Raw genomic sequence first — 101,366 nt, forward strand, 5'->3', positions numbered from 1 at the left:
CAGATCCTCGCGCAGCACTTCGGAAAGGCGCCGTCCGGGCGTGGCGGCAAAGGGCGTCTCCGCGCCGTTCAGCCGCATCGTCATGGTTCCGAAGGGCCGGTTCATGCCGCGACCTCCGCGCGTTTTTCTGCGCAGCGAAGGATCAGCCGGCGGACAAGCTCGGTCGCCGCTTCGCTGCGGTATCCGGCGTCGCCACGGATGTCGTCGATGGGCGACAGGTGCGGCGCGACGGTGGCTGGCGAGACAAGCTTTGCTGCGGTCGCAAGGGGCGCACCTTCAAGCGCCTTCTCAAGTTCCGTCAGCCGGACGGCGGTCGGGCTGCACGCGCCGACCGCCAGCGCGGCCCGCGTGATCGCGCCGTCCTTCGTCTCGAACCGCGCTGCGGCCATCGCGATGGAGATCACCAGATAACGGCGCGCGCCGAGTTTCAGAAAGTCGCCCTCGCCCGATGCCGCGCGCGCCGGAATACGGATGGCGGAGACCAGTTCGTCATCGCGACGCGCCGTGCGCCGTGCGCCAGTAAGGAATGCGGCCAGCGGCAGCCTGCGGGTGCCGGTGGCGGACATCAGTTCGACCTCTGCGTCCAGCGTCATCAGGCAAGGCGCGCCGTCGCCTGCGGGCGAGGCGGTACACAGGTTGCCCGCGACCGTCCCGGCGGTCTGGATCTGCACCGACCCAACCTCGCGCGCCGCGCGCTTCAGGCCGTCGAAAGCAGGCGGCATGTGGTGACGGATGATCTCGGCCCAAGTCACGGCGGCGCCGATGCGCCAGCCCGCGTCGTCCTGGCTGATGCCTTGCAGATCGGGAATCGCCGTGATGTCGAGGATGTCGCCCGGCAGTGCCTTGGCCTGCGTCGCGGGATAAAGGTCGGTGCAGCCGGCAGCGAGCGTCACCGGATCCGACGCCAGAATATCCAGCGCGTCCGCAAGGGTGGATGGGCGATGGTAAGCCGGCAATCGGCGCTCCCTTTGACTGTCCGGTCAAAGCCTGCGCGTCCGATGGTTCACCTGTCAATGGGCGCGTGGCGCGGGCGCCGTCCGGTTCGCGGGATGCCGGGAAAACGGTCAGGGCGAAGGCGGGTTGCGAACCGCTGCGCCGCCGGCGTCAGACCCCAAGGTAGCGGTCGATCACCGCATGGTTTCCGCGCAGGTCGGCGGCGGCCCAGGTCTCGCGCGCATGGCCGTTCTCCAGGAACGTCACCCGGTCCGCCACCGCCAGCACAGCGTCGATGCGCTGTTCCACCAGCAGGATCGCGGTGCCTTCGCTGCGCAGTTGAACGATCACGTCGCGGATCGCCGCGATCATCGACGGTTGCAGCCCTTCGGTCGGTTCGTCCAGCAGCAAGACCTTTGGCTCTGTACACAGCGCGCGGGCGGTCGCCAGCATCTGCTGCTCGCCGCCGGACAGGGTCTGCGCCCGCTGGCCCATCCGCTCGCGCAGGCGTGGGAACAGGTCAAGCGCACGTTCCCGCACGGCGGCGGAAGACCGGCGCGTCATCAGCCCGATCTCAAGGTTCTGCGCCACCGTCAGTTCCCCGAACAGCCGCCGCCCCTGCGGGATATAGCCGACCCCGGTCTGCCCAACGCGGTGCGCGGGCAGCGCGCCGATCTCGGCGCCGTCAAGGTGGATCGTCCCGCCCCATAGCGGCAGCAACCCGGTGATGGCCTTCATCGTCGTGGTCTTTCCCGCGCCGTTGCGGCCCAGCAGGCAGTGAATCTCGCCCGCCCGAACGTCGAGCGAAACGTCGCGCAAAACCTGCGCCTCGCCATAGCCGGTAGAGACATCGGATAGCTCAAGCATCCTCGGTCCCCAGATAGGCGGCCTGCACGGCACGGTTCGCGCGGATCTCGTCAGGCGCGCCCTCGGCGAGGATTTCGCCGAAGTTCAGCACGGTGATGCGATCGGCGGTCTGCATCACGACGGCCATGTTGTGCTCGATCAGCAGGATCGTGGTCTCGGCTTTCAGCTCGCGGATCAGCGTGCAGAAGGCGTCGATCTCGCCGTCGGACAGACCCTGCGTCGGCTCGTCAAGGATCAGCAGGCGGGGTTTCTGCGCCAGCCCCATTGCGATCTCCAGCAGGCGCTGGTGGCCATAGCTCAGGTCGCCCGCAAGCTGGTCGGCGCGGTCGTCCAGACCGACGCGGGCCAGCGCCTCGATCACGTCGGACTGCGGGCCGTGGCGGCGGCGCACGGCAAGCGCGACGTTCTCGCGGCAACTGAGTTTCGCGAAGATGCTGGTGATCTGGAACGTATAGGCCATGCCCGCCCGGATGCGCCGGTGCGCGGGCAGGTGGGAAACGTCGGCACCGGAGAAACGGACGGTGCCCGACGAAGGCTCGATCCGCCCGCAAAGCATGCCGACGAAGGTGGTCTTGCCGGCGCCGTTCGGTCCGATCAGCGCGCGAACCTCGCCCTCGGGCAGGGCGAAGTCGACCTCGTGTACGGCGCGAAGGCCGGAGAAGCTTTTGGACAGCCCGCGGGTTTCGAGAAGGCTCATGGCAGCCACCTCCAGACACGGCGGCGCAACTCGCCGCCGATGCCCTGCCGCGCGAACAGCGTCAGCGCGATCAGAACCCCACCGACCACCGCCATGTAGGCCGAGGTGAAGCCGGACGCGATGTCGATCAGATAGAAGGTAAACAGCGCGCCGATGAACGGACCGACAATCGTTCCCGCGCCGCCCAGCAGGACCCACAGCAGCGGCAGGATGGAATACTGCACCCCGGCGAAACTGGCGCCCGCGTAGCCGAACAGCAGCCCATAGCCCGCGCCCGCCGCCGCCGACATGGTGCCCGAGGCAGTGACCGCCGCCAGCTTGTGCCGGAAGGTGTCGTATCCCAGCATCTGCGCGCGTGGCTCGTTCTCGCGGATCGCGATCAGCACCTTGCCGAAGGACGACCGGACGAGCCACAGCGACAGGCCAAGGCAAACGGTGAACAGCACCCACGCGGCGACGTAGCGGGTTGCGTCGTTGCTAAGGTCGAGCCCCCACATCATCCGTTCGGCGCGTTGCAGCACCAGCCCGTCGTCGGCGTTGGTCCACTCGCCGAAATAGAGGATCGTCAGGAACACCGCCTGTGCGAACATCAGGGTCACGATCATGAACGCGACCCCCGCCGTCCGCAGCGCCAGCGCGCCCACGGCCAGCGACAGCAGCAGGCCCGCCCCGATCCCCGCGACAAGCGCCGGGGCAGGGGCCCAGCCAAGGTGCTTCACCGTCAGCGCCATGCCGTACATGCCTGCGGCGAAGAACATCGCATGGCCCAAGGACAGCAGCCCGGTGTAGCCGAACAGCAGGTTGTACCCCATCGCGTAGGTCGCAAGCACCATCACCCGCGCAAGATTGCCGTGGTGATAGGCGGGCAGCACCCATTGCAGCACGAACAGCAGGACGACCAGCCCCGCGTGCAGCGCGATGGCCTTGCCGGTCTCGGTCATGCCGCGCGGGTTCCGAACAGGCCCTGCGGGCGGAACACCAGAACTAGCGCCACCAGCAGCGTCGCAAGGATCTTCGCCAGCGTCGGCGAGAAGAAGACAGAGATGATGCCGTCTGACATGCCGATCAGCAGCGCCGCGACGACGGTGCCGGGCAGGCTGCCGAGGCCGCCGATGATCACCACGATGAAGGACAGCAGAAGCGGGTCGCCGCCCATCAGGTAATGCGCCTGCTGGATCGGCACGATCAGCACCGCCGCCAGCGCGGCGAGCCCCGCGCCAAGGCCGAAGGTGAAGGCATAGACCCGCTCGACCGGGATGCCGAAGACCTGCGCCATCTCGCCGTCCAGCTGGGTGGCGCGCATGATCAGGCCGATCTTCGTGTGGCGCATCAGCAGCCAGACCGCAGCCAGCACCGCCGCCGCCGCGGCGATCACGAACAGCTTGTAAGACGTCGTCGACAGCCCCCACGGCCAGTAAAGCTGAAACCCGTTCTCGCCCCATTCGAACCACGGCAGCGCAAGGCGCGTGTTGAACGGCGGCTCGACCGGGCGCGCCTCGGGGCCGTAGGTCATCAGGGTGACTTGCTGGATCACGTAGAGAAGTCCGATGGTCACGACGATTGTGCGTTCGGGGTCGTAGTCGATCCGTTTCAGCAGGGTCATGTCCGCCGCCGCAGCCAGCAGCCCCACCAGCACCGGCGCGATCACCGCCGCCGCGATGAAGCCCACGGCGGCCGGGCCACCGAACCAAGACGACACCCACCATGCCAGAACCGCGCCCAGCATGAAGAACTCGCCATGCGCCACGTTCACGACGCGCATGATGCCGAAGACAAGGCTTAGGCCAACCGCCGTCAGCGCCAGCACCGCCGCGGTGACCGCGCCTTCCAGCGAGGCGAGCATCAGGTAGGGACCGAATTCCATGCTCGGGACGTTGCCCGGTAAGGTGCGGGCGGGCAAGCGCTTTCCCGCGCGCGGCGGCCACGCCGATGGACAGCGCCGTTTCGTTGGGCGACAGTATTGGCGATTGGCCGGAGGAGAGCGCCATGGGAGAGAAGAACCCGCGCTTCGAGACGTTCTTCGAGCGCGACACCGCTTGGAAGGACGAGAAGAAGGCGCTGCGCGAGATCGTGCTGGAGTTCCCGCTGACCGAGGAACTGAAGTGGCGGCAGCCGGTCTATTGCCTTGACGGCGCCAACGTCTGCACCGTCGACAGCTATGGCGGGCGCTGCGTGCTGTCCTTCTTCAAGGGCGTGCTGCTGACGGACCCGGATCGGCTGCTTGAGCCGCCGGGGCCGAATTCACGCTCGGCCCGGATCGTGCCGTTGCATTCGGTCGATGACGTGACTGGGAAGGCAGACGCTTTGCGCGCGCTGCTGGCCGAAGCGATCGAGAACGAGAAGGCGGGCAAGAAGGTCGACCTGCCGGCGGATGATTTCGAGTTGCCCAAGGAACTGTCCGAGGCGCTGGACGCGGACGCCACGTTCCGCGAGGCGTGGGACGGGCTGACACCCGGACGGCGACGCGGGTGGGTCTTGCAGATCGGCGGCGCGAAGCAGTCGAAAACCCGCGAGAGCCGGGTCGAGAAGGCCTTGCCGCTGATCATGGAGGGGAAGGGCATCCACGACCGTTAATGGGTCGCGTGGGATGCCCCGGGCGTGACCCGGGGCCCCGATAGGGTGGCACCCCCGGCCCGAAGCCGGAGGCACCTCGTCAGAACGACATTGTCGTGTAATCCACCTCGTCCGGGTACATCCCGTCCTCGATCGAGGCGGTGTGAACCACGTTCAGGCGGCCGCCTTCGACCTTCGAGATGTACTGGTGGCCAAAGACCTGGTGCGTCTTGCCGTTGAAGACCTTGGCGCCTTGCGGGTGCTCGTTCGATTGCGGCATGTCGGTCATCGCCTCGACCGCCTCGATCAGGGCCTGACGGTCGCCGGGGCCGGAATAGCCCGCAGCCTCCATACCCGCTTTCACGATGTGAAGCGTCTCCCAGCAGCCGAACATGTGCGCATAGGTCGACACGTCGGACGGGTCAGACACCGAGGCGCCATTGTCATCTACGCCGACCTTCTCGCGGTAGAAGGCGTCATACTCGTTGTTGCCCTGCGAATAGCGGGGCATGCCTTCCCAGAAGTATGTCCCGTCCAGGAACTCGAGCCCGGGCGAGGACAGGTCGACGGCTTCGAGCGAGTCGATGAAGCCGAAGATCGCGGGTGCAGAGGGGCCGAAGAACTCGCCCAGTTCCTTGACGAAGGTCAGGACGGCGGGCCCGATCATCACGTGATACAGCACCTCGGTGTCCCGCGGGATTTGCGGGAAGTAGCGCGTGAAAGACGTCTCTGTCGGCGGGATCGGAATCATGCCGATCACTTCGCCGCCTGCCGCCTCGATCGCGGGTTTCAGGTTGTCGCGGTGGTCGTGGCCGAAGGCATAGTCGGGATAGATCATCGTGACCTTCTTGCCCAACGTGCCAGAGATGAACGGCGCCATCGCCGTCACCTGGCTTTTCACGTCGGTGATGCCCGGCTGCAGGGTCCAGCGGTTCAGCGCGCCCGAGGCGACGTGATGGCCTTCGGAAACCACGAAATACGGCAGCTTCAGTTCGCCCGCACGCGGGGCCGAGCCCATGACGACGTGGCTGAACAGCGTGCCGAACCCGATGTCGCAGCCGTGCTGGTTGGCGAACTTCTCGACCACCTCGGCGCCGCGGCGCGGGTCGGTGCCGTCGTCCTCGGCGATGATTTCGACAGGGCGGCCATTGATGCCGCCCGCTTCGTTGATCAGCGCAGCGGCGGCCTCGGTGGTGCGGCCGTACCACCGGCCATAGGCGGCCCCGATGCCGGTGCTGTGGACCTGAAAGCCGATCTTGATCGGCTCGGCGGTCTGGGCGTGGGTGTAGCGGGCCCAGAGCGGCAGCGCCGCCGCACCGCCCGCAAGCGTTTTCAGCGCACTGCGGCGCGTGGTGGTGGTCTTGGTGTCGGTCATGTCTTGAACCCCCCGGTTTGGTCCCGTTCTGCGGTAACCATGCAAGGCAAGGGCCCCGCATGTCCACGGAAACGTTGAAAATCAGAAACGTGGCGACGAGAGCAGCCAGAGACCGAACAAAGTGTAGGCAATCATGAACACCGCCAGCGGGGCCTGGCTGAGCGCGGCGCGCCGGTGCCCGCCGAAGGCCCGTACGGCGATGGCGTGCGCCACCAGCACCGCCAGCACGTGCCCGGCCACCACCGCGCCCGCCTGCGTCAGGAAGATGCGCCGCACGCTGTCGGTCGTGTTGAAGAAGCCGGTAGAGACGTAGAAGTCGCCCAGCCCCAGCAGGTCTGCCCCGGTGAGAAACGGATCGCTGATCGCGACCAGTGCATATTGGCCGTCGACAAGGAAGCTCGTGAAATAATGTGCCACATGATAGCCCAGCGCGATCGGCAGCATCGACGGGGCGAACAGGATGAAGGCGCGCGTCAGGGTCATGCCGCTGCGCGCAAGGCGCAGACCCAGCCACAGTGAAAGCGCCAGCACCGCGTTCAGAAGCAGGTTGGCAAGGATCAGCCCCAGCAGCGTCTGCGGCACGATGGCGGAGCGGCCGGGGAACTCGAACGGGTTCAGGCCAAGGCGGGTCAGCCACCAGAACGTCTCGTTCACGCCGTCGAAGCTGCCGCTTCCCAGCAGCAGGACCGAAATCAGCGCCAGTCCTGCTCCTGCGCCCCGCGTCGCGATCTGCCAGCCCGGCAGCCCGGCCCGCAGCCGTCCGCCGCGACGTGCGAACACGCCCAGCCGCGCGTAGGCGGTCAGGGCCAGCGTCAGCCCCTCGCCCCGCCGCAGCCAGCGGGGACCGAAAACGCAGGCCAGGAAGAACGTCGCCAGCCAGTACAGCGCGACCATTGTCGCCAGCCGGTCGGGGTCCGACGGGGCCGGGTCCGCCAGCAGAAAGCCCGCGAAGGCGAGGAAGGTCAAAGCACCCGGCCACGTGCCCCGGATGCGGTAGACGGGCCATGGTCCCAGCACGCGCCGCAGCAGCAGAAGCGGCCCGGACCACGGGTTGAGCCAGCGCAATAGATCGCCGAACAGACCCTGAAGCGTGACCAGCGCCACCCAGAACACCGTCCACACCGTCAGCGGCAACGGGTTCGCCAGCGGGTCGCGCGGCCCAAGAAAGCCCGCGGCCACCACCACCGACAGGAAAAGGAACGACAGCGTGCTGGTGATCTCGGGCCAGACGCCCGGTCGCCATCGCCACAGAGGCAACGATGTGAACAGCCGCCGCATCAGGCCTGCGGGCGTGAAGGCCAACAGCAGAACCGTCGCCACCACCGCCGCGACCCCGGCGCCGGTGTAGACATCTGTCGGCAAAAGCAGCACCAGCCCCTGTTCCGAGGCATGCGCCTGCGCCATTACGGGCAACAGTAGCGGTATGGTCTTGTACAGCAGGGAACGGCGGCTAGGCTTCATGCAAGATGTCTAACCGGTGGAGCGCGTCTTGAAACCCCTTGCCTTGCTCGGAGCTTTCCTTGTTCTCGTGATGGCGGGCGGCGTCCTTGTGTTGTCCGGCCTGTTCAAGTCTGGAACGCCCCTGACCGTGACCAATGCGGTTCTGGTCCCCATGGGCGGATCGTTTGCCTTGACGCTGACCATCGACAACCCGGGTGGACCGGACCGTCTGATGCAGGTCTCGACAGAAGAAGGGCACCTGCACCTGATGGGCGCCATGTCCTCTGCGGGTCTGGCCATCCCCGCGGGGTCGGCGCCGTCGCTGGCGATGGACGGTGCGCATGGGATGCTGAGCGGCCTTGGCGAAGGCTCGGACGGCCGGCTGGTGCCGGTGACCCTGACCTTCGAGGTCGCCGGAGACGTGACCACCCGTGCCCGGATCGACAGCGCTGGCGGGATGTCGCATGACGAAAGCTATGTGGTTCCCGAGGGCGAGACCGCACCGACGGTCGCGCTAGAGGCGGAGCCGGGCGAGGGCGGGTGGCTGATCCGCATTGCCACCACGGATTTCACCTTTGACCCCGAGGCGGTCGATCAGGCGCATGTGCCCGGCACGGGGCACGGGCACGTCTATCTCAACGGGCTGAAGCTTGGCCGCGTCTACGGCGGCGAGTTCCGGATCGGCGCGTTGCCTGCCGGCACCCACCAATTGCGGGTCGCGCTGAACACCAACGATCACCGCGCCTATGCGACCGAAGCGGGACCGATTGACGCCACCGTCACACTGACGGCGGATTGACACCCGGCGCGGTACGGTCGTTCACTGGCGCGGCAGGGACAGCGGGCGAACGGGATGGCAAGTGACGGAACCGGGCAGGTGGCGGGTGTCGACGTGGGCGGCACGTTCACCGATCTTGTCCGCATCGACCAGCAGACCGGAGAGGTCCGGCTCGCCAAGGTCGCCTCGACTCTCGACAATCAGGCCTTCGGGGTGCTGAACGCGCTAGAGGCGGCGGGCAGCGATCTTGCCGCTCTGGACCTGATCGTCCACGGCACCACGACCACGACAAACGCGGTGCTGGAGCGCAAGCTGTCGAAGACCGGCCTGATCACCACGCAAGGTTTTCGCGATGTGCTGGAACTGGGCCGCCGCACTCGTCCCCAGCCATACGGCATGAAGGGCAGCTTCCGCCCGATCATCCCGCGCAACCTGCGGCTGGAGGTGCCCGAGCGAATGGACGCGTCGGGACAGGTCCTGATCCCGCTGGACGAAGAAGCGGTGCGCGACGCGGCGCGGGCGCTGCTGGATGCGGGCTGCGAGTCGGTGGTCGTTCACTTCCTGCACGCCTACGCCAACCCGGCACACGAACTGGCCTGTGGCGCGATCCTGCGCGAGGTCTGGCCCAACGACCACGTCACGCTGGGCCACGCGCTGCTGTCCGAAAGCCGAGAGTTCGAGCGGGGCGTGACGGCGGCGGTCAATGCCTCGGTCCAGCCCTTGCTGACGCGCTATATCCGGCGGCTCGAAGATGCGCTGGCCGAGGGCGGCTATGGCAGCGAATTGCTGGTGATGAACGGCAACGGCGGGATGGTGTCGTCGCGACGCGTGGCCGACGAGGCGGCCAAGACAGTGATGTCCGGCCCCGCCTCGGGCGTGATGGCTGCGGCCTATACCGGGCGCGCGGCGGGCATCGGAGAGTTGATCACCTACGACATGGGCGGCACATCGACCGACGTGGCGCTGATCCGGGATGCAGAGCCGCAGGTCTCGAACGAGACGGAAATCGAGTACGCGATGCCGATCCACGTGCCGATGGTCGACGTGCGCACCGTGGGCGCGGGCGGCGGGTCCATCGCGCGGGTCGATGCGGCGGGGCTGTTGCAGGTGGGGCCGGAAAGCGCCGGGTCGGTGCCGGGGCCGATCTGCTATGGCCGGGGTGGGACGCAGGCGACGATCTCGGACGCGAACCTGCTGCTGGGACGCCTCGACCCGGCGCGGCTGGCGGTAGAGGGCGGCGTGTCGCTGGAGACGGTGCGAGACGCGTTCGCCGCGCTGGGCGCGCCACTGGGACTGGACGCCGGGCAAGCGGCCGAGGCGGTGATCCGCGTGGCGAATGCGCGGATGGCAGGCGCGATCCGTATGGTGTCTGTTTCTCTCGGGGCGGACCCGCGCGATTTCGCGCTGTTCGCTTTCGGGGGCGCCGGGCCCTTGCACGCCTGCGCGCTGGCGAAGGAACTGGGCATCCCCCGCGTTCTGGTCCCGCCGCGCCCCGGCATCACCAACGCGATCGGTTGCGTCGTGGCGGACCTGCGGCATGACTACGTGCGTACTTTGGGCCGGGCGCTGGACACGCTGGACATGACCGACCTGCGTGCGGCCTTCGACGAACAAGCCGCCGAGGGAGAGGCGCTGATCTCGGCCGAGCGGGTTCGGCTGGCGGGTATCCGGCGGGTGCACTCCGTCGACATGCAGTTCATCGGCCAGACCCACCTGATCCGGGTGCCGGTTCCCGATCCGGGCCTATCCCGCGAGGATCTGCAGGCGGCGTTCGAGCGGGTCTATTTCGACCGGTTCCGCGTCGAGCTGTCCGAGATTCGGGCAAGCGTGGTGAACGTGAACACCTCGGTCATCGGCGAGCGGCTGCCGGTGGACCTGTCGACGCTGATCGACCCGGCGGGACGGAAGGGCTCTGTCGCCGAGGCGAACACCGGGGTGCGGCCGGTGCGGTTCGGTGACGCGGTATTCGAAACGCCGGTCTACCGGCGCGAGTGGCTGCCGCTGGACGCGGTGCTGAAGGGGCCGGCGGTGGTCGAGCAGATGGACACAACGGTGCTACTGGAACCGGGCGACGTGGCTCGGGGCGATGCACAGGGGAACTTGCTGGTGGAGGTGGGCGCGTGACGTTGGCAATGATCCACCGCCTGGCGGCACGCCGGGCAGCGCCGCCTCTCGGCGATTGCTTGCAATCGCCTGTCGGCAGGGCATCGCAAAGCGATGCCCGAGAGACCCGCCCCCATGGGGCGGCGCTATTGCGCCACCCCGCGGGCCGGCGCTGCCCTCTGTTGTGCTTGGGCCACGCATGACGCTCGACCCCATCACCCTCTCCGTCATTCAGGCGGGCTTGCAGCAGGTCTGCGACGAGATGGACCTCTCTTTCTCGCGCGCCGCCTTCTCGCCCGTCATCGCCGAGGCGAACGACCGTTCGGACGGGATCTACGCCGCTGAAGACGGCGCGCTGATCGCGCAGGGGGCGGGCGGGCTGCCGGTCTTCGTCGGCACCATGCAGTATTCGACCCGCGTCCTGACCGAGCGTATCGCCAGCGGACAGACCGCACCGCCCGAGCCGGGCGACGTCTATATCGTCAACGACCCCTACCTTGGCGGCACGCACCTGATGGACGTGCGCTTTGCCCGGCCGTTCTATCGCAACGGTGAACTTTATTGCTGGCTGTCCAACACCGGCCATTGGCCCGACACCGGCGGCGCGGTGCCCGGCGGCTTCTCGGCCAGTGCGACGGCGGTGGAACAGGAGGGGCTTCGCCTGCCGCCGGTGAAGCTGTTCAAGCGCGGCGAGATGGATCGCGAGATCTATCAGATCATCTGTTCCAACATCCGGGTGGCGGAGCAGCGGATTGGTGACGTCAAGGCACAGGCCGCCGCGCTGACGGTCGGCGAGGACCGTCTGAACGCGCTGATGGATCGCTATGGCGACGCCACCGTGACCGAGGCAATCGCGGAACTGCGCCGCCGTGCCGCGCAGCAGATGCGCGCCTTCATTGCGGGCATTCCCGAGGGCCGGTATGACTCGACCGCCTGGATCGACAGCGATGGCGTGGTGAACGAACCGCTTGCGATCCGGCTGGCGGTGACGCGCAAGGACGACACCTTGCAGTTCGACTTCAGCGGGTCCAGCGCGCCTTGCCTTGGTCCGATGAACTCGGTTCGCGCGACCACGCTGTCGTCGGTCTATCTCGCCATGCGTCACATCTTCCCCGAGGTACCGATCAGCGCGGGCGCGTTCGAGCCTCTGACGGTGACGGGGATCGAGGGCACGTTCCTTGATGCGCAATACCCGCGCCCGGTGTCGGGTTGCGCCGCCGAGGTCAGCCAGCGGATCGCCGAAGCGGTGTTCGCCGCGCTGGTGCAGGCGTTGCCCGACCGGGTGACGGCGGCGCCCGCCGGAACCTCGGGCAACTTCGCGCTGGGCGGGTTCGATCCCGAACGCGGGCGCGGCTATGTCATGTATCAACTGTCCGGTGGTGGATATGGCGGCAACGCGGATCACGACGGCCTGTCGAACGGCTGTTCTACCATCGGTATCTCGAAGGCGCCGCCTGTCGAAATCATGGAACAGGCCTTTCCCGTGCTCTACCACCACTACCGCATCCACGAAGGTTCGGGCGGCGCGGGCAAGCATCGGGGCGGGTTCGGTCTGGACTACATGGTCGAATTGCGCCGGGGCGAGGCGCGGGCGAGTTTCGTGATGGACCACGGGCGGTTCGGCCCGCAAGGGGCGCTTGGCGGCGAGGACGGCGCACCGAACGCGGTAACGGTCTGGCGGGACGGGTCGCCGCACGTGCCAGAGCATCTGTCCAAGGAACAGGACATTCCCCTGATGGCCGGGGACCGTGTTCACGTCAAAACGCCGGGTGGCGGTGGATACGGCAATCCAGCGGAAAGAGATCCTGAACTCGTGCAGGAAGATATTTTCCTTGGATACTATAGATCAGATGAATCTGATATCTAAATACTGTTAGATTAGATATTCAGCGATGCAAATCAATATTTTCGAGAGATATTGATGTGGTTGTATCAAATAACTTCCCTTCAATTGCTTCGGGTGCAATTATTCCGGAGGAGGCGCTCTCGTTTTGAGAGTTGAAGTATTTACCATGTTCCATTCCTCGTTTTATCGGGGGGAACGGCATTGCCCATTTTTTAGGGTGGGGGGAAGCCGTCGTGACCAGTACCGAACCCGCAACCTGCCGGGCGGCAGCGGCATCGGACAGAACGCTGCTTGCACGGAAGTTACTACTCGGAGCGTTGCTCGGCGGCTTGATCGTCGCACCATGGGCGCCGCTGTCCGCCGTCCCGGCGCCACAGGCCGCAATCCTGTCGGCAATCGGATTGGCCGCACTCGCCGCCGTCGCGTTCAGACACCGGGACCGCCCGACGCGCGCCGCCCCGGCAGAGACGCAGGCGGCAAGCGATGTCCTTGAACTCGCCGGGCGGCTGTCGGGGCTTGGCTATGCCGTCTGGAACGCCGACACCGGGCGTTGCGAGGCCTGTACGGCAGAGATGGCAGCGGTCTTCGGAATGCCGCGCGACGCTTTCCTCGCGCGCATGCCCCGGCCCCTTGACCTGTCGGACGCCCTGTGGCCTGCAGACCGCGAAAGCCTTCGCACGGCAATCGCGGGATCGGTGGGCCCTGAGGGTGAAACGCGCGAACTCTTCGTCCGCCCCGACAAGGCAGGACAGGTGCGTCGCGTCCGCCTGCTGATCCAGCGCCTTCCGGGCCCCGCCTGCCGCGTGATGTGCGTGGCGCAGGACGTATCGGGCGCAAACCGCGCCGCGCGCGACGACGCCGAGGCGCAGCGGATGCAAAGCATGGGCCGCCTGACCAGCGGAGTGGCGCACGACTTCAACAATTTCCTGTCCGTGATCCTTGGCAACCTCGACCTGCTGGACGTGACCCAGGACGACAGCCAGCGGCAGGCCCTGCTGGAAGAGGTGTCCGCCGCCGCGGGACGCGCGAGGGACCTGACCGGAAACTTGCTGGGCTTTGCGCGTCGCCCGCAGGACCGCACGGAACCGCTGTGGCTGGGCAATATCGTCGACGAGATGACGCCGCTGCTGCGCCGCGCGCTTCCACCCCGGGTCGACCTCGTCCGCCGGATGGAGGAGGTGACATGGCCGGTGCGGGTCGAGCGAGGGCTGGTCGACAGCGTGCTGATGAACCTTGTCCTGAACGCGCGCGACGCGATGCCCGGCGGCGGGGCGCTGACGATCTCGGGATCGGACCGCCGGGACGCGCGGGGGCGCTGGGTCGTGCTGGAGGTCACCGATACCGGCGAAGGCATGACCGAGACCGTCAAGGCCAACCTGTTCCAGCCGTTCTTCAGCACGCGCGGGGCCGATACCAATTCGGGGCTCGGCCTGTCGATGGTGCAGACAATGGTGTCCGGCGCGGGCGGGCGGATCGAGGTCGAAAGCGTGCCCGGGCAGGGCTCGACCTTCCGGGTGTTCCTTCCGGCGGATGACCCGCCTGACACGGCGTCGGACTACATCGACGAACTGCGCACGCCCGAGGGTGCCGCGCTGCGCATCCTGCTGGTCGAGGACGATCCGGCGGTGGCGCGCGTCCTGCTGCGCCAGCTTGCGCTGATGGGCCACCGGGTCACGCTGGCCGGCGACGCGGATGCGGCGGAAAAAGTGCATGCCAGCGACGGCCCCTTCGACCTGCTGCTGTCCGATGTGCGTCTGCCGGGGGCGGTGCAGGGCCCGGACCTTGCCGGTAGCCTGCGCGCTGTGGCTCCCGGTCTGGCGGTCATTTATCTGACCGGCCAGCACGAAGCGGGGCCGTTCAAACCGGCGGGACCGGTCCTTCGCAAACCCGTGGGGCGCGCCGAGTTGCTGCATGCGGTTGTCACCTCGCTGGCGCTGGCACGCAGCGACTAGGTCTTACTCGGCCGGCATCGCCAGACCATCTGCTTCGAGATCGGCGCGATAGGGCTTTGCGGTCGGCGGCAGGTTTCGCTGGATGAAGTAGTCGTCGTATCGAAGCTGCCGCTTCAGCGCCGGCCAGACCTCGCGGTAAGCCTGCACGATCGATGTGTTGGGCGCGGGCAGGTCATCCTTGATGCGGTCATGCAATTCCGGCAGCCGGTGATAGGGCACCATCGGGAACATGTGATGCTCGATGTGATAGTTCATGTTCCAGTAGATGAAGCGGCTGATCGGGTTCATGTAGACGGTGCGCGAATTCAAACGGTGGTCCAGCACGTTCTCGGCCAGCCCCGCGTGCTGAAGGTAGCCGGTCATGATGAAGTGCCACGCGCCGTAAAGGCGCGGCAAACCGATTACCATCAGCGGCAGGATCGAGCCCATGCCAACCGCCAAGGCAATGGTCGCGGCGTAGATCGCCACCCAGATCCGCGCGGTCAGTACGGCCTTGGGGCGCTCGACCTCGGGCAGATAGGTCAGTTCGTCGTCCGAGAAATGCCCCGTCGCGTTCACCAGCATCCGCCGCCAGCTGTGCCATGCATCGAGGCCGCCGACGAAATTCAGCAGCAGCTTGAACAGGTCGGGCGGCCGCATCACGGAAATCTCGGGATCGCGCCCCACGATGATCGTGTCGGTGTGATGCCGGGCGTGACTGTAGCGCCAGACGTAGGGATTCCGCACGATCATGAAACAGGCGATGTGATAGACGACGTTGTTCATCCACCGCGTCTTGAACGCCGTGCCGTGCCCGCACTCGTGCCAGCGGGAATCCGAGGCAGAGCCGTACAGCACCCCGTAAGCCAGCCAGAACGGCGCGGACCACCAGCTTGGCCACAACCAGATGCCGATTGCCGCAAGCACGATCATGGCGCCGTAATAGATCGCCGTGTCGCGCAGGGCCGGGCCATCCTCGCGCTTCATCAGCGCCTTCATCTCCTTGCGGGGGATGTCGGTGTGGTACCACTCGGCGGCGGCAAGCCCGCGTTCCACCGCGCGGCGGCCATCCTCGCCGGTCAGGCTGTAGTCGCGTTTCGTCATCGGCTCCTCCCTTCCGATGGGTCAACTTTAGCCGCGCGAGTTAGGCACGCAACCGTTGCCTTCCCAGTGATGCCGTAGAACGGCGGTGCCGGCCTTGACCCTGTCCCGCAATGCAGCGCCAATCGCGCGGCATCAGAAGGAGACGCCCCCATGACCGAGTATCACGCCGACACCTGCGCCCTGATCACCGGTGGCACGCAGGGGCTTGGGCTGGCCATCGCGCGCGAGATGATCGGGCAGGGCTGCAAGCGGCTGGTGCTGGCGTCGATCGACGCCGAGACCGGGCCCGAGGTTGCAGCGGATCTGTCGGTGGGAGGCGTGGAAGCGCATTTTCTTCACGTGGACATGGGCGACACCGAGGCCGCCGCGCGAATGGTCGACGACGCTGCCGGAAAGATGGGGCGCGTCACGTCGCTGGTGAACGGCGCGGCGATCATGGACCGGGGCTCGATCCTCGACACGACGCCCGAGCTGTGGGATCGGGTCATGGCCGTCAACGCGAAGGGGCCGTTCTTCGCGTTGCAACGCTTTGCGCAGCGCTGCGTCGACGAAGGCATCGCCGGGACGACGGTCAACATCCTGTCGATCACCGTACATGGCGGCACCTCTTTCCTTGCGCCCTACGGCGCGTCGAAGGCCGCGCTGCTGTTCACGACGAAAAACTCTGCCGCCACGCTGTCAAAGCACCGCATCCGGGTGAACGCGATCAACGTGGGCTGGATGGACACTCCGGGCGAGAATATCACCCAGCAGAAATGGCACGGGCGCGGGCCGGGCTGGCAGAAAGAGGTCGAGGCGAGCCTGCCCTTCGGAATGCTGGTAAAGCCCGAACACGTGGCCGGTCAGGTCGCCTTTCTGCTGGGGCCGCAATCGGGCGTCGTGACCGGCTCGGTCATCGATTTCGACCAGCAGGTGATCGGGGCCTACATGGACACCGACGCCACGTGAATCCGGTGCGTCCGGTAAAAGTGCCGGAATAATACATCATATTTCGTGATTAATGCGCACTTGATTTGCATCAATAACGGTTCCGCGACTCGGTGCTACTGGCATTTGAATGCCGTTATTCCAGGAGTCCGGCCGATGAGAATTACGAAGCGTACCAACCTTGCCATGCGCGTCCTCATGTTTTGCGCCGTGCACAAGGACAGAAACGTCACCAAGTCAGAGATCGCCGAAGGCTGCAATTCTTCGGAAAACCACCTTGGCCACGTCGTAAACCGGCTGGCGCAGTTGGATTTCCTGACCACGATCCGGGGCCGTCGCGGCGGGATCCGGCTTGGACGGGCCGCCAGCGAGATCTCGGTGGGAGAGGTGTTCCGCAAACTGGAGGCAGAGGTGCCGCTGGTCGAGTGCATGGTCGCGGACGAGAACACCTGCCCGCTGGTCGGCGCCTGCCGTCTGCGCGGGTGCATCCTTGGGGCGATGGAAGCGTTTTACGCCCATCTCGACAAGGTCATGCTGGACGAACTGGTCGAGGACAACGACGGCCTGTGCCGGATCTTCGAGCACGCCGAGGTCGCCTGACCTGTAACAATCAGCGCAGGTGATCGACCACCTGCAGGTGCTGCGCAAGACGATCCACTAGGCCCATCCACCGCGCCACCAGCTTCGGGTCTTTCGGCGCCGCACTGACGCCCGCGGGGATTTCCCGCGCGATAACGGCCTCGACCGCCAGCGCCACGGGTTCGGACACCAGTCGCGCCATCGCGGTGCCGCGCGCATCGCCCCAGGCATCCATGACGTATGTCTTGTGATAGACCGGTTTGCCGTGATCCTCGGCTTTCAGGTCGACGCACAGTACGACGCGGTCGGGTTCGTCCTCGTCGTAGGCGTTCTTCTCCCACAGTTCCGCCGACAGTTCGGCGATACGGGCATCCCCCTCGGGGCCTTTCAGCGTCTCGATCTCGGCGAAGATGTCGGACCACGCGTCCGCCCAGCCGTTCAGACGCAGGGTGCCGCGCACGAATTCCTTCACCGGCCAGCCCTGCTCGAACCCGTACTCGGCCATGAAGGGCAGCGAGTCGCGGTTCGGGTAGACTTCGAAACTCTCGGGCTGGGGCAGCGGCGCGGTGTAGCTGGTGATCGCATCCCACGGGCGTTTGACTTCAAGCTCGGTGAAATCGCGGATCGACTTCGACGGCGAGCGCAGGGCTTTCAAAACACCGGCGGGCGCCCACGAGAACTTGTAGCGGAACGCGTTGGAGATTTTCGGCACGCCGCCGCAGTAGGACAGGAAGGACAGCGTGTTCTTCGGATTGTACGCCCCCGACGCGCGGTAGTCGGCCATCAGCCAGTGCGCCATCACGTGATCGATACCCGGGTCCAGCCCCACCTCGTTCACCAGCGCCACGCCGGCGGTCCTTGCGCTGTCGTCCAGCGCCCGCATCTCGGGCGCGATGTAGGAGGACGAGACGAAATTCGCACCTTTCGCGATGGCCAGCTTTGCCAGCGGCACGTGCCAGTCCGTGGGCAGCATCGACACGATCACATCGCCCTTCGCGACCGCGTCCGTCACCGCGTCGAGATCGAAAGCGCGGATGTCGTCCGTCAGGTCGCCCACCGCGTCCTGCGCCTTGTCGACCGTGCGGTTCCAGACGGTGACCCGATGACCGTCTGCGATCAGCTTGCGCAGGCCGGGGATGGCGGAAAGGCCGGTGCCGCACCAATGGATGGTCATGCGAGGGCTCCTGTCGTTGCGCCGGAACATGCATGCCTCCGGCGGGGGTATTTTCGGTCAGAAGAAGATCAGGCGTGCCTGTCGAATTCCGCTTTTGCCCGTGCCCAGACACCCTTGTCCAGCGCATCGAGGGTCAGAAGCGACGGCAGAAGCTGGGCCGAGTAGTCCTCGGAGCTTTCGGCAGGCAGCAGGGACGGCAGGTTGTCGATGGCGGTGACATCCAGCGGCGGTTTGCCCGCCGTGCGGATCGCCGGATCTTCCCACATGGTGACGCGGTCGTAGACCTTGATCGGCGAAAAGTCCGAGGTCGGATCGCAGGCGATGTCGCCGATTACCGTCAGCTTGCGCTGCATCGTGACGGCAGAACGCGGCACGAAGACGGGGCAGCCCGGATTGGCGAGGATGCAGTTCAGGAAGATCTCGTGTTCCAGCACCTCGGGGAACGGGCCGCCATTCGCCGTTTCGGCCATATCCCATTTGGTGGTTTCCACGCCCATGGCGGCGCAGAGATCGGATGCGCCGGTTCCGACGCGTCCAAGCGCGCCGATCACGATCGCGCGGGGACGCGGCTGGCCGGTCGCGTCGAGTTCGCCCGACAGGTCCGCCTTCAGCGCGTCAGACGACGGGTAGACCCCGACCGGCCCGCAGATCGTGCCGCGCTGCTGGGCGGCCCAGCATTTCAGCGCGACCGCCGCGCCCGCGAAGCCGGCCCAATAGCCGAAAGCGGCGACCCGGCGGCCCGTTTCATCGGTCAGGTATTCAAGGTCGTACAGCGTGCCGCCGCCCAGCTTGAAGCGGTCCAGCAACATGCGGCCATCCGCCTGTCCCTTGTAGGCGTGGCCGAACATGATGTGCCGGTGAGCAAGCGGCGTATTCGCCTCGGGCAGTTCCTTCAGCCCGAACACGATGGCGTCGGCGGGCGCATCCGGCCACGCACCCTCGGCGGCAATCTCGCAGCCGGCGGCGCGGTAGCCGTCAAGCGGGATGGCGCGGCTGGCGCTGTCCTCGACCGTCACGCGGATACCCTTGGCGATCAGCGCCTTCGCCCCCTTGGGCATCAGGCCGACGCGCTGTTCGTGATCGCGCTGCTCGGCGCGGACCCAGAGATGTGTCATGGCTGGCTCCTAATAGGTGGTGCGGGCGAAGGCGCGGTCGGCGATGTCGAGATGCGGCGTCGCGTTGAACCCGGCAAGGATCGTGCCGTGCGGCGCGACCATCACGCGATGCACCGAGGAATTGCGGATCGGCATCAGCACATGGGCCATCCGGCGCGGGTCGAGTTGCAGCAGGTGCCGCATGACCATTCCGATCACCCCGCCCGAGGTGACGCACAGCACCCGCACACCGGGCTCGGCGGCGGCTTGCAGCACGGCGGCGACGCGGGTCTCGAAGTCGGCGAAGGTCTCTTGCCCACGGATCAGGGCCGCGTGCCACGCCTCCATCACCTCGACGATGTGGCTGGCGAAATCCTCGGGCCCGGCGGGCATCGGACGACCGGAATGGTCGCGCAGGGCGGCGCCGAGGTTGAAGTAATCCATCTCGTTCAGGCGCACGTCTTCCTCGGGGGCGGCGCCCACCTCGCCGATCGCCTCGGCGGTCTGCCGGTGACGGCGCAGGCTGCCCATCAGCACCCGGTCGAACGGTGCCTCGTGGTCCCGCAGCCAGTCTCCCAGCCACAGCGCCTGCTGGCGTCCGAGATCCGACAACCGGTCATAGCCGGCCTCGTCCTGCGACGCGGAATTTGCCTGTCCGTGACGGACAAGGATGACTTCACCCATCGTGTACTCCTTCCCCGGTGGCTTAGCGTGGGTGGCGCGGCAGGTCACGCCCGGATCGGCCCCGATTGGCCCAACGTCAGCGGGGCATGGCGAAAACGATCATGATAAATTATGCTCGGGTGGAATCCCGAAGCCCGAGGAGACCCCAATGATCCCCGTCCAGCCCGACCGTTTCCTTGCCGATCTGCACGCTTTGCGGCAATTCGGGGCCTCGGGAATCGGCAAGGGCGTGGTGCGACCGGCCTATTCCGATGCCGATATCGAGGCGCGGAAATGGCTGGCGGGACGCATGGCCGATGCGGGGCTCGAGCCGCGGTTCGATCCGGTCGGCAACCTGTTCGGCATCGCGGGCGAGAAGAGCCTGTTGATGGGCTCGCATTCCGACAGCCAGCCCGAAGGCGGCTGGCTGGACGGTGCGCTTGGCGTGATCTGCGGGCTGGAGGTGGCGCGCGCCGCGAAAGAGGCGGGCGGGCCGCCGGTGTCTGTCGTGTCCTTTCAGGACGAAGAGGGCCGCTGGGGCGTCACCACCGGCAGCACGGTCTGGCGGGACAAGCTGACGCTGGAGGCGGCCGACCGGCTGACGGACCACGGCGGGCTGTCCTTCGGCGAGGCGCGGGCACGGATGGCGGATCTTGCGGGCGACTGGGTGTCGCCGGAGATGTTCACCGGTTTCATGGAAGCGCATATCGAGCAGGGCCCGTGGCTGGAGCAGTCGGGCGAGAAGATCGGCGTGGTGAATGCCATCGTCGGTATCCGAGACATGCGTATCACCTTCACCGGCCAGCAGAACCACGCGGGCACCACGCCGATGCATCTTCGGAAGGACGCCTTTCAGGGTCTGGCGGACTTCAACGCGAAGATCGCCGCGCGGTTCGAGGGGCTTGTGACCGATGCTACCGTCTGGACCATCGGGCATGTCGCGCTGACGCCCTCGGCCTCGTCCATCGTGCCGGGGAAGGCCGTGTTCTCGATGCAGTGGCGCGACGGCGACGCGTCCCGGCTGGACCGGATGGAGACGATCATCCGCGACACCGCCGCAGAGGTCGCCGACGCGCGCGGGCTGGGGCTGTCGTTCGGGGACATGCTGGGGCTGGACCCGGTCGACATGGACGCCCGCCTGCAAAACGCGCTGGCGGAGGCCGCCGAAGAGGAAGTGCCGGGCAAGTGGCGGCGGATGCCGTCGGGCGCGCTGCACGACGCGACGAACGTGTCGAATTTCATGCCGGTTTCGATGCTGTTCGTCCCGTCCATCGGCGGCATCAGCCACGACTTCAGCGAGGACACGGCCGAAGCCGATCTGGTGTCCGGGCTGAACGTGCTGGCGCGGGCCGTGGCGAAGCTGTGACCTAGTAGCCGCCCGCCATCCCGCGCAGCACCGGCAGCGCGAAACTCGCGGCGATCCCGACCGCGGCGCCGACGGCCAGCCGGACAGGCAGGCGCGGCATCGCGGGCGATGCGGCGCTGAGGCCGCCGCAGATGATGGCGTAGAAAGCGATGGTCACCGGATCCATGCGGCAATGCTAGCACGTATGACGTCGCGGCAAAAAGTTTCCGTGGCGGTCGCCGCACCGGAAATCCGTTGACAGGTCGCATGCAAAAGAAACAATCTTTCGTACGTTCCGCCGTTGGGAGGCGGTTGGAGCGCGTGGCTGGGCCGGCCACAAGGGAGGAGCCGCGTGCCAAAACAGAGCAGCCAAAAGGCTGACTATCTATCCGTACCTGCGCTTCTGGCGCGAAACGTCCGAGAGTTCGGCGCACGCCCCGCTTATCGCGAGAAAGAGTTCGGGATCTGGCAATGCTGGACATGGGCGGAAACCGCTGAAGAGGTCCGCGCCTTGGCGCTGGGCCTGCTGGCGCTGGGTGTCGAGAAGGGCGACCACGTCGCGGTGATCGGGCGCAACCGCCCCGCGCTGTACTGGTCGATGGTCGCCGCGCAGATGTGCGGCGCGATCCCGGTTCCGCTGTATCAGGACGCCGTGGCCGAAGAGATGGCCTATGTGCTGGAACACTGCGGCGCGCGCTTCGCCGTCTGCGGCGATCAGGAACAGGTCGACAAGGTCATCGAGGTGCAAGAGCGCGTGTCCGCGATCGAGCACATCCTGTACCTCGACCCGCGCGGGATGCGGAAATACGACCACGCCCGCCTGCATGCGATGTCCGACGTCTCGGCCGAGGGCCGCGCCGCGCATGAGCGGTTCGAGAAGGAACTCGACGCCCGCATCGCCGCCATCGGCTATGACGACACCTGCGTGATGCTTTACACCTCGGGCACGACGGGGCGACCGAAGGGCGTGGTTCTGTCCAACCGCAACATCATCGAGTCTTCGAAGGCGTCTTCCGCGTTCGACCACCTGCGGTCGTCCGACGAGGTGCTGGCCTATCTGCCGATGGCGTGGGTCGGCGACTTTATCTTCTCGATCGGTCAGGCCTACTGGAACGGGTTCTGCGTGAACTGCCCGGAAAGCCCGGCGACGATGTACGAAAACCTGCACGAGATAGCGCCGACCTATTTCTTTGCACCGCCCCGCTATTTCGAAGAACGCCTGACGCTTCTGATGATCCGGATGGAAGACGCCAGCCGCTTCAAGCACTGGCTGTTCCACAAGTGCCTGAACTTCGCCAAGCGCGTCGGCCCGGACCTTTTGGACGGCAAGCCCGTCGGCACGTGGGATCGCCTGCGCTACAAGCTGGCCGAAGTGCTGATCATCGGCCCGCTGCGCAGCCGCGCCGGGATGAGCCGGGTGCGCGTGGGCTATACCGCGGGCGAGGCGATCGGACCCGAGATCTTCGAGTTCTACCGCTCGCTCGGGATCAACCTGAAGCAACTGTACGGTCAGACCGAGGCTTCGGTCTTCATCACCCAGCAGCCCGACAACGAAGTGCGGGCCGATACGGTGGGTGTGCCTTCGCCGGGCGTGGAGATCCGGATCGGAGACTCGGGCGAGGTGTACTATCGCTCGCCCGGCACCTTCGTGGAGTATTACAAGAACCCCGACAGCACCGCCTCGACCAAGGATGCAGAGGGCTGGGTCGCGACGGGCGACGCGGGCTTCATCGAAGAAGGCACCGGCCACCTGCGGATCATCGACCGCGCAAAGGACGTGGGGAAGATGGCGGACGGGCGGCTGTTCGCGCCGAAATACGTCGAGAACAAGCTGAAGTTCTATCCCAACATCCTTGAAGCGGTGGTGTTCGGCGCGGGCCGCGACCGGTGCTGCGCCTTCATCAACATCGACCTGTCGGCGGTGGGAAGTTGGGCCGAGCGCAACAACATCGCTTACGCAAGCTATCAGGAACTGGCGCAGCATCCGAAGGTCTACGAGATGGTGCAGGAGCATGTCGAAGAGGTGAACCGCTCGGTCGCCGAAGACGAGATGCTGTCAGGCTGTCAGGTGCACCGCTTCCTGATCCTGCACAAGGAACTGGACGCGGACGACGGCGAGATGACCCGCACCCGCAAGGTCCGCCGCGCGGTGATCGCCGAGAAGTTCGCGGACCTTGTGACCGCGCTCTACGATGGATCGGACGAGATCTATACCGAGACCGAAGTGACCTATGAAGACGGTCGCAAGGGCAGCATCAAGGCGACGCTGCAAATCCGCGACGTCGCCGTGGTGGGTGGCGAAGAACCCAAGATGGCGGCGGAATGACGGTGCGGCGCTCGCCTTCGGCTTCGCCCCGCCCGCCCTCGCGCGGTCAGGTCCTGCCATTCCGCGCAGGCGCCCGCGCGCTGCCGCCCGCGCCCTCGGACTGCAGTCAGTTCGTGTCCGACTATCTTGACCGGGTGCGCCGGTGCGTTTCGGCCTGCGAGGGGCGCGACCTGTTCGTCCGTCCCGTACATCCGCAGGGCGCCGCATGGTCCCTGACCGAAGCGATCCTGCCCGGCGACAGCGGACGCACGATGAAACTTGAACTGCGCGAGCGCTGCGTCGTTCCCCGCGCGTGGATCCGCGCGGCGGCGGCGCTGTTCGGCGACTGGGCGGCAGAACGCTTTCCCGGCGCGATCGTCTGCGCGGTGCCCCGCAACGGCGACATCGCGCGGACCGAGTGGAGCGTGCCGCCGGCCGAAGGGCGTGAGGGGATCGCCTTTGCGCAATCGGTGGACCTGCGCGAGGCCGCAGCCAACCGCCGTGCGCCCGCGCTGGTGTTCACGCTGCGCGCGGACGCGGTGCGCGGCAACGAACGGGGAGAGCCATGAAGGACACCGTCGAAAGCTATACCACTCCTGATGGCCGGACCATCGGCGGCGTGCTGATGGAGATGAAGAACATCACCCTTCGCTTCGGCGGGGTCGTGGCGATCAAGGACATTTCGTTCGACATCCGCGAGGGCGAGATCCGCGCGATCATCGGCCCGAACGGGGCGGGCAAGTCGTCGATGCTGAACGTCATCAGCGGTTTCTACAAGCCGCAGGAGGGCGAGGTCTGGTTCCGCGGCGAACGGCGCGGGCCGGTGAAGCCTTATCAGGTGGCGCGCGAGGGGATCGCGCGGACGTTCCAGAACATCGCCCTCTTCGAAGGGATGACCGTGCTGGACAACGTCATGACCGGGCGGATCACCCACATGAAGGCCGGATTGCCGGCGCAGGCCCTGTGGTGGGGCAAGGCGCAGAACGAAGAGGTCGCGAACCGCGCGCATGTCGAGCGGGTGATCGACTTTCTCGAAATTCAGGCGATCCGCAAGACGCCGGTGGGGCGGCTGCCCTATGGCCTGAAGAAGCGGGTCGAACTGGCGCGGGCGCTGGCGGCGGAACCGAAACTGTTGCTGCTGGACGAACCGATGGCGGGGATGAACGTCGAAGAAAAAGAGGACATGAGCCGCTTCATCCTCGATGTGAACGACGAGTTCGGGACCACCATCGCCTTGATCGAGCATGACATGGGCGTCGTGATGGACCTGTCCGACCGGGTGGTCGTGATGGACTACGGCAAGAAGATCGGCGACGGCACGCCGGACGAGGTGCGCGGCAATCAGGACGTGATCGACGCCTACCTGGGGGTGGCGCATGACTGACCGTCTTCTTGCTTTCATGCCCGGCGCGGCCCGGGGCCCCGGCGTTTTCCCGCAACCGACGGAGATGTGCGACCATGCCTGACCAGCTTCTCTTCGCCGCCGAGGTCACCCTGAACGGGCTGATGGCCGGGGTGCTGTACGCGCTCGTCGCGCTGGGCTTCGTGCTGATCTACAAGGCGTCGGGCATCTTCAACTACGCGCAGGGCGTGATGGCGCTGTTCGCGGCGCTGACGCTGGTGGGGATCATGGACGGGCAGGTGCCGTTCTCGCACCTGATCAACGCGATCTTCGGGACCGAGGTGCATCACTTCGGCTGGCACGTGCCCGCCGTCGCCGCTATCTTGCTGACCATCGTGGTGATGGTCGTGCTTGCGTGGGCTGTGAACCGATTCATTTTCCGCCACCTCGTGAACCAGGAACCGATCATCCTGTTCATGGCGACCATCGGGCTTGCCTATTTCCTTGAAGGCTTCGGCGACCTGATGTGGGGCTCTGACATCAAGAAGCTGGACGTCGGCCTGCCGCAGGGCATCAACCTGTGGATCGACGAGACCACCTACAACGCCTTCGGCTACGGCTTCTTCATCGACAATCTCGACATCGTCGCGACGGTGATCGCCGCGCTGCTGGTGATCGGGCTGGTGATCTTCAGCCAGTACACCAAGCAGGGCCGCGCGCTTCGGGCGGTGGCCGATGACCACCAGGCCGCGCTGTCGGTGGGGATCTCGCTGAACTTCATCTGGGTGCTGGTCTGGTCGGTCGCGGGCTTCGTCGCGCTGGTCGCGGGTATCATGTGGGGCGCCAAGTCGGGCGTGCAGTTCAGCCTGTCGCTGATCGCGCTCAAGGCGCTGCCGGTGCTGATGCTGGGCGGTTTCACCTCGATCCCCGGCGCCATCGTCGGCGGGCTGATCATCGGGGTGGGCGAGAAGCTGTTCGAATTCCTGATCGGCCCGCTGGTGGGCGGCGCGACCGAGAACTGGTTCGCCTACGTGCTGGCGCTGCTGTTCCTTGTGTTCCGGCCGCAGGGGCTGTTCGGGGAGAAGATCATTGAACGGGTTTGACCGGTCACGGCGCGCCGCGCCCGAGAGCGGCGATGCGAAATGGAGGACTGCGCGATGAACCACAGGGCTTTGCGCAAATGGATCGCGAATGGAAACGTGCTGGGCTGGTCGGTGTTCTGGGTGTTCGGCTTTCTGGCCCTCACCGCGCCGGCGGATGCGGTCGGGCAGATGATCGGCGCCGCTGTGCTGGCCTTCATGGGGCTGGTGGTCGGCGTGTGGTGCTATCTGCGGCTTGTCCGCGGGGACGTTTAGGACGTGAAGGCGGGGGAGGAGCCGATGAGCTTGCGGGCGATGGGAGACTACCTGAAAGACGGCGCGCCGTCCGGCGATGGCCTTTGGCCGATGCCGCGGCTGCTGGGCGTGGCGGCGATCACGACGGCGCTTTGGGGCGCAAGCGTGACGCTGCGGGCGCCGCTGGCGGCGACGCTGCTGTTTCTTGCGCTGGCCTGCGTGTGCTGGATCTTCGTCCTGCGGCGCTGGACGATGGGGAGACAGGACTGAATGTTCTACCGTGAAGCGGGCGAGTTCCGCACATCCTATACCGACGACGGCCAGACCTTCCCGATCGCCTTTGACCGGTGGCGGTACTACGCGGTGCTGGCCATCGCCTTTCTCGTCGTGCCCTTCGTCATCAACGACTACTGGGCGAACGCGATCTTCCTGCCGTTCCTGATCTACGCCATCGCGGCGATCGGGCTGAACATCCTGACCGGCTATTGCGGACAGGTGTCGCTGGGCACGGGCGGGTTCATGGCGGTGGGGGCCTATGCCTGTTACAAGCTGATGACCGCCTTCCCCGACATCAACATCTTCTTCCACGTCATCGGCGCGGGGTTCATTACCGCGGGTGTCGGTGTGCTGTTCGGGCTGCCCAGCCTGCGGATCAAGGGCTTCTACCTCGCCGTAGCGACGCTGGCGGCGCAGTTCTTCCTTGTCTGGCTCTTCAACCGGGTGCCGTGGTTCTACAACTACTCGGCCTCCGGCCAGATCAGCGCGCCCGAGCGGACCGTGTTCGGTTTGCCGGTGACCGGTCCCGCGACGGAACCCTGGGCGGCTTACCTGTTCTGCCTTGTCTTCGTCGTGGCGGTGGCGTGGATCGCGCGGAACCTGACGCGTGGGTCGGTGGGGCGGAAGTGGATGGCGATCCGCGACATGGACATCGCGGCCGAGATCATCGGGGTGAACCCGCTGACCGCCAAGCTGACCGCCTTCGCCGTGTCGTCGTTCTTTGTCGGCATCGCGGGCGCGCTGTTCTTCGCGGTCTACCTTGGCGCGGTCGAGGTGGGCGAGGCGTTCGGCATCCAGAAGTCGTTCCTCGTGCTGTTCATGATCATCATCGGCGGCCTGGGGTCGATCTTCGGCAGCTTCGCGGGCGCGGCCTTCATGGTGCTGATGCCGGTGCTTCTGAAGAACGTGCTGGTCGGCGGGCTTGGCTGGGCCACCGACCTTGCCGCGCATATCGAGTTCCTGATCGTCGGCGGGCTGATCGTCACGTTCCTTGTCGCCGAACCGCACGGGCTGGCGCAGCTGTGGCGCGTCGCGAAAGAGAAGCTGAGACTCTGGCCCTTCCCATACTAGGGCTGGGCAAGCGGGTGCCTGCGCGCGGAAGAGGAGACCGCGCGGGGCATCGAACAAGAACCAAGGGAGGAGAAACACGATGATACTGAGACTAGCAGCTCTGGCGCTGGCCGGGGCGGTCGCCGCCGGTCCGGCGCTGGCAGACCTGACATTCCCGTCGCTGAGCTATCGCACCGGGCCTTACGCCGCGAACGGCATTCCCTTCGCGGATGGCTATGCCGACTATTTCACGCTGATCAACGAGCGTGACGGCGGCATCGGCGGCGAGATGATCAACTTGATCGAATGCGAGACCGGCTATAACACCGAGAAGGGTGTGGAATGCTACGAGTCGACCAAGGGTCAGGGCAGCCTGATCTACCAGCCGCTGTCGACCGGCATCACCTATCAGCTGATCCCCAAGGTGTCCGCCGACGGCATCCCGATGCACTCGATGGGCTACGGCCGCACCTCTGCCGCGAACGGCAAGGTGTTCGAGTGGGTGTTCAACTATCCGGCCAACTATTGGGACGGCGCCTCGATCGCGGTCAAGCACCTGCTCGAGATCAACGGCGGTGACCTGAGCGGCAAGAAAATCGCGCTGGTCTATCACAACTCGGCCTACGGCAAGGAACCGATCCGGACGCTTGAGGAACTGGCCAAGAAGCATGGGTACGAACTCAGCCTGCTGCCGGTCGACCATCCCGGGCAAGAGCAGAAGTCCCAGTGGCTTCAGATCCGCCGTGACCGGCCCGACTATGTGCTGATGTGGGGCTGGGGCGTGATGAACCAGGTCGCCATTCAGGAGGCCGCGAACATCCGCTATCCGATGGAGAACTTCATCGGCATCTGGTGGTCCGGGTCCGAGAACGACGTGCTGCCGGTCGGCGAGGGCGCGAACGGCTACAAGGCGCTGAACATGCACCTGCCGGGCGCGGACTTCCCGATCTACGAGGATCTGAAGACCTACGTCTACGACACCGGCATGGCCGCCGGCGCGGGCGATCAGGCCGGTACGGTTCTGTACAACCGGGGTCTCTATGCCGCGATGCTGGCCGTCGAGGCCGCCAAGAAGGCGCAGGAGATCCACGGCACCTCGGCCATCACCCCCGCGATGATGCGCGACGGGATGGAAGCGCTGGTGATCGACGCCGCGCTGATGGAGAGCCTCGGCATCCCGAACTTCGGGCCCGAGTTCGAAGTGTCCTGCGACAACCACGGTGGGTCCGGTCTGGGCATCGTGCAGCAGTGGGATGCCGCTGCCGGTACGTGGACGCAGATCACCGACTACATCGCGTCGGACCGCGAGGTTCTCGATCCGCTGATCGCGGAAGACTCGATGGCCTACGCGGACGAGAACGGCGTGGATATGCGCTGCGAGTGACCGGTCGCGCGCCCCGGACCCGATCCGGGGCGCCGCACCATGGGCGCGGGCGGTGGATGCCGCCCCCGCCGATCCAACGGAAAGGTCCCGGCGCAGGTCCGGGACGGGGAGTGACGCGCGAAAATGCTGGACGCTGGACGCACCGAAGAGACCCTGCTGGAGGTCAACAACGTCGAGGTGATCTACAACCACGTGATCCTCGTCCTGAAAGGCGTGTCGCTAAGCGTGCCGGCGGGTGGCATCACCGCGCTGCTGGGCGGCAACGGGGCCGGGAAGACGACGACGCTGAAGGCGATCTCGAACCTGCTGCGGTCCGAGCGTGGCGAGGTGACGAAGGGTTCGATCCTGTACCGTGGCGAGCGGGTGCAGGACCTGACGCCGAACGACCTTGTCACCCGCGGTGTCGTGCAGGTGATGGAAGGCCGCCACTGTTTTGAACACCTGACGGTCGAAGAGAACCTGATGACCGGCGCCTACACCCGCAAGGATGGCAAGGGCGCGGTCGATGCGGACCTTCAGATGGTCTATGACTACTTCCCCCGCCTGAAAGAGCGCCGCAAAAGCCAGGCGGGTTACACCTCGGGCGGCGAGCAACAGATGTGCGCCATCGGGCGGGCGCTGATGTCGCGTCCCGAGACGATCCTGCTGGACGAACCTTCGATGGGTCTTGCCCCGCAGCTGGTCGAAGAGATCTTCGGCATCGTGAAGGGCCTGAACGAGAACGAAGGCGTCTCGTTCCTGCTGGCCGAACAGAACACCAACGTGGCGCTTCGGTTCGCGCATTATGGCTACATCCTCGAGTCGGGTCGCGTCGTGATGGACGGCCCGGCGGATGCGCTGCGCGAGAACCCGGACGTGAAGGAATTCTATCTCGGCATGTCCGAGGAAGGGCGCAAATCGTTCCGCGATGTGCGCTCGTACCGGCGTCGCAAGCGCTGGCTGAGCTGACCGGCGGACGCCGCGCTTTACCCGGACGGCCCACGCATGCTGAGGTGGCGGCGGAGCGAGGAGGAAACCGCATGACATCCTATTTCGACGCGCTGGAGACGCGCAGCCCCGACGCGCGCGCCGACGCCTTGGCCGAACTGCTGCCGAAGCAGATCGCGCACGCGCAGTCCCGCGCGCCCGCGCTGGCAGAGTCGTTGGCCGAGATCGACCCGCGCGAGGTGATCGACCGTGCGTCGCTTGCCGCGCTGCCGGTGATCCGCAAATCGGCGCTGGGCAAGGCGCAGTCCGAGACGCCGCCTTTGGGCGGCTATACCGCGCAACCAGCTGTCGCCTTCGATCACGTGTTCCAGTCGCCCGGACCGATTTACGAGCCGGGGCGGCTGGGCGACGACTGGTGGCGGTTGGGGCGCTTCGTGCATGCCGCCGGGATCGGGTCCGGCGACATCGTGCAGAACTGCTTTTCCTACCACATGACGCCTGCGGGGATGATGTTCGAAAGCGGTGCGCGCGCGGTCGGCGCCACGGTGTTTCCGGCAGGGACCGGCCAGACCGAGTTGCAGGCGCGCGCGGCGGCGGATCTGGGCGTGACCGCCTATGCCGGGACGCCGGATTATCTGAAGGTGATCCTCGACAAGGCCGCAGAGATGGGGCTGGAGCTGTCCTTTGCGCGGGCCGCCGTCAGTGGCGGGGCGCTTTTCCCGTCGCTGAGACAGGAGTACGCGGACCGGGGCATCTCGTGCCTGCAGTGCTACGCCACGGCCGATCTTGGCAACATCGCCTACGAGAGCCCGGCGATGGAGGGGATGATCGTGGACGAGGGCGTTCTGCTTGAGATCGTCCGCCCCGGCACCGGAGACCCGGTGCCCGATGGCGAGGTCGGCGAGGTCGTGGTGACCACGCTGAACCCTGACTATCCGCTGATCCGCTTCGCGACCGGCGACCTGTCGGCGGTGATGCCGGGAACCAGCCCCTGCGGGCGGACCAATCTGCGCATCAAGGGCTGGATGGGCCGCGCCGACCAGACCGCCAAGATCAAGGGCATGTTCGTGCGCCCCGAGCAGGTGGCCGACTTCGTCGCGCGGCATCCGGAGGTCGCGAAGGCGCGGGTCACCGTGACGCGGGCCGACGAGCAGGACGTGATGGAGATCGCGCTTGAGACCGATGCGCAGGACACCGCGCCCTATGAAGCCAGCGCTGTCGAGGTGCTGAAGCTGCGCGGCAAGGTGCAGCTTGTGCCGAAGGGAAGCCTTCCGAACGACGGCAAGGTGATCGACGACCAGCGGGACTATTCCTGAGAAAGGGACCGGGCCGCTGTGGCCCGGGCTTGCCGGTTCGCGCACGGCCTTGCCGGGGACGGCAGAGGCACACGGCAAGCTGGGGTTGCAGAATCACCGGGCGGACGCCCGCTCTGGTTCCCGCGCGGTATCGGATGCGGCGGCCGGAAAAAGAAAAAGCCGCCCCGAAGGGCGGCTTTTTTCGCGCAGCGACGCGCTTGGTGGTTTTAGCCCTGACGAGCTTTGAACCGCCGCTGAGTCTTGTTGATCACGTAAACGCGGCCTTTACGGCGCACGATCCGGCAATCGCGGTGCCGGTTCTTCAGCGAGCGGAGCGAGTTCCGAACCTTCATCGGTCATCTCCTGTTGCCGGCGCCGGTGCGCCAGTGGTTGCGTTTCTCCCCGGTATCGGGGCCGTATGGTGGGCGGTACTGGGATCGAACCAGTGACCCCTACGATGTCAACGTAGTGCTCTACCGCTGAGCTAACCGCCCTCCTGCGCGTGGCTGCGTCTTGCCCTTAACGAACAAGACGCGGGTGAACCCCGCGCCGGTCGGCAAGCCTATAAAAGGTCTGTGCGACGTGTTCAAGGGCTTTTGGCAGGCAATCGGTATGTCTATATTGGCGCGAAGAGGAGACCGCATTTGTCCAAGGCGCCATTTACCCTTCGGGTTCCGAAGCAGCAGACCACTTCCGTCGTCTTTGCGTCTCCGCACAGCGGTCGCGACTACCCTTGGTCCTTCCTGAGAAATTCGGTTCTCGACGAGCGGGCGATTCGGTCGTCCGAGGATGCGTTCGTGGACCAACTGTTCGACTGCGCCGCCGAATACGGTGCTCCGCTGCTCGCGGCCACGGCGCCCCGCGCCTACATCGACCTGAACCGCAGTGCCGAGGAACTGGATCCCGCGCTGATCGAAGGTGTGCGGCGCAGTTCGCATAACCCGCGCGTCACGTCGGGCCTTGGGGTGATTCCCCGTGTCGTCGCGAACGGGCGCGCGATCTATCGCGGCAAGCTTTCGCTTGAAGAAGCGCACGAGCGGCTGCGCGATCACTGGCGCCCCTATCACGAGCGGCTGCAGAAGCTGCTGGACGAAACCCGCGCGCAGCATGGCGAGGCGATCCTGATCGACTGCCACTCGATGCCGCACGAGGCGATCGACAGCGTCGGCACCCGTGGCACTCCGCATCCGCAGATCGTGCTGGGCGACCGGTTCGGCGCCGCCGCCGATGGCGCGATCGTCGAACGGATCGAGGCCGCCTTTGCCGGGGCCGGGCTGCGCGTGGTGCGCAACTCTCCCTTCGCCGGCGCCTACACGGCGCAGCACTATGGCCGGCCCTCGCGGCGTCAGCACGTGGTGCAGGTCGAGATCGACCGCTCGCTTTACATGAACGAGCGGCTGGTGCGACCGAACTCTGACTTCGACCGGTTCCGCACTCTGATCCGTGGGGTCGTGGCAGAGCTTACCGCAATCGGGCGTTCCGAGGTGCCTTTGGCCGCCGAATAGGCTTTCCGTGAAAAAGGGGGTGAGACCGGGGCGGTATACGGAGAGGCCGGTCAGACCCTTTGTCGCAGCACTCTCCGGGGATCGCCCCGCCATGAACCCGCCCGGTGTGCCGGGCGGGCAGCATGCCTTGGGTCAGACCCTCGGGAGGAGGAGGAGAGGGCGGACCCGTCACGCTCTGCACCTTCGAGAATGGCGCTGGCTTCGGTGAACACCAAGATTTTTCGCGCGCGCAGCACTCTCGTCCGGGTGGTGCGCCTAAAGATTAAGCGATGTTTGCGACGCGCGTTTAAGCGAACGGCAAAAATCTCGCCATAAACACTACATCTGGTAGGTGAATGGCGCCGCAGCCTAGCTGCGGCGCAGCATTCTCAAAGCACCGCTTCGTACAGCGGGCGCGTGTTCTCGGCGGTCATCTTCACCGGGTTGCCGCCGCAGGACGGGTCCTTCAGCGCATCAGCCGTCAGCACGTCCAGATCCGGGTTCTCGACTCCCAGCGCCGACAGGGTCTTGGGAATGCCGAGGCTGTCGTTGAAGTCATCGACGAAGTCGCAGAACCCGTCGAAGCCGCCCGCGATTCCAAGATAAGCCGCCGCGCGGTCGAACCTGCCGCGGATGGCGTCGGCATTGAACTTCAGCACCACCGGCATGAACACAGCGTTGGTTGTGCCGTGGTGGGTGTGGTGATGCGCGCCGATCGGGTGGCTGAGCGAATGGATCGCGCCAAGCCCCTTCTGGAACGCCGTCGCTCCCATCGCGGCGGCGCTCATCATCTCGGCCCGCGCCTCGATGTCGGTGCCATCCGCATAGGCGCGGGGCAGGTATTCCTTCACCAGCCGCATCCCTTCCAGCGCGATGCCCTGGCTCATCGGGTGGTAGTGCGGCGAGGAATAGGCCTCGACACAGTGTGCGAACGCGTCAAGCCCGGTGCCCGCCGTGATGTGCTTGGGCATGCCGACGGTCAGTTCGGGATCGCAGATCACGATAGAAGGCAGCATCTTCGGGTGGAAGATGATCTTCTTCTCGTGGCTCGCGGTGTTGGTCAGAACCGTGGCGCGGCCCACCTCGGACCCGGTGCCGGCGGTGGTCGGCACCGCAACGATCGGGTGGATGCCTGCCGGATCGGCGCGTGTCCACCAGTCGCCGATGTCCTCGAAGTCCCAGACCGGCCGGGTCTGGCCCGCCATGAACGCCAGCGTCTTCGCCAGATCGAGACCCGAGCCGCCGCCGAATGCGATCACGCCATCATAGCCGCCCTCGCGGTAAACCTTCAGCGCCGCTTCAAGATTGGTGTCGGACGGGTTCGGATCGACCTCGGCATACAGCGCGCGGCCAAGTCCCGCCGCCTCGACAAGGTCCAGCGTCTTCGCGGTAATCTCCATCCCGGCAAGACCGCGGTCGGTGACCAGCAGCGGTTTCGAGATCCCGGAGGCAAGGCAGGCCTCGGCGATCTCGGAAATGCGGCCGGCGCCAAAGCGGACGGCGGTGGGATAGGACCAGTTCGCGGTAGGGGACATGTCTACGCCTTCTTCAGATGGTAGGATTTCGGCCGGGTCAGCGCCTGATAGGCCAGCTTGGACAGCCCCGCGCCACGGCCGGTGTCCTTGCAGCCCGTCCAGCACAGCGCCGGGTCGAGATAGTCGCAGCGGTTCAGAAAGACCGTGCCGGTTTCCAGCCGGTCGCCGATCTCTTCGGCGGCGGCGGGGTCGTTCGTCCAGATCGAGGCGGTCAGCCCGAAACGGCAGTCGTTCATCAGCGCGATGGCCTCGTCGTCGTCTTTCACCGGCATGATGCCCACCACAGGCCCGAAGGTCTCGTCGCGCATGACGCGCATGTCGTGGGTGACGCCGGTCAGCACCTGCGGCGTCAGATAGGCGGCGCCATCATCGGCGGGCATCTTGGCGATGTGCGCGGTCGCGCCCGCTTCGACAGCCTCGGCCACCTGCGCGCGCGCCTCGGCGGCGAAGCGGACATGCGCCATCGGTCCAAGCGTGGTTTCCGGCAGCAGCGGATTGCCCAGCACCTGCACCCCGGCCCACGCGACGGCTTTTTCGACGAAGGCGTCGTAAAGGCTTTCGTGCACGTAAATGCGCTCGATCCCGCAGCAGCACTGGCCCGAATTGAAGATCGCCCCGTCCATCAGCCCGTCGACCGCCTTTTCGACGTCTGCGTCGGCCCGGACATAGCCCGGGTCCTTGCCGCCCAGTTCGGTCGAGACCGGGATGAAGGTGCCGGCTGCCGCGCGCTCGATGGCCTGCCCGCCACCAACCGAGCCGGTGAAGTTCACGAAATCCACATGACGGTCCGCGATCAGGGCGCCGGTGGTGTCATGGTCGATCACGACGTTCTGGAACACGTCCGCCGGCACGCCGGCTTCGTGCAGGGCTTCGGCCAGCCTTTCGCCGACCTGCAGCGTCTGCTGCGCGTGCTTCAGGATCACCGTGTTTCCGGCGATCAGCGCGGGCGCGATGGTGTTGATCGCGGTCATGTAGGGATAGTTCCACGGCGCGATGACCAGCACCGTGCCCCACGGAACCCGCTTCAGCACGCGGCGGGCGGTGTCGCTGTCCTCGATCACGTCATCGGCCAGCCCCTCGGCGGCGATGTCGGCCATGTAGGTCAGACGCTCGCTGAACCCGCCGAACTCGCCGCCATAGCGGACGGGGCGGCCCATCTGGTGCGCCAGTTCCAGCGCCATGCGGTCGGTCGAGGCGCCGATGATCTCGTTCGCCTTGCGCACCATCGCGACGCGGTCTTCCAGCGGCAAAGCGGCCCAGCCGGGCTGTGCAACGCGGGCGCGGGCGGCGGCGTCCACCGCCGCGTCGAGGCTCAGGACCTCGCGGGTCAGGTATACGGAACCGTCAATCGGCGAGATCAGGTCGAGGGTCTTGGCCATGGCATGTCTTCCAGTCAATCTTCGGCGGGATTAGCCGCAGAGGTTTCGCCAGTGTCAAGAAGGTTGCCCGAGACGTCACGTTCGCCACGTGTCGGCCGTCCGAATGCGCGGCAATGAGCGGCAACGGGCGTAAATCGAATGCATTCGCGGAAGTGCATGAAAGAGAAAGATTTCCGCAGTCGCTTTCGAGAATACCGCGGCGGGTGGGCGGCACCCGGTCGTTAACTGATTCCCTTTCAACTGCTGTCATTCCGCGCGAAACCGGGCCTGTGGATAGCTTCCCGTGCCGCTGTTTGTGCCCGGGCTGCAACATTCCGTCCGGCGCTAGGCGGGACTCCGATCACAAAACCGGGGAGGTCCGGGACTGCCGGTTGTCGGATAGGGTACACGGCACTACCGTCGTCTTGCCTCGATGCGGAACCCTCCGCAGCGCCCATGAGGAGTTTTCCTGTGCCCCTGGCTCGCTCTTTCAGAACTTTCGCGTCCATTCTGACGCTTTTCGCCGTCTCCATCGCCGCGCCCGCCCGCGCCGCCGAGGAAGACCCGCGTATGCAGATCCTGTTCGTCGGGGCCGCCCCCGAGGCCGGTCTTGAAAAGGGACTGCCCGCCGACGCCCCCGTGATCGCCATCGGCGCGCTTCCCGAGGCCGACGCCGTGCGGCAGGAAGTCTTCGCTGCCCGGCTGCGCGCCAATCCGGTGTCCACTTTCGTGTCGACGCCGACCGAAACCGGCAAGCAGTTCGAACAATTCTTTCTTGTCGCCCGTGCGACTTTGACCGCGAATGCCGAGGGCTTCCGTCTTGGTCTGGGCGAGGGCGACTTCACGCCCGAGGATTTTGCCAGCCGCCTTGGGTCCGCCGTTCAGGCGTTCGATCCGCTGAACCGGCACGTCGGCTTCCTGCACATCGTCGACGAGAACGACGACTTTCCCCGTGCTGTGCCCGAGCTTCAGACCGTTCTGGACCAGCTTGGCTTCGACATGATGGTGCTGATGGTGGAAGGCGCCGGTGCGGCAGACTGCGCCGCCGGGCAGCCGCTGCACTATAGCGTCGTCAGTGGCATGGCCGACCGTGCGCCGTTCGGCGATGCCGATGGCGTGTCGACCATGGCCGAGGTCGAGACCTTTCTGACCGAAGCGCTGGGCCGCGCCGACGCGCGTGGCTGCGGGCCGGCTTACAGCCTGATCCTGAAATCGACCGACGATCCGGAGCACGCGGTCGTCGGCCAGCCCGCGGCGCCGTTCGTCGAGATGGAGAATCGCCTGTACCACGAGACGTTCGAGGCGATGTTCCTGATGGAATCGGATGACATCGGCAGCGTGCAGACATTCCTCGAATCCTGCGTCTATTGTCCGAACGAGGCCGAACTCGCCGGACGGATGAAGGCGATGGAGGACGAGACCCGCACAGCGATGCTGGAACAGGAAATCTGGGACCGCATCAAGCAGGACGAAAGCCGCGAGCGGCTGGCGATCTACGTCGAGAACTGCGTCCTGTGCGCCCATCGGGACGAGGCGACGTCGATGATCGACCTGATCGAGGCGAAAGCCGCCGCCTATTCGCAGGAACAGTCCGATTTCGCCGCGGCGCGCGAGGCGGGCGATCTGGCGGCGCTGCGGTCCTATGCCGAAAGCTGCGTCGCCTGCACCTACCGCGCCGAGGCCGAACAACTGATCGAACAGATCGAGACGGACGAGGCCTATCAGAAAGAGCGCGCTCTGCTTGCCGAGGCGGTGCGTACGCGGAATCCCGCCCGTCTGGAAAAATACATGCGGTCCTGTACCGTCTGTGACGGCGAGGCCGAGGTGTCCCAGACCCTCGCGATGATCTCGAAGCTCGATTCGATGCGCGAGCCGTGCCTCGCGCTTGCCGGGCTTCCGCAGTTCGAGGGACCGCGCAAGCTGGAAGACATCGATCAGGCCCGCGCGGTGAACGTCTGCGAAGAAGCCCTGCGCGAGTTTCCCGAGGACGGTCTGCTGCGCACCACGCTGGGCCGCATCGCGCAAGCCGCCGGCGATTTCGAGGCCGCGAAAGAGGCTTATGCCTTTGGGATGGAACAGGAAGTTCCCGCCGCTTACGGTCTGGCCGCCTACAGCTTCTACTCGCCGCAGGGCGGCGCCGTCGTGGATCTCGACAAGGTCGAGGAACTGGCGGCGAAGGGTGCCGCGATGGGTGACTGGCTTAGCCACGAGATCCTGACGGTGATCTATTCCAAGGACCTCGTTCCGGGCAAATCCGGACCCGATGCCTTCGCCGTCGCCAAGGCCGTCGCGGATCAGGGGAACCCTCTGGCAGAGTTTTTCGTCGGCTATTACTACCTGACCGGGACCGGCGTCGCACAGAACGACGACATGGCCGCCCAGTGGCTGCGCAAGGCGGTGGAACAGGGCTACACGCATGCCTATTCCTTCCTTGCCGAGTTGCACGAACGCGGCGTGAACGGTATTGCCAGTGCTGAACTGGCTGCCGATCTGTACTGGGATGCTCTTCAACAGGGCGACCCGACCGCGACCGACCGCCTGACAACACAGCTGAACAACCGGGATCGCGAGGTCGTGCGGATCATTCAGTCCAAATTGAGAGACGCGGGCCTGTACCGCGGCCGGGTCGATGGGGTACCCGGTCCGGGCACGGTGTCAGCGATCCGCGAATACGCGGACTCTCTGACGGGGCAGGGCTGAGCACGAGCGAGAACCGAGAGGGGGCAGGCATGAGGAAATACCTTTTGGGGGCCATTCTGGGCCTTTCGGCGCTGGTCTCGGCAATGAGCCCGGCGCAGGCACTGGACGCGCCGTCCTGCCCGAAGACGCCCATGCGCGTCGTCGTGCTGGGCGACAGCCTTGCCGACGGTCTTTGGTCGTCGCTGTACCGGGTCTTCGCCCAGTGCGACACGATGAACGTCGTGCGCCTGACCGCCGTTTCGGACGGGCTAGCGAAGACGTCGGATCAGGACTGGATTCACCGGTACCTGACCAAGGCCGGCCAGCCGCAGGACAAGTCGAACGACATCGTTATCGTCCAGATGGGCGCCAACGACATCACCACGATCCGCAACGGCCGCACCCGCGAAAGCTTCAACACCGAGGTCTGGAACGCGCTGTACCAGCAGCGCGTCGTGACGCTTGCCCGCACGCTGGAGGCCAACTCGGCCAAGCTGTACTGGGTCGGCCTGCCGATCGTCGGCAATACCAGCTGGGAGCCGTCCTACCGGATCATCTCGCAGCTTCAGTCCGCCGCCGTGCGCAAGACCGGCGGCACGTTCGTCGACATCCATGAACTGACCACCTTCGGCACCGGCGATTTCTCGATGAACGGGAATTTCGAGGGCCGGCTGATGCAGCTGCGTGCCGCCGACAAGGTTCACTTCACGAAGCCGGGCTATGACTATGTCGCCAGCGTCGTGCTTGCGGACCTCGACAAGGTCATCGAGAATCATAATCGCAGGATCGCATTGCAAGATGTACAACTTCAGTAAGGCGCTACTGCCCGTCGTATTGGTTCTTCTGACCGCCTGCAGCACCCCGCCGCGATCCGCGGGCGCGCAGGATCTGTCGGTCGAGTTTCACTCTCCAGCGCCTGAAACCACCGCCGAGACCGAGACGACCGTGACCACTCCGCCGCCCAGCTCGAATCGTCAGGCCTTCTTCGCCCCCACCGGCGGTGCGATCCCGGCCAAGGTGACGCGCGCCGTGTCGCCGGAAACGCCGCTGCGGATGATGATCGTCGGCGACAGCCTTGCCGATGGGTTCGGCATCTTCATGAAACAGCGCGTCGCGAACCGCGGGCTGCCGATCAGCGTCGACAATCGCGGCAAGACCTCGACCGGTCTTGCGCGGGGCGACTTCTACGACTGGCCCGGCAATTTCGCCGCGATGGCCGCCGCCAACCGCCCGGACGTGGTCGTCTTCCACTTCGGCGCCAACGACAACCAGCCGCTGCGTTATGCGGGCGGCGGGTCGGTGCCTTACGACACGCCGGAATGGGAAGCCGCCTATCGCGGCGAGGCGCGCAAGATGCTTCAGGCCGCCGCCGCAACCGGCGCCGTCGTCTATTGGCTTGGGCCGGCACCCGACCGTGACGCGCACCGCAACTCGTTGCTGACCCGCGCGAACGTCTGGTTCCGCGAAGAGGCGTTGAAGGCCGGCGCGCATTTCATCTCGATCCCCGCCTTCGCGGCAGGTCCCAGTGGCGAGTTCATCACAACCGCCGGCGGCACCACCATTCGCGCCGGTGACGGATCGCACTTCACCGCGAACGGGTACTACCTTGTGGTGGACAACATCCTGCGGGCGATCGAACGGGACAATCCCGGCATCTTCAATCCGCCCTCGGTGGAGGTTGCGGGCCTGCAATAAACCATGGTCTTCCCGACGCTCCAGTTCATCGGGTTCTTCGCCGTTGTCCTGGCGCTGAACGGGCTATTCTGGAACAGCAATGCCCTGCGCAAGGGCATGCTGCTTCTGGCCTCTTACGTTTTCTATGCCGCGTGGGACCCACGCTTTGTGCTGCTGATGGCCTTCGTCTCGCTGGTGGCTTGGGCCGCCGGGCTGGGTGTGCGGGTGCCGGGGCTGCGCCGGTTGTCGAAGGTCGCAAGCATCGCCGCGATGCTGGGTGTGCTGGCGGTTTTCAAATACTTCGACTTCTTCATGTTCCAGCTGCAGGCGTTGACGCAGGACACCGCCTTTGCCCGCGATCTGACATGGATGACGGTGATCCTGCCGGTCGGGATTTCGTTCTACACCTTCCAGGCCATCAGCTATGTGATGGACGTCGACCGCGGCCATATCCCGCCCTGCCGCAATCCGTTCGACGTGGCGCTGTTCATCTCGTTCTTCCCGCAGCTTGTCGCGGGCCCCATCGTGCGGGCCGCGCATTTCCTGCCGCAGCTCGACAACCCGCGCCGCCCCGATGCCGCCGCACGGGCGACGGCGGTGGTGCTGATCCTGTCGGGCCTGTTCAAGAAGATGGTTGTCGCGAACTACCTGTCCGTGCTGCTGGTCGATCCCGCCTACGGGCTGCCGGACGGGCAATACTGGCTGTCCGCGCTGGCGGCGACGCTGGGCTATGCGATCCAGATCTACTGCGACTTCTCCGGCTACTCGGACATTGCGATCGGCGTCGCGCTGTTGCTGGGGTACGAGTTCAACCGCAACTTCAACCAGCCCTACCGCGCCGACTGCCTGCGCGACTTCTGGCAGCGCTGGCACATCTCGCTGTCGACGTGGATCAGGGACTATCTTTACATCCCGCTTGGCGGCGGCAAGGGCGGTGCGCCGCGCCGGACTTTCACGCTGATCCTGACGATGACGCTGGCCGGGCTTTGGCACGGGGCCGGATGGAATTTCATCCTGTGGGGTTTCCTGCACGGCGCGGGGCAGGCGGTAGAGCGCGGCTTCCGAGGAATGAACGTCGCGCTACCGCGTCTGCTGGCCATCGCCGTGACCTTCGTGATCGTCGCCCTGTTGTGGATCCCCTTCAGGGCGCACACCTTCCCCGACACGTTGTCGATGCTTGCCGCCTTCGGCAAGACCGAGGGCTACGCCGCGCCCGAACTGACGATGACGGTCTGGGCCTTGATCGCGGTGGGCTTCGTGATGAACTGGCTGCCGCTGTCCTGGCGAGACCGGGCGACGATGACCCTGGCCAGACTCGGCCCTGTAATACAGGCACTGATTCTCGGAATCGGTATCTTCACTTTGTTCGCAACGGCACAAGAAGGCGTCGCACCCTTCATTTATTTCCAGTTCTGAGACCAAGATGAGCCAGATGACCCGCTTCACACTCGCCTGCTTCGCCGCACTTGTTGCAGCTTGGCTACTTTCGGGAGAGCGGTTCCTGGATGCGGTTTTCAACATGATGGACCTAGGGTCACTCGACGATACGATCATCGCCGGGGTTGTCGTGCTGGAAGACTGGAAAGCCGGTCTTTCGCTGCCGGATGTCTTTGGGTCCATGCGCATGGCAATTCACAGAGGCCTGGGATTGCTGTGATATGGACTTTTCAAGACGAATGGCTTTGGCCATTGGCGCGGCATTTGTCGCGCGGCCCGCGCTGGGGATAGAGACCCCGGGCGTCGGCATCGATTATCTCGAGGGTCTGGGGCGGCCCGGTGCGCTGCCTGATGGGATGGCTTTCATCCCGCCTTCCCGGATCGATCTTGCCTATAGCCATGTCATTTACATCAATGCCGCGCTGTCCGGGCCGGGGGCGCAGAAGATGTGGATCATCGAACGCGCCCCCTCGGGCACCGCAAGCGGTTGGAAACTGGCGCTGCACGACCCCGAGCTGTGGGGCGATGCCACGCCGGAATACTCGTGGCCGGTCTCGACGGGCCGGTACTATCAGGGCGACAACCGCTCTGGCCCGACGCCGTTGGGCGTGTTCAACGTCGACGACCGCGCCTATCGCCATGTCCGGGGCTGGGGCGCGCCCGGCATGTACAACTCGATCTTCATCGACCTGCATTACAGTGGCGGCCGGATCTCGGGCGTGGCGATGCACGGCACGACGCAGTCGAAGTATTCGCTGCTGGGCCGCCCCGACAGCCATGGCTGCATCCGAATGGAACAGCCCAACGCCGACGCGATCTGGTCGATGTTCCACGGTGACGGCGCGCCGGGAGAAGGCTCGCCTTTGTGGTCCGCCTCGGTGCCGCGCTACTTCACGTCCGAGCCAGAGCAGAACTGGAACGTGCGCTGGAACTACACCCGCGACGGCAGCTTCCATTTCGACGAGGCGGGCGAGCGGCTGACCAAGCCCGGCTATTCCGCGTTGTTCGTGATCTTCCGGGACGATCTGTGAGCCGCCTGCGCGGGATTTGCCGAACGCTCGCCGTGTGGGTGGGCCTGCTGGGCGTGCCCATGGCCGCCCCCGCGCAGGAGATCGTCATCACCTTCGCCGGTGACACCAACTTTGCCGGGTCGCACCAGACCCCGAACCCCGCCCTTGTGCGCAAATGGGGCACCCACACGCTGGACGACCTGACCGCCACCGTCCGCACAGAGTGGACCGGCGACGTCAACTTCGTGAATGTCGAGACGGTGGTCGGCTATTACGACGGCATCCCGCAGGGCAAGCAGTTCGTCTTCCGCAGCCACCCGGACCAATTCCGGCACCTGATGGATCTTGGCGTCAACGCCTTCGCGCTGGCCAACAACCATTCGTGGGACCACGGCTGGCCCGGGCTTGAGATGACGCATGCGTTCTTCTCGTCCGAGGACCGCGTCGATCGTCCGCTGTTGTTCGCCGGCGTCGGGCCGGACCAGACACCTTACGAGCCCAAGGTCATCACGGTGAAAGGCATCCGCGTCGCCCTGTCGGCGATGTCCTTCGGCTCTGGCGCCTATGGGCCCGGACCGGGCCGGTCGGGAATGGCCTATATCGGCGACTACGACCGCATCCTCGACGCGCTGCGCCGCACCGACGCCGAGATCAAGATGCTGTCGGTCCACTGGGGTACCGAGAACGACATCGGCCTTGGCTGGGGGCAGGCCGACCTGTTCCGCCGCGCGGTCGAAGAGGCGGGCGTCAACCTTGTGATCGGCCACCACCCCCACGTGGTCCGCGCGGTCGAAGCGCGCCCGGCCGACAATGCCGCGATCTTCTACTCGCTGGGCAACTTCCTGTTCATCGGCGGCGCTGAAAAGGACAGCCGCCCGCTGGGGCACGACTATGGCCTGATGGGCAAGGCGTACTTCGAGGTGAAGGGCGGCGACGTCCGCCTTGCCGCGTTGGAAGCGGTGCCGCTGAAGGGCGTCCACGAGGTGCCGCGCCGCCCCGACCCCGCGCGCGCCGCGGCGACCATCGAGCACCTGAACGGCCTGTCGTCCCGCGACCTTGGCGGGCTGGGGGCGTGGTTCCGTGTGACCGATCCTGAAGCCCCGCGCGGGCTTGCCTGCTATGGCGGACCCTACGGCCCCAAGGCGCGCGCCATGTGCTGCACGATGGAGCGCAGCGTCCATTGCGACCTGCCGGACCTGATGTAGCGGCCGGACGCCGTCAGCTGCGCAGGTAGCGGAACACCGCAGAAGCCAGCCAGCCCGCGGCAATTGCCAGCGCGATGGACAGAAGCCCGTAGATCAGCGCCTGCTCCTGCGCCAACACGTACAGCCAGCGCTCCAGCCCGACCTTCTGCACGTAGATCACCGTCTCGAACGCATCGACCACTGTGCCGCCGCGGGTCAGGAAAATACGGGTGGTGTAATTGCCCTCGTGCAGGTTCGCCGGCAGTCCGACCGAGGTGCGGAACAGCGTCTCTTCCCGCACTTCGACCGTGCCTTCGTGCAGCTGGTACAGGTCGGACCGCTCGCGGATGCGCATCAGCGCCGCGGTGAACTGGCTTGCGTCCGCCACAGTGGCAGGCGCCCCGACCGAGCGGATCGCGCGGGTCAGGGACACCTTGTGGCGCAGATCCTCGACGTTGGACATCACCTCGTAGAACGGGCCAGAGGTCGCGACGGCGTAGAAGCTGGGCGCGCGGTCGACCTCGACCGCATCGGTGTTCACCCAGATGCCGGCCACGCGTTCCTTGCGCCAGACGGTGACGGGAACCGACGGCCCGGCGACGGTGATGACCACCTCCAGTGGTGCGACCTCGTCCGGGATCGGCTGGAACCGCTTCACCGCGCCGAAGATCAGGATCTCGGATCCGTCGAAGTTCGCGGTGATCGACACGCGGTTCTGGCTCATCCCGGCAACGACGCTTTCGTCCGCGCGGGCGGCAGGGGCCAGAAGCATCAGGATCAGAAGCAGCCAACGCATCGCCTCAGCCCTCCCGTACCGGTGCGATCGAGTACAGCTCGGACGGTTCCAGCAGCAGGTCCAGCGCCAGCTTGATACAGACCGCCAGAACCAGCAGGGCCAGCAGGATGCGCAACTGTTCGCCGCGCAGGTAAACGGCGATGCGGGTGCCGATCTGCGCGCCTATGACACCGCCCACGATCAGAACCAGGGCCAGCAGCATGTCGACGGAATAGTTCGTCGTCGCATGCATCAGCGTCGTGGCGCCCGAAACGAAGATGATCTGGAACAGCGAGGTGCCGACGACGACCTTTGTCGGCATCCCCAACAGGTAGATCATCGCGGGCACCATGATGAAGCCGCCGCCCACGCCCATGATCGCGGCCAGTACGCCGACCAGCAGCCCGACCAGCAGCGGCGGGATCACCGAGATATACAGCCCCGAGGTCCGGAACTTCATCTTGAACGGCAGGTTGTGGACCCAGTTGTGTTTTTTCCGCTTCGGCAGCTTGCCCGAGCGCGTCTTCAAAAGCGCGTTCAGGCTCTCGACGAACATCAGCGCACCGATGATGCCAAGGAACACGACGTAGAACAGGGTCACCAGAAGATCGACCTGCCCGAGGGTGCGCAGGTAGGCGAACACCTGCACCCCCGCCGCCGACCCGACCAGACCGCCCGCCAGCAACACGCAGCCCATCCGCATGTCGACCGTCTTGCGTTTCAGGTGCGCAAGCAGGCCGGAAAAGGACGAGGCGACGATCTGGTTCGCGCCGGTCGCCACCGCAACGGCGGGCGGGATGCCGGTAAAGAACAGCAGCGGTGTCAGAAGGAACCCGCCGCCGACGCCGAACATGCCGGACAACAAGCCCACGATCCCGCCCAGCCCCAGCAAAAGGAAGGCGTTTACCGATACCTCGGCGATGGGGAGGTAGATCTGCATGGGCACCCAGTGCGTTCGGCGGGTGCTCGTTTAATGACCCGATTGCCGAGTCCTAGTCAAATGCCAGCCCATACAATTTGCCGCGTGCGGCATATCCGTCAGGTTATGCCGCCGCCTTCGTGCGCAGAAAGCCCCTGAGAATGCGTTCCAGTTTCGCAGCGCCCAGCGGCGCCATCGCCTTGGTGTGCTCGTGGCTGATCGCTTCGTCGCTCATCCCGGCGGCCATGTTGGTGATGGTCGAGATCGCGGCGACCTTCAGGCCAAGGAAGCGGGCAAGGATGACTTCGGGCACCGTCGACATGCCCACCGCGTCCGCGCCAAGGATTCGGATCGCCTTGATCTCGGCCGGGGTCTCGAACGACGGGCCGGAGTACCATGCATAGACACCGTCCTTCAGGTCGATTCCCTCGGCTTCGGCAGAGGCCGTCAGCGCCGCGCGCATCTCGGGGTCATAGGCGTCCTTCATCGGCACGAACCGCGCGTCCGTCGGCTCACCGATCAGGGGGTTCAGGCCCGAAAAGTTGATGTGGTCCGACAGCAGCATCAGGTCGCCCGGCGGAATGTCGGGCCGCATCGAACCGGCGGCGTTGGTCAGGATCAGCCCGCCCGCGCCCAGTTCCTTCAGCACCTCCAAGGGCAGACGCATCGCATCGCCGCGCCCGCTTTCATAGTAATGCGCCCGCCCGCCGAACACGGCGACGCGGCAGCCTTCGAGATCGCCGACCACCAGCTTTGGATTGTGACCGCTGACGCCCGCATGCGGGAAGCCGGGCAGGTCGGTATAGTCGATGGCGACTCCGTCCACGGCTTCGGCAAGGTGGCCAAGGCCGGACCCCAGCACCAGCCCGAAGGCAGGGGCCGCGTCACCGGCACGGTCGCGGATCAGGGCCGCAAGGGATTGCGGATCGCTCATTATCGTCTTGCTCCGTCCATTCGTAGGATGGGGTTTCACCCCATCACCCTACCGCTCCTTCACATAGGGCTGGCCGCCCGCGCGCGGCGGGATCGCCTTGCCGACGAAGCCGGCAAGGATCACCACCGTCAGGATATAGGGCAGCGCCTGCATGAACTGCGTCGGGATGTTGATGCCCAGCAGTTCGATGTTCTGGAACCGGTTGCCGATGGCGTCGAGGAAGCCGAACAGCAGGCAGGCCCCCAGCGCGTACCACGGCCGCCACTTGGCGAAGATCAGCGCCGCCAGCGCGATATAGCCGCGCCCCGCGCTCATTTCCTTCACGAAGCCCGCGGCAAGGCCGGTGGCAAGGTAGGCGCCGCCGATGCCACACAGGACGCCGGCGATGACGATGGCGGCATAGCGCAGCCGGGTGACCGAGATGCCGGCGGTGTCCACCGATTCCGGGTTCTCGCCCACCGCGCGCAGGTGCAGGCCAAAGCGGGTGCGGTACAGCACCCACCACGTCAGCGCGACGGTCACGAAGGCTCCGTAGACAAGGATCGTGTGCCCCGAGATCAGGCCGGAATAGATTGGGCCGATCACCGGGACGTCCTGCAGCGCATAGGCGCCGGGCAGGTCGATGGGCTGGAAGCGTCCGGGTCCCTCTAGCTGGGGCGTGCGCCCGCCAAGACCAAACCAGTTCTCGCCGATCACGACCGTAAGGCCAGAGGCGAGGAAGTTCAGCGCCACGCCCGAAATAAGCTGGTTGCCACGGAAGGTGATCGAGGCGACGCCATGGATCAGCGACAGCCCCAGCGACGCGCCGATACCCGCCAGAAGGCCGAGCCAGACCGAGTTTGTCATCGCCGCGATCGAGGCCGAGAAGAAGGCCGAGATCAGCAGCTTCCCCTCCAGCCCGATGTCGATGATGCCCGAGCGTTCAGAGAACAGGCCCGCAAGGCAAACGAACAGCAACGGCGTTGCCGCCCGCAGCGTCGCGTCGAGGATCGGGATGATGGTTGCCCAGTCCATGGTCTACGCCCCCGCCTTCTGCTGCCGCGCAAAGAACTTCTCGAACGGTCGCCGTATCATGTTGTCCAGCGCTCCGGTGAACAGGATCACCATTGCCTGAATCACGAGGATCATTTCGCGGCTGACCGCCGGGATCTCGAATTCCAGCTCGCCGCCGCCCTGATAGAGCATCCCGAACAGCAGCCCCGCAAGGAATACGCCCAGCGGGTGATTGCGGCCCATCAGGGCCACCGCGATGCCGACAAAGCCCGCGCCCTGTACCGGGTCGATGACAAGACGCTCGGCCTCGCCCATCACCGCGTTGATACCCATCAGGCCCGCCAGCCCGCCCGAGATCAGCATCGTGATCATGGTGATCTTCACCGGGTTGATGCCGGCATAGACGGCCGCCTTCTCGGACTGGCCGAAGGCGCGGATCTGGTAGCCCAGCCGCGTGCGCCAGATCAGCAGGTAGACCAGAACGCAGCACGCCACCGCAACGAAGAAGGTGACATTCATCGGGGCGGAGCGCGAGAAGCCCAGCCACGAGAACATGTCGTAGCCGTTGGGAAGGTGCGCGCCCTCGGGGAACCGCGCGGTTTCCGGTGCCATCACGCCCGCGGGCTTCATGACGTTGACCAGCAGGTAGACCAGCAGCGCCGAGGCGATGAAGTTGAACATGATCGTGGTGATCACGATGTGGCTGCCGCGCTTCGCCTGCAAATAGGCCGGGATCGCCGCCCACGCCGCGCCGAACAGCGCGCCGATGATGATTGCGGCGGGCAGCGCCAGCAGCCAGTGCGGCCACGGCACGGCAAGGCACACCAGTGCGACGCCAAGGCTGCCGATGGCGGCCTGTCCTTCGCCCCCGATGTTGAAGAACCGCGCCTGATACGCGACGGCCACCGCAAGGCCGGTAAAGATGAAGTTGGTGGCGTAATACAGCGTGTAGCCCCAGCCATAGGCCGAGCCGATAGCGCCGTTGACCATGATCGAGATCGCCTCGAACGGGTTCTCGCCAATGTAAAGGATCACCAGCCCCGACACGATCAGCGCCAGCAGCAGGTTGATGAACGGGATAAGGGCGATGTCCACCCAAGCCGGGATCTTGGTCATCGCACCGCCCCCGCGAAGGTGGCCGGCGTCAGCCCAGCAGGATCAGCAGCGCCGCGCCCAGCAGCGTCCAAGAGCTTGCGAACAGCAGCGACGCCATCGGGTCGCGGGTACCGGCGGGTGGCGGCCGAAGGCAGATCGGGCCGGAAACGTCGTGCAAGCGCATGGTCGAACTCCTCTTTCGGGGATATGGCTCGCACAGCCACGTTAACAATTCCTTTCATCAGGTCACCTTCCCCTGAGACTGAGCGAGGTTCGCTTCCACCTCGTCCACGGCGACATCCTTGGTCGTGTCCGTGATGCCGGCCATCAGCAGGCCCAGTTCGCGCTCGTCCGTCTCGGACGGAAGCCGTTCGCCCATGATCTGTCCGTCGAACATCACCGCGACGCGGTCCGACAACGACATGATCTCGTCCAGTTCGACCGACACCAGCAGCACGGCCTTCCCCTGATCGCGCAGGGCGACGATCTGGTTGTGAATGAACTCGATGGCGCCGATGTCGACGCCCCGCGTCGGCTGGCCGACCAGCAAAAGGTCCGGGTTCTGCTCGATCTCGCGGGCGCAGACGATCTTCTGCTGGTTCCCGCCAGAGAACGACTTGGCCGGCAGGTTCGGGTTCGGCGGGCGCACGTCGAAGCGGTCCATCTTGGCCTGCGTCTCGGCCCGGATCGCGGCGTTGTCCATCAGGACGGCGTTCTTCTGGTACGCGTCGTCGTGGTGATAGCCGAAGATGGTGTTCTCCCACGCGAAGAACTCCATGATCAGGCCAAGGTGCTGCCGGTCCTCGGGCACATGCGCGATACCACGCGCGCGTCGCGACTGGCCGTCGGACTTTGCCCCTGTCAGGTCGATATCCTCGCCATTCATCCGCACCGTGCCGGTCGCGCGGGTGATGCCGCCCAGCACCTCCAGCAGTTCCGACTGGCCGTTTCCGGCGACACCCGCGATACCCAGGATCTCGCCCGCGCGCACTTCGAGAGACACACCCTTCAGCCGCTCGACGCCATCGTCATCGACAACCCGTAGGTTCTCGACCTCCAGCACCTTGCGGCCCGGCTCGGCCGGTTTCTTGTCGACCCGCAGCAGGACCTTGCGGCCCACCATCAGTTCGGCCAGTTCCTCGGGGTCGGTCTCGGCGGTCTTTACGGTCGCGGTCATCTCGCCGCGCCGCATGACGCTGACGGTGTCCGTGATTTCCATGATCTCGCGCAGTTTGTGCGTGATCAGGATGATGGTCTTGCCCTGCGCGCGCAGTCCTTCGAGGATGCGGAACAGGTGGTCCGCCTCGGCGGGCGTCAGAACGCCGGTCGGCTCGTCAAGGATCAGGATGTCGGCCTGACGGTACAGCGCCTTCAGGATCTCGACCCGCTGCTGCATCCCGACGCCGATCTCTTCGATCAGCGCATCGGGGTCCACCGACAGCTCGTATTCCTTGGCAAGCCGCTTCAGTTCGTTCCGCGCCTTGGAGACGGATGTCTTCAACAAGGCGCTGTCTTCGGCGCCGAGAATGACGTTCTCGAGCACCGTGAAATTCTGCACCAGCTTGAAATGCTGGAAAACCATGCCGATCCCGGCGGCGATTGCCTGCTGCGGTTCGCGGATCTCGGTCTTCTTGCCGTTGACCCAGATCTCGCCGCTGTCGGCCTGATAGAAGCCGTAGATGATCGACATCAGCGTGGACTTGCCCGCGCCGTTCTCGCCGATGATGCCGTGGATCGTACCGGGCATCACCCGGATCGAAATGTCTTTGTTCGCCTGAACGGGCCCGAACGCCTTCGAGATGCCCTTCAGTTCAATGGCAGGGGCGGCCCCGTCAGGCCGCCCCGTATCTTGCGTCACGTTCATTCTCAGAAGGTCAGAGCCGGGCAGCTGTCGTTCGAGGTGTAGTCGTGCACCTCGATCTCGCCCGCGATGATGCCGGCCTTGGCTTCTTCCACGGCGCTGGAGATTTCGTCGGTGATCAGTTCCTCGTTGAACTCGTCGACGGCATAGCCGACGCCCTCGGATTCCAGGTCCAGCACGGTGATGCCGGGCTCGAAGCCCTCAAGGCCGCCCGTGAACACCTCGTACACCGCGTTGTCCACGCGCTTCAGCATCGAGGTCAGGACCGAGCCGGGGTGCATGAAGTTCTGGTTCGAGTCGACGCCGATCGAGAACACGCCTTCGTCGGCCGCGGCCTGAAGGATGCCCACGCCGGTACCGCCGGCGGCGGCATAGATCACGTCGGCGCCCTGGCTGACCTGGGCCTTCGCCAGTTCGCCGCCCTTCACCGGGTCGTTCCATGCGGTGGGCGTGGTGCCGGTCATCGACGAGATGACGGTCGCATCCGGGTTGGCCGCCTTGACGCCCTGTGCATAGCCGCAAGCGAACTTGCGGATCAGCGGAACGTCCATGCCGCCGACAAAGCCGACGGTGCCGGATTCGGATTTCAGGCCGGCGATCATGCCGACAAGGAAGCTGCCTTCATGCTCGGAGAACACGATCGACTTCACGTTCGGCTGATCGACGACCGAGTCGACGATGGCGAACATGGTGTCGGGGTAGTCGGGTGCGACCACTTCCAGCGTCGACGCGTTGGCGAATCCCAGCACGACGATCGGGTTCGCGCCGCGCTCGGCCATGCGGCGCATGTTCTGCTCGCGCTGCGCTTCCGACTGCAGTTCGGTCTCGAGATACTCGCCGCCGGTCTCTTCGACCCAGCGGGTGGCGCCGTTAAAAGCACTTTCGTTGAACGATTTGTCGAACTTGCCGCCAAGGTCGATGATCAGGCCGGGCTCGGCGATTGCCGCCGCGGCGCTGACGGCGAACACGGCGCCGGCGCTCAGAAAGCTCTTGAGAAGGGTCATTCAATTCTCCCAGTTGGCTGTGGGGGGCGTTCGTATGCGCCACCCATTTGCAGGACATTTTCCCACGATACAGGGATTTAGTTCAAAGCCAAATGGGACGGTCAACCGCAATTTTACCGAATGGTCATCTTTCGTATGAGAAGACATGCGGTCAACGTGGTCTACGCTGCGGAAAGTGCCTTTTGCATGACCAGTGCGTCAACGCGGCTTCCATCCGGGTGACGGTAATAGGCCTTGCGGCGACCGACCTCGACGTATCCGCAAGCGGTGTACAGCGCGCGCGCCGCAGCGTTGTCTTCGGCGACCTCAAGGAACACGGTCTCGGCGCCGCGCTGGACCGCATTGTCATGGAAGTCGGCCATCAGTCTGCGCCCGGTCCCCTGCCGCCGTGCGTCGGGGTCGACGGCGAGCGTCAAAAGCTCGGCTTCGCCGGCAAGCGCCCGGCCAAGGGCAAACCCATGCGCGGTGGCGCAAAGAAAGACGGAACTGGTGTCCAGCAACGCCGCGAACTCTGACTCGGAGAACGGGCGGGGCGTGACGAAACAGCGTCCATGCAGCGCCGCAAGATCGGCCGGCGTCACGGCAAGATCGCCGGCGGCGCATCGCGCGGGGGGGCGGCATCGGCCTGCCGCAGGTACAGCGGCGCAGGGCGGTCGATGTTATCCGCGGGTCGGACCGCCGCGATGCGTGCGATGGCGGACGCGGGGGCATAGCGGGCGGGATACACCGGACCGCCGGTGATCGCGGCGACGGCCTCTGCGCCGCTGCCGATGCAGGGCAGGCCCTGAAGGCCGTCGGGCAGGGCGTCGAGATCAGCCATCACCGGCGCACTGTCCGCCTGCCCGAAGACTTGCAGAAACACCTTCCCGCGGCGCGCGTCGAGGCAGGCGACCAGCGGCCCCTTGGATCCCAGCGCCAAAGCGTCCAGCACCGACACGCCCACCGCCGGGATCTTCAGGGCCAGCGCCAGACCGCGCGCGGCGGACACGGACAGACGGATGCCGGTGAAGTTACCCGGCCCGACGCCGACACCGATCCGGTCCAGCGCGGCCCAGTCGGCGCCGCCCTCTGCCAGCACCTCTTCCAGCATCGGCATCAACCGTTCGGCCTGACCCTTGCCCATCTCTTCGTGACGCTCGGCCAGAACGCTATCACCCCGCAGCAAAACGGCCGCGCAATGCGCGGCCGATGTGTCGAAGCCAAGAACCAGTGGGTCAGGCAACCGGGCGCACCTCGGTCACTTCCGGGATGTAGTGCCGCAGCAGGTTCTCGATCCCCATCTTCAGCGTCAGGGTCGAGGACGGGCATCCGGCACAGGCGCCCTGCATGTGCAGATAGACGACGCCACGCTCGAAGCCGTGGAACGTGATGTCGCCACCGTCCTGCGCCACGGCGGGCCGCACGCGGGTGTCCAGCAGTTCCTTGATCTGGCCGACGATCTCGCCGTCCGGGCCGTCATGCTCGGCATGAGCCGCGCCGGCGCCGTCGCCCTCGATCACGGCCTCGCCGGACTGGAAATGTTCCATGATGGCGCCAAGGATCGCGGGCTTCACGTGTTCCCAAGCCACCGCTTCGGCCTTGGTCACGGTTACGAAGTCGGACCCAAGGAATACCCCAGTCACACCCTCGACATTGAAGACACGCCGCGCCAGCGGCGACTTCTCGGCAGCCTCGACCGACGGGAAGTCGGCGGTGCCGCTGTCCAGCACGGTCTGGCCGGGCAGAAACTTCAGCGTCGCGGGGTTCGGAGTCGATTCGGTCTGGATGAACATGGCGTGCTCCCTATCAGACCCCCGATATGCGGTTTCCCGGGCGAAGCGTCAAGGTTTGGAATGATTCTAAGGAATGCTCAACCCTAAGGGGGTGCGGTTTGGACGTGGACGATCCCCTATGGGGGCAAAACGGTCCGAGTTCAGGGGCGGCGATTGCTTATGAAAGGCAAGTCCATAGAATTTAACGGCATTACTAACGAGTAACTCATTTGTCCTTGGGGGAGGGCGTCATGACCACTGTTCTCATATTCAACGATCCGTCCGGCCGCGGCGTCTATGGCTACGTTCCGGAGGCTGACTATACCTACCAAATCTCCAACGAAGTTCTTTCCGAAAGCAACGGATCAAACGGATTCAGCGCCGCCGGCGATGGTTTCGTGTTCCGTTCCAAGCCTGACAGCGGATCAGAGTATCTTGCCTTTTCGCAAGGCGGCGCTGTCAGCCAGATCCTATTCGACACGGATGGTGACGACGTCGAAGACCCCGAGGGGTTCATCGAGTTCAATGGCGAAACGGTCTACTCTGAAAGCGGCCGCTTCGACCTGTCGATCACGCAGGGTGGCGGGGCGCCGATCAAGCTCTTCGACGAGGTCGAAGAGTACGAAGTTGTCGGTGACAGCCTGTATGTGCTGAACGACAACGCTTTGTATCGGGTCCGTCCCGACCTTTCGATCGAACTGGTTCTGGAGAAGGGAGGCGGCGCCGGTACGCCGCGCTTCGCCATCGACTATATCTTCGGCTTCCAGGGCGATGTCTGGGTGCGCGCCGACGATTACGACTCGAACAACGATTTCTTCCGATACGACCCCGAGACCGGCATCGTGACCGAGATGAACGTCGCCGAGAATACGGGCGGCGACGTTCTGTATTTCCAGGCAAGCGGGGCCGGTGACAATCTGCTGTACGCTTTCTTTGTCGAAGGAAGCGGCACCGGCATCGAACCATATGTCGCGGACGGCACCGTCGGGGATTGGTCGCTGGTCGCTGACATCAACACCGGCCCGTCCAACTCGTACTATGCGACGAGTTATGTCGATGACGTGGCCACCTTGGGCGACCTGTTTGTGTTCATCGCAGACGATGGCGGTGCGGACGAAGACGAACTTTGGGTTTCGGACGGCACGACTGCGGGCACGATGGCCATCAGCGGAACCGGGACCACGGTCGGCGAACTGTCCTTTGGCTTCGGCTTCCCGACCTACGTGGTCGGCGACAAGGTTTTCTTCATAGCGTTTCGTGACGGCATTGGACGCGAACTGTTCGTGACCGATGGCACCGAGGCCGGGACAAAGCTGGTCATGGACGCCAATCCGGGAACGGGAAGCACAACCATCGAATTCCTCGGCCAGTTGGACGGCTTCCTCATTTTCGCGTCCCGGAATCTTGACGGCAGCGCGATCTGGAAAACGGATGGGACCACGGTCGAGATGATCACCGACCCCAACCCCGCCTATTATCCCCTGAACAGCGAGGTCTCGCTGCTCGGCATCTTCGACCTCGACCCGGCGAACATTCCGGTCGATCCCATCGTGGGAACATCGGGCAACGATAGCCTGACCGGCACGCTCCTGTTCGAGCAGTTCGAGGGCAAGGCCGGCAAGGACACGATTGCGGGCGCCGAGGGCGACGACACGATTATCGGCGGCGCCGGGATGGACGTGCTGCATGGCGAGGCCGGGGACGACGACGTTCTGGGCGGCTACGACGACGATTACATGAACGGCAACAGCGGCGACGATTACCTGTTCGGCGGCGTCGGTCAGGACACCATGTTCGGCGGCGGCGGCAACGACCTTATGAGCGGCGGCCTTGGCCACGACTCGATGCTGGGCGGGTCGGGCAACGACACGATGCTGGGCGATGCCGGAAACGACACGCTGCACGGCGGCGCGGGCAAGGACCAGGTGTTCGGCGGTTCGGGCAATGACGTGCTGTCCGGCGTCGACGGCACGGACACCGTGTTCGGCGGGCTGGGCGACGACACGATGCTGGGCGGTGGCGGCGCGGACGTTGTCCTTGGCGGCGACGGCAAGGATGTCGCCTATGGCGATGCCGGAAGCGATACGCTTTCGGGCGGCGCGGGCACCGATACCGTCGATGGCGGATCCGGCGACGATCTGGTTCAGGGCGACGGCGGCGCCGATCTGCTGCTGGGCGGCATCGGCGACGACACGATCTTCGGCGGGCCTGGCAACGACACCATCGTCGGCGGCGAAGGGGTCGACCTGATGTCGGGCGAGGGCGGTTCGGACGTCTTCGTCTTCGAGGCTCTGGAAGACTCTCCGGTGGCGACGCCGGACGTGATCCTCGATTTCACGCCGGGCGCGGACGTCATCGACCTGTCGGGTGTTGTGCCGGGGCTGCTCGACGCTCAGATCGGCGGATCGTTCACCGGGACGGGCCCGTCGCTGCGTACGCAGGAAATCGGCGCCACGACGGTGGTTCGGGTCGATGTGGACGGCAACGGCAGCAGCGACATGCGGATCATCCTCGAAGGCGCGCTTGGCGTGACAGAGTCAGACTTCCTGCTGTGACGCCTTTCGGGAACGGCTTCAGGTCACCGCCTCTAGCCGTTCCTTCGACATGTCGCCCGGCACGATCGTGATCGGCACCGGCAGCGTGCCGGCGTTGCGGGACATCTGGCTGACCAGAGGCCCCGGACCGCCCTTGTCGACGCCCGCACCCAGAACGAGCACGCCGATGTCCGCATCCTCGCGGATCTGCGCGAGGATTTCGGGCACCGACTCTCCCTCGCGGATCACCAGCTCGGGGTCGATCCCCTGCCGGTCGCGCATCCACTTGGCGAAGACCTCGTAATGCGCCTCGATCCGCTCGCGGGCCTCTTCGCGCATGATGGCGCCGACGCCGATCCAGTGCTGGAACTCTTCGGGCGGTATGATCGAAAGGATCTGGACACCGCCGCCGGTGTTGGCCGCGCGCATCGCGGCGAAACGCATCGCGTTCAGGCATTCGCGGCTGTCGTCGAGGATCACGAGGAACTTGCGCATGCAGGGGGCACTCCGTTCGTCCGCCGGATAATGGCGCAGGGGCTGCGGGCAGGCAAGCCCGCCGGTGACAGGCGGTTTGCCGGCGGGGTTATTGGCCCGAGCGCGCCCAGTCCCAGTACAGCTCGCGCACGCGGCGCGTCATCGGACCGACCTGGTAATGCGTGCCGTCGAATTCGGTCACCGGGGTCACCTTCATCAGGTTGCCGGACATGAACACCTCGTCCGCCGCGCGGAAGTCGTCGAAGCCCAGCACAGTCTCGTGTACCGCCACGCCGTCGGCGGTCAGGTTCGAGATGTGACGCGCGCGGGTGATGCCTGCCAAGAAGGTGCCGTTCGGGATCGGCGTGAAGACCTCGCCGTCCTTCACCATGAAGATATTGGCGCTGGCCGTCTCTGCCACGTTGCCCATGGCGTCGGCCACCAATGCGTTGCTGTAGCCCTTCGACAGCGCTTCGCGCAGCATCCGCGCGTTGTTGGGGTACAGGCAGCCCGCTTTCGCGTTCACCACCGCGTTCTCCAGCACCGGGCGGCGGAATTGCGTGGTGGTCAACGTCACCGACAGGTCCGGCGCGGCCATCGGGATCTCTTCGAGGCAGACGCAGAAGCCGGCAGGCGCATCGCCCGGCAGGATGCCAAGGTGCCCGCCCTCGATGCCCCAGTACATCGGGCGGATGTAAACGGCGGCATCCTTCGGAAACAGCGCAAGCCCCTCTTGCACGATCTCGACGATCTCGGCCGTCGTCTTCGACGGCGTCAGCATCAGCGCCTCGGCCGACCGGTTGACCCGCGCCATGTGCGGTTCCAGGTCCGGCGCCACCCCGTCGACATAGCGTGCGCCGTCGAACACCGTGGTGCCCAGCCACGCCCCGTGATCCGCCGCGCGCATGATCGGGACGTCGCCCTTGTGCCACGTGCCTTCATACCAGGTGTGGATGTTGCTGCCGGTCGCCATGTCTGTGCCTCCCACGATTGCCGCGCGACCCTAGGCCTCCGTCAGGCAGAGGTCCAGCGCAGGCAAAGAAAACGCCTCCGGCCGTCAATTGACCGGAGGCGCAAGGCAGGTTTCGGCGGTTGGGGACCGCCCGTATTCGCCTGGCCCGACCGGGGTACGCGGGTCGCGAGACCACGCGCTGACGGGACGATCTGCGGCCAGCCAGGACTGTCGTCGAACCAAGCGCGGCGCCCAATGAACCGGTGCTGAAAAACATACGTGTCCGCGCGCACGCTTCGTCCGATGGGGCGGACGCTAGGAAGGCCATGTGCACGCCAGATGACAAGCGCGAATCGGGAATGTGACAATGCCCCCGGAGCCGCCGCCGGACTTCGGAAAGTCGGGGATAAGTTTCATCCACAAGTCACGGACCTGCCGGTGCACAAGTTTTCATCCCGTGCCCCGGCGGGCGGCATGCTTTGCATGTCAAAGGCTTGACCGGACCCGGCTGGCCGGTTGCAATCGGGGCCACACTCAGGCGCAGGGGGTGAGATGCGCTTTTCGGTCCGCCACGCGACGGTCTACCGCTATTCCGAGCCGGTGCGCTTCGGCACGCACCGCCTGCGCCTGTCGCCGCGCGGGCAGAACGTCGCGCTGCACTACCAGGAAATCCACGTCGCCCCGGAACCGGCCACGCGGCGCGATGCGCTGGACCCGTTCGGCAATCCGGTAACCGAGCTGGAATTCGGTCACTCCGCCGACCTTCTGGCCTTCGAAAGCGCGTTTGAACTCGACACGATCGCGCCGCCGCCCGTCTCGCGCGCCGACCTGCCGCCGCTGCCATGGCCGCGCGGCACCGGCGAACCCGCTTACCTTCCAGCGGCCGCGGCCGATCCGGCGGTGACCGCCTTCGCCGAAGAGATCGTGCGCACCTCCGACTGGGAAGCGGCGGCGTTCCTCGAGCGACTGAACGAGACGTTGTTCTCCCGCACCGACCGGCACATCCGCCCCGACGGCGCGGCGCAGCCTGCGGCGGTCACCCTGCGCACCGCGCGGGGCGCGTGCCGGGACCTGACCGTCCTGTTCATGGAGGCCGCCCGCACACAGGGCATCCCGGCCCGTTTCGTCAGCGGCTATCAGGCCCACGCGGAAAGCGTCGACGGCCAGCGCCACCTGCACGCATGGCCCGAAGTCTTCCTGCCGGGCCACGGCTGGCAGGGCTATGACCCGACGCACGGGCTGCCGGTGACCGACGGCCATGTCGCGCTGTCCGCCGCGCCCGATCAGGCCGCGACCATGCCGGTCGAGGGCGGGTTCTACGGAACCGGTGTCACCTCGGAACTGGACTACGAGGTCGAGATCTACGCGGACTGAGCCAGTCCGCGCCGCCCCTTCTTTGGTCTGGAAATATCCCGGGGGAGCGCGCAGCGCGCGCGGGGGCAGAGCCCCCTCAGGCCCCGACCATCCCCACGATCTCGTAGGTCTTTTTCAGCACCGGCGCCGCGATTTCGCGGGCCTGCGCCGCGCCCTGCGCAAGGATGCGGTCGATCTCGGCGGGGTCTTCCATCAGGCGCGACATCTCGGTCGAGATCGGCGCCAGCTTGTCGACGGCCAGATCCGCCAGCGCCGGTTTGAAGGCCGAGAACTGGCTTCCGCCGTGGTCGGCCAGCACCGCGTCGGGGGTGGTCTCGGACAGGGCGGCGTAGATGTTCACCAGGTTCCGGGCCTCGGGACGCTCGTCCAGCCCGTCGACCTCGGACGGCAGCGCCTCGGGATCGGTGCGCGCCTTGCGGATCTTCTGGGCGATGGTGTCGGCGTCGTCGGTCAGGTTGATCCGGCTCATGTCGGAAGGGTCGGACTTCGACATCTTCTTGGACCCGTCGCGCAGGCTCATGACCCGCGTGGCGGCGCCCTCGATCACCGGCTCGGTTTCGGGGAAGAAGTCCACGCCGAAGTCGTTGTTGAACTTGATCGCGATATCGCGTGTCAGTTCCAGGTGCTGCTTCTGATCCTCGCCCACCGGCACGTGGGTGGCGTGATACACCAGAATGTCCGCCGCCATCAGCGCGGGATAGGCGAACAGCCCAAGCGAGGCGTTCTGCGAGTTCTTCCCGGCCTTGTCCTTCCACTGGGTCATCCGCTGCATCCAGCCCATGCGGGCGACGCAGTTGAAGATCCAGGCAAGCTGCGCGTGCTCGGCGACCTGGCTTTGGTTGAACAGGATCGATTTCGACGGGTCGATGCCCGCGGCGATGAACCCGGCGCACAATTCGCGGGTGGCGCGGGTCAGGGCGGCGGGGTCCTGCCAGACGGTGATCGCATGCAGGTCCACCATGCAGTAGACCGTCTCGAATTTCCCCTCGTCCTGCATCGTGACGAAGCGTTTCATCGCGCCCAGGTAGTTGCCCAGGGTCAGGCCGCCCGAAGGCTGGATGCCCGAAAAGACGCGGGGAGTGAACGCGGCCATGAGTGTCTCCGTCTGGATTTCTGCGCCGCACTCGCGTAACGCCAAGGGCAATGGCCGTCAAGGAAGCCCGAATATGAGCAGCACCGACCCTCACAGCGAAAGTCCGTTCAACGCGCTGCCGCCCGTCGTGGTGCTGCTGGCGCTTGCCATCGTCGGGGTCGAGGTTGTGCTGCAACTCGGCGAGCGCGGGCTTGTGGGCGGACCCGAGGCGGTGGGCTGGCGGCTTGCGCTGATCCAGCGGTTCTCGGTCGTACCGGAACTGTTTCGCGCGATGTGGACTCAAGGCACGTGGCCGCCCGAACATCTGCTGCGGCTGGTCGCGTATCCGTTCATCCACGCCAGCTTCGGTCACGCGATTTTCGTGATCGTCTTCATCCTTGCACTGGGCAAGATGGTGGCCGAGATCTTCGCGGCCTGGGCGGTGCTGGTGGTGTTCTTCGGGGCCTCGATCGTTTCGGGGCTGGTCTACAGCCTTGTGCTTCCGTCGCAGATGCCGCTGTTCGGCGGCTACCCGGCGGCATACGGATTGATCGGCGCCTTCACCTTCCTGCTGTGGACCCGGCTTGCCGCCAGCGGCGGGCCGCAGGCGCGGGCGTTCTTCCTGATCGGCTTCCTGATGGCGTTCCAGCTGCTGTTCGGTCTGCTGTTCGGCGGCGGGCTCGACTGGGTCGGCGACCTTGCCGGCTTCGCCACAGGGTTCCTGCTGTCCTTCGTGGTCAGCCCCGGCGGCTGGGCGCGGGTGATGGACCGTCTGCGCCAGCGCTAGGTCAGCGCCGCAGCGTCTTGCGGATATCCTTCAGCGGCAGACCGCCCAGCCAGTGCGCCAGCGCGAAATAGCTGACGATGCCAGCGGTCACGAGGATCGCCAGCCCGAGATAGCGCCACGAGCCGCCGCCCAGCATCGGGCTGAGAAGCAGGTTGCCGAACCACAGCACGACGCCCATCAGCAGCGCAGCGACGATGATCCGCCAGATGCGCCGCTTGAACCGGTCGTCCAGCATCGCCGCCTCGCCATAGCGGCGCGAGCCGAGCCATAGCTGAAGCACCATCGACCACCCCGCCAGCGTCGTGCCAAGCGCCGCCGCGATATAGCCCACGAAGGGCGCAAGCCCGATCGCGACCACCGCGTTCACCACCATCGATCCAAGCGCGTAATAGAACGGGGTGCGGGTGTTCTCGCGCGCGAAGTAAAGCGGTTGCAGCACTTTTTGCAGGACGAAGGCCGGCAGGCCCAGCCCGTAGACCGCGACCGCAAGCGCCGTCGCCGCGGTATCGTCCGCGCCGAACGCGCCGCGCTGGAACAGCACGCCGATCAGGGTCAGCGGGATTGCGACCAAAGCCACGGCGGCGGGGATCGTCAGCGCCAGGCTGATCTCGGCCGCACGGTTGAAAGCGTCGCGCCCGCCCGCGGTGTCGCCTGCGCCAAGGCGGCGGGACAGGTCCGGCAACAGCACCACGCCGATGGCGATGCCGACCACGCCCAGCGGCAGCTGGTACAGCCGGTCGGCATAGTTGAGCCACGCGACCGCGCCCTCGAAGAAGCTGGCGACCTGCCGCCCGATCAGCAGGTTCACCTGCACCACTCCGCCAGCCAGCGCGGCAGGGGCGGCGATGCGGGCCAGCCGCTTCAGTTCCGGCGTCAGACGGGGGCGGGTCGGCACCAGCCGATACCCGGCGCGCGCGGCGGCGGTCCAGACCAGCGCAAGCTGCGCGATGCCTGCAATCGGCACGGTCCACGCTAGCGTCAGTCCCACGGGCCACCCCAGCGCGTTCGCAAGCACCATGGCCGACACGAACAGCACGTTCAGCAGCACAGGTGCGGCGGCTGCGGCGGCAAAGCGGCCGGTCGCGTTCAGCACGCCCGACAGCAGCGCCGCCAGCGAGATGAACAGGATGTAGGGAAAGGCGATCCGCCCGAAGACCACCGCAAGGTCGAACCGCTCGTCCCCGCGAAAGCCGGATGCCATCGCCAGCACCAGCCACGGCATCGCCGCCTGTGCGATCAGCGAGAAGGCGATCAGCACCGTCGCCAGCCCCGAGAACGCGTCCTGCGCGAAGCCTTTCGGGTTCTGGTCTGTCTCGAGCTTTTTCGAGAACAGCGGCACGAATGCCATGTTGAACGCGCCTTCCGCGAAGAAGCGGCGGAACATGTTCGGCAGAGAGAAGGCGATCAGGAATGCCTCGGCCACCGGGCCAGAGCCAAGGTAGGCCGCAATCATGATGTCGCGGGCGAAGCCCAGAAGGCGGCTCGCCATGGTCCAGACCCCGACGGTGAAGAAGGCGGCCATGAGACGGATGGGTTTCATCTTGGATGGAAGTCCCGGCTGGGGCGAAATCTGCCCCGTGTTATCGCTGTGTCGGCGCAAGCCGGGCCAGCCCTTGCCGACCCAGCTTGCGCCCTGTCATGCTTCCTTGGCGCGGATCGCACCCTGTTCGATGGCTTCGCGCAGCTTGCGTTCCAGAGACCGCTGTCGGTTCTCGGAATACAGCTTCAGCCCGAACATGTCCTTCACATAGAAGCTGTCCACCACCTGTTCGCCATAAGTCGCGATCACCGCGCTGGAGATCTGGATGTTGTCGGCGGCCAGCGTGCGGGTCAGGTCGTACAGCAGGCCCGGACGGTCGCGCGTGTCGACCTCGATGATCGTGTAGATTTCAGAGCCTTCATTGTCGAACACGATCGAGGTGGGAACGCGGAACGCGGCCTCGCGCTTCTTCAGCTTGTCGCGCTGGCGCATCGCCTCGGTCGGTTTGATCTCGCCGCGCAGCGTCTTCTCGATCATCTGGCGCAGGCGCGGCAGACGGCTGGCTTCGTAGGGCGAGCCCTCGCTGTCCTGAATCCAGAACGCGGCGGTGACCCAGCCGTCCTTCGTGGTGAAGGTGCGCGCGTCCTTGATGTCGGCGCCGACCAGCGCCAGCGCGCCGCACAGACGCGAGAAGATGCCGGGGTGGTCGGCCAGCGTGAAGGTCACGCGGGTGGCGTCGCGATCCTCGTCCGGGGTCAGCTTCAGCCGCAACTCGTCGGCGCCAAGGCCGCGCAGCAGTTCGGCGAAATCGACATGGGCGGTGACGTGCAGTCCCTGCCAGTAGGGTTCGTAGTGGCGGTCGATCTCGGCCTTGATCTCTTTGTTTTCCCAGCCTTCCAGCGCCTCGCGCAGGTTGCGCTTCGCCTCGGTGCTGCGCTGGCCGCGGTTCAGCGCCTCCAGCCCGTCTTCCATCGCGCGGGCGGTCTGACGGTACAGCGCGCGCAGCAGCGCAGCCTTCCAGTTGTTCCACACGCCCGGCCCGACGCCACGTATGTCGCAGACGGTCAGCACGGTCAGCAGATCCAGCCGTTCCTTGGTCTGAACCGCCTTGGCGAAGTCGCGCACGGTGCGCGGGTCGGCGATGTCGCGTTTCTGCGCCATGTCCGACATCAGCAGGTGATAGCGCACCAGCCATTCGACGGTGACGCACTCGCCCGGCTTCAGCCCGAGCCGGGGCGCGATGGTCCGCGCCAGCTTGGCGCCTACGACCGAATGGTCCTCGTCGCGCCCCTTGCCGATGTCGTGGCACAACAGGGCCACGTACAGCACCCGGCGGTTCACGCCTTCCTTCAGGATCTTGCTGGCGATCGGCAGTTCCTCGACCAGTTCGCCGCGCTCGATCTGCGCGAGGGTCGAGATGCATTGGATGGTGTGCTCGTCCACCGTGTACGAGTGGTACATGTTGAACTGCATCATCGCGACGATGGGCGCGAATTCCGGGATGAAGGTGCCCAGCACCCCAAGCTCGTTCATCCGCCGCAGCGCGCGTTCCGGGTTGCCGTGCTTCAGCAGCAGGTCACGGAAGATGCGGGTGGCTTCCTTGTCCGACCGCATGTCGTCGTCGATCAGCTTGAGGTTCGCGGTGACAAGGCGCATCGCGTCCGGGTGGATCAGCAGGCCGGTGCGCAGACCCTCCTCGAAGATCCGCAGAAGGTTCAGCTTGTCGGACAGAAACGCGGTTTCGTCCGCGATGGCGAGGCGGTTGTTGACGATCTTGTAGCCGTCGCGGACCTTCCGACGCCGCTTGAACAGGCCGACGAGCTTGGGTTCCTTCTTGACGTGCCGTTCTTCCAGGGCGGTCAGGAAGATGCGGGTCAGTTCGCCCACCTCGGTCGCGTGGCGGAAGTAGTCCTGCATGAAGATCTCGACCGCGGGCCGGCCGGCGGCGTCGACATAGCCCATCGCCTCGGCCACCTCGACCTGCATGTCGAAGGTCAGCTGGTCCATCGCGCGGTTGGTGATCAGGTGCAGGTGGCACCGAACCGCCATCAGGAAATCCTCTGCCGCGAGAAACGCGTCGTATTCGTCCTGCCGGAACACCCCGAGTTCCACGAGGTCGGCGGCGGATTCCACGCCATGCACGTACTTGTCGATCCAGAACAGCGATTGCAGGTCCCGCAGGCCGCCCTTGCCCTCTTTCACGTTGGGCTCGACCATGTACCTCTGGCCGCCCTGCTTGCGGTGCCGCTTGGCGCGCTCGTCCAGCTTCGCCTCGATGAACTCGGTCGCGGTGCCTTTGAACAGGTCGTTCCATAGCCGGCGCTTCAGCTCTTTCTCAAGCGGGGCGAAGCCGTCGACGAACCGGTGTTCCAGCAGCGCGGTGCGGATCGTGTAGTCGTCCTTGGCCAGCCGGACGCAATCCTTCACGGTGCGGCTGGAATGGCCGACCTTCAGGTGCAGATCCCAGAAGATGTAGAGCATGGACTCGATCACGCTCTCCGCCCACGCGGTGATCTTGTAGGGCGTCAGGAACAGCAGGTCGACGTCCGAGAATGGCGCCATCTCTGCACGGCCATAGCCGCCGACGGCCAGCACCGCGATGCGCTCGGCGTCGGTGGGGTTCGACAGCGGGTGGATGTACTGCGTCGCGATGCGGAAGACCGCGGTGACGACGCCGTCGGTCAGGTGCGAATAGGCGTGGACCGTCGGCCAGGCGTTCAGCGGATCGGCGCGGAACGCGGCGGCGATGGCTTCGCGCCCGTCCTTCAGCGCCGCGCCAAGGATCGACACCGCGGCGGCGCGGATCGCCTTGTCGTCGGCCGCGTCGCGGCAGGCCTCTTCCAGCCGCGCCGTCACGGCGTCGGCGTCGAACACCTGCGCTGCGGGCAGGATCAGGTCGTCGGTCTGGTCGGCGGGGCCCGGAACGTGGTCCCGGGCCGGCGATCCGTCAGAGGCCGGCGCCAGCGAAGCTTCGGGGGGCGGGGTCAATGACGGTTACCTGCTTGTCGATGATCGTGGCGATGGCCAGACCGCGTTCGTTCGTGCCGTCGGGCCGGAACCGGAAGATCCCGTTCACGCCGACGAAGCCCGTGGGTTGCGTCAGCGCCGCGGCCGACAGCGATCCTGCGTTGCCCGCGCTGACCAGAGCGCCGATCGCGGCGATGCCGTCGAAGGCAAGCCCGGCGATCGGGTGCGGCGGCTCGCCATAGGCGGCCTCGTAGCGGGCTTCGAACTGGCGGGTCAGGCTGGGCGAGGGCAGGGCGAACCAGCCACCCTGCAGGCCGGGCAGGTCGGGGGCGCTGGGCGGGATGTCCCACCGCTGCAGGCCGATGAACTGCGTTTCGGTCGGGTCGATGCCGTTTTCGCTGACCAGCTGGGTCAGGATCGGCAGCGCGCCCGCCGTGCCGGAGGTGTAGAAGATCGCGTTCGCGCCCGAGGCTTTCGCGGTGTCGGTCACTTCGCTGACGGCCTGAACGACGCCGTTCTGCGACAACTCGAACGAGGTCTCGCCCGCCAGCGAACCGCCATACACGCCGATCGCGTTTGCGATGGCGTCGCGTCCCTGCCGTTCGGCGGTGTCGTTGCCGTAGGCGATCATGATGTTCGATTTGCCCTGACCGACGGCATACGAGGTCAGGCGGCTTGCGGTGTTTTCGAACGTATGGCCCAGCACGAAGACGTTTCCGCCCGCGATGCCGGTGTTGTTCGAGAAGCTCAGGACGTTCACGCCACGGCTGGCCACGGCGGCGCCCGCCGCGTTGGCAGAGGCGGCATAGACCGGGCCCAGCAGGATCTTTGCGCCGTCGCTGACGGCTTCGGCGGCGACGGTCGCGGCAGTCTGCGCGTCGCCGGCGGTGCGATAGACGCGCAGGTCGATCTCGACCCCCTGCAGTTCGGCCATGGCGAGACGGGCGGCGTTTTCAAGCGACTGCGCCAGCGCCTCGTCCCCGGCCTGTCCAGAGCCTGCGGGCACCAGAAGCGCAACCTGCACCGGGTCGCCCGCGTTCAGGCGCGGGCCGTTCGGGGACGGGGTCGGAAGGCTGTCACAGGCAGCAAGCCAGAGAGCAGAGGCGATAGCGAGAAGCCGCACCGCTTGGCGGCGGGTCCGGCGGAAAGTGGTCGTCATGGTCTGTCCTTGGCCTTTGTGCTGCGCTTGCAGGCCGGGTCAGACTATGCGCTACAACGAGGAGAGTAAACGTCTGCCAAACGCGAGGGAAATTCGTGACCGTAGAGATCAGGCAGCTTCCCGCCGGGCTGTATTTCGTCGCCACGCCGCTGGGTGCGGCCCGCGACATCACGCTCCGCGCGCTTGACGTTCTGGCGTCGGCCGACGTGCTGGCGGCGGAAGACACGCGCACGTTGAGACACCTGATGCAATTGCACGGGATCGCCGCCGGCGACCGCCCGATGATCGCGTATCACGACCATAACGGAGCCGAGGTCCGGCCGCGGCTGATTCGACTGATGCAGGAAGGAAAGTCAGTGGCTTACGCGTCCGAGGCGGGCACGCCGCTGGTGGCCGATCCGGGCTATCCCCTTGCGCGCGAGGCGGTGGCCGAGGGGATCAGGGTGGTGCCGGTGCCGGGCCCCTCGGCGGTCACGGCGGCGCTGACGGTGGCGGGGCTTCCCACCGACCGGTTCCTGTTCGCGGGCTTTCCGCCAGCGGCGGCCGGAGCGCGCAAAAGCTGGATGGCGGAGATCGCGAAGGTCCCGGCGACGCTGGTGATTTACGAGAGCCCGAAACGCATTAACCGAACATTATATGAACTGTGCGAGGTTGCGGGCGAGGAAAGGCAGGCGGCAGTCTGCCGGGAACTGACGAAGCGGTTCGAGGAAACTCTGCGCGGCACGCTTGGCGAACTTGCGGCCGCCACCGCGGAGCGCCCACCGAAGGGAGAGATCGTGCTGGTGGTGGACCGGGGCCGGGAAGAGGCCTCGGAACAGGACATGGAGACGGCGCTGCGGGCGGCGCTGGAAGACATGAGCGTGAAGGATGCGGCGGCAGCGGTGGCCGGTGCGCTGGGTCTGCCGAAGCGCGACGTCTATCAGGCGGCGCTGCGGCTGGATCGCGACGAGGACTGATATTCCCGGGCTGGTTTTCGGCCCGAAGGTTGGACAAGGCCAGTGTGGCCGGTTGCGGAGTGTGCGATATGGGCGGTCGGGTTTCCTATTACTCCGGTCTGGCAGCGGAAGAGATCGTCGCACGCGATTATCAGCGGCGCGGCTACGCCTTGCGCGAACAACGCTGGCGCGGACCGGGCGGTGAAATCGACCTGATCTTCGAAAAAGCGGGCGCGCTGGTTTTTGTCGAGGTCAAGAAGGCGCGGGACTTCGCGCTGGCGGCGGCGCGGATCACCCAGCGGCAGGTTGACCGCATCCTGACGTCGGCCAGTTGCTACCTTGGCCGGATGCCCATGGGCCAGGCCACAGAGATGCAGGTCGACGCCGCATTGGTGGACGGTCGCGGCGAGATCCAGATCCTGGAAAACGCGCTGGCCTTCTAGCGCCTTGCCGTTCCGGGGTGCCTGCGCCATGTAAGGGGCGATCCAACTTGCGCGGAGCCCCGGACATGTCCCTCAAAGTCGCCATCCAGATGGACCCGATCGGCCCGATCGACATCGACGCCGACAGCACCTTTCGTCTGGCGGAGGAAGCGCAGGCGCGCGGTCATTCGCTGTTCTACTACACGCCCGACCACCTGTCGTGGCGGGAAAGCAAGGTGACGGCGAACGGCTGGCCGCTGACCGTGAAGCGGGTGAAGGGCGACCATTTCGATCTGGGCGAGCGGCAGACCGTCGACCTTGGCGATTTCGATGTCGTCTGGCTGCGGCAGGACCCGCCGTTCGACATGGGCTACATCACCACGACGCACCTGCTGGAGCGGCTGATGCCCGGGACGCTGGTGGTGAACGATCCGTTCTGGGTCCGCAACTGTCCTGAGAAGCTGCTGGTGCTGCAGTTCCCCGAACTGATCCCGCCCACGCTGATCGCCCGCGACCTTGGTGCGATCCGCGCCTTCAAGGAAGAGCACGGCGACATCATCCTGAAGCCTCTGTACGGCAATGGCGGTGCGGGCGTATTCCGTCTGGACCCGAACGACCGCAACCTCAGCTCGCTGCACGAGCTGTTCACCGGCATGAGCCGCGAGCCGCTGATCGCGCAGAAATACCTTCCCGACGTCAGCGCGGGCGACAAGCGGGTGATCCTTGTCGATGGCGAACCGGTCGGCGCGATCAACCGCGTGCCGCAGCCGGGCGAGACCCGGTCGAACATGCACGTGGGCGGCCGCGCCGAGAAGGTGGAACTCACCGCCCGCGACCGCGAGATCTGCGCCGCCATCGGACCGCGGCTGAAGGAATATGGCCAGATCTTCGTGGGCATCGACGTGATCGGCGATTACCTGACCGAGATCAACGTGACCTCGCCCACCGGTCTGCAAGAGCTTGAGCGCTTCGACGGCACCAATGCCGCTGGCCTGATCTGGGATGCGATCGAGGCGAAACGCGCCGGAAAATGAGCTGGCAGCTTGCAGCGCTGCGGCGGTCCTTGCATTGGACCGCCTATCCGGTCATGGGCCGCGTGCGAAACTGGGGGCTGGCCCGCACCGCCTTCCGTCTGTCGGCGACGCTGGCGTTCCGCAGCGTGCGCGGCACCCGCTATGCTAAGGCCGAAGGCGCGCTGGCGCCGGGTCTGTTCGTCATGGGCCGGGACGATCCGAAGCCCGGCGTGATCCTGTACCTGCACGGCGGCGCCTACATCATCGGCAGCCCCGGCACCTATTGGGAACTGGCGGGTCGGTTGGCGCGCCAGACCGGGCACCGCCTGTATCTTCCGGACTATCCGCTTGCCCCGGAATCCCCCGCGCCGGCTGCCTTCCACGCCGCCGTCGCCTCGTGGGAGGCGTTGTTGGGCTACGGCTATCGCCCGCACGAGATCGTCATCGCCGGCGACAGCGCGGGCGGCGGGCTTGCGCTGGCGCTGCTGGCGCATGTGCTGGCCGAGGGGCAGCGACCGGCGGGGATCGTCGCCTTCTCACCCTGGACCGATCTGACCCTGTCCGGCGCGTCGCTGAAGGACAATGCCGCGACCGACGTGCTGTTGCCGGCCGCCCGCGTCCACGAGATCCGAGACCTTGTGGTCGGTGCGCTGGAGCCCGACGATCCGCGCGTTTCGCCGCTGTTCGCCCGCTTTCCGGGCTGCCCGCCGGCCTTCGTTTCGTGGTCGGAAACCGAGATCCTGCGCGACGACGCGGTGCGCATGGTCCGCGTGCTGCGCGAAAACGGCGCCTTCGTCGAGCAGGACGTGCAGGCGGATGCGCCGCACGTCTGGCAGCTGTTTCACGGGATGGTACCAGAGGCCAACGCCTCGCTTCACAAGGCGGCGCGGTTCATTGTTGCGGCACTGGCGCGTCGGCAAGCCGGAAGCTGACGGCTTCGGCCACATGGGCACGGCCCACCGCGTCGCTTCCTTCGAGGTCGGCGATGGTGCGCGCGACCCTGAGCACCCTGTGATAGCCTCGCGCTGTCAGTCCGAAGCGTTCCGCCACCTGTGACAGCAGCGCGCTGCCCGCGGCATCCGGCGTGGCACAGGACGTCAGCGACGCCCCTTCCGCATCGGCGTTGGACCGCGTGCCGGGAAAGTCCGCGTAGCGCGCCAATTGCCGCGCCCGCGCTTCGGCCACGCGCGCGGCGACGGTGGCGGAACTGTCGCCGCCTTCGGGCAGATCGAGGTCGGTGTAGCACACCGGCGGCACGTCGATCCGCAGATCGAACCGATCCATCAAAGGCCCCGAGATCCGGCCCATGTAATCCTCGCCGCAGTTGGGCGCCCGCCCGCAGGCGCGGTTCGGATCGCTGAGATAGCCGCATTTGCAGGGGTTCGCCGCCGCCACCAGCATGAAGCGGCAGGGATAGCGGACATGGGCGTTGGCGCGGGCGACGACGACCTCTCCGGTCTCGATCGGCTGGCGCAGGGTCTCCAGCACCTGTCGCGAGAACTCGGGGAATTCGTCCATGAACAGCACCCCATTGTGCGCCAGCGAGATCTCTCCGGGCTTCGCGCTGCGCCCGCCGCCGACGATGGCGGCCATCGACGCGGTGTGGTGCGGTTCGCGGAACGGGCGTGTGCGCGAGATGCCGCCCTCGTCCAGCAACCCGGTCAGCGAGTGGATCATCGAGGTCTCCAGCGCCTCGGCGGGGGACAGCGGGGGCAGGATGCCCGGCAACCGGGCGGCCAGCATCGACTTGCCGGAACCGGGCGTGCCGACCATCAGAACGTGATGCCGCCCGGCCGCCGCGATCTCAAGCGCACGCTTGGCGCGTTCCTGCCCCTTCACTTCGCGCAGGTCGCGGGTGCGGGCGGGGTCGGTGACCTCGCCCGGAGAGGCGGGGTCCAGCACCCGTTGGCCGGTGAAATGCGCGATGGTTTCGGCAAGCGATGCGGGCGCGATGACGGTGCAGGCGCCGACCCACGCGGCCTCGGCGCCGCAGCCCTGCGGGCAGATCAGGGTGCGGTCTTCCTCGGCGGCGGCCATCGCCGCGGGCAGGGCGCCGGTCACCGCGACAAGGCTTCCGTCAAGCGACAGTTCCCCCAGCGCGACGCAGTGCTCGACCGAATCCTTCGGCAGGATCTCCAGCGCGGCAAGCAGCGCCATCGCAATGGGCAGGTCGAAATGCGAGCCCTCCTTCGGCAGGTCGGCGGGCGACAGGTTCAGCGTGATCCGCTTGGACGGCAGCGCGATCGACATGGTGGCCAGCGCCGCGCGCACCCGCTCTTTCGCCTCGGACACCGCCTTGTCCGGCAGGCCGACGAGGGTGAAGCACGGCACGCCCGGAGCCACCGCGCATTGCACCTCGACCATGCGCGCCTCGAGCCCTTCGAACGCCACGGTATAGGCGCGCGCGACCATCCCTTGCCCTCCGTCAGACTGGAGTCACAGTGGTTAACGGGTACGGCAGGGATGGTTTAGGAAGTGTTAAGCCGTGGCTTCGAGCAACGCGGTGAACATCGGCCACGCCGCCGGATCGGCAACGGTCTTGTCACGGCAGAAGGCGTTGCAGAAGCCATAGACCTTGCCGCCGGTTTCAAGGAAATGGGTCACCGGATCGCCGGAATAGGGGCAGGTCTCGTTCACCGACGGTCCGCTGTCGACGGCGCGGGCGGGGATCGGCGCAGGGCCGGGCCAAGGGCCGGTGGGCAGGTCCAGCGCGTAAGGGACCGGCGAATACGATTTCGTCAGACCCATCGCGCGCCAGCGGCGGAAATCGGGCTGCGCAAGGTGGGCGTCGACGTAGGACTGCGCCTTGGCACCGATCGGCAGGCCATAGCCTGCGATGCGGGCCGCGACGGGGGCATAGAACACGTCAGCCAGTGAATAGTCCCCGAACAGCCACGGCGTATCGGAACCAGAGGCCTTGCGTGCCGTTGCCCAAAGCTCCTGCACACGGTCGATGTCTGCAAGCACGGCGTCGGACGCGGCGAACCCTTCGTAGCGGTACAGCAATTGCATCGCGCAATCGCCGCGCAAGGCGCCGAAGCCCGAGTGCATCTCGGCCACGATCCAGCGGGCAAGGCCCCGCAGCGCGGGGTCGGCGGGCCAGAGGCCGGCGTCGGGGTGGCGTTCGTGCAGGGTCTCGGCCATCGCCAACGTATCGCCGACAACCGTGCCTTCGGGCGTGCGCATCACCGGCACCAGCCGCGCCGGGGCAAGCGCTGCAAGGTCTTCCCGCATTGTGCCGTCGTACAGTCCGATCATGTGGGTACGGACAGGGATGCCGAAGCGGGCGAACATCAGCCAGCCACGGAGCGACCAGGACGAAAAACTCCGGTCGGCGATATAAAGATCATAGGTCATGCGCCGTACGCTAGCCGCAACGCCGCACCGCAGAGAAACGCTTTTTGAAGATGTTTTCGTTCACGGTTCGTGATTGATCTCGGACGCTCGCCAGCCGCCGTCCAGCGTCAGGCGCGTCACCGATAGCGGCGCGATGCGGATCGCCAGCGTTTCGTAGGCCGACAGCCGAAGCGCGCGCTGCACCTGCGTCAGGATCACACCCATATGCGCCACCACGATCACGTCGCCCCCGCGATGCGTGCGCGCCAGATTGTCGGCAGCGGCACAGACACGGGCCGACAGCGTATCCCAGCTTTCGCCGCCGGGGGCCGGAACGGTGCCGGGGCTTTCGTGGAACGCGCGCAACGCGGCGGCCTCCTCTGGCGGCATCGTGTCGGCGCGTTTCCCTTCCCAGTCGCCGAAATGCATCTCGCGCAGCGCCGGGTCGGCGGTCAGCCGGGGTCGGTCGCCACACAGTGCGTCGGCGGTGTCGCGGGCGCGGCTGAGGTCAGAGCTGATGACGGGCGCGTCAGGCAGGAAGGCGGACAGGCGCGCGATACGGTCGGTGTCGGACAGGTCGGCGGGCAGGTCCGTCCAGCCGATCATTCCCTTCGCGTGGGTCGGGCCATGGCGCACCCACCACAGCCGGGTCACGTCATGTACTCCGGCAGCGCGCCCTTAAGCACCAAAGGCAGCCCTGCCACGACCAGAACGACAAGGTCGGCATCCGCTGCAAGCCGCTGGTTCAGAAGCCCTTGCGCGTCCGAGAACCGGCGGGCCAGCGCATTTTCCGGGACAATTCCGCTTCCGACCTCGTTCGAGACCGTGACAAGCGTTCCGCCGAAGCTAGATAGGCTGGTCAGAAGGCGGTCCGTTTCGGCCCCAAGATCGCTTTCGCCGAGGAGGTGATTGGTCAGCCAGAGGCTGGCGCAATCGAACAGGACACGCGCGTCGGACGGGAGGGTTCCGAGCGTTTCGGAAATTTTTTTTGGCTCTTCAATTGTGCGCCAATCAGCCCCGCGGCGCGCCTTGTGGGTCGATATTCTGTCCGACATTTCAATGTCATAGGCTTGCGCGCTGGCCAGGTAGGTCCAGGGGGCCTGAAGCCCCGTGACCAGTCGCTCGGCAAGAAATGACTTACCGGACCGGGAACCTCCGAGGACGAGTGCGCGTTGGAAGGACATCTAAATGCGCCGATTGATCTGGGACCGGGGCCGATCCGTAACAGCATTGTCGGTAAAATATAAGTGCTCCGCGTTCGCGGACTGGCTTGGGGGCCGAAGACAGACATGCCACTCGATGGATTCAATGACCAAACCCTTCCGCGCCGCGCCATGCAGGCCGAGCTTTTGGACGCGGAAACCGAGTTGCGACTTGCCTACGCCTGGCGCGACGAGCGGGACGAAGCGTCACTTCACAGGCTGATCAACGCATACATGCGGCTGGCGATTTCGATGGCTGCGAAGTTCAAACGCTACGGTGCTCCGATGGGCGACCTGATCCAGGAAGCCAGCCTTGGCCTTATGAAAGCCGCCGACAAATTCGACCCCGACCGCGGCGTGCGCTTTTCGACCTACGCGGTCTGGTGGATCAAGGCCTCGATCCAGGACTACGTGATGCGCAACTGGTCGATGGTCCGCACCGGTTCGACCTCTTCCCAGAAATCTCTGTTCTTCAACATGCGCCGGGTTCAGGCCCGTCTGGAACGCGAGGCCGCATCCGAAGGCAAGACGCTGGAACGCCACAAGATGCGCGAACTGATCGCGACAGAGGTCGGCGTGCCGTTGCATGACGTCGAACTGATGGAAGGCCGCCTGTCCGGTTCCGACTTCTCGCTGAACGCGACCCAGTCCGTCGAGGACGAGGGCCGCGAGTGGATCGACACGTTGGAAGACAACAGCGCGCAGGCCTCCGAGACCGTCGAACACCACAAGGACAACGACGTGCTGCGGGTTTGGCTGGTGACGGCGCTGGGCGGCCTGAACGACCGCGAGCGGTTCATCGTGAAGGAACGCAAGCTGCGGGAAGATCCGCGCACGCTGGAAAGCCTTGGCAACGAGCTGGGCCTGTCGAAAGAGCGGGTGCGTCAGCTGGAAGCGGCGGCGTTCGGCAAGATGCGCAAAAGCCTTGAGTCCCAGTCGCGGGAAGTGCTTCACTTCTTCGCATGAAGAGCTTCGGAATTACCGTCACGGCCGCCGTTCTCTCGGCGGCCGTTTCTTTTGCGGGGCCGGCGCTGGCGGCAGAGGTCACGGCGGCCGATCTGACAGACCTGGCCAGGGCCGATATCGTCGTGTTGGGCGAGGTTCACGACAATCCGCAGCATCACCTGAATCAGGCCGCTGTCGTCGGGACGGGGTACGCGGCCGTCGTGTTCGAGATGTTGACGCCCGAGCAGGCGGCAGGGTGGGACCCCGCCCTTGCCGGCGACGCAGAGGCGCTTGGCGCGGCGTTGCAGTGGTCCGAGGGCTGGCCCGACTTCGCGGTCTATCATCCGATCTTCGAAGCCGCCGGCGATGCGGCGATCTACGGCGCCGCGCTGCCACGGGAAGAAGTGCGCCGGTCGATCAGCGAAGGCGCGGCGTCGGTGTTCGGCGCGGGCGCCGGGGACTACGGGCTGGACCTGCCCTTGCCGGGCGACGAGGCCGCGGTGCGTGAGGCGGACCTTGCCGACGCCCATTGCGGTGCGCTGCCGGAAGAGATGCTGCCGGGGATGCTGGAAGCGCAGCGGCTACGCGACGCGGCCTTCGCCAAGACCGCGCTGATGGCGTTAAAGCAGACCGGTGGGCCCGTGGCGGTGATTACCGGCAACGGGCACGCCCGCCGCGACTGGGGGCTGCCCCGCGCGCTGGCCAGCGCCGCGCCCGATGTCACCGTGCTGACGCTCGGCCAGTTCGAGGACGACGCGCCCGACGTGCCGCCCTTCGATCTGTGGCTGGTGACCGAGGCCGCCGAGCGGGAAGATCCCTGCGCCGCGTTCAACCAGTGACGATCCGGGCGATGGGCCCCGCGCTTGAGTTCGCGGAAGGCTCGGCGTAGACCTGACGCCGGGCCTTTTCTGACCAGAAAGCCGAGGCATACATGCTCGCTGGCAAGCGGATTCTCCTGATCATCGGCGGCGGCATCGCGGCCTTCAAGGCGCTGGACCTGATCCGCCGGCTGCGCGAACGCGGGGCTACCGTGACGCCGGTGCTCACCAAGGCGGGCGAGGAATTCGTGACGCCGCTGTCCACATCGGCACTGGCGGCGCGGAAGGTTTACCGCGACCTGTTCGACCTGACCGACGAGGCCGAGATGGGCCACATCGAACTGTCGCGCGACGCCGATCTGCTGGTCGTAGCGCCCGCAACTGCCGATCTGATGGCGAAGATGGCGGGCGGGCACGCAAACGATCTTGCCTCGACCCTTCTGTTGGCCACCGACAAACGTGTGCTGATCGCGCCTGCGATGAACGTGCGCATGTGGGACCACCCCGCGACCCAGCGCAATCTTGCGACGCTGCGGGACGACGGCGTTTTGGTTTGCGGCCCGAACGAGGGAGACATGGCCTGCGGCGAGCATGGGCCCGGGCGCATGTCAGAGCCTTTGGAGATCGTCGCGGCCATCGAGGGCGCGCTGGCGGACGGGCCGTTGAAGGGGAAGCACGTCGTGCTGACATCCGGTCCGACGCACGAACCGATCGACCCTGTGCGCTATATCGCGAACCGCTCGTCGGGCGCGCAGGGTACCGCGCTGGCGCGGTCGCTGGCGGCGCTGGGGGCAGAGGTGACCTTTGTCACCGGACCGGCCACCGTGCCGCCGCCCGAGGGGGTGAAGGTGGTCAGGGTTCAGACCGCCCGCGAGATGCTGGCCGCCGTCGAGGCCGCACTGCCGGCCGACGCCGCCGTTTTCGCCGCCGCCGTGGCCGACTGGCGGATGGCCGAGGATCACGGCCAGAAGATCAAGAAGGACGGCAGCGGCAAGCCGCCCGTCCTGTCCTTTGCCGAGAACCCCGATATCCTTGCCACCGTGTCGCAGCTGAAAACCGGCCGCCCCGCGCTGGTGGTGGGCTTCGCCGCCGAGACCGAGAACGTCGAGGCGCATGCGACCGCGAAACGCGACCGCAAGGGCTGCGACTGGATCGTGGCGAATGACGTGTCGCCCGAGACCGGGATCATGGGCGGTGACGAGAATGCGGTGGTTCTGATCACCGACAAGGGCGCGGACCGCTGGCCGCGAATGCGGAAGTCGCTGGTCGCGAACCGGCTGGCCGAGCTGATCGCAGAGGCGTTGGCGCCGTGAGTTTTCCGCCTTGGGCGGGGATGTTTCCGGTCAGAAGAAGCATATGGATGCACGAGAGGGAATGACGTGAGCGGACCGATCTTGCGCGTGGTGCGCGACGACTGGGCGGATGCGGATGTGCCGCTGCCCTCCTACGAGACGGCGGGCGCGGCGGGGGCCGATGTGCGGGCGAACCTGAAGCCCGAGGACCGGGACAGCGGCTTGGTGCTGGACCCCGGCGCGCGGGCGCTGGTGCCCACGGGGCTGCGGCTGGAGATCCCCGAGGGGTTCGAGGTGCAGATCCGGGCGCGGTCGGGTCTGGCGTACAAGAACGGCATCGGCCTGCCCAACGCGCCGGGGACGATTGACGCCGACTATCGCGGCCCTCTGGGCGTGCTGCTGGTCAATTGGGGCGCCGAGCCGTTCACCGTCGTGCATGGCGAGCGGATCGCGCAGATGATCGTCGCGCCGGTGGTGCAGGCGCGGTTCGACCTTGTCGAGGCGCTGGGCGAGACCTCGCGCGGTGCGGGCGGCTTCGGGTCGACGGGCCGCGGCTGATGGTCTGGTTCCTCGTTCTCGCGGCGGGGCTCTGGTTTCTCGGCAGCCGGCTGGGCGCGCCGCGCAATGCGCGGTGGCTGATGATCGCGCTGCTGTACGTGCTGATCCTCGCGCTGCTGGTGGTGACGCCTCGGGGCGGCGGTTTCGCGCAGGCGATGGGGGGCAGCGTCGGCGAATGGCTGGTGCTGGGCGCCCTGGCCGTCGCTGTGTGGGCCTATTCGCTGGTGCTGGGGCGGTTGAAGCGGCGCGCCGTGGCGGGCGAGGCCGAGGTGGCGCAGGCCGCGCCAACGGGCAGCACCTTCGCACCGGGCGAGATCGACCGCTACGCCCGCCACATCATCCTGCGCGAGATCGGCGGACCGGGACAGGCGGCGCTGAAGAAGGCGAGCGTTCTGGTCGTCGGGGCCGGGGGGCTGGGGTCTCCGGCACTGCTGTATCTTGCCGCCGCCGGTGTGGGCCGGATCGGGGTGATCGACGAGGACGTGGTCGAGGTGACCAACCTGCAACGGCAGGTGATCCACGCTGACGGGCGGATCGGGCAGCCCAAGGTGTTCTCGGCCGAAGCGGCGATGAAGGCGGTGAACCCCTATGTCGACGTGCGGCCCTACAACCGCCGCCTGACGCCCGAGATCGCGCGCGAACTGGTGGCCGAGTACGACATCGTTCTGGACGGCACGGACAATTTCGACACGCGCTATGCGGTCAACGCGGCCTGCGTCGCGGAGGGCGTGCCTTTGGTCTCGGGCGCGCTGACCCAGTGGGAGGGGCAACTGAGCGTGTTTCACCCGGCCTCGGGCGCTCCCTGTTATCGCTGCGTCTTCCCCGAGGCCCCGGCGGCGGGCCTTGCGCCGTCCTGCGCCGAGGCCGGAGTGCTGGGGCCCTTGCCGGGCGTCGTGGGGTCGATGATGGCGGTCGAGGCGATCAAGCACATCACCGGGGCCGGGCAGGGGCTGACGGGCTCGATGATGATCTACGACGCGCTGTGGGGCGAGACCCGCACCATCGGCGTGAAGCGACGCGAAGGATGCGAGACATGCGGAACGGTCTGAACCTGCGTTGGGCCGAAGCGGAAGAGGCCGAACCGCTGGCGCTGATGTGGCGGACCGCCTGGCGCGACGGGCATCTGGGGCACGTGCCCGAGGAACTGGTGGAACAGCGGTCGCCCGGCCTGTTCCTGAAGCGCACGCATGACAGCCTTTCCCGGATGAAGGTGGCGGGGCCGCTGGGCCGCCCGCTGGGCCTGTGCATCGTCGACCGCGATCAGCTTTACCAACTGTTCGTCGCGTCCGAAGCGCGTGGCACCGGGCTGGCCGCGCTTCTGTTGCAGGATGCCGAGACGCAGATGCGGGAAGACGGCGTAGAGCGCGCGTGGTTGAAATGCGCCGTTGGCAACGAACGCGCGGCTGCGTTTTACCGCCGCAACGGCTGGCGGCTGGATCGCACTTCGGAAACACGGTTCGGGCAAGAAGTCGGGGACGGCGTGCCGGTGCAGACGTGGGTCTTCGTGAAGGACCTGTAGCGCCTTGCAAGCAGGGCCGTTGCCGCCATAGGCTTCGGTTCAGACATATTGTCTTGTCAGGAGATTTCCCGAGATGAACCGCCGTCAGATTATTGCCGCCGCGCTTGCCGCAGGCGCCGTCATCACCACTTCCGCCCATGCGGAAAGCCATATGCCCGACCTTGAAGGCCGCACCGTCGTGATCGCGACCGAGAACGCCTATCCCCCGCTGCAATTCGTCGATCCTGCCAGCGGCGATCCCATCGGCTGGGAATACGACGCGATGGCCGAGATCGCCGAGCGGCTGAACATCACTATCGAATACGAGACGATCAGCTGGGACGCGATGATCCCCGCCGTGGCCGAGGGCCAGTTCGACCTTGGCATGACCGGCATCACGATCCGCGAGGATCGGGCCGAGGTCGTCGATTTCTCGGATGCCTACATGCGGTCCGAAATGGTCATGCTGGTCCGCGGCGACGAGGAGCGTTTCGCGGACGCCGCCAGCTTCGCGGCCGACAGCGACCTTCTGGTCGCGGCGCAGCCCGGCACGACGCCGTTCTACGTGGCGGTCTACGACGTGCTGGACGGCGACGAGGCGAACCCCCGCGTCAAGCTGTTCGAGACCTTCGGCGCAGGCGTGCAGGCGCTGCGCACCGGCGACGTCGACCTTGTGCTGACCGACGGCACCGCCGGCGAGGGCTATGTCAGCGCCTCGGACGGCGCGCTGAAGATCGTGGGCGAGAAGCTGGGCACCGAGGATTTCGGGTTCATCTTCCCCAAGGGCTCGGACCTTGTCGAACCGATGAACGCGGCGATTGCGGCGATGAAGGAAGACGGCACGATCGATGCGCTGAACAAGAAGTGGTTCCTTGATTACAAGATCGGCGGCTAAGACCTCGCGCGCGGTGCAATCCATGCCGGTGTGCCGCGCGTGACACCCTCTCCGAAGAACGACGAGGATTTTCCGTGGTGGCTGGTCGTCGCCGGGGTCATTGCCGCTTGGATGATCTATGAGGTCGTGACGGACGACCTTTACACGCAGATCCTGACGACCCTGTCAAAAGGCATCGGCATCACGATTTTCGTGACGCTCGTCGGCTTCTTCTCGGCCTGTGTCATCGGGCTTTTGCTTGCCTCCGCCTGCCTGTCGCGCTTTCTCGTGCTGCGGCAGGCGGCGCGGTTCTACATCGAAATCGTGCGCGGCATCCCGATCATCGTTCTGTTGCTGTACGTGGCCTTCGTCATTGCGCCCGCACTGGTCGCGGCCTGGAACTGGGCGGCGACCGGGCTGGGGTTCGAGCCGATCCGCACCCGTGACTTCCCGCTGTTGTGGCGCGCGATCCTTGCGCTGACGATTGGCTATTCGGCCTTTATCGCCGAGGTTTTCCGCGCCGGTCTGCAATCGGTCGACGAGGGCCAGATCGAAGCCGCCGAGGCGCTGGGCCTGTCGGGGTGGCAACGGTTCCGCCACATCGTATTTCCGCAAGCGTTCCGCATGATCCTGCCGCCTCTGGGCAACGACTTTGTCGCGATGGTGAAGGACAGTTCATTGGTGTCGGTGCTGGGAGTGACGGACATCACCCAGCTGGGCAAGGTGACGGCGGCAGGCAACTTTCGTTATTTCGAGACCTACAACGTCGTGGCGCTGATTTACCTGATGATGACCATCACGCTGTCGCTGGCGCTTCGGCGGCTGGAACGGCGGTTGCGGGCCCGGCGGACGGAATAGGGCGTTTCCCACTGGCAGGTCCGCCGAAGGGTTCCTAGGTTCAACACAACACCAAAGGAGTCCCCCATGACGAACCCGCTTCTCGAAGACTGGACCACGCCCTTCGACATGCCGCCCTACGACCGGATCACGGACGACGACTATGCCGAGGCGTTCGAAGCTGCGATGGCCGAGGCGCGGGCGAACATCGCCGCGATTGCCGACGATCAAGAGGCGCCGACCTTCGCGAACACGATCGAGGCTCTGGAGCGCGCGGACGAAACGCTAAGCAAGGTGCTGTCCGCCTTTTATGCCATCGCCGGCGCCGACAGTAACGACAAGCGCGAGGCGTTGCAGCGCGAGTTCTCGCCCAAGCTGGCGGCCTACGGCTCTGAGATCACGATGAACAAGGCGCTGTATGACCGGATCGCGGCGCTGTGGGAGCAGAAAGACAAGCTGGACCTGACCGACGAGCAGAAGCGCGTGCTGTACCTGACGCATCGCGGCTTCGTCCGGGCCGGCGCCCAGCTGGACGGCGTGGAACGCGACCGGCTGAAAGAGGTCAAGCAGCGGCTGGCCGTGCTGGGCACCGAGTTCACGCAAAACCTGCTGGCCGACGAGCGGTCGTGGTTCATGGAACTGACCGAAGACGACCTTGAGGGTCTGCCGGGCTTCGTTGTCGACACCGCCCGCGCCGCTGGCGAAGAAAAGGGGGCGAACGGTCCGGTGGTGACCCTGTCGCGGTCGCTGATCGTGCCGTTCCTGCAATTCTCGCCGCGCCGCGAGTTGCGCGAGCGGGCGCATCGCGCGTGGACCTCGCGCGGGATGAACGGCGGCAAGACCGACAACCGCGAGATCGCGGGCGAAATCCTGAAGCTGCGCGAGGAACGGGCCAAGCTTCTGGGGTACGAGAACTTCGCCGCCTACAAGCTGGAAACCGAGATGGCCAAGTCGCCGGAAGCGGTGCGCGACCTGCTGTTGCAGGTCTGGAAACCCGCCAAGGCCGCGGCAGAGGCCGACGCCGCCGTGCTGACGGACATGCTGCACGAGGATGGCATCAACGGCGATCTCGAGGCGTGGGACTGGCGTTACTACTCGGAAAAGCGGCGCAAGATCGAGCATGACCTCGACGAGGCCGAACTGAAGCCGTACCTGCAGCTTGACCGGATGATCGAGGCGGCGTTCACCTGCGCCAACCGCCTGTTCGGGCTGGAATTCCGCCCGCTTGACGTGCCCGGCTATCACCCGGATGTGCGCACCTACGAGGTGCTGCGCAACGGCAAGCATCTGGCCGTCTTCATTGGCGATTACTTCGCACGCGGCTCCAAGCGGTCGGGTGCATGGTGTTCCGCGATGCGGTCGCAGCAGAAGCTGGCGGGCGACATCCGTCCGGTGGTGATCAACGTCTGCAACTTCGCCAAGCCCGAGAAGGGCAAGCCCGCGCTGCTGTCCTATGACGACGCGCGCACGCTGTTCCACGAATTCGGCCATGCGCTGCACCAGATGCTGTCGGACGTGACCTATGAATCGATCTCGGGCACGTCGGTCGCGCGGGACTTCGTCGAACTGCCAAGCCAGTTGTACGAGCACTGGCTGGAAGTCCCCGAGGTGCTGGGCGAGTTCGCCACCCATGCCGAGACGGGCGAGCCGATGCCGAAGGACCTGCTGGACCGTCTGCTTGCCGCGACGACCTACGACGCCGGGCATTCCACCGTCGAATATGTCGCCTCGGCCCTGGTGGATCTGGAATTCCACGACGGCAACGCCCCCGCCGACGCGATGGCGCGGCAGCAAGAGGTGCTGGACGAACTGGGGATGCCCAAGGCCATCGGTATGCGCCATGCCACGCCGCACTTCGCCCACGTGTTCGCGGGCGACGGCTATTCCTGCGGCTACTACAGCTACATGTGGTCCGAGGTGATGGACGCCGACGCCTTCGAGGCGTTCAAGGAAAACGGCGGCGCCTTCGACCCGGCCATGGCGGAGAAGCTGGAGCAGAACATCCTGTCCGCGGGCGGCAGCGAAGAGGCGGATGTGCTTTATACCCGCTTCCGCGGCAAGATGCCGGGGGTCGAGGCCCTGTTGAAAGGTCGCGGCCTTCTGGACGACGCCGCCTGATTGAATGCGCGTGTCGGCGGGCCCCCCCGCCGGCACGGTCGCATCATGACATTGGCGGAATGGGCGGTCTTCAGGGTGGGACCGCTGCGGTTCTGAGCTACGGTCCGGTCAAACGACGCGGGGGTCAGGATGCGCACTCTGCTTGGAGATCCAGCACCTATGCCCGAAAAGGCGACTTCTGGCGGCCCGTCTCGCCCCATCGGACATCTTTGGACCAGGGTTCCGCCCCGTCACGGAACCGACCGTTAACGCTCACAGTTCTACTGTCAGTACGTTGGTTCATCGCAGAGGGAGCGACATGGCCGATCAAGCTGACATCTGGAATTTAGAGCGTGCGTTCTGGCTGGACTCGCCCGAGTTCTGCCGATCGCACATGGCGCAGGACGCACAGATCGAATTCCTGCCGCCTGTGGGCCGCATCGCCGCGGAAGAACTGCAAGCGCGCCTTGCGGCAGAGCCGCGGCTGGCCCTTGTAGAGTTCGACGAAGCAGAAAGCTCGGACGACGGTTGCGAGGCGGTGCTGTCCTACCGCGCGGCAGGCTGGGGGTCGGAACTGCGCCCCGTCGTCGCCCGCTGCACCAGCCGCTACCGGCGCGAGTCCGGGGCGTGGCGCATGGTCGGACACCACAGGGTGCCGCAGTAAGCCCTACTTCTTGGGCTTGAACGGCTCCATCCCGGCGCGCGCCAGTTCATCCGCGCGCTCGTTCTCTTCGTGGCCCGCGTGGCCCTTGATCCACTTCCACGTCACGTTGTGCCGCTTCTGTGCCTCGTCCAGCCGCTGCCACAACTCGACGTTCTTCACCGGCTTCTTCGCGGCGGTCTTCCAGCCGTTCCGCTTCCACCCGTGGATCCAGCCGGTCACCCCGTTCTTCACATAGGCGCTGTCGGTCACCACGGTGATTTCGCTGGACCGGCCCAAAGCCTCCAGCGCGCTGATCGCGGCCATCAGTTCCATACGGTTGTTCGTGGTCTCGGCCTCGCCGCCCTTCAGGGTGCGTTCCTTCAGAACCGTGTCGCCATCCTTGGCAAGCAGCAGAACGCCCCAGCCGCCGGGGCCGGGATTACCGGAGCAGGCTCCGTCGGTATAGGCATAGAGATCAGGCATGCGCGCCGCTTACCAACCGCGCCGGGGGGCGACAAGCGGCATTCAGACCCGCGACAGCAGGAAGAGCCAGGGCTGGGTCTGCCCTGCCAGACCGGGCGATGTTCCGGACAATGCATCGACCGGCACGAACCCCGACTGCGCCAGAAGATCGCGCAGGTTTTCCTCGTCGTAATAGGCATAGAAGCGGCCCAGCCGATCGGGTCCCTCGCCGTCGCCGGTCTTCATCGCCATGCCAAACACCGCGCCATCGCGGCTGGCGGCGCGCAGGTCGGCTAGGTGGCGGGGCAGGTCGGCGCGCGGCGCATGCAGCAGCGAGAAGCTGGCCCAGATGCCATCGAACAGGCCGAAGTCTGGAATGTCATCGAACATCGCGTGGCGGGCGGTGACACCCTCGCGCGCCTCTGCCATCGCGATCATCTCGGCAGAGCCGTCGACGGCCAGCACCTCGTGCCCGGCAGCCGCGATGCGTTCTGCCTCGTGCCCCGGTCCGCAGCCAAGGTCCAGCACGCGCCCGCCGGGGCGCAGCGCCTTCAGGAACAGGTCCAGACCGGGAAAGTCGGCGGCTGTCGCCATCTCGCGATATTCATCGGCCATCCGGTCATAGACGGTAAGCGTCGGGTTGCCGGTCATGCGCGCTCCATCGCGAGGCGGCCCGCCAGCAGCACGAAGATCGCCGCGAAAGACCGGTTCAGCCAGCGCATCGCGCGGGCGCTGGACAGCAGCCACGCGCGGGCCTGCGCCGCGAACAGGCCGTAAACGGTGAAAATCGCAAAGGTCAGCGCCATGAAGACTGCGCCCAGCTCCACCATCTCGACCGTCGCCGTGGCCGGATTGCCGGACAGGAACGGTGGCAGCAGGGCAAGAAAGAAGATCGACAGCTTCGGGTTCAGCACGTTCAGCAGCACCCCGCGCCACGCGACCCGCAGGCCGGGCTCGCGGCGCTTGTCTTCCTGCACCGCAAGCGCGCCGCCAGACCGCAGGGCCTGCCACGCGAGCCACAGCAGATAGGCCACGCCCGCGACTTTCACGACGGTAAACAGCACCGCCGAGGCATGCAGCACCGCCGCCAGCCCAAGTGTCGCCGCCGCAAGGTGCGGCGCGATGCCGAATGTGCAGCCAAGCGCCGCCCAGATCGACGGCCAGCGTCCCTGACCCAGCCCGATGGCCAGCGTGTAGATTACACCGGTGCCCGGGATCAGGCAGACGACGATGGCGGTCAGCAGGAATTCGGCGGTCATGTCGGGGTCTCCGTGATACGCGAGACCCTTGCGCGGCAATGGCGCTGCGTCAACCGGTCAGGCGGGCTCGCGCAGAACGCGGGGCACCTTGAACTCGACCCGCTCCACCGCCGTCTCGACCGGCTCGACGGTCACGTCATAGCGGTCGCGGAAGGCGTCGATCACCTCGTTCACCAGCACCTCGGGGGCGCTGGCTCCGGCGGTGATGCCGACCGAGCGGATGCCATCCAGCGCACGCCAGTCGATGTCGGTCGCGCGCTGCACCAGCTGCGAATAGGAACAACCCGCATAGGCGCCCACCTCGACCAGCCGCTTGGAGTTCGACGAGTTCGGCGCGCCGATGACAAGGATCGCGTCCACCTTCGGCGCAATGGCCTTCACCGACTCTTGCCGGTTGGTGGTGGCATAGCAGATGTCTTCCTTGTGCGGCCCGACGATGGCCGGGAACCGCGCCTTCAACGCCGCAACGATCCCGGCGGTGTCATCTACCGAAAGCGTGGTCTGGGTGATGAAGGCAAGCTTCTCTGGATCGCGCGGTTCCAGCCCGGCGACGTCTGCCTCGGTCTCGACCAGTAACACCTCGCCCTCGGGAAGCTGGCCCATGGTGCCAAGCGTCTCGGGGTGGCCGGCGTGACCGATCATCACCATCTGCAGGCCGTTGGCGTGGTGCCGCTCTGCCTCGATATGCACCTTGGACACCAGCGGGCAGGTGGCGTCGACATAGACCATCTCGCGCCGCGCGGCCTCGGCGGGCACGGCCTTTGGCACGCCGTGGGCCGAGAAGATCACGGGGCGGTCCGTCGGGCATTCGTCGAGTTCCTCGACGAACACGGCGCCCTTCTCGCGCAGACCGTCGACCACGTACTTGTTGTGGACGATCTCGTGCCGCACGTAGACCGGCGCGCCCCATTTCTCGAGCGCCATCTCGACGATCTTGATCGCCCGGTCGACACCGGCGCAGAAACCGCGGGGCGCGGCGAGGTAGAGGGTAAGCTTGTCTTTGGTCATCTTGTGCGGAACCTATGTGCGGTCTGCCGTCCTGTCGAGGGCGAGCTCGTATGTCGAGGTCACGATGCCGGACGGGAAGGCGCGGGTCTCGACGTGCTTCAGCGGCAAGTCGCCATTCAGGCTGCCGAACAGCGGCATGCCAGAGCCGATGAGCACCGGAAGGCGGTGGATCACGATCTCGTTCACCAGCCCCTCGCGCAGAAAGCTGTGGCAAAGTTCTGCGCCGCCGATGTTCACGCGGGCGAAACCGGCCGCGCGCATTTGCCCGATGACCTCGGCCGGACTGCCGCCGGTCATGACGACCTTGTCCCGCAGCGCGCGCGGCACGTCGTCGGGGGACAGGCTGCGGCTCATGACCCAGACCGGTTTGGCGTAAGGCCAGCCGTACAGCTCCATCAGCGTTTCGAATGAACCGCGTCCGATCAGGTAGGCGTCTGTCGCGGCTTCCATCCGGTCGCGGCCGTGGTCCTCGGCGGCCTGCCCGGGGATATCGGTCCAGTCCAGCGCGCCGTTCTCGCGCGCGATGAACCCGTCAAGGCTGGTCGCCGCCGCGATATAGGTCCTCATGCTGCACTCCGGATCCAGGGATTTCGGCCTTCTGGCCGTTTGAAGCCTGCGCGTCCAGTTCGGCGCAAAGCGCGTCCCGCATGAAAAACGCCCCGTCGGAGTGGCCGGCGGGGCGTTCTTGATGCGCAATCGCGCGAGTGGATTACTCCACCGTCTCTTCCGCGTTGTCCGCGGTTTCGCGCGGTTCGCGGGGCGGGCGGCCGATCACTTCCTTAAGCTCGTCGAGCTCGATGAAGTTATCGGCCTGACGCCGCAATTCGTCAGCAATCATCGGCGGCTGCGAGCGGATTGTGGAAACAACCGACACCCGGACGCCCTTTCGTTGAAGAGCTTCGACCAGCGGACGGAAATCGCCGTCGCCGGAAAACAGCACGATGTGATCCACGTGGTTCGCCAGCTCCATGGCATCGACAGTCAGTTCGATGTCCATGTTGCCTTTGACCTTCCGACGCCCTTGGCTGTCGATGTACTCCTTCGCGGGTTTCGTCACCATGGAGAACCCGTTGTAGTGGAGCCAGTCGACCAGCGGACGGATCGGCGAGTAGTCGTCGTTTTCCAGCAAAGCCGTATAGTAAAAGGCCCGCAGAAGCTTGCCGCGCCGCATGAATTCCTGGCGTAACAGCTTGTAGTCGATATCGAACCCAAGCGACTTGGCGGCCGCGTACAGGTTCGAACCGTCGATGAACAGCGCAAGCCGTTCGTCTCTGTAGAACATTTATATCGCCCCTTCGATAATGCGTTTCGCCAATGTGATTCCGTGAGTGAGATTGAAAACAATCGTTGTGGCGAAACTGGCTTATAAAATAAGCTGAATTTCAAAGCTCGCAAGACGGCAGTCGGGTCAAATGCGTCATAATTCCGTAACGTCCGATGCAGATGCCGTCATCGCGCTTGGCGCCAACCTGGCAAGCGATGCGGGTCCACCAGAGGCTACGCTACGGGCAGCATTGGAGTTTCTCGGTGATTCGGGGCTTCACGTAAGGGTGGTCAGCCCGTTTTACGCAACGCCGTGTTTTCCCGCTGGCGCAGGCCCCGACTACGTGAATGCCGCCGCGATCCTTGCGGGTGGCGACGGTCCGCAGCAGGTGCTTGAGACGCTGCATGCCGCGGAAGCCGCTTTCGGGCGCGAACGGTTGCAGCGTTGGGGCAGCCGAGTTCTGGATCTTGATCTGATCGCGATGGGCGACGCCGTCCTTCCCGACAGCGAAACCCATGAAACATGGGTCAAACTGCCCGCGTCAGAGCAGGGCCAGCGCGCGCCCGACCAATTGATTCTGCCGCACCCGCGCCTGCAGGATCGCGCCTTCGTGCTGGTTCCGCTGCTGGACGTCGCCCCCGATTGGCGCCACCCCGTCACCGGGATCACGGTGCGCGAGATGGTCGCGAAGCTGCCAGAGGCGGACAGGGTGGCCGTCAGGCCCTTGTAGATCACCCCGTTTTGCGCCCTTCGCCTTGTCAACAGGGGTATATGCGCGTAATAAAGCGTTTCGACATCTCCCCCAGTTTAGGATTGGAGCAGACATGGCCCGCGTTACGGTCGAAGATTGCGTTGACAAGGTACCGAACCGGTTCGAGCTGGTGATGCTTGCCGCTCACCGCGCACGCGAAATCTCTTCGGGTGCCCCGATCACCGTGGATCGCGACAACGACAAGAATCCTGTCGTGTCCCTGCGCGAGATCGCCGAGGAAACCCAGCAGGCTGAAGATCTGCGCGAGCGCATGATCGAAAGCAACCAGACCCAGATCGAGGTCGACGAACCGGAAGAAGACGCAATGGCGCTTCTGATGGGCGCCGAGCAGGACAAGCCGGTCGAGGACGATATGTCCGAAGAGAAACTGCTGCGCGCCCTCATGGAAGCGCAGGAGCCCAAGTAAGGGCCTTTGTAAGGGGATGCGTGCATGGCGCTGGACCGCCTGATCGAGGTCGACGACCTGATCGAACGGGTCCGCGCCTACAATCCCCGCTCTAACGAAGAACTCATCCGGGCCGCCTATGACTATGGCGGCCGGATGCATGCCGGACAGTTCCGGCAGTCGGGTGAGCCGTATTTCACCCACCCGGTCGCCGTCGCCTCGATCCTGACCGAGATGCGGCTGGACGATGCGACGATCATCACCGCCCTGCTGCACGACACGATCGAGGATACCCGGTCGACCTATCAGGAAGTGTCGCAGACCTTCGGTGTTCACATCGCCGAACTGGTCGATGGCGTCACCAAGCTGACGAACCTTCAGCTGTCCTCGTCCGAAAGCAAGCAGGCCGAGAATTTCCGCAAGCTCCTGATGGCGATGTCCAAGGACCTGCGGGTGATCCTCGTGAAGTTGGCCGACCGTCTGCACAACATGCGGACCATCAAGTCCATGCGCGCCGAGAAGCAGGTGCAGAAGGCGCGCGAGACGATGGACATCTACGCGCCGCTCGCGGGCCGGATGGGCATGCAATGGATGCGCGACGAGCTAGAGGACCTGTCCTTCGCCGTGCTGAATCCGGAAGGGCGCAACTCGATCATGCGCCGCTTCATCCGGCTGGAGCGCGAGACCGGCGACGTGGTGAAGAAGATCACCGCCGACATCCGCAAGGAACTGAAGAAGGCCGCGATCGAGGGCGAGGTGCGCGGACGCGCCAAGAAGCCCTACTCGATCTGGCGGAAGATGCAGGAGAAGGGTCTGTCCTTCTCGCGGCTCAGCGACATCTACGGCTTCCGCATCCTGTGTTCGACCGAGGCCGAGTGCTATGCGATCCTTGGCGCGATGCACCAGCGCTGGCGCGCGGTGCCGGGGCGGTTCAAGGACTACATCAGCCAGCCCAAGTCGAACGGCTACCGTTCGATCCACACCACGGTGTCGGGCCGCGACGGGCGCCGGGTCGAGATCCAGATCCGGACTTTCCAGATGCACGACGTGGCCGAGGCCGGCGTCGCGGCGCACTGGTCCTACCGCGACGGCGTGCCGTCCGAGAACCCCTTCGCCGTCGATCCGAAGAAATGGATCACCTCGCTGACGGAACAGTTCGAGGCGGCCGAGGATCACGACGAATTCCTAGAACACGTAAAGCTGGAAATGTACGCCGACCAGGTGTTCTGCTTCACGCCGAAGGGTGACGTGGTCAAGCTGCCGCGCGGCGCCACGCCGCTGGACTTCGCCTATGCGATCCATACCCGGATCGGCGACAGCTGCGTGGGCGCCAAGGTCGACGGCATGCGGGTTCCGCTGTGGACCCGCCTAAAGAACGGCCAAAGCTGCGAGATCATGACCGCCGCCGGTCAGCGCCCGCAGTCGACGTGGATCGACATCGTGGTGACTGGCCGCGCCAAGGCGGCGATCCGGCGCTCGCTGCGCGAGGAGGACCGCGAACGGTTCGTCAAGCTGGGCTGGGAACTTGCCCGCGTGGCCTTCGAGCATGTCGGCAAGCGGGCCACGCAGAAAGCGCTGGACACCGCTGCCCGCCAGATGGGGCTGGGCGAGGCAAGCGAACTGCTCGCGCGGCTGGGCTCGGCGGAACTGACGGCGCGCGAGGTCGTGTCGGCGCTTTATCCGGACCTCGGCGGCGAAGAGCCCGACGAGATCGACCTGTCACGCTCGGTCATCGGTCTGGGGCCGGACCAGAGCTTCGAGCGGGCGCAATGCTGTCAGCCGGTGCCCGGAGAGCGCATCGTCGGCATTTCGTATCGCGGCAAGGGCGTAATCGTCCACGCCATCGATTGCCCCGCACTGGAAGAGTTCCAGGACGAGCCCGGGCGCTGGGTCGACCTGCACTGGCACTCGGGCAACCACCCCGCGGGCCATACTGTCAGCCTTGACGTAACGATCAGCAACGACGCCGGGGTACTGGGGCGTATTTGCACATTGATTGGCGAACAGAAGGCAAATATCTCTGATCTGCATTTCGCGGACAGGAAACCGGACTTTTATCGCCTGATTATTGACGTCGACCTGCGGGATGTTGAGCACCTTCATGCGGTCATGCTGGCCGTCGAGGCAGAAAGCGACGTCGCTTCGATCAGTCGATACCGGGATCTGAACCGACGGCCCTAAGAGGGGAATAGGCAGACTGTGGTCTTCAAGCGCCGGACGCCACGTACCTGGCTTCAGGTCATAGCCGAGGCTTTCTGGCCGCGTGGCGGCTGGAACAGGGCGTTTTACTATGTCGCGCACCGGCTGCGCCGCCTGCCGGACCCGCCGCACCGCATTGCGCGCGGCATCGCGGCGGGTGTCTTCGTCTGTTTCACCCCGTTCTTCGGCTTCCACTTCTTCCTGGCGACGCTTCTTGCGATCATCATGCAGGGCAATATCTTCGCCGCGCTGATGGCGACCTTCTTCGGCAACCCGCTGACCTTCCCCTTCATCGCCGCGATCAGTCTTGAACTGGGCGAGTTCCTGATGGGGCGGCACGCCATTCCGATCCACCGCGTCTTCGGCGCGTTCAGTCAGGCCAGCCAGGAAATCTGGCACAACCTCGTTTCCGTCTTTACCCACGACCCGACGCATTGGGACCGGCTGGGGCGGTTCTGGCACGAAGCCTTTCTGCCCTACATGGTGGGCGGCATCCTTCCGGGGATTGTGGCCGCGATCATCGCCTATATGCTGGCGCTCCCGGCGGTGAAGGCCTACCAGGCGCGCCGCGTCAAGAAACTGCGTGACCGTTTCGAAAAGCGGCGCGCCGCGATGTCAAAGGCCGAGCCCGGCAAATCCGACGGAGCTCCGGCCGAGTAAGGAGCTGTGAATGGAACCGTTGGGCAGGCTTCGCCTTGGGGTGAACATCGACCACGTGGCCACCGTCCGGAACGCGCGGGGGGCGGCCTATCCCGATCCGGTGCGCGCCGCGAAACTGGCCGAGGAACACGGCGCCGACGGGATCACCGCGCACCTTCGCGAGGACCGGAGACATATCTCGGACGACGACATCGCACGGCTTGCCGAGGAACTGACCGTGCCGCTGAACTTCGAGATGGCGGCAACGGACGAGATGCAGGCCATCGCCCTGCGCCACAAGCCCCACGCCGTCTGCATCGTTCCCGAGAAGCGAGAGGAACGCACGACCGAGGGCGGGCTGGAAGTGGCGCGCGACGAGAACCGGCTGGCGCATTTCATCGCGCCGCTGGCGGACGCCGGGTGCCGCGTGTCGATCTTCATCGCCGCCGACCGCCCGCAGATCGAGGCCGCCGCGCGGATCGGCGCGGCCGTGGTCGAACTGCACACCGGCGCCTATTGCGATTTCCATGCCGAGGGTCGGTTCGACGAGCGCGACGCGGAACTGGCGCGGCTGCGCGATATGGCGACACTGGCGCATGAACTGGGGCTGGAGGTTCACGCCGGACACGGCCTGACCTACGAAACCGTGCAGCCGGTCGCGGCGCTGCCCGAGGTGATGGAACTGAACATCGGCCATTACCTGATCGGCGAGGCGATCTTTCTTGGCCTCGGCCCTGCGATCACCGAAATGCGCCGCCTGATGGACGAAGCGCGCGCCTGATCCGCCCGCTATCCCGAAACGGAAAAAGGCACGCAGATCGCTCTGCGTGCCCTTTTGATTATAACGCCCGTCCAAGGTAGGGCGCGCGGTCCCCGCGCGCCACCCTCACCTCTAATTGGTGGTTTCCAAACCTTCCGGCTGTCCGACCACGATGAAATGCAGCCGATCCGGTTGCAGCACCCGCTCGGCGACCCGCTGGATATCCTCCAACGTCACAGCCTCGATGTTGGCGTTGCGGGTCTCGATATACTCGGGCGGCAGGCCGATCATCTGCATGCCGACCAGAATACGCGCGATCCGCCCGTTACCGTCGAACCTCAGCGGGTACGAGCCGGTGAGGTAGGTCTTCGCGTCTTCCAGTTCTTCCGCCGTCACGCCTTCGTCGATCAACTTCTGCCACTCGGCGCGGACCAGTTCGATGGCTTCCGCCATGGTGCCATTGGCGGATTTGACCTGACCGTTCAGTACGTCCGCATAGTCCCAGTCGGACAGGTAGGTATAGACGCCATAGGTCAGCCCCCGCTTCTCGCGCAGTTCGTAGAACAGCCGCGAGGTGAAGCTACCGCCGCCAAGGATCTGGTTCATGACGTAGGCCGCGAAATAGTCGGGGTCGTCCCGCTCCAGCCCTTCGTGGCCGAACACCGCAGTGGACTGCGGCGTGTCGAACGGAACCACGGTGACGCCCGCCTCGAAGTCCATCTGCGTCTGGTCCGGGTAGGGTGCGCCCTCGGCCGGAAGATCGCCCAGCAGGTTGTCCAGCAACACACCCAGTTCTTCCGCGGTGATGTCGCCCACCGCGCTGACATAGATATGGTCGCGGGTCAGGATGCGCCGGTGCGCTTCGATCAGGTCGTCGCGGGACAGCGCGGCCACGCTTTCGGCGGTGCCATCGCCACTGGTGGCGTAGGGGTGGTTCGGAAAGGCGTAGGCGTCGAACGCGGCCCAAGCCAATGTGTCGGGGTCGTTTGCATCGCTGCGAATGCCTGACAGCACCTGTTCGCGCACCCGCTCGATGGCGTCTTCGTCGAAGCGCGGTTCGGTCAGCGCCGTCTTCAAAAGCGCCACCGACTCGTCGCGGGTCTCGTTCAGGAACTTCGCCGAGACCGACAACACGTCACCACCGACCGAAAAGTCGAAATCGGCTGCCAGCGCTTCAAGCGCGGTGGCGAAGCCCTGCGCGTCCATGTCGCCTGCGCCTTCCTCGATCAGGCCGGTCATCAGGTTGATCGCGCCGCGCTTGCCTTCGGCGTCCAGTGACGTGCCGCCCCGGAACCGTATTTCCAGAGCGGTGAACGGCAGTTCGTCCTCGTGGACCAGCCAAGCCTTGATGCCGCCGGGGCTTTCCACCTGTTCGATGTCGACCGCAGCATGGGCGGGGAGGGCGGCGAACAGCGTCGCCGCAAGGATAAGGGCTGCCCGGATCATTGGGTCACCTCCTGCTCGGGTTGCGGCGGGCGGGCCCAGCCGGTGACGGAACTGCGCTTATCCAGCACGCTGGCCGCAACGGCCATCACGTCCTCGACCGTCACTGCCGCCAGCACGTCGGGCCAAGCTTCGATGTCTGCGACGGTCAGCCCCGAGGTCAGGGCAGCACCATAGCGGCGTGCCATGCCCTCGGTCGAATCCTCGGCGTAGATATGCGCCGCGCGAAGCTGGAATTTCACCCGCTCGAACTGATCGGGGTCGATGCCGTCTTCCATGAACTCCGCCAGCGCAACGTCGATCGCCGTTTCCGCGTCCTCCAGCGACACGCCGGGGGAGGGCATGATGCCAAGCCCGAAGGTCGTCTCTTTCAAAGACAGGGGCGAATAGTAAGCCCACGTATACAGCGCCTTCTGGTCCTCGAAGACCAGCTTGCGGGGCAGAACCGAGGTAAAGTCGTTGCCGCCGAGGATCTCGGCAAGGATGACCAGCGCAGCGGCCTGTTCCTGCGCACCCGCCGCGCGGGCGGGGGCGATGTAGTCGCGGACGATGTAGGGTTCGGAAATCCGCGGGTCTTCGAAGACCAACCGGCGCTCGGCCAGTTGCGGCGGCTCAAGCGGGCGGACGCGGTCGCCGAGGCCCGGCGTCGGTTCGAGCGGGCCATAGTGCTTTTCGGCCAGCGCCAGCACCTCTTCCGGCTCGACATCGCCCGCGACGACGAGGATCGCGTTGTTGGGGGCATAGTACGTCTCGTAGAAGGCCAGCGCATCGTCCATGCCAAGCGCTTCCATCTCGTGCCGCCAGCCAATGACCGGGATGCCATAGGGGCTGTTCTGGAACAGCGCGGCCATGCGCTGTTCGATGAACATGCTGTTGGGATTGTTGTCGACACGGGTGCTGCGCTCTTCAAGGATCACGTCCCGTTCGGTGACGATGTCTTCTTCAGTCAGGCGCAGGTCGCGCATCCGGTCCGCTTCCATCGTCATCATCAGTTCCAGCCGGTCGGCGGCGACGCGCTGGAAGTAACCGGTGTAATCCTGGTTCGTGAAAGCGTTGTCCGACCCGCCATTGCGAGCGACGGTCTGCGACAGCTCGTTCGCTTCCATGTCGTCGGTGCCCTTGAACAGCAGGTGTTCCAGGAAGTGGGCAATGCCGGAGACGCCCGGCGGCTCGTCGGCGGCGCCGGCGCGATACCAGACCATGTGGACGACCACGGGCGCGCGGTGGTCCTCGAGCACGACGACCTCCATCCCGTTGTCCAGTTCATAGCTTGTTACGTCGGCGGCATAAGCCGGGACCGCCACACAGCAGGCGATCAGCAGGGAAACAAAGCGGCGCATGGGCCCTCCCGTCCATCAATCGGAATGGGCGCCAAGGTACAGGCCACGGCCCGCGACGCAAGCGGCGGGAACGGAGTTGTGAAAGACGGTAGGGTCGGGGCTTACTGCGGCTCGGGCGGAGCGGCCGGCGTGCGGACGCCAAGGCGGCGGAACCGCTCGAGTTCGGCGTACTGGTCCAGCGACATCCGGCGGTAGGCCTTGAAGTACACGCTGACGTTGAACAGACGTTCCAGCAGACGGCCGTCGTTCTTGCGGCGGAATTCCAGATCCTCGGCGGCCAGCGTCGCGCGGATGTTCGGAGTCACGCCGTAACGGGTCACCGTGTTGACGATGGCGGCGTCGGTGCCGGGAATATCGTTCAGCGCCTCGGGCCGTCCGCCAAGCGCGATGATCGCCTCGGCCTCGGGGTTCGCGTCCGAGCGGTTGAAACCACCGGGCGTCGGAGTCGGCAGGCTGGCATAGCTTTCGGGGGCCTCAAGCGGCTTGTTCGGCACGATCGCGAACTCGTCCGGACCCTCGGTCGTGGTGGTCAGGTTCAGAAGCTTGGGGTCGCCACTGCTGCACGCGGCCAAGGCGGCCGCGGCCAGTACGCCACACACTGCTTTCCCGATCATGCCCCGCATTCCATGCACCTTTCGCGCTTTCGCGTATGTCTAACGCATCGAAACCCGGAGGTCACGAGGTGTTCTTCCGCTTCTTGCGCGGCTCTCCGGTGAACAGGATCAGCCCCACGGCGCCGGCGAAAATCGCGATGTCGGCGACGTTGAAACTGTAGGGGTTCGAGAAGCCGCAGCAGGACATGTTCAGGAAATCCGCCACCGCGCCATAGGCGAAACGGTCGATCACGTTGCCCAGCGCGCCGCCTACCAGAAGCCCGCCCGAGACATGCGCCATCGGGCGTTTCTCGCGCCGCATCCACCAGACAACCCAGCCGGAAATCACCAGCGCCACCGCGATCAGCACCCAGCGCTGCGGCCCGTCGCCGTTCGAGAACAGGCCGAAGTTGACCCCGTAGTTCCACGCCATCCGAAGGTTCAGGAACGGAGGCCAGATGTCATAGGCGATCTTCTGGTCAAGGTTCACGACATGCAGGATCGCCAGCTTGGAAAGCTGGTCGAGCACGAACACCACCGCTGCGGCAATCCAGAACCTGCGCATCTGCCCTTCACCCTTCTCCGAGGTTCCCGTGGGATTAGCCCGCGTCCCGCCAAAACGAAAGCCCCCCGGCGCGCGGGGGGCTTCAACTTGGCGAAATTGCCCCGATCCGTGGATCAGTGGCGGAAGTGACGCATCCCGGTGAAGACCATCGCCAGACCGGCTTCGTCGGCAGCGGCGATCACCTCGTCGTCACGCATCGAGCCGCCCGGCTGGATCACAGCCGCAGCGCCTGCGCCGGCGGCTTCCATCAGGCCATCCGCGAAGGGGAAGAACGCATCGGAAGCGACGACGGAACCCTTCGTCAGCGGTTCGGGAAGGCCCAGAACCTCGGCCATGCGCTCGGCCTTCTTGGCGGCGATCAGCGCCGAATCCACGCGGCTCATCTGGCCCGCGCCGACACCCACGGTGGCGCCGTCCTTGACGTAGACGATGGCGTTCGACTTGACGTGCTTGGCGACCTTCCACGCGAACCGCATGTCGGCCAGCTGGGCCTCGTCGGGTGCGACCTTGGTTACGACCTTCAGCGCGTCGGGCGCGACCTGACCGTTGTCCTTGCCCTGCACAAGGAACCCGCCGGACACCTGCCGGTAGGTGGTGATGTCCTCGGACGGGTCGGAAAGGCCGCCGGTGGTCAGCAGGCGCAGGTTCTTCTTGGCCGCGAAGACCTCGATCGCGTCGGCGTCGGCCTCGGGCGCGATGACGACCTCGGTGAAGATCTTGACGATCTCTTCCGCAGTCTCGCGGTCCAGTTTCTGGTTCAGCGCCACGATGCCGCCAAAGGCCGAGGTCCGGTCGCAATCGAAGGCCTTGCGATAGGCTTCGGCCAGCGAGGCGCCCACGGCCACGCCGCAAGGGTTGGCGTGCTTGATGATCGCACAGGCGGGGCCGTCTTCGGGGCGGAACTCGGACACCAGCTCGAACGCGGCGTCGGTGTCGTTGATGTTGTTGTAGGACAGTTCTTTGCCCTGCCACTGTTTCGCGGTCGCCACGCCGGGGCGACCGGTGCCATCAAGGTAGAACGCCGCCTGCTGGTGCGGGTTCTCGCCATAGCGCAGCGTCTGCGCCAGCGAACCGGCGAAGGTGCGGCGGCGCGGGGTGGCTTCGCCGATGGCGCCGGCCATCCAGTTCGACACGGCCGAATCATAAGCGGCGGTGCGGGCATAGGCGATCTGCGCCAGCCGCTGACGGAAGCTGTACGAGGTCTGCCCGTCATGCGCCGCCAGTTCGTCAAGCAGCGGCTGGTAGTCCTCGACATCGGTCACGACGTTGACGAAGGCGTGGTTTTTCGACGCGGCGCGGATCATCGCGGGTCCGCCGATGTCGATGTTCTCGATCATCTCGTCATAGTCGGCGCCACGGGCCAGCGCGGCCTCGAACGGGTAGAGGTTGACCACCAGAAGGTCGATGGCGCCGATGCCGTGATCCTTCATCGCCTGTACGTGATCGTCCTTGTCACGCAGGGCCAGAAGGCCGCCGTGAACCGCCGGATGCAGCGTTTTCACGCGGCCATCCATCATCTCGGGGAAGCCCGTCACGTCGGCCACGTCGCGCACCGTCAGCCCCGCTTCGCGCAGCATGCCCGCACTGCCGCCGGTCGACAGCAACTCGACGCCGCGCTCCGCCAGCGCCTTGGCCAGATCGACCAGTCCGGTCTTGTCGGAAACGGAAATCAGCGCGCGGCGCACGGGATGAAGGTCGGTCATTTCGGCGGGTCCTCAGGTCTGTTCCAGTATCTCGCTGTCGTCCCGCTCGAGATCCCGAAGGTGCGAAGGCGTGTCCTGCGCCTTGGCGAGCGTCCAGCGAACGCGCGTCGCATAGCGTATCGCGCGGGAAGATAGAACGACCTGTTTCGTCGCGCGGGGCTTGATCCGCGCCTTTTCGAGGTAAACCGAGGGTTCCAGCGTCAGTTTCGCCGCCCCGTCGTGCCGGAAGATCCAGACCTCGCCGCTTTTCAGGACCATCGAGACAGCGTTGCCGCCCATGTCCAGCTCTGCGTCGACATCGGGGTGCAGATGGAATCGGATCTGGAACGGGATGCCCTGCAGACGCATCCGGTCCATCGCCTTGTCGAAAGCGGTGCGGTGCGCATCTTCGATGGCGGCCAGCATGTCCTCGCCCGCCACGCCGCGTCCGTTCTGCGCCAGTTCGATCTGGCGGACGTGGGTCAGGCCGTGGGTGGCGACATAGCCGTCATGCCCGGCCACGAAACCCGCTTCGGCGGCGTCGGTCCCGATCTGAAGCTTCACCGGACCGGGGCGGTCGACCAGAACCTCGCCTGCGCCGCCGCGCATCGCGCCGCCGAAACGGGAGGAACTGTATCCCTCGATCGCCAGCACCGAGTGCGAGGCGGTGGCGCGCCCGGCGCGGGCCCATTCGGGGCCGAACTGCCTGCCATCGCCGCAATTCACGATGACCGGACGCCGGCCCGAGGTCAGCTCGAACGCCAGCGTCGAGGCATGGGCCTGGGCCGATGCGCCGTCGGCGGGCGGTTCCGCCGCGTCGACCACGACCGAGGTCCGCCCGGCCTGAAGCCGGACAAAGCCCATGGCCAGCCCCATCCGCGCGCGGCCGCGCACGCCAGAGGCCGCAAGCGCCGAGTCCAGACGACCCTCCAGCCCGCGTCCGCCGCCATGGAAGCGGGCCAGCCCGCCATCGGAATGGCGCAGCGCGCGCAGCGTCGGGGCGATGCGTTCGATCGCGGCAAGATGGTCGGGCGCGGGGTCGTTGCCCGCCTCGGACAGCGCCTGCGCGGCCCAGCCGAGCAGGGTGAAGACCTCGAGCAGTTCCTCGGGGTTCCGGGTGCGGATACCCCCGGCCGAGTCGACATGCGCATTGCAGTCCCGTGCCAGCGCCTGTTCCGCCGGTTCGACATGCTCTTCCATGCCGATCAGCGACAGCCCGGCATAGATCAGGCCGGTCAGCGCCTCGAACCGCGGCACGCCATGGGCGGCGGCCTTCCAGCGGCGGCTGAGGAAGATGGTCTGCCGGGTCAGCGAGCGATAATAGTCGTCGGACATCGCGCTGCCGTCGCCCTGCAGCAGAAACACCGCGTGGTTGATCCAGCGAATGACCCGCCGGCCCGTGATGTCAGCCGTCCAGCCCGGCCCGCGCCCGGTGCCGTAGCGCGCCAGCCACTCCGCCGTCCAGCGCTGTGCCAGAAGCCGCGCTTGCCGGTTGCCGACGGCAGCGAGGTCGTCGAGCCAGCCAAAGCCGTGGAACTCGTTATCGAAGGCGGGGCCAAAATCGCCGAGGTTCCAGATCGAACCGTCGGGCGCTTCGACCACCCGCCCTGCGACTAGGAAATTACCGGCGCACAGCTGCTTGCCGCGCGCGTAGCGGCCGATCGAGCGCGGTTCGGGTTGCGACACGAATCCCGTCGCCGGCCGGACCCAACCGGCCCGGCGCGCATGGTACCGGTTCATCCAATGCGACCAGCGCCCGGAGACGCGTTGCTTCAGGGACAAGTCCCGCCTCACCCGTTTCTTAAACCGCTTCCGTGGTTTGGCGGCATACTAGGCAGAAGGCCGCTCCGAGTCATGCCGGTATTCCGGCTCAGGCGTCTTTTCGCAGCGCAGCGACGAAGAAGCCGTCCATCCCGCCCCGGTCTTTCCACAGATCCGGCGTCAGGCGCAGGCCCTCGGGGCCGATCCAGTCGGCCTCGATTCCGGGGCCCTTCAGCGCCTCTGCGTCAAGGGTCAGACCGGGATGCCGCGCCAGCGCCTCTTCGATCTGAACCTCGCCCTCGTCAGGCAACAGCGAGCAGGTGCAATACACCAGCCGCCCGCCGGGTTTCAGCCAAGTGACAGCGCGGTCGAGCATCGCTTCCTGCAGCGCGAAAAGACCGGGGAACTCGGCGCCGTCGCGGGCATGGGGCAGATCGGGGTGCCGCCGGATCGTGCCGGTTGCGGAACAGGGCGCGTCCAGCAGGATCGCGTCGAACGGCTGTTCCGGTTCCCACTCCAGCGCGTCGGCGGTGACGGTCGCGGCGGACAGCCCGGTGCGGGCAAGGTTCTCGGCCACCCGCTTCATCCGGTGCTCGGACAGGTCGAGCGCGGTGACCTCGGCGCCCGCCGCGGCCAGCTGCATGGTCTTGCCGCCCGGCGCGGCGCACATGTCGAGCACCCGCTCGCCATTCCGCGCCGCAAGAACCCGGGCCGGGATCGCGGCGGCGGCGTCCTGTACCCACCAGTCGCCGGTCTCGAAGCCGGGCAGGGCGGTGACCTGCACGCGCCCGTCAAGCCGGACGCTGCCGGTGGGCAGCGCCTCGCCCTCCAGCCGCGCGGCCAGTGCGCCAGCGTCCCCGTCCTTCGGCGTCAGGTCGAGCGGCGCACCCGTGGCGTGGGCGTTCTCCATCGCCTCGACCTTGCGGCGGCCATAGCCCGCGACCAGCGGACCGCGCAGCCAGTTGGGAAGCTTCGGCGCAGGCGCCTTTTCCCACGCCGCGATGTCCACTTTCCGCAACACGGCATTCGCCAGCCCGGCGGCGGGCTTCGTTTTCTTCGTCTCGCCCATCAGGGTGACGGCGGCATCGACCACCCCGTGCGGCGCCGCGCCATCGACGGCCATCTCGACCACGGCCATGCGCAGCGCATTGCGGACGGGCAGGCTGGGCGCTTTTTTGAGGAAAGGCTTCAGCATCCGGTCTGCGCGGTCGGCCCAACGCAGCGTTTCCACAGCCAGCCGCTGCGCCCGGGCGCGGTCTTCGGGCGGCAGCTTGTCCAGCGCGCGCGGCAGAAGTTCGGACAGCAGACGGCCTTCGCCAGTCACCTGACCCAAAAGCCAGAGGGCGCTGCGGCGCGGAGCGAGGCCGGGTTTGGTCATCGGACGGGACCTTTGAATTGCGGAACGACCCACGCGGGGTATATCACAGGGCGCGAACCGGCAAGGAGCCTGACCCATGGCCGACGAGACGAAAAAAGACCTGCCCCCCGCCGCGCAACGCGCGCTGGCCGAAGCGGAAGAGCGCCGCAAGGCCGCGAAGGCTGTGGAACTGCCGACCGAGCTTGGCGGCCGCGATGGCCCGGAACCCGTGCGCTATGGCGACTGGGAGAAGAAGGGAATCGCGGTCGATTTCTGACCGGGCGCGGTGGGGCTCTGCCCCCGTCGTACCGAAGGTGCGCTGAGTGGAAAGCGCGAGGGGGCTCTGCCCCCGTCGTACCGAAGGTGCGCTGAATGGAAAGCGCGAGGGGGCTCTGCCCCCGTCGTGCCGAAGGTGCGCTGAATGGAAAGCGCAAGGGGGCTCTGCCCCCGTCGCTGCGCGACTCCCCCGAGGTATTTCGGAAGAGAAGAAGGGCGAAAGCTCAGTTCAGGCCGAGCACGTCCAGCATGTCGTATTCGCCGGGCTTCTTGTCCTGCCCCCACAGCACCGCCTTGAGCGCGCCCTTGGCGAACAGGCTGCGGTCCGAGGCGAGGTGGCGCAGAACGATGCGTTCGCCGGCCCCTGCGAAGATCACGTCATGTTCGCCCACCACGTCGCCGCCGCGGATCGCGGAAAAGCCGATGTCGCCCGTCTTGCGTGCGCCGGTGATGCCGTCGCGGCCCGAATCGCGCACCTTGTCGAGGTCCACGCCGCGCCCCTCGGCTGCGGCCTCGCCCAGCATCAGCGCGGTGCCCGAGGGAGCGTCGACCTTGCGGTTGTGGTGCGCCTCGACGATCTCGATGTCGTAGTCGTCGTCCAGCGCCGCGGCGACCATCTTGGTCAGCTTCACCAGAAGGTTCACGCCCAGCGACATGTTCCCGGCCCGCACGATGACCGCGTGGCGGGCGGCGGCGGAGATCTTCTCGAGATGTTCGGGCATGAGCCCGGTGGTGCCGATCACGTGGACCGCGCGGGCCTGCGCCGCGATGCCGGCGAACTGCACTGTCGCGTCGGGCGTCGTAAAATCCAGCACACCCTGAGCCTTGGCGAAGGCGTCCAGCGGATCGTCGGTCACGGTGATCCCGCATTGCGGGCCGCCCATCGCCTCGCCGAGGTCACGCCCGACCCAGTCGTTGCCCTCGCGCTCGACCGCGCCGACGAGGCGCAGGTTGTCCGATGCCATGACGAGTTTCGCCAGCATCTGCCCCATACGGCCCGATGCCCCCGTCACCACGATTCCCGGCGTGCTTTCCATGCGTCTCTCCGTCCTTCGGCCCGTTGCTGGGTTCGACCGGACTTAGCGCCGAAGCGCGCGTTTGGCAAAGGCCGGGATTGCAAGAACGCCCGTTCCGCCCTAGATGGCGGCCATGGCCAGACAGCTATCAGACCGGGGCGCGGGCCCCTCCCAGCGCCAGCTGCGTGTCGGTGAACTTATTCGCCGCACGCTGTCCGACGTGTTGAACCGGGCCGAGATCCACGATCCAGACCTGAACCGCATGTCGATCACCGTGGGCGAAGTGCGCACTTCGCCGGAC

100 protein-coding genes, 1 tRNA gene and 1 pseudogene (1 of these 102 only partly in view) are annotated in these 101,366 nt (G+C 66.0%); 50 read left to right on the top strand and 52 right to left on the bottom strand.

Annotation, left to right across the window (positions count from 1 at the left end):
* From ACP156_RS10760 to ACP156_RS10785, 6 genes are all read right to left on the bottom strand, one after another.
* Positions 1-105 carry the 5' end (the start) of a molybdopterin-dependent oxidoreductase gene (locus ACP156_RS10760; RefSeq protein ID WP_425051323.1) on the bottom strand. 2,610 nt of this gene lie to the left of the window's left edge, so 105 of the gene's 2,715 nt are visible here — the first part of the coding sequence; the start codon lies at positions 103-105; the stop codon falls past the left edge of the window.
* Entirely contained in the window at positions 102-956 is an 855-nt protein-coding gene (locus tag ACP156_RS10765; protein ID WP_425051324.1) for an FAD binding domain-containing protein, read from the bottom strand. Before ACP156_RS10765 ends, ACP156_RS10760 begins: the two co-directional genes overlap by 4 nt.
* A gap of 148 nt (positions 957-1,104) precedes the next feature.
* The gene (locus ACP156_RS10770; RefSeq protein WP_425051325.1) at positions 1,105-1,800 is read right to left on the bottom strand and encodes an ABC transporter ATP-binding protein; all 696 of its coding nucleotides are present in this window, start codon (positions 1,798-1,800) and stop codon (positions 1,105-1,107) included.
* Positions 1,793-2,497: an ABC transporter ATP-binding protein gene (locus ACP156_RS10775; RefSeq protein WP_425051327.1), complete on the bottom strand. Its 705-nt coding sequence runs from the start codon at positions 2,495-2,497 to the stop codon at positions 1,793-1,795. Before ACP156_RS10775 ends, ACP156_RS10770 begins: the two co-directional genes overlap by 8 nt.
* Entirely contained in the window at positions 2,494-3,438 is a 945-nt protein-coding gene (locus ACP156_RS10780) for a branched-chain amino acid ABC transporter permease (protein ID WP_425051328.1), read from the bottom strand. Before ACP156_RS10780 ends, ACP156_RS10775 begins: the two co-directional genes overlap by 4 nt.
* Complete coding sequence (locus ACP156_RS10785) at positions 3,435-4,361, bottom strand: branched-chain amino acid ABC transporter permease (protein ID WP_425051329.1); 927 nt, start codon at positions 4,359-4,361, stop codon at positions 3,435-3,437. Before ACP156_RS10785 ends, ACP156_RS10780 begins: the two co-directional genes overlap by 4 nt.
* 122 nt (positions 4,362-4,483) lie before the next feature.
* Here ACP156_RS10785 and ACP156_RS10790 point away from each other — a divergent pair, with 122 nt between their 5' ends.
* A complete protein-coding gene (locus ACP156_RS10790; protein WP_425051330.1) occupies positions 4,484-5,071 on the top strand; it encodes a YdeI/OmpD-associated family protein in 588 nt (195 codons plus the stop codon).
* A 79-nt stretch (positions 5,072-5,150) separates the two neighbouring features.
* Here ACP156_RS10790 and ACP156_RS10795 read toward each other — a convergent pair whose 3' ends face one another.
* Both ACP156_RS10795 and ACP156_RS10800 read right to left on the bottom strand, forming a co-directional pair.
* Positions 5,151-6,425, bottom strand: a complete 1,275-nt coding sequence (locus tag ACP156_RS10795; protein ID WP_425051331.1) for an ABC transporter substrate-binding protein — start codon at positions 6,423-6,425, stop codon at positions 5,151-5,153.
* Positions 6,426-6,506: 81 nt separating this feature from the next.
* Complete coding sequence (locus ACP156_RS10800) at positions 6,507-7,886, bottom strand: hypothetical protein (RefSeq protein WP_425051332.1); 1,380 nt, start codon at positions 7,884-7,886, stop codon at positions 6,507-6,509.
* Positions 7,887-7,929: 43 nt separating this feature from the next.
* Between ACP156_RS10800 and ACP156_RS10805 the strand changes: the two genes are divergently transcribed.
* The 4 genes from ACP156_RS10805 (at position 7,930) to ACP156_RS10820 (ending at position 14,544) form a co-directional block, all read left to right on the top strand.
* Entirely contained in the window at positions 7,930-8,664 is a 735-nt protein-coding gene (locus tag ACP156_RS10805) for a copper chaperone PCu(A)C (protein WP_425051333.1), read from the top strand.
* 54 nt (positions 8,665-8,718) lie between these two features.
* Positions 8,719-10,767, top strand: a complete 2,049-nt coding sequence (locus tag ACP156_RS10810; RefSeq protein ID WP_425051334.1) for a hydantoinase/oxoprolinase family protein — start codon at positions 8,719-8,721, stop codon at positions 10,765-10,767.
* Positions 10,768-10,945: 178 nt separating this feature from the next.
* Entirely contained in the window at positions 10,946-12,613 is a 1,668-nt protein-coding gene (locus ACP156_RS10815; RefSeq protein ID WP_425051335.1) for a hydantoinase B/oxoprolinase family protein, read from the top strand.
* Positions 12,614-12,825: 212 nt separating this feature from the next.
* Complete coding sequence (locus tag ACP156_RS10820; protein ID WP_425051336.1) at positions 12,826-14,544, top strand: ATP-binding protein; 1,719 nt, start codon at positions 12,826-12,828, stop codon at positions 14,542-14,544.
* Between the two features lie 3 nt (positions 14,545-14,547).
* Here ACP156_RS10820 and ACP156_RS10825 read toward each other — a convergent pair whose 3' ends face one another.
* The gene (locus ACP156_RS10825) at positions 14,548-15,627 is read right to left on the bottom strand and encodes a fatty acid desaturase family protein (protein ID WP_425051337.1); all 1,080 of its coding nucleotides are present in this window, start codon (positions 15,625-15,627) and stop codon (positions 14,548-14,550) included.
* A 150-nt stretch (positions 15,628-15,777) separates the two neighbouring features.
* Here ACP156_RS10825 and ACP156_RS10830 point away from each other — a divergent pair, with 150 nt between their 5' ends.
* Complete coding sequence (locus tag ACP156_RS10830) at positions 15,778-16,575, top strand: SDR family oxidoreductase (RefSeq protein WP_425051338.1); 798 nt, start codon at positions 15,778-15,780, stop codon at positions 16,573-16,575.
* Between the two features lie 135 nt (positions 16,576-16,710).
* The gene (locus ACP156_RS10835; RefSeq protein WP_425051339.1) at positions 16,711-17,154 is read left to right on the top strand and encodes an RrF2 family transcriptional regulator; all 444 of its coding nucleotides are present in this window, start codon (positions 16,711-16,713) and stop codon (positions 17,152-17,154) included.
* 10 nt (positions 17,155-17,164) lie between these two features.
* Here ACP156_RS10835 and ACP156_RS10840 read toward each other — a convergent pair whose 3' ends face one another.
* From ACP156_RS10840 to ACP156_RS10850, 3 genes are all read right to left on the bottom strand, one after another.
* Entirely contained in the window at positions 17,165-18,307 is a 1,143-nt protein-coding gene (locus ACP156_RS10840; RefSeq protein WP_425051340.1) for a saccharopine dehydrogenase family protein, read from the bottom strand.
* A 68-nt stretch (positions 18,308-18,375) separates the two neighbouring features.
* Positions 18,376-19,422: a saccharopine dehydrogenase gene (locus tag ACP156_RS10845; RefSeq protein WP_425051341.1), complete on the bottom strand. Its 1,047-nt coding sequence runs from the start codon at positions 19,420-19,422 to the stop codon at positions 18,376-18,378.
* 9 nt (positions 19,423-19,431) lie between these two features.
* Positions 19,432-20,085, bottom strand: coding sequence for a histidine phosphatase family protein (locus ACP156_RS10850; protein WP_425051342.1), 654 nt, complete (start codon positions 20,083-20,085; stop codon positions 19,432-19,434).
* A 148-nt stretch (positions 20,086-20,233) separates the two neighbouring features.
* On the opposite strand from ACP156_RS10850, the gene ACP156_RS10855 reads away from it, so the two are divergent.
* The gene (locus ACP156_RS10855) at positions 20,234-21,430 is read left to right on the top strand and encodes a hydantoinase/carbamoylase family amidase (RefSeq protein WP_425051343.1); all 1,197 of its coding nucleotides are present in this window, start codon (positions 20,234-20,236) and stop codon (positions 21,428-21,430) included.
* 1 nt (position 21,431) lies between these two features.
* Here ACP156_RS10855 and ACP156_RS10860 read toward each other — a convergent pair whose 3' ends face one another.
* Positions 21,432-21,587 (bottom strand): hypothetical protein, encoded by a 156-nt coding sequence (locus tag ACP156_RS10860; protein ID WP_425051344.1) that lies wholly within the window; start codon positions 21,585-21,587, stop codon positions 21,432-21,434.
* 174 nt (positions 21,588-21,761) lie between these two features.
* Here ACP156_RS10860 and ACP156_RS10865 point away from each other — a divergent pair, with 174 nt between their 5' ends.
* The 10 genes from ACP156_RS10865 (at position 21,762) to ACP156_RS10910 (ending at position 31,343) form a co-directional block, all read left to right on the top strand.
* Positions 21,762-23,735 carry an AMP-binding protein gene (locus ACP156_RS10865; RefSeq protein ID WP_425051345.1) on the top strand — a complete coding sequence of 658 codons (1,974 nt, stop codon included), beginning with the start codon at positions 21,762-21,764 and terminating at the stop codon, positions 23,733-23,735.
* Entirely contained in the window at positions 23,732-24,283 is a 552-nt protein-coding gene (locus ACP156_RS10870) for a hypothetical protein (RefSeq protein WP_425051346.1), read from the top strand. The genes ACP156_RS10865 and ACP156_RS10870 overlap by 4 nt, the downstream gene beginning before the upstream one ends.
* Positions 24,280-25,098 carry an ABC transporter ATP-binding protein gene (locus tag ACP156_RS10875; protein WP_425051347.1) on the top strand — a complete coding sequence of 273 codons (819 nt, stop codon included), beginning with the start codon at positions 24,280-24,282 and terminating at the stop codon, positions 25,096-25,098. The genes ACP156_RS10870 and ACP156_RS10875 overlap by 4 nt, the downstream gene beginning before the upstream one ends.
* Before the next feature lie 74 nt (positions 25,099-25,172).
* A complete protein-coding gene (locus ACP156_RS10880; protein WP_425051348.1) occupies positions 25,173-26,159 on the top strand; it encodes a branched-chain amino acid ABC transporter permease in 987 nt (328 codons plus the stop codon).
* A 54-nt stretch (positions 26,160-26,213) separates the two neighbouring features.
* Positions 26,214-26,411, top strand: a complete 198-nt coding sequence (locus tag ACP156_RS10885) for a hypothetical protein (RefSeq protein WP_425051349.1) — start codon at positions 26,214-26,216, stop codon at positions 26,409-26,411.
* Positions 26,412-26,435: 24 nt separating this feature from the next.
* Positions 26,436-26,660, top strand: a complete 225-nt coding sequence (locus tag ACP156_RS10890) for a hypothetical protein (protein ID WP_425051350.1) — start codon at positions 26,436-26,438, stop codon at positions 26,658-26,660.
* Entirely contained in the window at positions 26,661-27,737 is a 1,077-nt protein-coding gene (locus ACP156_RS10895; protein WP_425051351.1) for a branched-chain amino acid ABC transporter permease, read from the top strand.
* Between the two features lie 79 nt (positions 27,738-27,816).
* Positions 27,817-29,100, top strand: coding sequence for an ABC transporter substrate-binding protein (locus ACP156_RS10900; RefSeq protein WP_425051352.1), 1,284 nt, complete (start codon positions 27,817-27,819; stop codon positions 29,098-29,100).
* 123 nt (positions 29,101-29,223) lie between these two features.
* Positions 29,224-30,048 carry an ABC transporter ATP-binding protein gene (locus ACP156_RS10905; protein ID WP_425051353.1) on the top strand — a complete coding sequence of 275 codons (825 nt, stop codon included), beginning with the start codon at positions 29,224-29,226 and terminating at the stop codon, positions 30,046-30,048.
* Positions 30,049-30,119: 71 nt separating this feature from the next.
* Entirely contained in the window at positions 30,120-31,343 is a 1,224-nt protein-coding gene (locus ACP156_RS10910) for a phenylacetate--CoA ligase family protein (protein ID WP_425051354.1), read from the top strand.
* Positions 31,344-31,549: 206 nt separating this feature from the next.
* Here ACP156_RS10910 and ykgO read toward each other — a convergent pair whose 3' ends face one another.
* Positions 31,550-31,675, bottom strand: a complete 126-nt coding sequence (gene ykgO, locus ACP156_RS10915; protein WP_039685556.1) for a type B 50S ribosomal protein L36 — start codon at positions 31,673-31,675, stop codon at positions 31,550-31,552.
* 66 nt (positions 31,676-31,741) lie between these two features.
* Positions 31,742-31,816 (bottom strand) — tRNA-Val (locus tag ACP156_RS10920).
* A 150-nt stretch (positions 31,817-31,966) separates the two neighbouring features.
* Here ACP156_RS10920 and ACP156_RS10925 point away from each other — a divergent pair.
* Complete coding sequence (locus ACP156_RS10925; protein WP_425051355.1) at positions 31,967-32,827, top strand: N-formylglutamate amidohydrolase; 861 nt, start codon at positions 31,967-31,969, stop codon at positions 32,825-32,827.
* A 368-nt stretch (positions 32,828-33,195) separates the two neighbouring features.
* Here the strand turns inward: ACP156_RS10925 and ACP156_RS10930 are convergent, their stop codons facing one another.
* On the bottom strand, positions 33,196-34,341 hold the full coding sequence (locus tag ACP156_RS10930) for an iron-containing alcohol dehydrogenase (protein ID WP_425051356.1): 1,146 nt from the start codon (positions 34,339-34,341) through the stop codon (positions 33,196-33,198).
* A 2-nt stretch (positions 34,342-34,343) separates the two neighbouring features.
* The gene (locus ACP156_RS10935) at positions 34,344-35,720 is read right to left on the bottom strand and encodes an aldehyde dehydrogenase family protein (RefSeq protein WP_425051357.1); all 1,377 of its coding nucleotides are present in this window, start codon (positions 35,718-35,720) and stop codon (positions 34,344-34,346) included.
* Between the two features lie 450 nt (positions 35,721-36,170).
* Between ACP156_RS10935 and ACP156_RS10940 the strand changes: the two genes are divergently transcribed.
* From ACP156_RS10940 to ACP156_RS10970, 7 genes are read left to right on the top strand one after another with little or no spacing between them, the layout of a single operon-like run.
* A complete protein-coding gene (locus ACP156_RS10940) occupies positions 36,171-38,399 on the top strand; it encodes a hypothetical protein (protein ID WP_425051358.1) in 2,229 nt (742 codons plus the stop codon).
* Positions 38,400-38,428: 29 nt separating this feature from the next.
* Positions 38,429-39,193, top strand: a complete 765-nt coding sequence (locus ACP156_RS10945) for a DUF459 domain-containing protein (RefSeq protein ID WP_425051359.1) — start codon at positions 38,429-38,431, stop codon at positions 39,191-39,193.
* Positions 39,177-40,073, top strand: coding sequence for a DUF459 domain-containing protein (locus ACP156_RS10950; RefSeq protein ID WP_425051360.1), 897 nt, complete (start codon positions 39,177-39,179; stop codon positions 40,071-40,073). Before ACP156_RS10945 ends, ACP156_RS10950 begins: the two co-directional genes overlap by 17 nt.
* 3 nt (positions 40,074-40,076) lie before the next feature.
* Entirely contained in the window at positions 40,077-41,468 is a 1,392-nt protein-coding gene (locus ACP156_RS10955) for an MBOAT family O-acyltransferase (protein ID WP_425051361.1), read from the top strand.
* 7 nt (positions 41,469-41,475) lie between these two features.
* Positions 41,476-41,709, top strand: coding sequence for a hypothetical protein (locus ACP156_RS10960; protein WP_425051362.1), 234 nt, complete (start codon positions 41,476-41,478; stop codon positions 41,707-41,709).
* 19 nt (positions 41,710-41,728) lie between these two features.
* Entirely contained in the window at positions 41,729-42,520 is a 792-nt protein-coding gene (locus ACP156_RS10965) for a L,D-transpeptidase (protein WP_425051364.1), read from the top strand.
* Positions 42,517-43,704 carry a CapA family protein gene (locus ACP156_RS10970; RefSeq protein WP_425051365.1) on the top strand — a complete coding sequence of 396 codons (1,188 nt, stop codon included), beginning with the start codon at positions 42,517-42,519 and terminating at the stop codon, positions 43,702-43,704. The genes ACP156_RS10965 and ACP156_RS10970 overlap by 4 nt, the downstream gene beginning before the upstream one ends.
* Positions 43,705-43,717: 13 nt before the next feature.
* Here the strand turns inward: ACP156_RS10970 and ACP156_RS10975 are convergent, their stop codons facing one another.
* The 11 genes from ACP156_RS10975 to ACP156_RS11025 all read right to left on the bottom strand — a co-directional run bounded on the left by ACP156_RS10975 (position 43,718) and on the right by ACP156_RS11025 (position 53,036).
* On the bottom strand, positions 43,718-44,479 hold the full coding sequence (locus ACP156_RS10975; protein WP_425051366.1) for a TIGR02186 family protein: 762 nt from the start codon (positions 44,477-44,479) through the stop codon (positions 43,718-43,720).
* A 4-nt stretch (positions 44,480-44,483) separates the two neighbouring features.
* A complete protein-coding gene (locus ACP156_RS10980) occupies positions 44,484-45,398 on the bottom strand; it encodes a sulfite exporter TauE/SafE family protein (RefSeq protein WP_425051367.1) in 915 nt (304 codons plus the stop codon).
* 103 nt (positions 45,399-45,501) lie between these two features.
* On the bottom strand, positions 45,502-46,311 hold the full coding sequence (locus ACP156_RS10985) for a purine-nucleoside phosphorylase (RefSeq protein ID WP_425051368.1): 810 nt from the start codon (positions 46,309-46,311) through the stop codon (positions 45,502-45,504).
* Positions 46,312-46,359: 48 nt separating this feature from the next.
* A complete protein-coding gene (locus ACP156_RS10990; RefSeq protein WP_425051369.1) occupies positions 46,360-47,325 on the bottom strand; it encodes an ABC transporter permease in 966 nt (321 codons plus the stop codon).
* 3 nt (positions 47,326-47,328) lie between these two features.
* Complete coding sequence (locus tag ACP156_RS10995; RefSeq protein WP_425051370.1) at positions 47,329-48,420, bottom strand: ABC transporter permease; 1,092 nt, start codon at positions 48,418-48,420, stop codon at positions 47,329-47,331.
* A gap of 28 nt (positions 48,421-48,448) precedes the next feature.
* Positions 48,449-48,583, bottom strand: a complete 135-nt coding sequence (locus ACP156_RS11000; RefSeq protein ID WP_425051371.1) for a hypothetical protein — start codon at positions 48,581-48,583, stop codon at positions 48,449-48,451.
* Positions 48,584-48,640: 57 nt separating this feature from the next.
* Entirely contained in the window at positions 48,641-50,263 is a 1,623-nt protein-coding gene (locus ACP156_RS11005; RefSeq protein ID WP_425051372.1) for an ABC transporter ATP-binding protein, read from the bottom strand.
* Positions 50,264-50,265: 2 nt separating this feature from the next.
* The gene (locus tag ACP156_RS11010) at positions 50,266-51,264 is read right to left on the bottom strand and encodes a BMP family lipoprotein (protein WP_425051373.1); all 999 of its coding nucleotides are present in this window, start codon (positions 51,262-51,264) and stop codon (positions 50,266-50,268) included.
* Between the two features lie 161 nt (positions 51,265-51,425).
* Positions 51,426-51,845 (bottom strand): GNAT family N-acetyltransferase, encoded by a 420-nt coding sequence (locus ACP156_RS11015; protein WP_425051374.1) that lies wholly within the window; start codon positions 51,843-51,845, stop codon positions 51,426-51,428.
* Entirely contained in the window at positions 51,842-52,486 is a 645-nt protein-coding gene (gene tsaB, locus ACP156_RS11020; RefSeq protein WP_425051375.1) for a tRNA (adenosine(37)-N6)-threonylcarbamoyltransferase complex dimerization subunit type 1 TsaB, read from the bottom strand. The genes ACP156_RS11015 and tsaB overlap by 4 nt, the downstream gene beginning before the upstream one ends.
* The gene (locus ACP156_RS11025; RefSeq protein WP_425051376.1) at positions 52,479-53,036 is read right to left on the bottom strand and encodes a NifU family protein; all 558 of its coding nucleotides are present in this window, start codon (positions 53,034-53,036) and stop codon (positions 52,479-52,481) included. Before ACP156_RS11025 ends, tsaB begins: the two co-directional genes overlap by 8 nt.
* 230 nt (positions 53,037-53,266) lie before the next feature.
* Between ACP156_RS11025 and ACP156_RS11030 the strand changes: the two genes are divergently transcribed.
* Positions 53,267-55,570 (top strand): M10 family metallopeptidase C-terminal domain-containing protein, encoded by a 2,304-nt coding sequence (locus ACP156_RS11030; protein ID WP_425051377.1) that lies wholly within the window; start codon positions 53,267-53,269, stop codon positions 55,568-55,570.
* A gap of 18 nt (positions 55,571-55,588) precedes the next feature.
* Here ACP156_RS11030 and ACP156_RS11035 read toward each other — a convergent pair whose 3' ends face one another.
* Both ACP156_RS11035 and ACP156_RS11040 read right to left on the bottom strand, forming a co-directional pair.
* The gene (locus ACP156_RS11035) at positions 55,589-56,044 is read right to left on the bottom strand and encodes a universal stress protein (RefSeq protein WP_425051378.1); all 456 of its coding nucleotides are present in this window, start codon (positions 56,042-56,044) and stop codon (positions 55,589-55,591) included.
* A gap of 88 nt (positions 56,045-56,132) precedes the next feature.
* A complete protein-coding gene (locus ACP156_RS11040; RefSeq protein WP_425051379.1) occupies positions 56,133-56,996 on the bottom strand; it encodes a branched-chain amino acid aminotransferase in 864 nt (287 codons plus the stop codon).
* A 531-nt stretch (positions 56,997-57,527) separates the two neighbouring features.
* Here ACP156_RS11040 and ACP156_RS11045 point away from each other — a divergent pair.
* Positions 57,528-58,349, top strand: coding sequence for a transglutaminase family protein (locus ACP156_RS11045; RefSeq protein WP_425051380.1), 822 nt, complete (start codon positions 57,528-57,530; stop codon positions 58,347-58,349).
* Positions 58,350-58,425: 76 nt separating this feature from the next.
* Here ACP156_RS11045 and trpS read toward each other — a convergent pair whose 3' ends face one another.
* Positions 58,426-59,442, bottom strand: coding sequence for a tryptophan--tRNA ligase (gene trpS / locus ACP156_RS11050; protein ID WP_425051381.1), 1,017 nt, complete (start codon positions 59,440-59,442; stop codon positions 58,426-58,428).
* Positions 59,443-59,515: 73 nt separating this feature from the next.
* Here trpS and ACP156_RS11055 point away from each other — a divergent pair, with 73 nt between their 5' ends.
* A complete protein-coding gene (locus ACP156_RS11055) occupies positions 59,516-60,208 on the top strand; it encodes a rhomboid family intramembrane serine protease (RefSeq protein WP_425051382.1) in 693 nt (230 codons plus the stop codon).
* A gap of 1 nt (position 60,209) precedes the next feature.
* Here the strand turns inward: ACP156_RS11055 and murJ are convergent, their stop codons facing one another.
* The 3 genes from murJ to ACP156_RS11070 form a co-directional block, all read right to left on the bottom strand.
* Entirely contained in the window at positions 60,210-61,748 is a 1,539-nt protein-coding gene (gene murJ, locus ACP156_RS11060) for a murein biosynthesis integral membrane protein MurJ (RefSeq protein WP_425051383.1), read from the bottom strand.
* A 96-nt stretch (positions 61,749-61,844) separates the two neighbouring features.
* A complete protein-coding gene (locus tag ACP156_RS11065; protein ID WP_425051384.1) occupies positions 61,845-64,676 on the bottom strand; it encodes a [protein-PII] uridylyltransferase in 2,832 nt (943 codons plus the stop codon).
* Positions 64,636-65,814: a penicillin-binding protein activator gene (locus ACP156_RS11070; RefSeq protein ID WP_425051385.1), complete on the bottom strand. Its 1,179-nt coding sequence runs from the start codon at positions 65,812-65,814 to the stop codon at positions 64,636-64,638. The genes ACP156_RS11065 and ACP156_RS11070 overlap by 41 nt, the downstream gene beginning before the upstream one ends.
* Positions 65,815-65,909: 95 nt before the next feature.
* Between ACP156_RS11070 and rsmI the strand changes: the two genes are divergently transcribed.
* The 4 genes from rsmI to ACP156_RS11090 all read left to right on the top strand — a co-directional run bounded on the left by rsmI (position 65,910) and on the right by ACP156_RS11090 (position 69,116).
* The gene (gene rsmI, locus ACP156_RS11075; RefSeq protein WP_425051386.1) at positions 65,910-66,770 is read left to right on the top strand and encodes a 16S rRNA (cytidine(1402)-2'-O)-methyltransferase; all 861 of its coding nucleotides are present in this window, start codon (positions 65,910-65,912) and stop codon (positions 66,768-66,770) included.
* 68 nt (positions 66,771-66,838) lie between these two features.
* On the top strand, positions 66,839-67,192 hold the full coding sequence (locus ACP156_RS11080) for a YraN family protein (RefSeq protein WP_425051387.1): 354 nt from the start codon (positions 66,839-66,841) through the stop codon (positions 67,190-67,192).
* A 65-nt stretch (positions 67,193-67,257) separates the two neighbouring features.
* The gene (gene gshB / locus ACP156_RS11085) at positions 67,258-68,205 is read left to right on the top strand and encodes a glutathione synthase (protein ID WP_425051388.1); all 948 of its coding nucleotides are present in this window, start codon (positions 67,258-67,260) and stop codon (positions 68,203-68,205) included.
* Positions 68,202-69,116, top strand: coding sequence for an alpha/beta hydrolase fold domain-containing protein (locus ACP156_RS11090; RefSeq protein ID WP_425051389.1), 915 nt, complete (start codon positions 68,202-68,204; stop codon positions 69,114-69,116). Before gshB ends, ACP156_RS11090 begins: the two co-directional genes overlap by 4 nt.
* On the opposite strand, the gene ACP156_RS11095 is transcribed toward ACP156_RS11090, so the two are convergent.
* The 4 genes from ACP156_RS11095 to cobU all read right to left on the bottom strand — a co-directional run bounded on the left by ACP156_RS11095 (position 69,076) and on the right by cobU (position 72,704).
* Positions 69,076-70,596 (bottom strand): YifB family Mg chelatase-like AAA ATPase, encoded by a 1,521-nt coding sequence (locus ACP156_RS11095; protein ID WP_425051390.1) that lies wholly within the window; start codon positions 70,594-70,596, stop codon positions 69,076-69,078. The two genes, ACP156_RS11090 and ACP156_RS11095, sit on opposite strands and share 41 nt — an antisense overlap.
* 66 nt (positions 70,597-70,662) lie before the next feature.
* Positions 70,663-71,541, bottom strand: a complete 879-nt coding sequence (locus ACP156_RS11100) for a glutathione S-transferase N-terminal domain-containing protein (RefSeq protein ID WP_425051391.1) — start codon at positions 71,539-71,541, stop codon at positions 70,663-70,665.
* A gap of 60 nt (positions 71,542-71,601) precedes the next feature.
* Positions 71,602-72,174: a histidine phosphatase family protein gene (locus ACP156_RS11105; protein ID WP_425051392.1), complete on the bottom strand. Its 573-nt coding sequence runs from the start codon at positions 72,172-72,174 to the stop codon at positions 71,602-71,604.
* The gene (cobU, locus tag ACP156_RS11110) at positions 72,171-72,704 is read right to left on the bottom strand and encodes a bifunctional adenosylcobinamide kinase/adenosylcobinamide-phosphate guanylyltransferase (protein ID WP_425051393.1); all 534 of its coding nucleotides are present in this window, start codon (positions 72,702-72,704) and stop codon (positions 72,171-72,173) included. Before cobU ends, ACP156_RS11105 begins: the two co-directional genes overlap by 4 nt.
* 105 nt (positions 72,705-72,809) lie before the next feature.
* Here cobU and ACP156_RS11115 point away from each other — a divergent pair, with 105 nt between their 5' ends.
* From ACP156_RS11115 to ACP156_RS11160, 10 genes are all read left to right on the top strand, one after another.
* A complete protein-coding gene (locus ACP156_RS11115; protein ID WP_425051394.1) occupies positions 72,810-73,688 on the top strand; it encodes an RNA polymerase factor sigma-32 in 879 nt (292 codons plus the stop codon).
* Positions 73,685-74,506 carry a ChaN family lipoprotein gene (locus tag ACP156_RS11120; protein ID WP_425051395.1) on the top strand — a complete coding sequence of 274 codons (822 nt, stop codon included), beginning with the start codon at positions 73,685-73,687 and terminating at the stop codon, positions 74,504-74,506. Before ACP156_RS11115 ends, ACP156_RS11120 begins: the two co-directional genes overlap by 4 nt.
* A 92-nt stretch (positions 74,507-74,598) precedes the next feature.
* Positions 74,599-75,798, top strand: a complete 1,200-nt coding sequence (gene coaBC / locus ACP156_RS11125; protein ID WP_425051396.1) for a bifunctional phosphopantothenoylcysteine decarboxylase/phosphopantothenate--cysteine ligase CoaBC — start codon at positions 74,599-74,601, stop codon at positions 75,796-75,798.
* 66 nt (positions 75,799-75,864) lie between these two features.
* A complete protein-coding gene (dut, locus tag ACP156_RS11130; RefSeq protein WP_425051397.1) occupies positions 75,865-76,335 on the top strand; it encodes a dUTP diphosphatase in 471 nt (156 codons plus the stop codon).
* Entirely contained in the window at positions 76,335-77,384 is a 1,050-nt protein-coding gene (locus tag ACP156_RS11135) for a HesA/MoeB/ThiF family protein (protein ID WP_425051398.1), read from the top strand. Before dut ends, ACP156_RS11135 begins: the two co-directional genes overlap by 1 nt.
* Positions 77,369-77,854 (top strand): GNAT family N-acetyltransferase, encoded by a 486-nt coding sequence (locus ACP156_RS11140; RefSeq protein WP_425051399.1) that lies wholly within the window; start codon positions 77,369-77,371, stop codon positions 77,852-77,854. Before ACP156_RS11135 ends, ACP156_RS11140 begins: the two co-directional genes overlap by 16 nt.
* Positions 77,855-77,927: 73 nt before the next feature.
* Positions 77,928-78,728, top strand: a complete 801-nt coding sequence (locus ACP156_RS11145) for a transporter substrate-binding domain-containing protein (protein ID WP_425051400.1) — start codon at positions 77,928-77,930, stop codon at positions 78,726-78,728.
* 39 nt (positions 78,729-78,767) lie between these two features.
* Complete coding sequence (locus ACP156_RS11150) at positions 78,768-79,565, top strand: amino acid ABC transporter permease (RefSeq protein WP_425051401.1); 798 nt, start codon at positions 78,768-78,770, stop codon at positions 79,563-79,565.
* Between the two features lie 66 nt (positions 79,566-79,631).
* Complete coding sequence (locus tag ACP156_RS11155; RefSeq protein WP_425051402.1) at positions 79,632-81,662, top strand: M3 family metallopeptidase; 2,031 nt, start codon at positions 79,632-79,634, stop codon at positions 81,660-81,662.
* A 298-nt stretch (positions 81,663-81,960) separates the two neighbouring features.
* Positions 81,961-82,305, top strand: coding sequence for a hypothetical protein (locus ACP156_RS11160; protein ID WP_425051403.1), 345 nt, complete (start codon positions 81,961-81,963; stop codon positions 82,303-82,305).
* Positions 82,306-82,308: 3 nt separating this feature from the next.
* Here ACP156_RS11160 and rnhA read toward each other — a convergent pair whose 3' ends face one another.
* The 6 genes from rnhA to ACP156_RS11190 all read right to left on the bottom strand — a co-directional run bounded on the left by rnhA (position 82,309) and on the right by ACP156_RS11190 (position 86,295).
* Positions 82,309-82,767, bottom strand: a complete 459-nt coding sequence (gene rnhA / locus ACP156_RS11165) for a ribonuclease HI (protein WP_425051404.1) — start codon at positions 82,765-82,767, stop codon at positions 82,309-82,311.
* A 42-nt stretch (positions 82,768-82,809) separates the two neighbouring features.
* A complete protein-coding gene (locus ACP156_RS11170) occupies positions 82,810-83,397 on the bottom strand; it encodes a class I SAM-dependent DNA methyltransferase (protein ID WP_425051405.1) in 588 nt (195 codons plus the stop codon).
* Positions 83,394-84,005 (bottom strand): LysE family translocator, encoded by a 612-nt coding sequence (locus ACP156_RS11175; protein WP_425051406.1) that lies wholly within the window; start codon positions 84,003-84,005, stop codon positions 83,394-83,396. The genes ACP156_RS11170 and ACP156_RS11175 overlap by 4 nt, the downstream gene beginning before the upstream one ends.
* 57 nt (positions 84,006-84,062) lie before the next feature.
* Positions 84,063-85,013: a 4-hydroxy-3-methylbut-2-enyl diphosphate reductase gene (gene ispH / locus ACP156_RS11180; protein WP_425051407.1), complete on the bottom strand. Its 951-nt coding sequence runs from the start codon at positions 85,011-85,013 to the stop codon at positions 84,063-84,065.
* A 12-nt stretch (positions 85,014-85,025) separates the two neighbouring features.
* On the bottom strand, positions 85,026-85,580 hold the full coding sequence (locus ACP156_RS11185; RefSeq protein ID WP_425051408.1) for a dihydrofolate reductase family protein: 555 nt from the start codon (positions 85,578-85,580) through the stop codon (positions 85,026-85,028).
* A 142-nt stretch (positions 85,581-85,722) separates the two neighbouring features.
* Entirely contained in the window at positions 85,723-86,295 is a 573-nt protein-coding gene (locus tag ACP156_RS11190; protein WP_425051409.1) for an NYN domain-containing protein, read from the bottom strand.
* Between the two features lie 130 nt (positions 86,296-86,425).
* Here ACP156_RS11190 and folK point away from each other — a divergent pair, with 130 nt between their 5' ends.
* The 5 genes from folK (at position 86,426) to ACP156_RS11215 (ending at position 91,053) form a co-directional block, all read left to right on the top strand.
* Entirely contained in the window at positions 86,426-87,007 is a 582-nt protein-coding gene (gene folK / locus ACP156_RS11195) for a 2-amino-4-hydroxy-6-hydroxymethyldihydropteridine diphosphokinase (protein WP_425051410.1), read from the top strand.
* A 94-nt stretch (positions 87,008-87,101) separates the two neighbouring features.
* On the top strand, positions 87,102-87,455 hold the full coding sequence (gene rpoZ / locus ACP156_RS11200; protein WP_425051411.1) for a DNA-directed RNA polymerase subunit omega: 354 nt from the start codon (positions 87,102-87,104) through the stop codon (positions 87,453-87,455).
* 39 nt (positions 87,456-87,494) lie between these two features.
* Positions 87,495-89,615 carry a RelA/SpoT family protein gene (locus ACP156_RS11205; protein ID WP_425051899.1) on the top strand — a complete coding sequence of 707 codons (2,121 nt, stop codon included), beginning with the start codon at positions 87,495-87,497 and terminating at the stop codon, positions 89,613-89,615.
* Positions 89,616-89,633: 18 nt separating this feature from the next.
* On the top strand, positions 89,634-90,293 hold the full coding sequence (locus ACP156_RS11210) for a DUF2062 domain-containing protein (RefSeq protein ID WP_425051412.1): 660 nt from the start codon (positions 89,634-89,636) through the stop codon (positions 90,291-90,293).
* Between the two features lie 10 nt (positions 90,294-90,303).
* Positions 90,304-91,053, top strand: a complete 750-nt coding sequence (locus ACP156_RS11215; RefSeq protein WP_425051413.1) for a pyridoxine 5'-phosphate synthase — start codon at positions 90,304-90,306, stop codon at positions 91,051-91,053.
* Positions 91,054-91,164: 111 nt separating this feature from the next.
* Here ACP156_RS11215 and ACP156_RS11220 read toward each other — a convergent pair whose 3' ends face one another.
* The 7 genes from ACP156_RS11220 to ACP156_RS11250 form a co-directional block, all read right to left on the bottom strand.
* Positions 91,165-92,478: a M16 family metallopeptidase gene (locus tag ACP156_RS11220; protein WP_425051414.1), complete on the bottom strand. Its 1,314-nt coding sequence runs from the start codon at positions 92,476-92,478 to the stop codon at positions 91,165-91,167.
* Positions 92,475-93,815, bottom strand: a complete 1,341-nt coding sequence (locus tag ACP156_RS11225; RefSeq protein WP_425051415.1) for a M16 family metallopeptidase — start codon at positions 93,813-93,815, stop codon at positions 92,475-92,477. Before ACP156_RS11225 ends, ACP156_RS11220 begins: the two co-directional genes overlap by 4 nt.
* Positions 93,816-93,916: 101 nt before the next feature.
* The gene (locus ACP156_RS11230; protein WP_425051416.1) at positions 93,917-94,429 is read right to left on the bottom strand and encodes a DUF3035 domain-containing protein; all 513 of its coding nucleotides are present in this window, start codon (positions 94,427-94,429) and stop codon (positions 93,917-93,919) included.
* 61 nt (positions 94,430-94,490) lie between these two features.
* Positions 94,491-94,973, bottom strand: coding sequence for a signal peptidase II (gene lspA, locus ACP156_RS11235; protein WP_425051417.1), 483 nt, complete (start codon positions 94,971-94,973; stop codon positions 94,491-94,493).
* Positions 94,974-95,086: 113 nt separating this feature from the next.
* The gene (gene purH / locus ACP156_RS11240; protein ID WP_425051418.1) at positions 95,087-96,676 is read right to left on the bottom strand and encodes a bifunctional phosphoribosylaminoimidazolecarboxamide formyltransferase/IMP cyclohydrolase; all 1,590 of its coding nucleotides are present in this window, start codon (positions 96,674-96,676) and stop codon (positions 95,087-95,089) included.
* 12 nt (positions 96,677-96,688) lie between these two features.
* Entirely contained in the window at positions 96,689-98,395 is a 1,707-nt protein-coding gene (locus ACP156_RS11245; protein WP_425051419.1) for a heparinase II/III family protein, read from the bottom strand.
* Positions 98,396-98,525: 130 nt separating this feature from the next.
* Complete coding sequence (locus tag ACP156_RS11250) at positions 98,526-99,794, bottom strand: RsmB/NOP family class I SAM-dependent RNA methyltransferase (protein WP_425051420.1); 1,269 nt, start codon at positions 99,792-99,794, stop codon at positions 98,526-98,528.
* Positions 99,795-99,870: 76 nt separating this feature from the next.
* Between ACP156_RS11250 and ACP156_RS11255 the strand changes: the two genes are divergently transcribed.
* Positions 99,871-100,050, top strand: a complete 180-nt coding sequence (locus ACP156_RS11255; protein WP_425051421.1) for a DUF1674 domain-containing protein — start codon at positions 99,871-99,873, stop codon at positions 100,048-100,050.
* 223 nt (positions 100,051-100,273) lie between these two features.
* Here ACP156_RS11255 and dapB read toward each other — a convergent pair whose 3' ends face one another.
* Positions 100,274-101,086 carry a 4-hydroxy-tetrahydrodipicolinate reductase gene (gene dapB, locus ACP156_RS11260; RefSeq protein ID WP_425051422.1) on the bottom strand — a complete coding sequence of 271 codons (813 nt, stop codon included), beginning with the start codon at positions 101,084-101,086 and terminating at the stop codon, positions 100,274-100,276.
* Positions 101,087-101,198: 112 nt separating this feature from the next.
* Here dapB and ACP156_RS11265 point away from each other — a divergent pair.
* Positions 101,199-101,366, top strand: a pseudogene (locus tag ACP156_RS11265) (30S ribosome-binding factor RbfA); the annotation flags it as partial.

Source organism: Psychromarinibacter sp. S121, from assembly GCF_049801035.1.
Classification (GTDB): domain Bacteria; phylum Pseudomonadota; class Alphaproteobacteria; order Rhodobacterales; family Rhodobacteraceae; genus Psychromarinibacter.

Excerpts from the sequence above, each read along its gene's own strand:
- ACP156_RS10890 (WP_425051350.1), top strand. The coding sequence starts at position 26,436 with ATGAGCTTGCGGGCGATGGGAGACTACCTGAAAGACGGCGCGCCGTCC.
- ACP156_RS10910 (WP_425051354.1), top strand. The coding sequence starts at position 30,120 with ATGACATCCTATTTCGACGCGCTGGAGACGCGCAGCCCCGACGCGCGC.
- ACP156_RS11030 (WP_425051377.1), top strand. The coding sequence starts at position 53,267 with ATGACCACTGTTCTCATATTCAACGATCCGTCCGGCCGCGGCGTCTAT.
- ACP156_RS10955 (WP_425051361.1), top strand. The coding sequence starts at position 40,077 with ATGGTCTTCCCGACGCTCCAGTTCATCGGGTTCTTCGCCGTTGTCCTG.
- murJ (WP_425051383.1), bottom strand. The coding sequence starts at position 61,748 with ATGAAACCCATCCGTCTCATGGCCGCCTTCTTCACCGTCGGGGTCTGG.
- ACP156_RS10870 (WP_425051346.1), top strand. The coding sequence starts at position 23,732 with ATGACGGTGCGGCGCTCGCCTTCGGCTTCGCCCCGCCCGCCCTCGCGC.
- ACP156_RS10815 (WP_425051335.1), top strand. The coding sequence starts at position 10,946 with ATGACGCTCGACCCCATCACCCTCTCCGTCATTCAGGCGGGCTTGCAG.
- ACP156_RS11230 (WP_425051416.1), bottom strand. The coding sequence starts at position 94,429 with ATGATCGGGAAAGCAGTGTGTGGCGTACTGGCCGCGGCCGCCTTGGCC.
- ACP156_RS11080 (WP_425051387.1), top strand. The coding sequence starts at position 66,839 with ATGGGCGGTCGGGTTTCCTATTACTCCGGTCTGGCAGCGGAAGAGATC.
- ispH (WP_425051407.1), bottom strand. The coding sequence starts at position 85,013 with ATGACCAAAGACAAGCTTACCCTCTACCTCGCCGCGCCCCGCGGTTTC.
- ACP156_RS11025 (WP_425051376.1), bottom strand. The coding sequence starts at position 53,036 with ATGTTCATCCAGACCGAATCGACTCCGAACCCCGCGACGCTGAAGTTT.
- ACP156_RS10775 (WP_425051327.1), bottom strand. The coding sequence starts at position 2,497 with ATGAGCCTTCTCGAAACCCGCGGGCTGTCCAAAAGCTTCTCCGGCCTT.
- ACP156_RS10885 (WP_425051349.1), top strand. The coding sequence starts at position 26,214 with ATGAACCACAGGGCTTTGCGCAAATGGATCGCGAATGGAAACGTGCTG.
- ACP156_RS10790 (WP_425051330.1), top strand. The coding sequence starts at position 4,484 with ATGGGAGAGAAGAACCCGCGCTTCGAGACGTTCTTCGAGCGCGACACC.
- folK (WP_425051410.1), top strand. The coding sequence starts at position 86,426 with ATGCGTCATAATTCCGTAACGTCCGATGCAGATGCCGTCATCGCGCTT.
- ACP156_RS11010 (WP_425051373.1), bottom strand. The coding sequence starts at position 51,264 with ATGACCCTTCTCAAGAGCTTTCTGAGCGCCGGCGCCGTGTTCGCCGTC.
- ACP156_RS11250 (WP_425051420.1), bottom strand. The coding sequence starts at position 99,794 with ATGACCAAACCCGGCCTCGCTCCGCGCCGCAGCGCCCTCTGGCTTTTG.
- ACP156_RS10945 (WP_425051359.1), top strand. The coding sequence starts at position 38,429 with ATGAGGAAATACCTTTTGGGGGCCATTCTGGGCCTTTCGGCGCTGGTC.
- ACP156_RS10835 (WP_425051339.1), top strand. The coding sequence starts at position 16,711 with ATGAGAATTACGAAGCGTACCAACCTTGCCATGCGCGTCCTCATGTTT.
- ACP156_RS11055 (WP_425051382.1), top strand. The coding sequence starts at position 59,516 with ATGAGCAGCACCGACCCTCACAGCGAAAGTCCGTTCAACGCGCTGCCG.
- ACP156_RS10795 (WP_425051331.1), bottom strand. The coding sequence starts at position 6,425 with ATGACCGACACCAAGACCACCACCACGCGCCGCAGTGCGCTGAAAACG.
- ACP156_RS11175 (WP_425051406.1), bottom strand. The coding sequence starts at position 84,005 with ATGACCGCCGAATTCCTGCTGACCGCCATCGTCGTCTGCCTGATCCCG.
- ACP156_RS10930 (WP_425051356.1), bottom strand. The coding sequence starts at position 34,341 with ATGTCCCCTACCGCGAACTGGTCCTATCCCACCGCCGTCCGCTTTGGC.
- ACP156_RS11115 (WP_425051394.1), top strand. The coding sequence starts at position 72,810 with ATGCCACTCGATGGATTCAATGACCAAACCCTTCCGCGCCGCGCCATG.
- ACP156_RS11090 (WP_425051389.1), top strand. The coding sequence starts at position 68,202 with ATGAGCTGGCAGCTTGCAGCGCTGCGGCGGTCCTTGCATTGGACCGCC.
- lspA (WP_425051417.1), bottom strand. The coding sequence starts at position 94,973 with ATGCGCAGGTTCTGGATTGCCGCAGCGGTGGTGTTCGTGCTCGACCAG.
- purH (WP_425051418.1), bottom strand. The coding sequence starts at position 96,676 with ATGACCGACCTTCATCCCGTGCGCCGCGCGCTGATTTCCGTTTCCGAC.
- rpoZ (WP_425051411.1), top strand. The coding sequence starts at position 87,102 with ATGGCCCGCGTTACGGTCGAAGATTGCGTTGACAAGGTACCGAACCGG.
- ACP156_RS10825 (WP_425051337.1), bottom strand. The coding sequence starts at position 15,627 with ATGACGAAACGCGACTACAGCCTGACCGGCGAGGATGGCCGCCGCGCG.
- ACP156_RS10985 (WP_425051368.1), bottom strand. The coding sequence starts at position 46,311 with ATGAGCGATCCGCAATCCCTTGCGGCCCTGATCCGCGACCGTGCCGGT.
- ACP156_RS10990 (WP_425051369.1), bottom strand. The coding sequence starts at position 47,325 with ATGGACTGGGCAACCATCATCCCGATCCTCGACGCGACGCTGCGGGCG.
- ACP156_RS10875 (WP_425051347.1), top strand. The coding sequence starts at position 24,280 with ATGAAGGACACCGTCGAAAGCTATACCACTCCTGATGGCCGGACCATC.
- ACP156_RS11145 (WP_425051400.1), top strand. The coding sequence starts at position 77,928 with ATGAACCGCCGTCAGATTATTGCCGCCGCGCTTGCCGCAGGCGCCGTC.
- coaBC (WP_425051396.1), top strand. The coding sequence starts at position 74,599 with ATGCTCGCTGGCAAGCGGATTCTCCTGATCATCGGCGGCGGCATCGCG.
- ACP156_RS11215 (WP_425051413.1), top strand. The coding sequence starts at position 90,304 with ATGGAACCGTTGGGCAGGCTTCGCCTTGGGGTGAACATCGACCACGTG.
- cobU (WP_425051393.1), bottom strand. The coding sequence starts at position 72,704 with ATGTCCTTCCAACGCGCACTCGTCCTCGGAGGTTCCCGGTCCGGTAAG.
- ACP156_RS10895 (WP_425051351.1), top strand. The coding sequence starts at position 26,661 with ATGTTCTACCGTGAAGCGGGCGAGTTCCGCACATCCTATACCGACGAC.
- ACP156_RS11120 (WP_425051395.1), top strand. The coding sequence starts at position 73,685 with ATGAAGAGCTTCGGAATTACCGTCACGGCCGCCGTTCTCTCGGCGGCC.
- ACP156_RS11045 (WP_425051380.1), top strand. The coding sequence starts at position 57,528 with ATGCGCTTTTCGGTCCGCCACGCGACGGTCTACCGCTATTCCGAGCCG.
- ACP156_RS10900 (WP_425051352.1), top strand. The coding sequence starts at position 27,817 with ATGATACTGAGACTAGCAGCTCTGGCGCTGGCCGGGGCGGTCGCCGCC.
- ACP156_RS11220 (WP_425051414.1), bottom strand. The coding sequence starts at position 92,478 with ATGATCCGGGCAGCCCTTATCCTTGCGGCGACGCTGTTCGCCGCCCTC.
- dapB (WP_425051422.1), bottom strand. The coding sequence starts at position 101,086 with ATGGAAAGCACGCCGGGAATCGTGGTGACGGGGGCATCGGGCCGTATG.
- ACP156_RS10935 (WP_425051357.1), bottom strand. The coding sequence starts at position 35,720 with ATGGCCAAGACCCTCGACCTGATCTCGCCGATTGACGGTTCCGTATAC.
- ACP156_RS10980 (WP_425051367.1), bottom strand. The coding sequence starts at position 45,398 with ATGCAGATCTACCTCCCCATCGCCGAGGTATCGGTAAACGCCTTCCTT.
- ACP156_RS11140 (WP_425051399.1), top strand. The coding sequence starts at position 77,369 with ATGCGGAACGGTCTGAACCTGCGTTGGGCCGAAGCGGAAGAGGCCGAA.
- ACP156_RS11005 (WP_425051372.1), bottom strand. The coding sequence starts at position 50,263 with ATGAACGTGACGCAAGATACGGGGCGGCCTGACGGGGCCGCCCCTGCC.
- ykgO (WP_039685556.1), bottom strand. The coding sequence starts at position 31,675 with ATGAAGGTTCGGAACTCGCTCCGCTCGCTGAAGAACCGGCACCGCGAT.
- ACP156_RS11040 (WP_425051379.1), bottom strand. The coding sequence starts at position 56,996 with ATGGCGACCGGCAGCAACATCCACACCTGGTATGAAGGCACGTGGCAC.
- trpS (WP_425051381.1), bottom strand. The coding sequence starts at position 59,442 with ATGGCCGCGTTCACTCCCCGCGTCTTTTCGGGCATCCAGCCTTCGGGC.
- ACP156_RS10850 (WP_425051342.1), bottom strand. The coding sequence starts at position 20,085 with ATGGGTGAAGTCATCCTTGTCCGTCACGGACAGGCAAATTCCGCGTCG.
- rnhA (WP_425051404.1), bottom strand. The coding sequence starts at position 82,767 with ATGCCTGATCTCTATGCCTATACCGACGGAGCCTGCTCCGGTAATCCC.
- ACP156_RS11000 (WP_425051371.1), bottom strand. The coding sequence starts at position 48,583 with ATGCGCTTGCACGACGTTTCCGGCCCGATCTGCCTTCGGCCGCCACCC.
- ACP156_RS10770 (WP_425051325.1), bottom strand. The coding sequence starts at position 1,800 with ATGCTTGAGCTATCCGATGTCTCTACCGGCTATGGCGAGGCGCAGGTT.
- ACP156_RS11100 (WP_425051391.1), bottom strand. The coding sequence starts at position 71,541 with ATGACCTATGATCTTTATATCGCCGACCGGAGTTTTTCGTCCTGGTCG.
- ACP156_RS10855 (WP_425051343.1), top strand. The coding sequence starts at position 20,234 with ATGATCCCCGTCCAGCCCGACCGTTTCCTTGCCGATCTGCACGCTTTG.
- ACP156_RS10840 (WP_425051340.1), bottom strand. The coding sequence starts at position 18,307 with ATGACCATCCATTGGTGCGGCACCGGCCTTTCCGCCATCCCCGGCCTG.
- ACP156_RS11135 (WP_425051398.1), top strand. The coding sequence starts at position 76,335 with ATGGTCTGGTTCCTCGTTCTCGCGGCGGGGCTCTGGTTTCTCGGCAGC.
- ACP156_RS10830 (WP_425051338.1), top strand. The coding sequence starts at position 15,778 with ATGACCGAGTATCACGCCGACACCTGCGCCCTGATCACCGGTGGCACG.
- ACP156_RS10965 (WP_425051364.1), top strand. The coding sequence starts at position 41,729 with ATGGCTTTGGCCATTGGCGCGGCATTTGTCGCGCGGCCCGCGCTGGGG.
- ACP156_RS10880 (WP_425051348.1), top strand. The coding sequence starts at position 25,173 with ATGCCTGACCAGCTTCTCTTCGCCGCCGAGGTCACCCTGAACGGGCTG.
- ACP156_RS11160 (WP_425051403.1), top strand. The coding sequence starts at position 81,961 with ATGGCCGATCAAGCTGACATCTGGAATTTAGAGCGTGCGTTCTGGCTG.
- ACP156_RS11190 (WP_425051409.1), bottom strand. The coding sequence starts at position 86,295 with ATGTTCTACAGAGACGAACGGCTTGCGCTGTTCATCGACGGTTCGAAC.
- ACP156_RS10810 (WP_425051334.1), top strand. The coding sequence starts at position 8,719 with ATGGCAAGTGACGGAACCGGGCAGGTGGCGGGTGTCGACGTGGGCGGC.
- ACP156_RS11225 (WP_425051415.1), bottom strand. The coding sequence starts at position 93,815 with ATGCGCCGCTTTGTTTCCCTGCTGATCGCCTGCTGTGTGGCGGTCCCG.
- ACP156_RS10975 (WP_425051366.1), bottom strand. The coding sequence starts at position 44,479 with ATGCGTTGGCTGCTTCTGATCCTGATGCTTCTGGCCCCTGCCGCCCGC.
- ACP156_RS11185 (WP_425051408.1), bottom strand. The coding sequence starts at position 85,580 with ATGAGGACCTATATCGCGGCGGCGACCAGCCTTGACGGGTTCATCGCG.
- ACP156_RS10995 (WP_425051370.1), bottom strand. The coding sequence starts at position 48,420 with ATGACCAAGATCCCGGCTTGGGTGGACATCGCCCTTATCCCGTTCATC.
- ACP156_RS11095 (WP_425051390.1), bottom strand. The coding sequence starts at position 70,596 with ATGGTCGCGCGCGCCTATACCGTGGCGTTCGAAGGGCTCGAGGCGCGC.
- ACP156_RS10905 (WP_425051353.1), top strand. The coding sequence starts at position 29,224 with ATGCTGGACGCTGGACGCACCGAAGAGACCCTGCTGGAGGTCAACAAC.
- ACP156_RS10960 (WP_425051362.1), top strand. The coding sequence starts at position 41,476 with ATGAGCCAGATGACCCGCTTCACACTCGCCTGCTTCGCCGCACTTGTT.
- ACP156_RS10800 (WP_425051332.1), bottom strand. The coding sequence starts at position 7,886 with ATGAAGCCTAGCCGCCGTTCCCTGCTGTACAAGACCATACCGCTACTG.
- ACP156_RS10780 (WP_425051328.1), bottom strand. The coding sequence starts at position 3,438 with ATGACCGAGACCGGCAAGGCCATCGCGCTGCACGCGGGGCTGGTCGTC.
- gshB (WP_425051388.1), top strand. The coding sequence starts at position 67,258 with ATGTCCCTCAAAGTCGCCATCCAGATGGACCCGATCGGCCCGATCGAC.
- ACP156_RS11035 (WP_425051378.1), bottom strand. The coding sequence starts at position 56,044 with ATGCGCAAGTTCCTCGTGATCCTCGACGACAGCCGCGAATGCCTGAAC.
- ACP156_RS10785 (WP_425051329.1), bottom strand. The coding sequence starts at position 4,361 with ATGGAATTCGGTCCCTACCTGATGCTCGCCTCGCTGGAAGGCGCGGTC.
- ACP156_RS11245 (WP_425051419.1), bottom strand. The coding sequence starts at position 98,395 with ATGAACCGGTACCATGCGCGCCGGGCCGGTTGGGTCCGGCCGGCGACG.
- ACP156_RS11070 (WP_425051385.1), bottom strand. The coding sequence starts at position 65,814 with ATGACGACCACTTTCCGCCGGACCCGCCGCCAAGCGGTGCGGCTTCTC.
- ACP156_RS11155 (WP_425051402.1), top strand. The coding sequence starts at position 79,632 with ATGACGAACCCGCTTCTCGAAGACTGGACCACGCCCTTCGACATGCCG.
- ACP156_RS11255 (WP_425051421.1), top strand. The coding sequence starts at position 99,871 with ATGGCCGACGAGACGAAAAAAGACCTGCCCCCCGCCGCGCAACGCGCG.
- ACP156_RS10950 (WP_425051360.1), top strand. The coding sequence starts at position 39,177 with ATGTACAACTTCAGTAAGGCGCTACTGCCCGTCGTATTGGTTCTTCTG.
- ACP156_RS11170 (WP_425051405.1), bottom strand. The coding sequence starts at position 83,397 with ATGACCGGCAACCCGACGCTTACCGTCTATGACCGGATGGCCGATGAA.
- ACP156_RS10845 (WP_425051341.1), bottom strand. The coding sequence starts at position 19,422 with ATGACACATCTCTGGGTCCGCGCCGAGCAGCGCGATCACGAACAGCGC.